The organism is Bosea sp. 29B, assembly GCF_902506165.1.
Lineage (GTDB): Bacteria > Pseudomonadota > Alphaproteobacteria > Rhizobiales > Beijerinckiaceae > Allobosea.
Genome location: NZ_LR733817.1, coordinates 4,535,927 through 4,649,950, shown reverse-complemented (window position 1 = coordinate 4,649,950; position 114,024 = coordinate 4,535,927). Strand labels below are relative to the sequence as shown.

The window sequence follows — 114,024 nt, the reverse complement described above, 5'->3', positions numbered from 1 at the left end:
GTCACCCCGAGATGCTCGGCGATCGCCCGGACGCGCAGCCCGGCTTTGCCGCGGCCGGCAAGGAAGGAGAGCACATGCGCCTGCGTCGGATTAAGGCTGACCGCATTCGCCGCAGACCATTGATCGGCCTTCAGCACGCTCGCCAGCCGCTCAAGCCCCTCGCGAAGGCGCTGCGGAAGAGGCTCGGAGCTGGTGTCGAACGCTGTCATGCCAATTGAATAGGATTCCTATGTAATAACGTCAAGCCGATTTACGGCCCACCCGCCGCTTGCTGCTGACGGGAAGCTCTAATGCGCCTGACGCTCCTCGCCTGGCAGATGCACCACCGCCTTGATCGGCAGGTGATCGGAGGCCAGCCGCGACAATTCGGTGTCGTGCAGCTGGACCTGCGTGATCGTTTCGGCGGGATAGGCGACGATGCGGTCGAGCGCCCAGATCGGGAAGCGCGCCGGGAAGCTCGGGATCGCCGCCTGCAGCGGCCCGAATTTCGGCGCCAGCCCGTGCAGGCTGGACTTCTTGCCGATCCGCCATTCGTTGAGGTCCCCCATCAGAAAGATCGGGCGCCCGTCGGTCGGCTTGGAGGCGTTGATCAGCGTTTCGACCTGGCGCGAGCGCGAATGGCGCAGCAGCCCGAGATGCGCCGCGACCACCCGGATCGGTGAGCCGCAGACCGTGAGATCGGCGATCAGCGCTCCGCGCGGCTCGACACCGGGCAGGACGAGCTGGCGCGTCGCAGTCACCGCCCCATCGCGGAAGAGCACGACATTGCCGTGCCAGCCATGGCCCTGCCAGGCGCTCTGCACCGGCACCGGCTTCAGGCCCGTGCGACGCTCGAGGCGGGCGAGGTCGAGCAGCCCGGAGCGCTCGCCGAAGCGCTGGTCAGCCTCCTGCAGCGCCACGACATCGGCGTCGATCTGGCGGATCACCTCGATGATCCGGTCGGGATCGAAGCGGCGATCGCGGCCCACGGCCTTGTGGATGTTGTAGGAGGCGATCCTGAGCTCCGCGGCCGGCGGCGTGCTGGCGAGCGCCGGCTGGCCAGCAGCTTCGCGCGTCCAGCTCGACATCTGCGGCGGCCGCAGCACCCTGATCCGGCGCAAGCCGCGCCCTTCGAATTCCAGCATCCGGCCGGCGTCTCCAATCGCTCGCCCAGGCTCGTTAGCAAGAGCCTTGCCAAGATCAATCCCCGAAAGGCGCGACGGTTCGATCGGTCCCGGGCAAACGACTCGCCTGACTGAGCGTTAGCGGAAAAGCCAGGCTGGCGCAGCATGTCGATCAACCAGTCTCGACCTGTTGATCGCGACCGAGATGCCAAGCGCTACGATACGGGCACAATGTCTGCGGTGATGAGTTGTGCCGGCTCGCCTGCCGCCGGATTGCGCACCAGGCGCGGCGCAGTCGCATCGAGCAGCGGCAGAGCCGCGGCCCCGAGCGCAGCCGTGAGCTGACCGGTGGTGCCGCGCTGGATACGCGGGATGGCGCGGTCGCCACGCCTGGCGACGGTGAGCGGCAGCGGTTCGGTCGCCGCGATCAGCGCGTCGATGACGCTGTCCGGCAGCGCACCGCCGAGGATGATCGTCTCCGGGTCGAACAGGTTCTCCAGCATGGCGAGCACCGGCGCGAGCAGCGGTCCGGCCTGGGCGATCCAGCCGATCAGGGCCGGGTGCCCCTCGGCATGAAGCCGCGCAATGCTGGCCGGGTCGACCTGAACGATACCGGCCTGGCGCAGGATCTCCTGCAAGGCCGAAGGCGAGACATAGCGCTCGAGGCAGCCTTCGCGGCCGCAGACGCAAGGCAGGCCCTGCGGTACCGCCGGAACATGTCCGAGCTCGCCGGCATTGCCTTGGGCGCCTCGGTAAGGCTCACCACCGAGCATCAGTCCGAGACCGAGACCGAGGCCGAAATAGACCAGGCAGAAATGCCGGAGGTTCCGGCCAATGCCATAGAGATGCTCGCCGACGGCCGCTGCCGTCGCATCGTTCTCGACCGTCACGGAGGTCGACAGCGCGGCGCCCATCAGCGCGGTGACGTCGCGCCCGGTCCAGCCCGGCAGTGCCGTCGAGCCGACGGTGATCGTCCCCTCGAAATCGAACGGGCCGGGCATGACGACGCCGCAGCCGAGCAGGCGATCCGGCAGGCCCCTCGTCGCTCGCGCTCGCTTGAGTTCGGCCGCTGCCAGCGCCTGCACCGCTTCGACCGAAAGGTCCGGCACGGGCACGACCCGCTGCGCCCTGACCTCACCGGCGAGGTCGACAAGGACCGTGGTGATATGGTCGGCGGCGATCTCCATGCCGGCGGTCACACCGCCATCGGCGTTGAGGGCGAACTCGACCGGCGGCTGGCCGCGCGCCGTGCGCCGGCGCCCGAGCTCGATCAGGAAGCCCTCTTCCAGCAGCTCGGCGACGATGTTGGAAACAGCCTGCGCCGTCAGCCGAGTCAGATTGGCGATGTCGGAGCGGCCGAGCCGGCCATGCTGGCGCAACGTCTCCAGAACGACCCGCCGGTTATGGCGACGCGCCCGCTCAGGGTTGGTGCCGAGGGCGGCGCTGTGCGCGGCCGGAGGCTTGCGATGCGGCATGGTAGGCGGCCTCTCCTGTTCGCACAGGCTGCGCCGGCCATTAAACCAATTCAAGTGAATTAATATGTTGACAGCGGATGAGCGCCGGGAAAGCATGCCCGCTGAACGTCCGGCAGCCGGGAGCGAGCATGCGGGCGGGCGTCGCAACCAGACGGGGAGGAAGATCCATGCGCTGCTTTCGCGGACTAGTCCTGGGCATTGCCATGTCGATCGGCACCATTGCCGGCGCGCGCGCCCAGGCGGTCGAGATCGAGTATTGGCAATATGTCTTCGACGCCCGCATCAAGGCGATGAACGAGCTGATCAAGCGCTTCGAGGTCGCCAATCCCGGCATCAAGGTCAAGCACACGACCTTCCCCTATGCCGACTACCAGACCAAGATCGCCGCCGCCGTGCCGGCCGGCCAGGGGCCGGACGTGGTCCAGCTCTATTATGGCTGGCTCGACAATTTCGTCGGCGCCAAATTCATCCAGCCGCTGCCGCGCGACGCCTTCCCGCACGACGTGATCGAGAAGGAATTCTACCCGATCGTCCAAACGATGAAGCGCGACGGCGAGTATTACGGCCTGCCGACCGCGGTGCGCACGCTGGCGCTGTTCTACAACAAGAAGCTGTTCCAGGAGGCCGGGCTCGACCCGAACAAGCCGCCGCAGACGCTCGACGACTATCTCGAAGCCGCCAAGAAGACGGTGAAGCGCGACGCCGCCGGCAACATGCTCTCGGCCGGCGCCGTGATCGACATGCCAGGCCAGGACCTGCACTGGTGGCGCGAGGTGCTGCTGCGCCAGATGGGCGGCAAGCCCTATTCCGACGACAACAAGACCGTCGCCTATGACAGCGAGGCCGGCGCCAAGGCGCTGAACTGGTATGCCGACCTGCAACGCGTCCACAAGGTCGGTCAGGCCGGCTTCATGGACGAGGGCCAGGCCGCCTTCCGCGCCGGCCGCGCCGCGATGACGGTCGACGGCTCCTTCCGCCTCGGCGCCTTCGGCGGCATCAAGAACTTCGAATGGGGCGTGGCCGAGCTACCGGCGAGCGCCGACGGCAAGCGCTCGAACTTCGCCAGCTATTGGGTCAACGCGATCACCGCCAAGCCGACCGGCGCCAAGCTCGAGGCAGCCAAGAAGTTCATGGCCTTCACCACCTCGCCGGAAGCGATGCAGGTCTGGCTCGACATGGTCGGCGAGCTCCCCGCCCGCAAGGCTGCGGCCGAGACCGAGAAGAACCTCGCCCACCCGATCTACGGTCCCTTCCTCAAGGCGCTGAACTACTCGCAGGCCACCATCTTCGTCGACGAGTTGGCGCAGCGCCAGGTCGGCCTCGACATGGCCAATCGGGTGTTCATCCAGAACCAGGACGCCAAGACCTCGCTCGCCGAGGCGGCCAAGGCCGAGCAGGCGATCCTCGACCGCTTCTACAAGAAGTGATCGCGCAAGACGCAATCGCGACAGCCTGAAGCATCCCAGCACGGCAGGACGCGCCATGACCGCCGACACCGACGTCGCCCGCTCCGGCGGGCGCCTCTGGCAGGGCCTCACCTTGCAGCAGAAGCAGGTGGTCTGGGCCTGGGGCTTCCTTGCCGTGCCGATCCTGTTCTACGGGCTGATCCGCTTCTACCCGACGGTCGAGGGCTTCATCATCTCGACCACGAACTGGAACCTGATGAATTCGCCTTCCTATGTCGGGCTGGCGAACTTCAAGCGGCTGATGGCCGATCCGGTGTTCTGGCAGGTGTTCCGCAACACCTTCCTCTATCTCATCATCGGCACGCCGCTCAGCCTCGTGCTCGCCTTCACCATCGCCTACCATCTCGACCGCGTCCGCTTCATGCACGGCTTCATCCGGGCCCTGTATTTCCTGCCCTTCCTGACCACGGCGACGGCGATGGCCTGGGTCTGGCGCTGGTTCTACCAGCCGGTGCCCATCGGCCTGATCAACGACCTGCTGTCCTCGGTCGGCCTGTCGCAGCAGCCCTTCCTGCGCTCGACCACGCAGGCACTGCCGGCGGTGCTGGCGCCGGCGATCTGGGCCGGCCTCGGCTTCCAGGTCGTGATCTTCCTCGCCGGCCTGCGCGCCATTCCGACGACCTATTACGAGGCGGCGCGCATCGACGGCGTTTCCGACTTCGCCATCCTCAGGAAGATCACGCTGCCCCTGCTCAAGCCGACCATCATCTTCCTGGTCGTCTTCTCCTCGATCGGCTTCCTGCGCATCTTCGACCAGGTCTACAACATGACCAGCGGCGATCCCGGCGGCCCGCTCAACGCGACCAAGCCGCTGGTGCTGATGATCTATCAGACCGCGTTCTCCTCCTTCGACATGGGCTATGCGGCGGCGCAGACCGTCGTGCTCTTCCTCGTCCTGCTCAGCATCTCGCTGGTGCAGTTGCGCCTGCTGAGGGACCGTTGATGACCGACGCCACCCTCTCCCCCCGCTTCGCGCCCGGCCGCGTCGTCGCCTGGCTGCTGCTGCTCGCCGGCGGCCTTTTGATGCTGACGCCGCTGCTCTTCATGTTCTCGACCTCGCTGAAGGACTCGGCCGACATCTACGATCTCCGGCTGATCCCGGCGGCGCCGACGCTCGACAACTACCGGACCGTGCTCTCGGACGGGCGCTTCCTGCGCTGGTTCTGGAATTCGCTGGCGATCGCGACGATCGTCACCCTGTCGAACGTCTTCTTCGACAGCCTGGTCGGCTACACGCTCGCCAAGTTCCAGTTCCGCGGCCGTTATCTCGTCTTCCTGGCGATCCTCTCGACGCTGATGATCCCGACCGAGATGCTGGTCATCCCCTGGTACGTCATGGCCAAGAACTTCGGCTGGCTCGACAGCTACTGGGGCATCATGTTCCCGGGCATGATGACGGCCTTCGGCACCTTCCTGATGAAGCAGTTCTTCGAGACGGTGCCGACCGACTTCCTGGAGGCGGCGCGCGTCGACGGACTCAACGAGTTCACGATCTTCTGGCGCATCGCCCTGCCGCTGGTGACGCCGGCGCTCTCGGCACTGGCGATCTTCACCTTCCTCAGCAACTGGACCGCCTTCATCTGGCCGCTGATCGTCACCACCAGTAAGGAACTCTACACGCTCCCGGTCGGGCTCGCCTCCTTCGCCGTCGAATCGCAGATCCAGTGGGAGCTGATCATGACCGGCGCCGCGCTCGCGACGCTGCCGACGCTCGCCATCTTTCTGCTGCTGCAGCGCTACATCGTCCGCGGGGTCGTGCTCGCCGGGCTCAAGGGATGAACACGATGACCGCCCACACCGATCCACGCAGCAGCGACAACTCCGTCTTCCCCGATCCCGTCTACAAGGAGACGGTACTGCGTCCACTCTTCGACGCAGTGAAGACACATCACGTGGCGGGCTTCCGTGCCGTCGACCGCGCCCATCTCGTCATGCTGGCCGAGACCGGCATCCTCTCCCGCGAGACCGCGTCCAGCATCGCCCGCGCCCTGATCGAGATCGAACGCGAGATCGACCCTGCGACGCTGACCTATACCGGCGAGGTCGAGGACTATTTCTTCCTGGTCGAGGCCGAGCTGCGCAAGCGCCTGAAGCCCGACGACAATGGCCGCCTGCACACCGGCCGCTCGCGCAATGACATCGAGCACACACTGTTCAAGCTGGCGCTGAAGCCGAGGCTCGACAGACTCGCCGCCCAGCTACGCTCCCTGATCGCCGCCGCCTTGATGCTGGCCGAGCGCGAGAAGGAAACCCTGATCGTCGCCTATACCCATGGCCAGCCGGCCCAGCCCTCGACGCTCGGCCATTACCTCTCAGCCGCGATCGAGGTGATGCTGCGCGACCATCGGCGCCTGGTGCAGGCACGCGAATTGCTCGATCTCTGCCCGCTCGGGGCCGCGGCGATCACCACCTCCGGCTTCCCGCTCGACCGGCACCGCACCGCCCATCTCCTCGGCTTCAAGGCACCGCTGCAGAACTCCTATGGCTGCATCGCCGCGGTCGACTACGTCACCGGCATCTTCGGCGCGGTCGAGCTCGTCTTCCTGCATCTCGGCCGGCTGATCCAGGACCTGCAGTTCTGGACCGCCTTCGAGGTCGGCCAAGTCTACGTCCCCAACGCCTTCGTGCAGATCTCCTCGATCATGCCGCAGAAGCGCAATCCCGTACCGATCGAGCATCTGCGCCATCTCGCCTCGCAGAGCGTCAGCCGCGCCCGCATGGTCCGCGACATCGTCCACAACACGCCGTTCACCGACATGAACGACTCGGAGGGCGAGACCCAGGAGGCCGGCTACCAGACCTTCGAGAGCGGCGGGCGCGTGCTCAAGCTGCTCGCGGCGCTGCTGCCGGCGCTCTCGGTCGACAGCCGCCGCGTCGCCGAGACGATCCGGCGCTCCTGCATCACCATAACCGAGCTCGCCGACACGCTGGTGCGCAAGGAAGGCCTCTCCTTCCGGGCAGCGCATGAGGTCGCCTCGGCGGTTGCCCGGGCCGTCGTCGCCGCAGATGCTGACCTGCCGCGCGATGGCTACGCGCCCTTCCTCGACGCCTTCCGCCACGCCGCCGGCCGCGAGCCTGCTCTCAGCCGCGAGGACTTCGCCATCGCCGTCTCGCCCGAGAACTTCGTCGCCCTGCGCGAGCGCTTCGGCGGGCCGGGCCCGAAAGTCCTCGGCGAGGCCCTTGCGGGCTATCGCGCCGAACTCGCCGCAGCCGAGGATGCTGCAGCCGTGATCACCGCGCGCGAGGACGCAGCCCGCCGCGAACTGGATGACGCCTTCACCGCCCTTGCAGGAGCCGCCTGATGGCCGGGATCGCGATCGAGAAACTGGTCAAGCGCTATGGCACGACGCAGGTCGTTCATAGCATCGACCTCGATATCCAGGATGGCGAGTTCGTCGTCTTCGTCGGCCCTTCCGGCTGCGGCAAGTCGACGACCCTGCGCATGATCGCCGGCCTCGAGGAGATCAACGACGGCACGATCGCGATCGGCGGGCGCATCGTGAACCGGCTCGAGCCGAAAGAGCGGAACATCGCCATGGTGTTCCAGAACTATGCGATCTACCCGCATATGAGCGTCGCCGAGAACATCGCCTTCGGCCTCTACACGTCCAAGCTCGACAAGGCAGCCAAGCGCAAGCGGGTCGAGGAGGTCGGCGAGGTGCTCGGTCTGACCAAGCTGCTGGAACGCCGCCCCTCCGCTCTCTCCGGCGGCCAGCGCCAGCGCGTCGCCATCGGCCGCGCCATGGTGCGCGACCCCGCCGTCTTCCTGTTCGACGAGCCGCTCTCCAATCTCGACGCGCAATTGCGCGCGCAGATGCGGCTCGAGATCAAGCGCCTGCATCAGCGGCTGGGCACCACCATCGTCTTCGTCACCCATGACCAGGTCGAGGCGATGACGCTGGCCGACCGGATCGTGGTGATGCGCGACGGCCATATCCTCCAGGTCGGCGCGCCGATGGAGCTCTACGAGAAGCCGGCCGATGTCTTCACCGCCCGCTTCATCGGCTCGCCGACGATGAACATCATGCCTGCGAAAGCTGCCCACGGCACGCTGCAACTCGGCGAGACCCCGCTGGCATGGTCCGCTGCGCTCCCGGCCGATATCCTCGTCGGCGTCCGGCCGCAGGAGCTGCGCGTACTGGGCGAAGGCGAAGCCGCCGACCTCACCCTCACTGGCACGGTGGCCGTGGTCGAGCCGCTGGGCCCCGAGACCTTCGTCCATGTCGAGGCCGAAGGCGGGCTGCTGCTCGCCTCGGCCCCGGCCAAGAACCCGCCGGCCGTCGGCAGCGCCGTCAGGCTGGGCGCCTCGGCCTCGGGCTTGCGCCTGTTCGACGCCAAGAGCGAGCGCGCTCTGTGACCTCGCGACGGCCACGACCGGACGGGCTCGTGCTCAGCACCGGCCGGCTCTATTGCGACCTCGTCTTCCGCGGGCTCAACGCGATGCCGCGCCTCGGCGAGGAACGTTTCGCCGACGATGTCGCGATCGTGCCTGGAGGCGGCGGCTTCATCACCGCAGCCCATCTCGTCGGGCTCGGGCGGCCCGCTGCCCTGCTGGCGCGCCTCGGAGAAGACCCGCTTTCGCAATCACTCCTGCCGGCGCTCGGCCGCAGTGGCGTCGAGCTCACCTTCCTGGAGCGCGCGGCCGATGCCGGCCCACAGCTCACCGTCGCGATGGTGCAGGATGGCGAGCGCGCCTTCCTCTCCCGCCGCGCCGGACCGGCTCGCCCGGCAACGCTCCCCACCGCACTCGGCGATGTCCGCGCGGCCCATCTCCACATCGCCGAATTCGCGACCTTGGCCGAGATTCCGCATCTGGTGACCGATGCCAGGCATCACGGCCTCACCGTCTCGCTCGACCCGAGCTGGGACGATGCGCTGATCCGCTCGCCCGAGCTCGTCGCACTCTGCAACGGCGTCGACATCTTCCTGCCGAACGCCTCCGAAGCGCGTGCGATCGCCGATTGCGACGATCTCGACACCGCCGGCCGGCGACTCGCCCAGCACTTCGCGATGGTCGTGATCAAGGATGGCGGCGACGGCGCCCGCCTCTACGAGGGCCGGGAGAGCCTCGCGCTCCCGGCCGCGCCTTGCCAGGGCGTGCTCGACACCACCGGTGCGGGCGATGCCTTCAACGCCGGCTTCCTCGCGGCCTGGCTCGGTGGAAGCTCCCCCGAACGCGCCCTCGCCGAAGGCATCGCCTGTGGTACGCTCTCGGTCCAGAGTGTCGGCGGCGCCGGCCATGTGCTCGATCCGCGCCAGGTCGCCCGTATCGCCGACCAACTGCTTGAAGAGCCCCTGCGCCGCCATGGTTGAAGCCCTGCTCACTCGCGAGGCGGCCGAAGCCGCCGCCGTCGCACGCCGCCAGCACGCGGAGAATGGCGCAGTCATCGCCGATCTCGTTGCGCGCCTGCGCATCAAGCGCCCGGCCTTCGTCGCGACCTGCGCGCGCGGCTCCTCCGACCATGCCGCGACCTATGGCAAATATCTGATCGAGCGCACGCTCGGCCTGCCCGTCGCCTCTCTCGGCCCCAGCCTCGCCTCGGTCTATGGCGGCGAGCTCGACCTCTCCCGCGCCGTGTTCATCGCCGCCTCGCAATCCGGCCGCAGCCCCGATGCCTTGCTGCTGACCGAGGCAGCGAAGCGGGCCGGCGCGCTCGTCGTCGGCTTCGTCAACGACGAGGCCTCGCCGCTCGCCGGCATGGTCGATGTGCTCGTGCCGCTGCGGGCCGGCGCAGAACGGAGCGTCGCCGCAACCAAGAGCTTCCTCGCCACCTGCTTCGCCTTCCTGCATCTGACGGCGGAGTGGGCACAGGACGAAGCCCTGAACACTGCCCTCACGCAGGCGCCCGAGGCGCTCGACGCCGCCGGGCGCTGCGACTGGACGCCGGCCCTGCTCTCCTGGCGCGAGGCCAGCAGCCTCTATGTGATCGGCCGGGGGCTTTCCTTCGGCATCGCCCAGGAGATCGCGCTCAAGTTCAAGGAAACCTGCCGCATCCATGCCGAGGCCTTCAGCGCTGCCGAGGTGCTGCATGGCCCGCTTGCGCTGGTCGGTCCGGGCTTCCCGGCACTCGCACTCGATCCGGGCGACGAGGGCAGCGAAAGCGTCCGCGCGGCGGCTGCAGCATTCGCCCGGCTCGGCGCCGATCTGCGCTATGCCAGCGGTGGTCCTGGCGTGGGAGAGAGCCTGCCGCTGCCGCCTGATCTGCCGGCCGCCTTGCTGCCACTGGCACAGGTCCGTGCCTTCTATGGTGCTCTCGCGGCGCTCGCGCAGAGCCGCGGCCTCGATCCCGACCGTCCGCCCCACCTTTCCAAGGTGACGCAGACAGTCTGAGCCGATCTCACTTGCCGAGCACGAGGTTCGGCAGCCAGGTCGTCAGCGGCGGCCAGAGCGTGATCGCGGCGAGCACCGCCAACAGCGGTAACAGCCAGGGCACGATCGCCCGCGACATCGCCTCGAACGAGATCTTGGCGATCTTCGACGTTACGAACAACACGACGCCGACCGGCGGCGTGATCGTGCCGATCATCAGGTTGAGCACGAAGATCAAGCCGAACTGGATCGGGTCGATGCCGAACTGCGCCGCCGCCGGCGTCAGGATCGGGATCAGGATCAGCATCGCCGCCAACGCTTCCATGAAGCAGCCGACGAAGAGCAGCAGCAGGTTGACGATCAGCAGGAAGATCAGCGGATTGCCGGCGAGGTCGACCAGCATCGGCCCCACCGTCTGCGGGATGCGCGAGATCGACAGGCACCAGCCGAGCGCCGCCGCGCTCATCACCAGCGCCAGCACGACGCCGGTGGTCTCGACCGTCTGCACCACCAGCTCGGGCAGGTCGTTCAGCGAAAAGCTCTTGTAGACGAAGAGGCCGAGCACGATCGCATAGGCGGTCGCGACCGCAGCCGCTTCCGTCGGCGTGAAGATGCCGGCCATCATCCCGCCGAACAGGATGACGGGCGTCATCAGCGCCCAATGCGCTTCCTTGTAGGCGATCCAGAGCTGGGCCATGCCGGGGAAAGGATGGCGCGGCAGGTCGCGCTTCCCCGCGACATAGACCACCATCGCCATCAGCGCGCCGGCCATCAGCAGGCCGGGGATGACACCGGCGAGAAAGAGCCCGCCGATCGAGACGTCAGCGGAAACACCGTAGATCACCATCGGCAGCGAGGGCGGGATGATCGGCCCGATCGTCGCGGAAGCGGCAGTAATTGCCGCCGCCGTCTCGGGATCATAGCCCTCGTCCTGCATCGCCTTGATCTCGAGCGTGCCGACACCGCCGGCATCGGCCACGGCCGAGCCCGACATGCCGGCGAAGATCACGCTGGCGAGGATGTTGGCATGGCAGAGGCCGCCGCGCAGCCAGCCGACGCAGGCTGTGGCGAAGGCGAAGATCCGGTCGGTGATCCCCGCCGAATTCATGATGTTGCCCATCAGGATGAAGAGCGGCGCCGCCAGCAGCGGGAAGGAATTGGCGGATTGCGCGATCTTCTGCGGAACGATGCCGAGCGGGAAGCCGCCGAAATAGGCGAAGGCGATCGCTGCCAGCCCCATCGAGACGAAGAGTGGCACACCCATCAGCAGCGCGATGAACCAGACCGGCAGGATCTGCAGCATCAGGGTGCTCATAGCGGCTGGGTCCCCGGTTCGGCGGCCTCGACCTTGCGGCCGGCGACAACGTCGCCGATCTCGGCCAGTGCCTGCAGGATGAGGGCGAGGCCGGCGAGGGGCATCACCACGTAGAGCGCCGCGCTCGACACCGGCAGCGCGATCGACTCGACGTCCCAGGTCCGCTCGATCAGCCCGAAGGAATAGCAGCTCAGGATCGCGGCGAAGAGGATGATCGCGGCTTGCGTCACGATTTCCAGCAGACGCCCGGCCGGCTTCGGCAGCAGGTCAGCAAAGACGGTAATGCGGATATGCGAGCGTCTCCGCGCCGCGATGATCCAGCCGACGAAGCCGGTCCAGACCAGCAGGTATTGCGCCAGCTCATCGGTCCAGGCGAGCGGGGCATTGAGCTGGCGCGAGGCAACGCCGAGCAGGACTGCGATGAGCAGCGCCAGCAAGAGGCCGACAGCGGCGGCGCGAACCAGGCGATCGGAGAGGGAGACGAGGGATTTCACGGGACAGCAAGCCCTGATGTCAGATGATAAAAAGGCCAACGCACTGCCGTCATGCTCGCCCTTGTGGCGAGCATCCACGTCTTGAACACCGCATACGATCAGTGAAACGAAGACGTGGATGGTCGGGACAAGCCCGACCATGACGGGTGCTGACCGATGCCCGCTTAAAGCGCTGCGAGCGCGTCCCAGGTGCCCTTGCCCCATTTGCTCTCGAACTGCTTGGGCAGGCTCGCCAGCACCGGCTTGCTGAAGCTTTCGAGGTCCGGCTCGGTGACGCTCATCCCGGCAGCCTTCAGCGTCGCGACGAGGCTGCCCTCCTGGCTCGCCAGCTCGGCATCCTGCCAGGCGACGCCATTGGCGATCGCCGCCTCCAGGATCGTCCGGTCGGCGTCCTTCAGCCCTTTCCAGAAGTCCTGGTTCACTATGATCAGGCGCGGCGTGATGATGTGGCCGGTCAGGATCAGGTGCTTCTGCACCTCCTGCAATTTGGCGCTGTGGATGGTCGGCAGCGGGTTCTCCTGGCCATCGACCGCGCCCTGGCTCAGCGCCAGATAGAGTTCGTTGAAGTTGACCGGCGTCGCCTTGGCGCCCCAGGCCTCGACCATGGCGCGGAAAGTGTCGACCGGCGGCACGCGCAGCTTGAGACCAGCGACGTCGGCGGCGCTCTTCACGGCCTTCGAGCCTGTCGTCAGATGGCGCTTGCCGTAATAGGTCACCGCAGCCATGCGCATGCCGCGCTTCTTGACGAGCTCGTCGTTCATCTGGGTGAAGACCGGCGCCTTGGCGACCTTGGCCATATGCGCGGGATCGCGCCAGAGATAGGGCGCCTCGACCACCGAGAGCTGCGGCAGGAAGGAGCCGAGCGCGGCGGCGCCGTCGGTCGTCATGGTCAGCGCGCCCGAGGCGACCGATTCCATCATGTCCTTGCCGGAACCGAGCTGGCCGGCGGGGAAGGACTGGATGTCGACGCGGCCGGAGGTCTTCTCCTTCACCTCCTTGGCGATGCGGTCGACCATCTGCACCTGCGGATGCGTGGTCGGCAGCATCTCGCCCCAGCGCAGCACGGTCGCCTGTGCGCGCAGCACGCTCGGCATCGCGATCATGCCGCCGGCCGCGGCGGAGCCGGCGAGAAAGGCCCGTTTCGTCAGCTTGGTCATCGTGTTCTCCTCCCTGAACGGCCGGTTTTCCGGCTCGCTGTTCCGGCGCCTCGGTCTCGATCGGCGCCTGATCGCTGGTCAGTAGCTCATCGCCCTCGTCCGGGCGTTGTTGATATGCGCGCTCATCTCCGCCGCAGCCGCCTCGGGATCGCGCGATTCGATCGCGGCGATGATCTTGAGATGATCCTGCATCACCGGGATCAGGATGTGGTTCTGGATCCGCGTCTCGTATTGCCGGATCAGCCTGATCTTCAGCCAGGTGACGCGGAAGGCCTGGCTGACGATGTCGTTGTCGAGATGGTCGATGATCATCTCGTGCATCAGCCGGTCGACATTCTCGGCATCCTCGATCAGCGTCTCGTCGCCACCGGCCTGCGCCCGGCCGATGATCGCCTCATGGCGCTGGCGCTGCTCGGCAATCTCCTCGTCGGTCGCGGTCCGCGTATAGGCCGCCGTCGCCTCCTTCTCGAGGAAGAGGCGGAACTGGAAGGCGTTGCGGATCAGGTTGAGATCGACATGGGCGACCTGCATGCCGCGCTGCGGCACAGTCTTGATCAGCCCTTCCGCCTCGAGCCGCGGGATCAGCTCGCGAATCGCGCCAAGCGGGAAGCCCGTCATGGCGACGAGCTCGCGCTGGGTGACGAACTGGCCCGGCCGGATCTCGCGGGCGAGCAGCCGCTCGGTGAAGCTGGCATAGGCCCGCTCCCTGAGCTTCAGCGGCTCGCCGTCGCGGTCCGGCTCGGACTGGCTCATCGTTTCCTCCTCAGGCAGCCTTGGCGCGGGTGATGCGGTCGAAGGCGGCGAACAGCGCCTTGCGCTGGCCCTCGTCGAGCGCAACCAGCGGCGCCCGCATCGGCCCATAGCCGGCATCGCCATGGAGATGGCCGACCAGCGCCTTGACCGCCGGCAGCACCGGATAGGAGCAGATCTCGTCGACCAGCGCGTTTACCGTCGCGTCCTCGGCGCCTTCATAGACGACCGGGCGCAGCAGATGCGGCACGAGGTTGGCAGCGCCACAGATCGAGCCCTGCGCGCCGGCGCGGACGGCTCGGCCAAGCAGGCGCTCGTCGCCGACCAGGATGGCGAGCTCGCCATGCGCCTCCAGGAAGGCCTCGGTCGTCGGGTAGTCGCAGGAGGAATCCTTGACGCCGGTGACCACGCCCGGAAAGGCCTTCTTCAGCCGCTCGACCAGCCCGACGGAGATGTCGACCGCGGTGACCGAGGGGATGTGGTAGAGGATGGTGTTGCGGGCGGAGGCGCCGAGCTTCTCGAAGAACTGCGAGAACCAGGCATAGAGCCCCTCGTCGCCAACGCCCTTGAAGTAGAAGGGCGGCGCGACCAGCAGGCCCTTGGCACCGACATTGAGCGCAGTCTGCGCCTGGTCGACCGCCTCGTGCAGTGAAGACGCGGCGACGCCGGCATAGATCTGCTTGGCCGGGTCGATGCCGGCGCCGACCAAAGCGCCGAGCATGGCGGTGCGGGCCGGGCTGCCGAGCGCCGCGCCCTCGCCGGTGGTGCCGAACAGCGTGACGCTGTCGCAGCCATGGCTAAGCACATGCTTGGCGTGGTGGACGAGCCGCGGCAGATCGACGGCGCCGCCTTCCCGCATCGGCGTGGTGATGGCGCAGGAGAGGCCGAAGCGGTTGGGATTCAGAGCCATTGCGAAGCGTCTTTCCGTGAGATGTGCGATTGGGAGATTGGGCAGGCGATATCAGCCATCCTTGAGACCCCCGGCGGAGAGGCCGGCGACGATCTCGCGCTGGGCGAGGACGGTCAGAAGCAGGACGGGCAAGGTCACGAGCAAAGCGGCGGCCGCGAGCGGGCCCCAGGAGATCTGCTCGAAGGTCAGCGAGTTGTAGACGGCCGACGGGAGCGTGCGGCTGGCCTTGCCGCCGAGCACGACCGAGAAGATGAAGTTGTTCCAGGAGAAGATGAAGGCGAGGATGCCGCCGACGACGATGCCGGGCCGCGCCAATGGCAGAGCGACATGGCGGAAGGCCTGCCAGGTCGTGGCGCCGTCGATGCGGGCGGCGTCCTCCAGCTCCATCGGCACGTTCTCGAAGTACCCGATCATGATCCAGACGATGATCGGGATGGTGATGACGAGATGGGTGATCACCAATGCCGTCACCGTGCCGACGAGGCCGGTGATCTGGAAGAGCAGGAAGAGCGGGATCAGGTAGGACAGCGCCGGCGTCATCCGCGCGACCAGGATCAGGATCGCGAACTTGTGGGCCTTGCCGCGGGCGATGCCGTAGCCGGCGGGCACGCCGACAGCCAAGCCCACCAGCACGGCCCCGCCCGTCACCAGGATCGAGTTCCAGAGGTAGAGCGCGAAATTGTTCTTCTCGAAGACGTCGAGATAGTTGGCGAAGGTCGGCGGGCTCGGGATGAACACCGGCGGGAAGGCGGTGTTGTCGAGCTCGTTCTTCAGCGAGAGCGAGATCATCCAGAGGAAGACCAGCACAGCCGGCGAGACCAGCACGAAGACCGAGGCGTAGAAGCCGAATTTCGAGAGGAGCCGCTTCATCACGCGTTCCACTTCGACTTCTGGCGCGCATAGAGCAGCAGCAGCGACAGCATGATGATGATGACGAAGAAGATCACCACGACCGCCGAGGCGTAGCCGATCTTGTAGAACTGGAAGGCCTGCAGATAGAGGAAGATGTTGAGCGTCTCGGACGCCGTCCCGGGGCCACCCTGGGTGATCACGAAAATCGTGTCGAAGGCCTTCAGCGCATCGATGGTGCGGATCACGATCGCGACCATGATGAACGGCCAGACCAGCGGCAGCGTGATGTGCCGGAACATGTGCCAGGCATTGGCGCCGTCGATCAGCGCAGACTCGTAAGGTTCTCGCGGCAACCCGGCCAATCCGCCGAGCACGATCAGCATGACCAGCGGCGTCCAGTGCCAAACCTCGACCAGGATCAGCGTCGGGATCACGGTACCCGGCGAATAGACCCAGGCCTGCGGGCCGATGCCGACCAGCGAGAGCAGGTAGTTCAGCACGCCGAGCTGGGGATGGAACATCATCGTCCAGACCAGCGCGACCGCGACGGGCGTCGCCATCATCGGCATGACGAAGATGGTGCGCAAAAGGCCACGGAACGGGAATTCGCGATGGAAGACCAGCGCCGCCGCCGTGCCGAACAGGATCGGCAGCACCACCGCAAGCACCGTGTAGTAGAAGGTGTGCCCCATCGACTCGATGAAGCGCGCATCGCGGAAGAGCTCGGCGAAGTTCTGCAGGCCGACAAATTCCGGCCCGCCGCCGATCTTCCAGTCCTGGCTCGACATGTAGAGCGTGAACAGCCAGGGGAAGACGATCACGCCTGCGATGATCAGCACCGCCGGCAAGGAGAACAGCCAGTAGCGCGGGGTGAAATCCCGCGAGTCGGCCGCCGAGCGCGGCGCCGGGCTCGCGAGATTGCTGGCTGGCAAGGTGGTGCTGGTCATCTGCTGCTCTGGAAACTCACACCGTCATGCTCGCCCTTGTGGCGAGCATCCACGTCTTGAACTCACGCCGGCTCGCAGGACGACGTGGATGGTCGGGACAGGCCCGACCATGACGCGCCCATGGGCCTGCCTCAGCCCTGCTCGCTCTTCGCCAGCACCGGCGCAAAGGCTTCCGTCGCCTTCTTCAGCTCGGCTGCGACATCGGCGCCGCCGATCGCATTGGTCAGCGCCACCCCGAAGACATCACGGAACTCGGTGACCGGGACGATCTGCGGCAGCGCGGCGCGGGCGATCTTGGCCGAGTTCAGCAGGCAGTCGAAATACTGCTTGCCGAATTTCGAGGCCTCGATCGTCGCCGTGTCGAGATAGGCCGAGGAGCGGGCCGGAGCGCCGGCGCCAGCCTTGAGCATGGCGAGCTGCTGGACCTTGTTGGTGATGAACTGGATGTAGAGCCAGGCTGCCTCCTTCTTGGAGGAGCCACGCGAGATGCCGATGCCATCGCCGAACATGCCGGCATGGTGCGCCTTCGGCCCAGGCGGCGTGACGCCATAGCCGACCTTGCCGACGATGCGCGACTTGCTGGGGTCCTCGAGCGGCGTCGCAAAGCCGATGCCGTCGAGCCACATCGCGGCGCGGCCCTGCATGAAGGTGGTCTGGCATTCGTTCCAGTTGAAGCCGACGGAACCGACCGGGCCGGTGTCCTTGTTGAGCTTCTTGTAGAGCTCGGCGGCCCAGATCGCCTCGGGCGTATCGGTCAGGAGCTTGCCATCCGCCGAGGTGGTCTCGACGCCCTGGCCGAGCAGAAGGCAGGCCCAGACCGGGACGTTGGCGTTCTTCAGGCCGCGCGAGACGAAGCCGGCGACACCCTTGGCGGGGTCGTGCAGCTTGGCGGCGGCGAGCGCCATCTCGTCCATGCTCTTGGGATAGGCGACGCCCTTCGCGTCGAACAGTTCCTTGTTGTAGTAGAGCATCCAGTAGTCGACGAAATAGGGCAGCGTATCGAGCGCCCCATCGGCCTGGCGGGCATAGGCGACGGCGCCGGCGCCGAAATCCTCGAAGTTGAAATCGGGCGAGGTCAGCGAGGCGTCCTTGATCATGGGCGAGAGGTCGGCGAACCATTTGCCCTTGGCCGCCATGCGCTTCTGCACATGCAGCGAGATCGCGCTGACGTCGAAGCTCGGCTTGCCCGAGGCGAACTCGATCACCGCCTTCTGGCGCTGCTGTTGCTCCGGCACCTGCTCGGAGGAGACCTTGATGCCGGTGAGCTCAGTGAACTCCTTCTCGGCGGCCTGGAACAGGTCCGAGCGCGGGTTCTTGACGAGCAGCACGTCTATCGACTGGCCGGAGAAGCGCTTCCAGTTGAAGGCGGCCTGGGCGTGCGCCTCGCGCAGCACCAGCGGCGAGGCGATGGCGCCGGTCGCGCCGAGCGCGGCGGCGCCGCGCAGCAGACCACGCCGCGTCGGCTTCAGAATCTCGGTCATGGATGTCCTCCCCTGGACTGATGCGCGGCCGTTACGGGCCGTCTTGGCGTGCCGTCTTGATCCTGTTCCGGCAGGCGGGCTCAGCATGGCCCACACCCGCCGGAATGGTGCGCACGCTAGTCCGGAACGAAGGCGGTTGCAAGCTAACATGTTGACGTGCACATAGTGATGCAACACGACCGAGCACCCGGGCTTCCATGACGACTTTCACGCTTCCCGTTCGACCGCTCGGCCGCTCCGGCTTGAGGGTCACAACGCTCGGCTTCGGCGGCGCGCCGCTCGGCGATCTCTATGCCCATCTGGACGAAGCCGGCGCGATCGCGACGGTCGAGACGGCGCTCGCATCGGGCATCAACCTGATCGACACGTCACCGCTCTACGGCCACGGCCTCTCTGAGCACCGGATCGGCGCTGCGCTGCGGCGCTCCGGCCGAAAGGACGTGGTGATATCGACCAAGGTCGGCCGCGTCGCCGAGCCCTTCGCCGGACGCGGCAACGGTTCCGGCTATCTCGGCGGCCTGCCGCATGGCCTGCGTTTCGACTATTCCTATGACGGTACGATGCGCTCGCTGGAACAGTCAGCGCTGCGCCTCGGCGTCGATCACATCGACGTCGTCCTGATCCACGACGTCGATGTCTGGACCCATGGGCAGAACGCAATCGAGGCCCGCTTCGCGCAGGCCATGGACGGCGCCTATCGCGCCCTCGACAAGTTGCGCGCCGCCGGCGCGGTCAAGGCGATCGGCGTCGGCGTCAACGAAGCCGAGATGTGCGAGCGCTTCGCGAACGCCGGCGATTTCGACACGATGCTGCTCGCCGGGCGCTACTCCCTGCTGGAGCAGCCGGGGCTCGCCACCTTCATGCCGCTGGCGCAGCAGAAGGGCATCGGCCTGATGCTGGGCGGCGTCTTCAACTCCGGCATCCTCGCCACCGGCCCGGTCGCAGGCGCCAGGTACAACTACCAGCCGGCGCCGCCCGCCATCCTCACACGCGTGGCGGCGATCAAGGCGGTCTGCGCCCGCCATGACGTGCCGCTGCGCCGCGCCGCGCTGCAGTTCCCGCTCGGCCATCCCGCCGTGGCGAGCCTGGTCATGGGCGCGGTCAAGCCGGAGGAGGTCGCCGATCAGGTCGCCGAGCTCTCAGCGCCCGTTCCGGCCGCGCTCTGGACAGAGCTGAAAACCGAGGGTCTGCTCGGCGCCGATGTCCCGGTCCCGGCCTGACCTCATGCGCATCGACGCCCACCAGCACTTCTGGAGCCTCGCCCGCGGCGATTATGGCTGGCTGACGCCGGCGCTCGGACCGATCTATCGCGATTTCGGCCCGGCCGACCTCGCCCCGCTTCTTGCCGCGCAGGGCATTGAACGCACCATCCTGGTCCAGGCGGCTCCGACTGAGGCCGAGACGGCCTACCTCCTCGATATCGCCGGGAAGACACCTTTCGTCGCTGGCGTCGTCGGCTGGACCGATTTCGATGCATCCGACGCAGTGAAGCGCATCACAGCCCTGGCCGACGATCCGCTGCTCGTCGGCCTGCGGCCCATGGTCCAGGACATCCCCGATGACGACTGGCTGGCGCGCCCGCAACTGTCACCGGCCTTCAAGGCGATGATCGCAAACGGCCTCGTCTTCGACGCGTTGCTGAAGCCGCGCCATATCGCAGCGATGCTCGCCATGCTCGAGCGGCATCCGACCCTGACCTGCGTCATCGACCATGGCGCCAAGCCCGACCTCGTCACCGGCGACCTCGCCGGCTGGCGCGACGGCATGAGCGCGCTCGCAGAGCATTCTCGCCTCGCCTGCAAGCTCTCTGGACTCGTCACCGAGGCCGGCCCGGACTGGACGCTGGAGACGCTCCGACCGGTCGTGGACCATCTCCTCGCCAGCTTCGGCCCGGAGCGGTTGATCTTCGGCAGCGACTGGCCGGTGGTGATGCTGCGCGCCTCCTATGGGCAATGGATCGAGGCTGCCGAAGCGCTCCTCTCCGACCTCACCAAAGCGCAGCGCGCTGCCGTCTTCGGCGGCAATGCCCGAAAACTCTATCTCTCGCAGCGCGGACGTCAGTGACATGCTTAGGGATATCGACCCGGTCCTCTCCGCCGACCTGCTCTGGGTACTCGCCGCCATGGGCCATGGCGACGATCTCGCCTTGGTCGACGCCAACCACCCGGCCGAAAAGATCGCCCGCGCCACGACCAGCGGCCGGCTGGTGCGCCTGCCCGGCCTTTCCATGGCGCGGGCAGCGCGCGCCATCCTCTCGGTGCTGCCGATCGACGATTTCGAACCGCAGCCGGCACGGCGCATGCTGGTTGTCGGCGATGCCGGGACGATCCCGGATGTGCAGCACCAGGTCCAGGCTGAGCTCGACCGGGCCCTCGGGCGTCCGGAGCTACTCGCCGGCATCGAACGTTTCGCCTTCTACGAGGCGGCGAAGCAGGCCTTCGCCGTGGTGCAGGTCGGCGATCCCCGCCCCTATGGCTGCTTCCTGTTCCGCAAAGGCGTGATCGCCGGCGAGCCCGGCTGAACGGCTCAGGTCTGGCCGATCAAGCCGAGGATGCCGCCGGCGATCGCGATATTGGCGACGAAGCCGTTGATGCGGTTGGCGCGGTCCAGGCCCTGGTGATCCCAGAAATTGTTGAACATCGGCGTCGCCGCCAGGAGGAAGGCGAACAGCATCAGCGCCGCCAGCGAGACCTGGATGCCGCAGATGATCATGAGCCCGGCGATGATCTGCAAGGCGATGCCGAGCCACAAGGTGACGGCCGGCAGCGGCACGCTGCGTGCGCCGATCAGGCTCGCCAGCAGGCCCCTGTTGACGATATTGCGCAGGCCAGCGAAGGCGAAGGCCCCGCCCAGGAGCAGCCGCCCGGCGATGGCAGCGCTCTCCGCGCCTGCCAGAATAATGTCCGTTGCCATGTCCGTCCTCGTCCGGTGAAGCGCGCCTCACAGGACGGCATGGCCGCTGCAGCGCTCCCAAACAGGACGAACCGGCTCGGCGAGATGTGACATGCCGGCCGACTTTTTTCTCGTCGGCCGTTTGCGACATCGCGGCGTTCGCTCTCGACGGGAATCAGGGCTTCGCGCCGGCCGCCCCTGGCATCGAGATCACCTTGCCATCGGGCATGATGATATCGCCGGGCTTCTGGCCCGGGCCGCAATCGCCGACGCGCTTGGCCTCGACGACGAGCTTGCGCTCGACCGTCCCGGCCTGGCCGGGCATGCCGGTGAGCTTGGTGGTGCCTTCGGTGCGCACGCTCGTCTGGAAATCGCCGGTGACGACGCTGCTACCGACCGCCTTGATCTGGCCGATCGCGCACTCGGTCGCGACGGCATAGCCGGTTCCGGTCTTGGTCACCTCCATCTTCGAGCAGGCGGCGCCAGCCATGCCACCGACCATGGCGCGGTCAGTGCCCGGGCCGACGCATTGCTTGGCGCTGGTCTCGCCCTCGGCGCTCGTCGATTTGCTTTCCCAGAGACCCGGCTTGCGCTGTGGAAGTTCGTCGGCGAAGGCCGGAATGGCCCCCAGAACGCTGGCTGCGACGGTGATGGCGACTGCCCTCATGCTGACACTCCTCGGCTGCCCGTAAGGATCGATTCGGGGGCAAGACAGAGCGGCGGCGAGAGGCGATTTTAGGGCGGCCGGCCGATATAACGGCCGGGCAGCGAGATGCCGTCGAAAATGGTGCCCCTGGCCGGGATCGAACCAGCACTCCTTGCGGAACTCGATTTTGAGTCGAGCGCGTCTACCAATTCCGCCACAGGGGCCCTTTTCAGGCGGGGCGGACTATAGCGATAGCCGAAGGCCGGTCAATCTCGCGTGAACGGCTTTTCCCACGACGTCGCAGCCATGGACGGAAGGCTCCGCGCCCGCTAAGGGGCGGCATGTTCGAACGCCTCTATCTCTGGACGCTCTCGCTCGCCGCCCGCCGCAGCGCGCAGGTCTGGCTCGCCGTCGTCGCCTTCATCGAGAGCTCCTTCTTCCTGATCCCGGCCGACGTGCTGTTCGTGCCGATGGCGCTGGCCAAGCCCGAGCGGGCCTATCGCCTCGCCTTGATCGCGACGGTGTTCTCGACGCTCGGCGGCATCGCGGGCTACGCGCTCGGCTACTACGCCTTCGACGCGCTGGCGCGGCCGGTCCTCGCGTTCTACGGCAAGCTCGGCGCCTTCGAGCAACTGCGCGCCTGCGCCGGGCCCGATACGACGCTGCTGCTGCTGACCACCTCCGGCCTGGCGCATCTGCCGCCGATCAAGGTGGTGACGATCCTGGCCGGCGCCGTCCATATCGGTCTGGGCTTCTTCGTGCTCTCCTGCGTCCTCGCGCGCGGCGCCCGCTTCTTCGCCCTCGCCTTCCTGCTGCGCCGCTATGGCGAGACGATCCGCCACTTCATCGAGAAGCGGCTAAAGCTGATCGCTCTCGGCGGCGCGGCTCTCCTGATCCTGCTCTATTTCGGCCTCAAGCTGCTGACAGGTTCGGGGCAACTTCTCTCTTGCTGAGTGTCGCCATGACCGGCCTTGCCTCGCGCCTCCTCGCCGATCCGCGCCGCCTGATCGCCCTGATCGGGCTCGCCAGCCTCGCCTTGATCGGCGGCGCCTGGTTCTTCGAGCTGGTCCTGCATCTGCGCCCTTGCAAGCTCTGCCTCGAACAGCGCGCGCCGCACTATGCCGTGATCGGCCTGACGACGCTCGCACTGATCTTCGCCCGCTCGCGCCGGCTGCAGATCGCGGTGCTGATCGTCCTCGCTTTGTTGATGGCCTGGAGCACCGGGCTCGGCGTCTACCATTCCGGCGTAGAGTGGGGGATCTTCGCCGGTCCGAACGATTGCGGCGGCACGCCTGCCCCGGCGGCGGCCGGGGTCCAGGATCTGATGAAGCAATTGCAGACGACCCGCATCGTCTCCTGCACGGAAGCCGCCTGGCGCTTCCTCGGCCTCTCCCTCGCTGGCTGGAATGCGCTCACCTCGCTCGGGCTGCTGGCCATCGCCTTGCTCGGGCTGCGGAACGCCTCGCAACGCCCGGATCGATCGCCGGCCTGAATCGCCCAGCGATCGCGCTCAAGGCCGGACGACCGGACGCCGCCATCCCCAGCAAAACGCGAGGCGGCCGTTTTCCCGTTCCAAGGCCGCGTCGCGCCTCGATTTTTCGCTCGCCCGAAGAGCATTGGCGGATCGCCATGCGACCAGCCGGCACGATCAGCGGTTGGAATAACCGCGCGAATCATCTGTATTGTCGACAGGATTCGGATGCTCGGACCGCATTGTCGATGCGCAGCGGACGGTAGGCTCGCGTTAACCTGTATTAATCGATGGTCAACATATGACGATGCCGACCAGACATGGACCGGCGTGCCGATGAACGTCGCAGGACAGGGTCCAGCGATACGTTCCGGACAGCGCCACCCGCCTCAGAAGCGCGCGGCAATATCTGTCGCGGCCGTCTGCCTGTGCTTGGCCATGGCCGGATGCGGCGAGCAGAGACTTGCCGATTCGGAACTGGTGACGGCGACGCGCTCGCTCTCGGTCGACCCGAGCCGGGCGATGATCGTGCTTCCGCCCGGCAGCCCGCCGGTGATCGGCATCACCCAGCGCAGCTATGAGAACGCAATCGCGCAGACGATCTCGCTGACGACACGCGGCCGCACGCCCGGCGAGAACATGATCGAGGTCGCCTTCTTCACCGCGGCCGACCTGCCGGACAGCGCCGGCGTCGAGGGCAATCTGCTCAAGCTGCCGGGGATCGACGACTTCGCCGTCGCGCAGGACATGGAGGAGCGCCTGCCGGGCGTCGCCATGGCGCCCTCGGCCGTCTTCGTCCAGAACAAATACGGGCCGTTCGGCTACGCCTTCGGCCGTGGCACCGGCGGCGAGGCCTGTCTCTACGCCTGGCAGCGCATCGCTAATGGCGACAGCATCTTCCGGCCGAAATCGGGCGCGGTCTCGGTCCGCATGCGCATCTGCGACCCCAAGGCGAGCGAAGCCGCGCTACTGCGCCTCGCCTATGACTACTCGCTCAACGCCTCGCTGCGACGCAGCGGCTGGGGCCCGGCCGGGGATGCGCCGGCGCCGGCGCCGGGGCTCGGCCAGGCCGGCGCGCCGATCTACCCGCTGCCGCAGGTTTCGGCCGAGGACGCGCCGGGGCCGCGGCGTGCCGCCCGGCCGCGGCCGGCGCGGGCGCCTCGGATCGAAGCCGATCGCTTTCAAGAAACGCAGCCCGTCCCCGACAAGCGGCTGGAGGGGTATCCGACCGTTCCACCGCCACCCACGACACCCTGAGACAGCGAAGCGTCCCGAGAGCCGATGCGAACCGCGATCTACGTCATCTTCTGGGCGATCGCCACGGCCGTGGTCGTGGCGCTGATCACGCTGCCGATCAGCCTGCAGGCGCATCTGATCGCCGGGACGATCGTGGTCGGGGCGATGATCCTGCTCAAATTCCTGCGTCCCTACGGGGTCTGGCGCCTGATTGCGCTCGGCCTCGGGACGGCGATGGTGCTGCGCTATGTCTACTGGCGCACGACGAGCACGCTGCCCCCGATCAACCAGCTCGAGGACTTCATCCCCGGGCTGATCCTCTATCTGGCCGAACTCTACAATATCGGCATGCTGTTTCTCAGCCTGTTCGTCGTGGCGATGCCGCTGCCGCGACGCAAGAGCGCCCCGCCGATCGCCGCCGACGCTCCAACCGTCGATGTCTTCGTGCCCACCTACAACGAGGAGCCGGAGCTGCTGGCGACGACGCTGTCGGCGGCGCTCGCCATGGATTATCCGGCCGGCCGGCTCACCGTCTACCTGCTCGACGACGGCGGCACCGATGAGAAATGCAATGCCGACAATTTCGTCGCCGCCAGCGCGGCCCGGGAGCGTCGCACGGCACTGCAGACGCTTTGCGAGGGGCTCGGCTGCACCTATCTGACGCGCGAGCGCAATGTCAGCGCCAAAGCCGGAAACCTCAACAACGGCCTCGCCCATTCCAGCGGCGACCTCGTCGTCGTCTTCGACGCCGACCACGCGCCGGCACGCAGCTTCCTGACCGAGACGATCGGCTATTTCGGCGAGGATCCGAAGCTGTTCCTGGTCCAGACGCCGCATTTCTTCATCAATCCCGATCCGCTCGAGCGCAATCTCAAGACGTTCAAGGCGATGCCGTCCGAGAACGAGATGTTCTACGGCATCATCCAGCGCGGTCTCGACAAGTGGAATGCCTCGTTCTTCTGCGGCTCGGCCGCAGTGCTGCGCCGCACGGCGCTGCAGACGACCAGCGGCTTCTCAGGGCGCAGCATCACCGAGGATGCCGAGACCGCGATCACCCTGCACGCCACCGGCTGGAACAGCATCTATGTCGACAAGCCACTGATCGCCGGGCTCCAGCCCGCGACCTTCGCGAGCTTCATCGGCCAGCGCTCGCGCTGGGCGCAGGGCATGATGCAGATCCTGATCTACCACCGCCCGATGCTGAAAAGCGGCCTCTCGCTGCCGCAGCGCCTGTGCTACTCGTCCTCGGCCCTGTTCTGGCTGTTCCCGTTCGTGCGCCTGACTTTCCTGGTGGCGCCGCTGTTCTACCTGTTCTTCGGGCTGGAGATCTTCACCGCCTCGGGCGCCGAGTTCATCGCCTATGTGTTCAGCTACATGGCGGTGAACCTGATGATGCAGAACTATCTCTATGGCCGCTATCGCTGGCCGTGGATCTCCGAGCTCTACGAATTCATCCAGTCGGTCTACCTGCTACCGGCAGTGATCTCGGTCCTCCTCAATCCCGGCAAGCCGACCTTCAAGGTCACCGCCAAGAGCGAAGAGCTTGGGACGCGGCGCGTCTCCGAGCTCGGCCTGCCCTTCTTCATCATCTTCGCCGTGCTGGCGCTCGGCGTCGTCGCCACCTATTGGCGCATCATCACCCAGCCCTACAATGCCGACACCACCCTCGTGGTCGGGCTCTGGAACATCCTCAACCTGCTGATGGCCGGTTGCGCCCTCGGCGTGGTCTCGGAGCGGCCGGAAGGACGCGGCGCCCGGCGTTTCCCGGTGAAGCGCCGCGGGCAAATCAGCATCGATGGCAGGACGGCGCCGATCGTCACCGAGAACGTCTCCGTCGACGGCGTCGCCATCCGGGTGCTGTCCAAGGAGTTCGACAGGCTGCCCGCCGGCAGCAAGGGGGAGATCGCCTTCGAAACGTCGATCGCGATGCCGGCGGGCGCCCTACCCGTACGCGTCGTGCGCCTCGCTCCGGACACGAAGGGCCTGGTGCTCGGCTGCCGCTACGAGCCGAGCGAGCCGCTGCACAGCCGCATCATCGCGGACCTCGCCTTCTCGGATGCCGGGATCTGGAGCAGCTTCCAGAAGGCGCGGCGCCAGAACATGGGCGTCATCTACGGCACCTTGCGCTTCCTGCGCCTCGCCGTGTTCCAGACCAGCCGCGGCCTGTCCTATTTCTTCGGCCTCGCCCGCTTTGCCCGTTCCAATCCTACGCGGGGGGCGGCGGAATGAGGCCGCGCCTCCTCCCCATATTGGCCGCGGCGGCAGCTCTTCCAATCCTGAACCCGGGCTCCGCGCCCTGGGCGCAGGAGGCCCAGCCGACGCCACCGAACGAACCCGCACCGTTCATGATCGCCCCGCCCGCCCAGCACCCTGCAGCCGCCCGTCCGGCGGAACCCAAACCGCAGGCAGAGCCGGCACCGGCAGCAGTGACGCCAGCCATTCCCGCCAGCTTCGCCTTCAAGCCGCTGCTGCCGGCCGCCCGCGTCATGCTCGAAGGTGAAGGCGATGCACGCAGCTGGGCCTTCTATCTGACCCAGGACGAGGCCGGCGCCGACCTCAATCTCGACATCGCCTTCCAGAATGCGCTGGTCGTGATGCCGGAGGCCTCGCGCCTGACGGTGCGCATCAATGGCGAGCGCATCATGGAAGCGCCGATCGCCTCCTCCGATCGCCTGAAGCGAACCTCTACCGCGATCCGCAAAGGGCTTCTCAGGCCCGGCCAGAACACGATCCGCTTCGAGGCCGTGCAACGCCATCGCACCGACTGCACGATCGCCTCCACCTATGAGTTGTGGACACGCATCGACGGCGCCGGCACCAGACTCTCCTTCAGGAACCCGGCACAGCAATCGCGGCTGCGCAGCATCGACGACCTGCCAGCAGTCGGTGCCGACGAGACCGGGCAGACGACCATCCATATCGTCGCGCCGGGCGCGGCGAGTGCCGTTGCCGCAAACAGCATTCTTGCCGTGGCTCAAGGCGTTGCCCTGCGCGGTCGCTACAGCCAGGCGGCGGTTCGGATCTCCGAGCGGCTGCCCGACAGGGTCCGCCCGGGGATGCTGACCGTCCTGCTCGGAACGAGCAAGGAGCTGCGCGACCTCATCGGCACCTTGCCCGCGGAGGCCGGCGTCGGCAGCTTCGTCGGCTTCACGACGCATCCGAAGCTCGGACCTGCCGCCCTGCTCGTCACTGGAGAGACCTGGCAAGACCTCGAGGCGACCATCGCCAGGCTCCTGACCGGGCCGGTCTCCCGGCCGACCAACATCAACCGCAAGACGATGGCTACGGCGAGCTGGCACGTCCCCGATGCGCCGTTCGTCTCCGACAGCCAGGTGCTGCGCTTTTCGGAACTCGGGATTGCGACGCAGGAATCCTCGGGGCGGCGCATGCGCGTGCGCGCCGTCCTCGCGATGCCGGGAGATTTCTACGCAAACGCCTATGGCGAAGCGACGCTCTATCTAGACGGCGCCTATTCCGAGGTCCTGCCCGGCGACAGCCATATCGAGATCTTCGTCAACGGCAATGTCGCGGCGACCGTGCCGCTCAATACGACGAGCGGAGGCCTCTTCCAGCAAACCCCGATCACGGTACCGCTCAGGCACTTCCGACCTGGCATCAATGAGATCTGGTTCGAGGCGGTGACGCCGGCCAGGTCCGACCTCGCCTGCGGACCGGGCGCGACATTGCCCGGAAAGAACCGCTTTGCGCTGTTCGACACCACGGCTCTGGCGATCCCGAACTTCGCCAAGATCGGCGTCAGCCCCAATCTGGCGGCAGTGGCGGGAACCGGTTTTCCCTATTCGATCACCGCCCAGATCGCCCTGCTCGTTGGCCGCCTGGACATCCCCAACCTGAGCGCCGCTGCGACCCTGCTCGCAAGGCTCGCCCAGCGCGCCGATCGGCCGCTCCCCGTCGACGTCATTGGCAGCGCCGCCGCCATCGGCGACCGTCCCGCCCTGATCGTGGGCGCCGCCGGCCAGATGCCCGCTGGATTGCTGCCGCGCATCGGCATCGCCGACAATGTCCGCAACACCTGGCCGCAGCGCGCGGACGCAGTCGTCCTCGTGCCTGAGACCGAGGGCACGGCCGTGTTCGATGCGGTGATCAACCGCTTCCAGGGGCGGCAGACGACGCCGGAAGATTCCGGTGGCGTCGCGCCGAGCACCGAGGCGACCCGCGATCGCTGGCGCGGCTCGTTCGGCGGCCCCCTCGCGCGCTATTTCATCAGCTTCGACCGATGGCTGCAGCGCACCTTCGATCTCTCCTTCGCCCAGCTGCGCACCCCTTCGCGCGCGCCCACGCTCTATGAACCGGCCGAAGGAGCCGAGCTGATCGCTGCCCAAGCGAGCGACCCCGACACAAGGCAGGTCTGGACCGCCTTCGTCGTGCGCCAGGAGGAGGCGCTGGAGAAGAACGTCGACAGGCTCGTCACCCCCGGCAACTGGGCAGGCATGGCCGGCAAGCTCACCGCCTTCCGCAGTGGGCAGGACAATCACGTCCTCTCAGCGGACAGCACCGCCTTCGTCATGACCCGGGCGTTCAGCCTGGCCAATATGCGCCTCGTCTTCGCCAACTGGATGTCGAGCAATATCGGCATCTATGCGTTGACCCTGCTGGGAGCCTGCATCGGCCTCGGCATCGGAACCTTCCTGATGCTCGGCCGGTTGGGGAGGCGTTCGTGAAACGGCTTCGCGCAACCCTGGCCGCGATGCTGCTCAGCCTCACCTCCAGTGCTCATGCTGCCCTCCCCGCCGGCGCGTGGGAGCTCTACCGGCAAAAATTCGTCACCGCCGAGGGGCGCGTCATCGACGACGCCAATGGCGGCATCAGCCACAGCGAGAGCCAGGGCTACGGCCTGCTGCTGGCATGCCTTGCCGGCGATCGCAGCAGCTTCGCCAGCATCCTCTCCTTCACCCGGACCGAGTTCCTCATCCGCGATGACGGCCTCGCGGCCTGGCGCTGGGACCCGAAGACCACGCCGCGCATCAGCGACATCAACAACGCCAGCGACGGCGACCTCCTGATTGCAGAAGCCCTCACCTGCGCCGGCACGCGCTGGTCGATGCCCGCCTACACCACCGCGGCCCGCCAGATCGCCCGGTCATTGGCCAAGGTGGCACTCCTGAAACGCGGCAGCGAAACCTGGCTGATGCCGGCGGCAAAGGGCTTTTCCGAGCAGGAACGGCCGGACGGGCCGGTGATCAACCCGTCCTACTGGGTGTTCGAGAGCTTCCCCGTCCTCGCCCGGCTCACCGGCGACCAGAGCTGGATGCAGGTGCAGGCCAGCGGATTGAAGCTGCTGGACGACCTCGCCAGGCGGAAGGTTCCGGCGGCCGACTGGCTCTCGCTCAAGGGCGAGCCGAAGCCGGCCGACGGCTTCCCGCCGCAGTTCGGCTACAACGCGCTGCGCATCCCGCTCTATCTCCTGCGGGCCGGCCTTGCCGACAAGCAACGCCTCGAACCCTTCCGCCAGGCCTGGGCCAATGGCACGGCAGTAATCGACGTGCCGAGCGGCAAACCGGTCGAGCCGCTGCCGGACGCCGGCTACCGCATCCTGAACGCCGCCATGGCCTGTGCGCTTGACCGCACCCCTGTCCCAACCGAGCTGAAGACCTTCCAGCCGACACTCTACTACCCGTCAACCCTGCATCTGCTTGCCCTCTCGATGCTCAGCGAGAGGTATCCGCAATGCATGTGAAATCCGTGCTGATCACCGTCGCAGCCTCGAGCGCCGCCTTCTACGGGCTGGGCCGCTATGGCCATGATCTCAGCTGGCCGGAAGCCCCCCTACCGGCTGTTCAACAGGCGCAGGCGGAGACGCAGACCGAACCGACCCCGTCGCCACAACCGGCCGCTGCCGGGCAGTTGGAGACCGAACTGGCTCAAGCCCCTGCGGCGCCGGGACGGCCTGCGCCACCGCCGGGGCCACCGCAGAAGGTCGACGAGACGGCATTGCGCTATTTCGCCAGCCAGGGCGACACTCGCCGCTACGAAGCGGAACTTGCCCGGCTGCGCGCGCTCTATCCGGAATGGAAGCCGCCGACCGATCTGAATTCGTCGCTGCCCGCCGGCGATCCCGAGCTGGAGCGAGTCTGGAAGCTGTTCGCCGAGGGCAAGTTCGGCGAGGCGCGCGCGGCACTCGCCCAACGCAGCAGCGCCGATCCGAACTGGCAGGCCCCGGCCGACCTCACCGCCCAGCTCGACCGGGCCGAGGCCGGCCTGCGCCTGGTCAACGCCTCCAATGCCAGGCAATGGGAGCAGGTGATCAGGATCGGCACCGAGACGCCGGCGCTGCTGACCTGTGCCAATGTCGACGCGCTCTGGCGCGTGGCCGAAGCCTTCATCCAGACCGGCGCGCCGGAGCGGGCGCGCGACGCCTATGCCTACGTGTTGACCAACTGCACCAACGCGACCGAGCGGGTCGGCACCATGCAGAAGGCGCTCGCCAGCCTGCCCGAGACGCTGGTCAGCCCCCTGCTGGCGCAGGAGAAGCAGAACGAGTTCTCGAGCATTCGCGACGAGATCGCGCGGCGCCATATCGGCAAGGCGGCGGAAGACCCCAGCCTGACCGCCACGCCCGAGGAGCTCCGGCGCATCGAAGCACTCGCCAATGCGGCGACGACGCCGGACGATGCGATCCTGCTCGGCTTCTACACCTTCCGCCACAGCGACCCGGCCAAGGCCGTGACCTGGTTCCAGACCGCGCTGGCGCGCAATGGCGGCGCCAAGGCGGCGGAAGGAGCCGTGCTCGCGCTGGGCGCGCTGCAGAAATACCAGGAGGCGGAGACGCTCGGCGCGCAATGGCTCGAAGCCGGCCCGGCGAATCGCAAGGCCTATCTCGACGTCGCGACGGCGCTGATCGCGCAGGAGCCGGCCCCGCGGCTCGAGCGCGCCGTCATCGAGCGCATCGCCAAAACTGTCGGCGTCGATCGCTATGCGCCAGGCGGCGCCGGACTCGGCTGGTACGCCTATAATTCGGGACAGATCGCCCCGGCCGAAACCTGGTTCGAGACCGCCCTGTCCTGGGATCGCAACTACGAGCCGGCAGCCTATGGGCTGGCTCTGGTGCATCAGCGCCTGCGCGACCTGGCCGGCGTGCGTGCCATCATCGCCGAATGGCGCAATCGCTCGCCCCGCATCGCCGATCTGATGAACCCGAACCGCAGACGCTCCCCAGCTCCGGAGCGGGAAACCCGACCGCTCCCAGAGACGTCCCCGACCGCGCGGACAGCCCCGGTACCCGAGCCGGCCGAACGGGCGCCACGTCGTATCGTTCGGACCGAGCCCGCGCCGGCGATGCGCTACGAAGACGACATTCCCGCCGCTGTGGTGACGCGCCGCCCGGCAGCCGAGCGCCCGCGCAACGGCTCCTGCGGCGCGGGTGCAGGTGGAGCAGCCGCGCTCCAGCGCGGCTGGTGCCTGCTCAACCTGAAGCGGCCGGCGGCCGCGGCGGAAGCTTTCGACGCCGCCCAGCGCAGCGGCAACGCCCAGGTCGCCGCCGACGCCGCCGCGGGCAAGGCCTATGCGAAAATCCAGCAGGGACTGACGAGCGAAGCCAGCGCTGCGGCCGCCAGCTCCAATCTGCCCCCGGCACGTCGCAAGGAGCTCCAGAGCCTGCTGCTCTCCGAACGCTTCTATGCCCTGTACGACGCAAAGGATTATAACAACGCTCTGATCACGCTCGGCGAGCGGGCGCGCTATGCCTCCGAGAGCACCGATCTGATGCTGATGCGCGGCTGGTCCTATTTCAATCTCGGCCGCTTCGACGATGCAGCGCAGGTCTTCCAGGCGCTCTACCGGGCCAATGGCGCGCCGCAGGCGATGTCCGGCCTGACCGCGATCCGCGACATCACCCAGCGCAACCGCTACTGATCCAGCACGCCTCGCGATCGGATGACGGCCTGGCTAGCACAGCTATCGCCATAACCCTGCAGAATACCCCATCCCCGATTTCGACTTGGACAGACTGGACTGACCGTCCCCACTATCGCGCCAACAAGGAACGAGGGGATGAGGCGATGAAGATGCATGCCGCCAGGCTTGCGGGCCTGATGCTGGTCGCGGGCCTGCAGGGACAGGCCCTGGCGCAGGAGACGGTCCTTCGGGTCAGTTCCGGCGCCAGCAATGTCTCGACGCTCGACGCCCACCGTGCCAGTGCGACCGACGACAAGGCGCTGGTCGGCTGGCTCTATAACGGCCTCGTCCGCTTCAAGCCGGGCAGCGCTGATCCCAAGGATCTCGAACCCGATCTCGCCGAGCGCTGGGAGACCTCGCCGGACGGCAAGGTCTGGACCTTCCATTTGCGCAAGGGCGTCAAATTCCATGGCGACTGGGGTACGCTGGGTGCCGACGACGTCGTCTATTCGTTGCAGCGCTCCGCCGACCCGAAGCGCTCGACCTTCTCCTCCGACTTCTCGGCGATCGACAAGGTCGAGAAGGTCGACGACCTCACCGTCCGGATCACGCTGAAATACCCGGACGTGAACTTCCTCGGCCGCGTCTCGAACTACCATGGCGGCAACATCGTCAGCCGCAAGGCCGGCGAGGAGCTCGGCGACCGCTATGGCGCCAAGCCCGTCGGCACCGGGCCCTTCACCTTCGTCGAGCAGGTGACCCAGCAATATGTGAAGCTCGCCGCCAATCACGACTATTTCCGCGGCAAGCCGAAGATCGACACGATCATGATGCGCGCCATCCCCTCGGACAGCGCGCGCGAGCTCGCCTTCACCTCCGGCGAGCTCGACCTGTTCTACGGCAAGCGCGAGCAGCGCTGGGTCGATTCCGCCCGCAAGCGGCGCGGCTTCAATGTCGAGATCTTCCAGCCCGGCGAATACCGTTTGCTGCACATCAACCGCAGCCAGCCGCCACTCGACGACATCCGCGTGCGCCGCGCCATCGCCGCCGCCGTCAATGTCGACGATCTCGTGCGCTTCGTCGGCAAGGATGTCGGCCCCAAGGGCTGCTCGATCGTACCGCCGGGCTATCTCGGCGAGGATTGCACGGTGCGCTACGGTTTCGACCTTGCTAAGGCCAAGGCGCTGCTGGCCGAGGCCGGCCACAAGGACGGCATCACCATCAAAGCGATCGTCTCCAACATCTCGGCGCAGCAGCCCTTCATGGAGATCATCCAGGCGCAGCTCGCCAAGGCCGGGATCAAGCTGGAGATGCAGGTCGTCGACCACGCGACTTATCAGAGCCAGAGCCGCAAGGACCTGAGCGGGCTCGTCTTCTACGGCGCGGCTCGCTTCCCGATCGCCGACACCTATCTCAGCGAGTTCTTCCACTCGCGCGCGACGGTCAACACGCCGACAGCCGCGACGAACTTCTCGCACTGCGCCATCGCCGACAAGGAGATCGAGGAAGCGCGTGTCGCTCCGAACGCTGACGCTCAAAAGGCCCTTTGGAAGGAGGCGCAGCGCAAGATCATGGACGATGTTTGCGCGATTCCTTTGTTCGAGCTGCGCCAGGTCTGGGCCCGCAGCGACAAGCTCGATTTCGGCTACGAGCTGAAAGGTGCGCTCAACCTCGCCCCGCCGATCACCGAGCAGACCACGCTGAAGGCACGCTGATGGCGGGCTGAGGATCTGCTCGTGGAAATCGTCCGCCGGCTTGCCGCTTATGTCGCCGAGGCACGCGAACAGGATCTGGCAGACGATCTACGCGAAGCAGCCTGCCGCGCCGTGCTCGACCTCGTCGCCGCGGCGCTGCCCGGTATCGATGCGCCGGGACCGCGTGCGGTCCGGCGCGTGGCTTCCGCTACGATGGCTGGCGGTCCCTTGCCGGTCTGGTTCACCGGGCAGCGCGCCGGCCTCGCCGGTGCAATCTGGTGCAATGCCTCGGCTGCCGCGGCGCTCGATCTCGATGACGGCCACCGCATCGCCCGCGGTCATCCGGGCGCGGCGATCATCCCGGCGGCTTTCGCAGCAGCCGAGGAGATCGGCGCGACGACGGAAGAGCTGCTGCAGGCGATCGTCATCGGCTACGAGCTCGGCGTCGCCGTTGGCGCGGCTCGCCGCTTCTACGCCAATACCGGCATGTGGTCGGGCTATGGCGTCGTCGCGGCTTTGGGCTCTCTCAGGCGAACGCCGCCGGACATCCTGGCCCATGCCTTCGCCATCGCCGGCATCAGCGCGCCGAACCAGCTCCATGCCGGCGCCGGCCCGCTCTTCCCGGCCCAGGAGGGCAACGACGTCAAGGAAGGCATCGCCTGGTCGAGCCTGACTGCCGTCAATGCGCTGCTCCTGGCCGATGCCGGTCATAGCGGACCGGTCGCCTTGCTCGACCAGCCCGAGCATTTCCGACTGGAAGGGCTTGCCGAAGGCCTCGGCCGGCAGCGCTACATCGCCCGGAACTACATGAAGTTCCACGCCTGCTGCCGGCATGTGCATCCGCCGGTCGAGGCGCTGCTCGGCCTCGTCGCAGAGCACCGGCTGGCGCCTGACAATATCGAGGCGATCGAGGTCGCGACCTATGCCGGCGCCCTGCGCATCGCCAACCGGCCGGAGCCGAGTGGCTTCACAGACATCCAGTTCAGCATCCCCTATTGCCTGGCACTGGTCGCGATCGACGGACCGGATGCCTTGCTGCCGCTGACGCCGTCGGCGATGGATCGGCCGGATGTCGTCGCGCTGGCGAAGAAAGTCTCGCTCCGTCTCGATCCCGAGCTCGACGCTCGCTTTCCGGCGGAGACGCTATCGCGCGTGACCGTCCGCCGCCGCAACGGGAACATGCTCACCTCACCCGTGACCGCCCCACGCGGCGAAGCGAGCGCACCGCCCTCTTGGGGCGAGCTCGAAGAGAAGTTGCGCCGGGCGAGCCGTTTCACCACCACGCCTGCTCAGCAGGGTCAGTTGATCGCGGCCTGTAGGCGCCTGCGCGGCGGCGATCATGCGCCGCTGCTTGAGGCGCTCACGACGGTCACGCTGGATTCGGCGTCAGGATAGTCCGCGATATCTCTGCAGCCGCCTCGCGTGCGCTTTCAAGGAAGGCGGCAACCAGCCGCGCATTGCGGCTGTCGCGGTTGCGGCAGAGCTGGAAGTCGAGCTGGAATTCCGGCTCGAAGCGCCGGATCGCGATCTTGTCGCGCAGGCCGCCGACGATCAGCGGATGCACCAGCGAGACGCCGACGCCGGCCGCGACGAACTCGCAGAGCGTCGGCGAGACATTGGCGATCATCACCACCTCCGGCGTGACACCATGGCCTTCGAGCACCCGGCTGATGCTGCGGTGAGTGTGGCTTTCCGGATCGAAGGAGATGAACGGCACCCCGGCGAGATCGCGCGGGGTGATCACCTCCTTCGCCGTCAGGGGATGGCCGAGCGGCAGGATGCAAACGACCGGATGACCCATCATCGGCTCGGCGGCGACATAGGGGTTGTCGACCGGGGCGATGATCAGGCCGACATCGAGCCGGTGGGTGACGAGCGCGTCGGAAATCCATTGCGAGCTGCGCGACTGGACCGAGCAGAACACGCCGGGTTGCCGCGCGAGGAAACGCGAGGTCGCCTCCTGGATGAAGGAGCCTGAGAGCGCCGGCATCACGCCGATCAGGAGACGGCTCTGCTCGTCGCGGCGGATCGCTTCGACGGCGTTCTCGACTTGGCGCACGCCGGCGAAGATCCGGTCGATCTCCTCATAGAGGCGCATGCCGCGCCGCGTCGCCACCAGCCGGCCCTTGACCCGGTCGAACAGGCGTAAAGCCGTATCCTCTTCGAGATGGGCGATCAGCTTGCTCATCGCCGGCTGCGAGACGTTCATCATCTCGGCCGCGCGGCTGACGGTGCCGTACTCGATCACCGCTTTGAAGGCTTCGACCTGGCGCAGGTTGAGCCGCCTCACCATGGCATAACCCCGAGGAATAGAGTGCAGAGAAAAACGACTTTGACGAAATACAATGTCGCTCCCTAACGTCAAAGGGCGAAAGGGAATTTCATGCGGCCGGACATCATCGTCATCGGAGGGGGAACGGTCGGCGCCGCCATCGCCTATGGCCTTGCCCGCAGGCAGGAGAAGGTGCTGCTGCTCGACGGCGACGATGGCGACTTCCGTGCGGCGCGGGCGAATTTCGGGCTGGTCTGGCTGCAAGGCAAGGGCCTGGGCATGCCGGCCTATCAGGCCCTGACCCGCGACAGCATCGCGCTCTGGCGCGGCCTGACCGAGCAGCTCGAAGCCGAGACGGCGATCGATCTGACCTATGAGCAGAATGGCGGCCTCGCCTTCTGCTTGGGCGAGGAGGCCTTCGAGAAACGCCAGCTCGACCTCTTGCGCCTCCATAACCAGCGCGGCGACGACGAGCCGGATTGGGAGATGCTCGACCGCCCGGCGCTGCAGCGGCTGCTGCCCAAGGTGACGCTCGGGCCCGATGTTGCCGGCGCCAGCTTCGGCCGCCGCGACGGGCACGCCAATCCCTTGCGCCTGCTGGCGGCGCTGCATGCCGGTGTGCTCCACCATGGCGGCATGCTGCGCCATCGCGCCCGGGTGCAGCGGATCGAACGTGCCGGGACCGATTTCAGGCTCGTGCTCGATGGCGAGACGCTTGTAGCGCCGCGCATCGTCATTGCCGCCGGACTCGGCTCGCCCGAGCTGGCCCGTCAGGTCGGGCTCGACGTGCCGCTGCGCCCGGAGCGCGGCCAGGTGCTGGTGACCGAGCGGCTCGCACCCTTCCTGCCGCTGCCGGCGAGCGGCCTGCGCCAGACCAGCGAAGGCACGGTGATGATCGGCGCGACCAAGGACGATCCCGGCTACGACGTCTCGACCACCGGCGAGGCCGCGGCGCGGCTCAGCCGCAAGACCGTGCAGATCGTCCCCGCCTTGGCCAAGGTCGGCCTCATCAGGCAATGGGCCGGCCTGCGCATCATGACGCCCGACAGCTACCCGATCTACGCGCAGTCGCAGAGCCATCCCGGCGCCTTCGTCGCGCTCTGCCATTCCGGCGTGACGCTTGCGGCCCTCCATGCCGAGGAACTCGCCTCGGCCATCGCGGCGGGCGCGCTGCCCGCGCGCTTTTCTCCCTTCCACCAGAGTCGGTTCGATGTTCCGCAAGCTGCATGACCCGGGGCCGCAGGCGGTCACCATCTTCATCGACGGGCGCCCCGTCGCCGCCGAGCTCGGTGAGAGCGTCGCCGCGGTGCTGCTTCGCCAGCAGGAAGGCTGGAGCCGGACCACGCCGGTATCGGGGAGCCCGCGCGCGCCCTATTGCATGATGGGCGTCTGCTTCGAGTGCCTCGTCGAGATCGACGGCCAGGGCTCGGTCCAGAGCTGCCTGACACCGGTCGCCAACGGCATGCGCATCGCCCGCCAGCGGGGCCGCAGGAGCCTGTCGGCATGAGCGAGCACACCGACCTCCTGATTGTCGGCGCCGGCCCTGCCGGCATGGCCGCCGCCGTCACCGCCCGCCGCCACGGCCTTTCCGTCCGCGTCGTCGACGACCAGCCGGCACCCGGTGGCCAGATCTGGCGCGGCATCGAGACCGTCGCCGCGACGCCGCGCGCCAAACGGCTCGGCGAGAGCTACCTGTCCGGCGCCGAACGCGCCGCGGCCTTCCGTGCCTGTAGCGCGCTTTACGAGCCCGAGAGCCAGCTCTGGCAGATCGAGCCGGGCTTCCACGCCTTCATCACGCGTGGTGGCAAGGCCCGCATCGTAACGGCGCGGGCGATCATCCTCGCCACCGGCGCGCAGGAGCGGCCCATGCCCTTCCCCGGCTGGACGCTGCCGGGCGTGCTGACGGTCGGCGCCGCCCAGATCCTGCTGAAGACGGCCGATTCCGTGCCGGAGAAGCCGGTCTGGATCGCCGGCTGCGGCCCGCTGCCGCTGCTCTACATGACCCAGCTCCTGGCGGCGGGCGGTCGTATCGCCGGCTTTCTCGACACCACCCCGCGCGGACGTATCGGAGCTGCGCTGCGCCACCTGCCGCAAGGGCTCGGGCGCCTCGGCGATCTCATCAAGGGCCTGTCCTGGTCGCTGGCGCTGCGCCGGGCCGGTGTCCCCATCATCCGCCATGTCACCGAGCTGCGCGCCGAGGGCGATGGCCGTCTCCAGCGCCTGCGCTACCGCACGGAAGACGGCCGCGAGGCAGAAGTCCCCGCCGAGGTGCTGCTCGTCCATGAGGGTGTTGTGCCGAACATCCATGCACCACTGGCGCTCGGATGTGCGGTGAGCTGGCATGCCGGCCAGCACTGCTATGTCCCGGTGCTCGACTCCTGGGGCGAGAGCTCGCAAGCCAATATCTTCGTCGCCGGCGACGGCGCCGGCATCGGCGGAGCCGAGGCAGCCGAGCCGCGCGGCCGACTTGCGGGATTGCGGGTCGCGGCGAAGCTCGGCCGGCTCGATGACGCCACAGCCGAGACCGCCGCCGTGCCCGAGCGAAGCGCCCTTTCCAGCGCGCTCGCTTTGCGCCCCTTCCTCGATGCGCTCTATGCGCCGCGCCCGCAGCTTTATGCTCCGCCCGACGAGACGCTGGTCTGCCGCTGCGAGGAGGTCACCGCCGGCGAGCTCCGTGCCCGCGCGGTCGAGGGACGACCGGGTCCCAACCAGCTCAAGGCCTTCACCCGCGCCGGGATGGGTCCCTGCCAAGGCCGGCAGTGCGGCTACAGCATGGCCCATATCGTCGCCGCAGCGCAGGGTCGATCCGTCGAGGAGGTCGGCTTCTACCGCATCAGGCCGCCGCTGAAGCCGGTGACGCTCGGCGAGCTCGCCAGCCTCGACGAGCAGGAACCCGCGGCATGAGCGAGGCCGCATTCGACGTGATCGTGGTCGGCGGCGGGCTGCACGGCCTCTCCGCTGCGCTGCATCTCGCCCGTGCCGACCGGCGAGTGGCGCTGGTCGAGCGGCGCTGGACCGGCCGTCATGCCTCCGGCGCCACCGCGGCCGGTGTCCGCACCCTCGGCCGCGACATCGCCGAGATCCCGATCTCGCTCGAAGCGATGGCGATGTGGCACCGGATCGAGACGATCGTCGGCGACGATTGCGGCTTCCATGCCCATGGCCAGCTGCGCGTCGCCGAGATGCCCGAGCACATGCCGGCCCTGATCGAGCGCCAGGCGCGCACCAGCGCTCTCGGCTACGGCCATGAAGAGCTGATCGACACCGCCGAATTGCGTCGCCTCGTGCCGTCGCTAAGCCCGCATTGCGTCGGCGCGCTGGTGGCGCGTCGTGACGGCGCCGCCGACCCGCACCGCACCATCGCCGCCTTCCGCCGCGCCGGCGAGGCTGAAGGCGTCGTCATCGCCGAGGGCTGCGGCGTCGAGGCGGTCGATCGGCAGGGCAGCGACTGGCTGCTCGTCTGCGGTGACAGGCGCTTTCGTGCATCTCACGTCGTCAACGCCGCCGGCGCCTGGGCCGGGCGACTTGCGGCCCTTTTCGGCGATGCGATCCCGCTCGGCGTCCGGGCCTCGATGATGATCGTCACCGAGCGGCTCGCGCCACTGCTCGATCCCGTCGTCAGCGTCGTCGGCCGCGCGCTCTCCTTCAAACAGGCAAGCCATGGCACGCTGGTGATCGGCGGCGGCCTGCAAGGCTCGGCCGATCTCGACCGCGAGCGCAGCAGCGTCGATTTCCGCCAGCTTGCCAGGGGCGCGCGCGCCGCCAGCGACCTCTTCCCGGCCGTACAGGGCGTGCGCATCGCCCGCTGCTGGACCGGTATCGAGGCGGAGACATCAGACCACATACCGGTCATCGGCCTGTCGCCGAACGCGCCCGGCCTCGTCCACGCCTTCGGCTTCTCCGGGCACGGCTTCCAGCTCGTCCCGGTCGTCGGCTCGATCCTGGCCGAGCTCGTCTGCGAGGGGCGGACGCGCCGCGAGATCGCCGCCTTTGCGCCGGCGCGGCTTATGCAGGAAAGAGCGGTAGCATGATCGGCTATCTGGTCAGGCGCATCCTGCTCGCCATCCCCACTCTGTTCGTGATGCTGACGGCGATCTTCGTCCTGGTCCGCCTCGTGCCGGGCGATGCCGCCTCGGTCATCCTGGGCGACCAGGCGAGCGCTGCCTCGCTCGCCGCGCTCCGGGAAAAGCTCGGCCTCGACCAGCCGGTCCACGTCCAGTACCTCGCCTTCCTCGGCAAGATCCTGACCGGCGATTTCGGCGAGTCGCTGTCGAGCGGGCGCAGCGTCATCCGCGAGGTGCTGCTCGTCCTCCCCTCGACGATCGAGCTGACCGTCGCTGCCATCACGATCGGCCTCGTCTTCGGCCTGCCGCTCGGCGTCGCCGCCGCGCTCAGCCGCAATGGCTGGGTCGACTATGTCTCGCGCGTCGTCTCGCTGATCGGCCTCTCTTTCCCCGCCTTCGTCTCCGGCATCCTGATGCTGATCGTCTTCGCGATCCAGCTGAACTGGTTCCCGGTGCTCGGCAACACCAGCGGCGCGGGGAGCTTCGCTGAGCGCATGCGGGCGCTCGCCCTGCCCGCGCTCAATCTCGGCATCATCATGACCGCCTATGTGATGCGCGTGACCCGCGCCGCCATGCTCGGCGTCCTGACCGAGGATTACATCCGCACCGCTCGCGCCAAGGGCGTCGGCCCAGCCCAGCTCGTCGTCACCCATGCCCTGCGCAACGGGCTGATCCCGATCATCACCGTGGTCGGGCTCTATTTCGGCACGCTGATCGGCAATTCGGTGCTGACCGAGATCATCTTCAACCGGCCCGGCCTCGGCAAACTGATCATCGGGGCGCTCAACGCCCGCGACTACACCCTGCTGCAGGGGCTGATGATCATCTTCGCGATCTGCGTGATCGTCGTGAACACGCTGACCGACCTCGCCTATGGCCTCGTCGACCCCAGGGTGAAATACTCATGAGCGCCGCCGACACCCCCGTCGCGATCCAGCCCGGCGGCCTTTGGCTCGCTTTCACGCAGAACCGGCTCGCCTGGGTCGGGCTCGTCCTGCTGGCGTTGATCGTCGGCGTCGCGCTGTTCGCGCCCTGGCTCGCCCCGCATGATCCGCTCGAGCAGAACATCGTGGCACGGCTGGAGCCGCCTTCCGCCGAGTTCTGGCTCGGCACCGATTCCTATGGCCGCGACGTGCTCTCGCGCCTGATCTACGGCGCGCGCATCTCGCTCTTCGTCGGCTTCGTCGCCATCTTGATCGCGATGCTGGTCGGCACCGCGATCGGCGTACTCGCCGGCTATATCGGCGGCGTCTTCGACCAGCTCGTCATGGGCGTGCTCGACGTGCTGCTCGCCTTCCCGACCCTGCTGCTCGGCCTGATGATCGCCGCCATGCTCGGCGCCAGCCTGGAGAATCTGATCATCGCCATCGCGGTGACCGAGGTCGCGCCCTTCGCCCGCGTCGCCCGGGCGCCGACGATCACATTGCGCCAGCGCGATTTCGTCGAGGCCAGCCGCTCCTATGGCTGCGGTCCGTTCCGGATCATGACCCGCCACATCCTGCCGAACATGATTTCGGACGTGGTGGTGATGAGCTCGCTCTGGCTGGCATCGGCGATCCGCACCGAGGCCTCGCTCAGCTTCATCGGGCTCGGCGTGCCGCCGCCGGCACCGACCTGGGGCGCGATGATCCGCGAGGGCTTCGAGAACATCCTCGACGCCTGGTGGCTCGCGGTCTTCCCGAGCCTTGCCATCCTCGTCACGGTGCTGGCGCTCAACCTGCTCGGCGATGCCCTGCGCGATGCCTCGGATCCGCGCTCGCGGTCGCGCTGACGGCCGGCGCGCTTAAGACTACAGCGGCGCTTGTGCGGCGCCTGCCTCCTCCTTGAGCCAGGCCAGCAGCTTGCGCGTCGCCGCCTTCGGCTCGCGCCGGCGATGCGGAAAGGCGACGAGCCCGCCCGCGATCGTCAAGGCGCCTAGCGGCGCGACCAGCCGGCCATCCGAGAGTTCAGGCTGCGCCAAGCGCGTTTCGACCAGCGTTACTCCCAACCCTCCAACGGCGGCCTCGATGCACATGTGGATGTGCGGAAATGTCAGCGTCCGCGAAGCGACGGGAACGACGAGTGGATGCTCGCGATAGAATGACTGGACCGTGATCGGCCAGCGGCCGACGAGCTGCGTCTCTGCCAGCAGCCGGCCCGCCTCCAGGCGGAACCGGTAATGCGGTGCGCAGACGAGAGCGAAGCTGACATCGCCGAGCACATGGAAGCGCTGATCGTCCGGCAGATCGTAGCCCAGGCGATTCCAGCTCGTGACGAGATCGTAGTCGTCGACCTCGACGATCGACGCTCCGACCATCGTCAGGCGCAGCGAGATCTCCGGGTGAAGCGCATAGAAGCGCGGCAGGCGCGGGACCAGCCAGCGCGTGGCGAAGCTCGAACCGATTCCGAGCGTCACGACCTCGCTGCCCAGGGCCGGCCGGAGCTGCCCCATGCAGCTGTCGAACGCCTCGAACGCCATCCGGGTCGTTGCGTACAGCGTCTTGCCTGCTGCGGTCAGCCCGAGCGGCGCAATGCCTCGATCGAGGAGCTGCAAGCCGATCGCCTCTTCCAGCGCCTTGATCTGCCGGCTGATTGCACTGTGAGTGCGGCCGAGCTCTTCCGCTGCGAGCGTCATCGAACCAAGCCGCGCTGTCGCCTCGAAGGCGGGAAGCTGCGAAAGCGGCGGCAATCGCAACTGTCCGCCGGGCATGTTCGGGAAACGCACAGGGCTGTTCGAATTCGTCGTGTGCGCGTCGTTCTCGCTGCTGTTACCCGTCATCGCATCACGTCTTTCGCCGGGAGGCTGCAATGGGCGAGACACTGTCAGCGCAAGTCATCTCTATGGGTGGACGCCTCGTCGCGAACCGCTCCGGAGCTGTCAAGGCCGAGAGGCCAGGCCGCATGGCCGGCATCGACTTGCTGCAGCCACGGTTCGAGAGCGAGCTGGCGGCAGGACCGCGCCTCTGGCTGCAACGCTGGTTGTGGCGCCGCCGATTGCACGCCGTCTTCCGCCACGAAGCTGATACAGCGCTTGAGGACTTCGGCCTGTCGCGGGACCGGCTGGATCGCTATCTCGCACAGCCCTTCTGGCGCGCCTAAGCGGCGCGCGATTACGGCTCCAGCTCGGAATCCCAGTAGAGATAATCCAGCCAGCTATCGTGCAGATAGTTCGGCGGGAACAGCTTGCCGTTGCGGTGCAGGTCGTTGATCGACGGTGCAAACGGCTTCTGCATCGGGATCATCCCGACCGCAGTCGGCATCTTGTCGCCCTTCATCAGATTGCAGGGCGAGCAGGCCGCGACGACGTTCTCCCAGGTGGTGAGCCCGCCCTTCGAGCGCGGCACGACATGGTCGAAGGTCAGCTCGTCGCGCGTGCCGCAATACTGGCAGGCGAAGCGGTCGCGCAGGAAGACGTTGAAGCGGGTGAAGGCCGGGGTGCGCGAGGGCTTGATATAGGTCTTGAGGGAGACGACCGAGGGCAGCTTCATATTGAAGCTCGGGCTGCGCACCACCGTGTCGTATTCGGAGACGATGTTGACCCGGTCCATGAAGACCGCCTTGATCGCGTCCTGCCAGCTCCACAACGAGAGCGGATAGTAGCTCAACGGCCGGAAATCGGCGTTGAGCACCAGCGCCGGACAACCGTCCGGCGAGGCCATCGGATGCATCACATGCGCCGTCACCCGTATCGCGCCTCCGCTTCTAGGGCTCGCACGAATCCTGCCGCATCAATGTAAGCGCGATGCGACAGGAATGTGAAGCGACGATGTTGCGGCGCGAATGGGCGAATGGCAGCAGTGATTCCCGGGTGGCTCAGGCAGGCCCGGGAATCTCATGCAGAAGAAGCTGGTTTCAGAGATGCTCGGCTCAAGGCCGAGCATGACGAGCGTGTTCTAGCGCGTCGGAATCGGCTTTTCGCCGCGATAATCGTAAAAGCCGCGCTTGGTCTTGCGGCCGAGCCAGCCGGCCTCGACGTACTTCACCAGCAGCGGGCATGGCCGGTACTTCGAATCGGCGAGACCGTCATGCAGCACCTGCATCACCGACAGGCAGGTGTCGAGGCCGATGAAGTCGGCAAGTTGGAGCGGGCCCATCGGATGATTCGCGCCGAGCCGCATCGCCGTGTCGATCGCCTCGACCGAGCCGACGCCCTCATAGAGCGTGTAGACGGCCTCGTTGATCATCGGCAGCAGGATGCGGTTGACGATGAAGGCCGGGAAATCCTCGGAGACCGACGCCGTCTTGTGCAGCGCCGCGACGAAGCCCTTGGCGCGTTCGAAGGTGCCGTCGTCCGTGGCGATGCCGCGGATCAGCTCGACGAGCTGCATCAGCGGTACCGGGTTCATGAAATGGATGCCGATGAAATGCTCGGGGCGATCGGTCGCCGCGGCGAGCCGCGTGATCGAGATCGACGAGGTGTTCGAGGCCAGGATCGCGTCGGGGCGCAGATGGGCGCAGACGGCGGTGAAAATCTTGCGCTTCACCTCCTCGCTCTCGGTCGCAGCCTCGATCACGAGGTCGCACGGACCCAGATCCTCCAGCTTCGGCGCCGCGACGATCCGGCTCATCGCCGTGCGGCGGTCCTCGTCGGCGATGGCGCCCTTGGCGACCTGCCGGGCCATGTTGCCATCGATCGTCGCCAGCGCCGCGTTGATGCGCTCTTCGGCGACGTCGTGCAGCCTGATGTCGAAGCCCGCGACCGAGGCGACATGGGCGATGCCGTTGCCCATCTGCCCGGCCCCGATGATGCCGACGGTCTTGATCTGGTGGTCCATGTGACGCTTCTGTTCCCCGAGGGAGCTGGCGCGGACGGCCTGATCGCCGCCCGCGACGCGACTTAGTTTACCGATTACTTGCCGGCTTTTTCGAGCTCTTTGTCGAGCTCGGGCAGGATGGTGAAGAGATCGCCGACGAGGCCGTAATCGGCAATCTGGAAGATCGGCGCCTCCTCGTCCTTGTTGATGGCGACGATGACCTTCGAGTCCTTCATGCCGGCGAGGTGCTGGATCGCACCGGAGATGCCGACCGCGACATAGAGATCCGGTGCCACGACCTTGCCGGTCTGGCCGACCTGCCAGTCGTTGGGGGCGTAGCCGGCATCGACTGCGGCGCGCGAGGCGCCCATCGCGGCGCCGAGGCGATCCGCCACCGGCTCGATAACCTTGGCGAAGTTCTCGGCCGAGGCGAGCGCGCGCCCGCCCGAGACGATGATCTTGGCCGAAGCCAGCTCCGGCCGGTCGGACTTGGCGACCTCCTCGCCCTTGAAGGAGGAGGTGCCGGGGTTCGCGGCCGCCGAGACGCTCTCGATCGGGGCGCTGGCGGAACCGTCGCCGGTCGCCTGGAAGGACGCGCCGCGCACGGTGATCACCTTCTTGGCGTCACCCGACTGCACCGTCTGGATGGCGTTGCCGGCATAGATCGGCCGCTCGAAGGTGTCGGCCGAGACGATCTTCGTCACCTCGGAGACCTGCATCACATCGAGCAAGGCTGCGACGCGCGGCATCACGTTCTTGCCGGTGGTGGTGCCAGGCGCGACCAGCGCGTCATAGCCGGGGGCGAGCGAAACGATCAGCGCGGCCAGCGGCTCGGCGAGGCGATGCTCATAGGACGCATCGTCGGCGAGGAGCACCTTCTCGACACCGTCGAGCTTGGCAGCGGCTTCGGCAACGGCCTTGGCGCCCAGGCCCGCGACCAGGACATGGACGGGCGCACCGAGATCCTTGGCAGCAGTCAGGGCCTTGCGGGTGGCCTCGTTGAGGCTCTTGTTGTCGTGCTTGGCGAGCAGCAGCGTGGTCATCAGATCACCCCGGCGGTCTTGAGCTTGGAGACGAGTTCGGCGGCATTGGCCACCTTGACGCCGGCGGAGCGCCCGGCCGGCTCGGCCGTCTTCAGCACCTTGAGGCGCGGCGAGACATCGACACCGAGCGTCTCGGGCGTGGTCTCGTCGAGCGGCTTCTTCTTCGCCTTCATGATGTTGGGCAGCGAGGCATAGCGCGGCTCGTTGAGGCGAAGGTCGGTGGTGACGATCGCCGGCAGCTTGAGCTGCACGGTCTGCAGGCCGCCATCGACCTCGCGGGTGACGTCGGCAGAGCCGCCATCCAGAACGACCTTCGAGGCGAACGTGCCCTGCGGCCAGCCGAGCAGCGCCGCCAGCATCTGGCCGGTCTGGTTGCAATCGTCGTCGATCGCCTGCTTGCCGAGGATGACGAGTTCGGGCGTCTCCTGCTCGACGACCTTCTTCAGGAGCTTGGCGACGGCCAGCGGCTCGACGGCGGCGTCGGTCTTCACCAGGATGCCGCGATCGGCGCCCATGGCGAGGCCCGTGCGGATCGTCTCGGCGGCCTGCGCCGGCCCGACCGAGACCACGATCACTTCCGTGGCCTTGCCCGCTTCCTTGAGCCGCAGCGCCTCTTCGACCGCGATCTCGTCGAAGGGATTCATCGACATCTTCACATTGGCCAGTTCGACCCCGGAACCGTCGCCCTTCACGCGGATCTTCACGTTGAAGTCGACCACTCGCTTCACTGGCACAAGTATCTTCATAAGGGCGTCACCGGTTGAGGAGAGATGTGATCTGATGCCGACCCGCCGGCCAAGCGACGGCCAGCATCGCGGCACCCGGCTGAAATGCGGACGGACCGTAGCGACGGGGATTTGCGCTTGTCAACGCCATGAAAGTCACGGCTGCCCCTGCATGCCGCGGCCGAACAGGCGCAGCTCGCGCCGGATCAGGAGCGGTGTCAGCGCCGCACCAGCGCCGAGCCCGCCGAGATGCGCCCACCAGCCGACCGCGCCCTGCTGGTCGAACAGCGCCGAGAGCAGCTGGAACAGGATCCAGGCGCCGAGCGCGTACATCGCCGGGATGTGCAGGGGAATCCATTTGAAGGCGAGGCCCCAGACGCGCACGCGCGGGTAGAGCATCAGATAGGAGGCGATCACGCCCGAGATCGCGCCGGAGGCGCCGATCAGCGGCTGCTCCGATTCGGGGTTCATCAGCGCATGCAGCAGCGCTCCGGCGATGCCGCAGAGAAGAAAGAAGACGAGGAAGCGCAGATGTCCCATCGCATCCTCGACATTGTCGCCGAAGACCCAGAGGAACAGCATGTTGCCGATCAGATGGGCGAAGCTGGCATGCAGCATGATGCCGGTCATCAGCGTCAGCCAAGGCGGCGCCTTGAGCAGTTCCGGCGGCAATTGCGCCTCGCCGAACAGCACCGCCGGAATCGTGCCAAAGCCGGCCAGGACCGCGACCTCGCTCGCCTCGCTGGTCCAGTACATCAGCATCAGGCGCAGCACGATGCAGAGCGCGATCAGCGCATAGGTGACGTAGGCGACGCGGATGAAACGCATCGGCACGCCGTCATGCAGCGGCACAAACATCGGATCAGCGGTTCTGGCCAGGCGTCCAGAGCACGTCGCCCCCAGCCCTGGCATTGAGGTGGCGCGAGGCGACGAAGAGGAAATCCGAGAGCCGATTGACGAATTTCAGCGCCGGCTGGGCGACGCTCTCGCCCTCCTCCTGCGACAATTCGACCATCAGCCGCTCGGCCCGGCGGCTGACCGTGCGGGCGAGATGCAGATGCGCCGCACCGGGCGTGCCGCCCGGCAGGACGAAGGAGCGCAGCGTCCCGAGCGGCCGGTTGAGCTGGTCGATCTCGGCCTCGAGACGGTCGACCTGCGCCTGCACGATGCGCAGCGGCTCCCAGGCCAGCTTCTCGCCGGTGTCGGGCGAGGCGAGCTCGGCGCCGAGGTCAAAGAGATCGTTCTGGATGCGCCCCAGCATCGCGTCCAGTTCAGGATCTTCGCCGGCGCAATGCAGCCGCGCCATGCCGATGCAGGCATTAGTCTCGTCGATCGTGCCATAGGCGGAGACGCGCAGGTCGAATTTCGGCCGGCGCGCGCCGGTGGCGAGCGCCGTGGTGCCGTCGTCGCCGGTGCGGGTGTAGATGCGATTGAGAACGACCATGACCAAGTTATAGCGCGCTGCAGCATCGGCGGAAGAGGCAATCTCACCCCATCGCGAGGGGCAAAAGTCCCGGCTCCTTCAGCGTCTCCAGGGCGATCTCGGAACGCACGCGCGCGACGCTTTCATGCGGCAGCAGGACCTCGTTGACCAGGCGCGCCAGTTCCTTGAGGTCGCCGACCGCTACTTTCAGCATGTAGTCGGCCTCGCCGGTCAGCGCATGCGCCTCGAGCACCGCGGGCGTCAGTTTTACGAGATCGCGGAAGCGCCGGGCATTGTCGCGCGAATGGGTGTTGAGCGCGACATGGATGAAGACCGTCACGGAAAGCCCGATCGCCTCCGGATCGATCAAGGCGCGATAGCCGCGAATCACACCCACTCCCTCCAACACCTGGCGCCGCCGCGAGACCTGGCTGGCGGAGAGGCCGACGCGCTCGGCGAGCGCGCCATTGGTCAGCGAGGCGTCCTGCTGGAGCGCTTCGAGCAGGCGCCAGTCGAAAGCGTCAAGCTGCGACATTTCGTGAGCTCCCCCGCCATTCCATGCACGATCCGTGCAAATTCAATCCGAAAGCGCGCGATTTTGCAAACCCTTTGCCATCCGGATGCGTGAAGATCGGTCAACTACAGATTTCAGGAGGACGCATATGGGACCGTTTCCGCACGACGCCGAGCCGCCGGCCATTTCCGCCGCCAACCCGATGGGCACCGACGGCTTCGAGTTCGTCGAATACGCCCATCCCGAGCCGGAGAAGCTCGGCGCTCTGTTCGAGATCATGGGCTTCACCAAGGTGGCGAAGCATCGCTCGAAGAAGGTGACGCTCTATCGCCAGGGCGACGTCAACTTCATCGTCAATGCCGAGCCGGAATCCTTCGCTCAGGGCTTCGCTGCCGAGCACGGCCCCTGCGCCTGTGCGATGGCCTTCCGCGTCGTCGACGCCAAGCATGCCTTCGAGCGGGCGGTGTCGCTCGGCGCCGAGCCCTATGAGAGCAAAGTCGGCCCCGGCGAACTGCAGATCCCGGCCGTGAAGGGCATCGGCGGCTCGCTGCTCTATTTCGTCGACCGCTACGGCGAGAAGGGCTCGATCTACGATGTCGACTTCGAATGGCTGGCCGAGAGCGACCCGCATCCCGAGCAGGCCGGGATGTACTACCTCGACCACCTCACCCACAATGTCATGCGCGGCCGCATGGACCATTGGGCCGACTGGTATGGCGAGCTCTTCAACTTCCGCGAGATCCGCTTCTTCAATATCGAGGGCAAGCTCACCGGCCTGATCTCGCGGGCGCTGACCTCGCCCTGCGGCAAGATCCGCATCCCGATCAACGAATCCCTCGACGACAAGAGCCAGATCGAGGAGTACCTGCGCCAGTACAAGGGCGAAGGCATCCAGCATGTCGCGCTCGGCTCGCGCGATATCTATTCAAGCGTCGAGCAGCTGCGCCAGAACGGCCTGCCCTTCATGCCTTCGCCGCCCGAGACCTACTACGAGAAGGTCGATGGCCGCGTGCCGAACCATGGCGAGCCGGTGCCGCGGCTCAAGCAGAACGGCATCCTGATCGATGGCGAGGGCGCGGTCGCGCTCGGTTCCAGGGAAGGCCGGATGAGCAAGGTGCTCCTGCAGATCTTCTCCGCCACCGTGGTCGGGCCGATCTTCTTCGAGTTCATCCAGCGCAAGGGCGATGACGGCTTCGGCGAGGGCAATTTCCGCGCTTTGTTCGAGTCGATCGAGGAAGACCAGATCCGCCGCGGCGTGCTGAAGCCGCAGGCGGCAGAGTAACGCGTTCGTTCTGCGAATACTTGCAGCCTTCTCCCGCGCACGTGGGAGAAGGCTCTCGCTTTCAAGTGATCGTCATGGCTTTGACCTGATCTTGCCGCCTCCCGGGAATGGGCGTAGCCCTTTGTTGACGCGCCGGCCCGACATGGCGCGCGACAAGGGGAAGCGACCATGGCGACAGCGTCGGCAGAGGTCTTGCGGGGCCATCAGGGCCCATGGTGGACCCATCTTTATGTCCAGGTGCTGACCGCGATCGCCATCGGCGTGCTGCTCGGCCATTTCTACCCCCAGACCGGCGAGGCGATGAAGCCGCTGGGCGACGCCTTCATCAAGGCGATCAAGATGATCATCGCGCCGATCATCTTCCTCACCGTCGTCCATGGCGTCGCCTCGATGGACGACATGAAGAAGGTCGGCCGGGTCGGCCTGAAGGCGCTGATCTATTTCGAGGCCGTCACCACGCTGGCGCTGATCGTCGGCCTCGTCGTGGTCAATCTCTGGAAGCCCGGCACCGGCATGAACGTCGACCCCTCGACGATCAACACCGCCGGCATTTCCGCCTTCACCGCCAAGGCGCATGACCAGAGCACCCTGGCGTTCCTCATGAACATCATCCCCGACACGGTGGTTGGCGCCTTCGCCAATGGCGAGATCCTGCAGGTGCTGTTCTTCGCCCTGCTCTTCGCCTTCGGCCTGCAGATGCTCGGCGAGCGCGGCAAGGCGGTGCTGCACTTCATCGACGATATCGCCCAGATCTTCTTCAAGATCGTCGGCATCATCATGAAGGCCGCCCCGATCGGCGCCTTCGGGGCGATGGCCTTCACCATCGGCAAGTTCGGCGTCGGAACCCTGCTCTCGCTCGGCTCCTTCATGGCAGCGTTCTATACGACCTGCCTGATCTTCATCTTCCTGGTCCTCGGCACGATCGCGCGGCTCGCCGGCTTCTCGATCCTGAAGTTCATCGCCTTCATCAAGGAAGAGCTGCTGATCGTGCTCGGCACCTCCTCCTCCGAGAGCGTGCTGCCGCGCATGATCGCCAAGATGACCCATCTCGGCTGCAAGGAGAGCGTCGTCGGCCTGGTTATCCCGACCGGCTATTCCTTCAATCTCGACGGCACCTGCATCTACCTGACCATGGCCGCCGTCTTCCTGGCGCAGGCGACCAATACCGACCTCTCCCTCTCTCAGGAGATCGGCATCATCGCCGTGCTGCTGTTGACCTCGAAGGGGGCTGCCGGCGTCACCGGCTCGGGCTTCATCGTGCTCGCCGCAACGCTCGCCACGGTCGGCCATATCCCGGTCGCCTCGATCGCGCTGATCCTCGGCATCGACCGCTTCATGTCGGAAGCGCGCGCGCTCACCAACCTGATCGGCAATGGCGTCGCCACCATCGTCGTCTCGAAATGGGAGAACTCGCTCGACGAAGCCAGAATGCATCGCATCCTCGCCAAGGAGACCGGCTTCGACGCCGACGAGCCGGAACGGATCGCGGTCTGACCCTGCCCCTCAGGCTGCCAGCCGCGGCGACGCCATAGCCTCGCGCAGGGCCTGCGCAAAATGGCGCGCCGCGATGCCCGCTTGCGGCGCGATCACCAGCGCGACCGAAAGCTCGAAAAGCGACGGCAGATTCTCGGATGGCTCCAGGCGACGCAAAGAGGCAGGCGCCGCGCTCTCGGTGATCGCGGTGACGCACAGGCCCGCCTCGACCGCCGAGAGCAGCCCGGCCATATGCGACGACGAGAACACCAGCCGGTGCGGCCGCTCGGCCGCCTGCAGCGCGTTCAGGATGCGCGGACGCGCCCGGCAGCCCTCGTTGAACAGGCCGAGCGGCAGGACTTCGCTCAGCTCCGGCCGATGGCCGCGCGCCGCGACCCAGACCAGCGGCTCACGCCTGAGGCGCTCGCCCTTCGGCCGGCCGGGGTCCTGGGTGATCACCGCTAGGTCGAGCTCGCCTGCCGCGACGGCCGGCTCGATCCGCTTCGAGAGCTCGCAATGCACTTCGATCTCGACGCGCGGATGCTCCTCGGCGAAGCGCACGATCAGCGGCCGCAGGTAAGCATCGACATAGTCGTCCGGCAGCCCGATGCGCAGCCGGCCCACCGCCTTGTCGCCGTCGAGCTCGGCCCGCGCCTCGCGTTCGATCGCGAGCAGGCGGCGCGCCTGGGCGAGCAGGCGCTCGCCGGCCTCGGTCGGCGTGACACCGCGCCGCGAGCGCTCCAGCAATTGCCTGCCGAGCGCGGCCTCGAGATCCTGGATGCGGCCGGAAACCGCCGATTGCGTGCGCCCGAGCTTCTGGCCGGCCGCGGTGAAGCCGCCGGTGTCGGCGACGGCGACGAGCATGGCGAGCGCATCGAGATCGAGATGGGTCGACATCATCACTCCATCGGAAACAGCAATAGATAAATCAGGATAATCCGTTTTTCCGATTGTCGGAAGCGGGCTACGTTCGTGCACCAAAACAGCCCTCACCTGGGGAGCGGTCGCAGCTCCTCTGGATGGGGGCTGTGATTTCTCGACCCGAAAGCCTAACCCCATGTCCGCCCCGAGCCTGTCCTTGCCCGACCGTCCCGCCGCTCCTGCGCTCGGCATGTTCCTCGTGCTGATGACCGGCGCGACCTGCATCGGCTTCTCCGGCATCTTCGTGCGCTTCGCCGATGTCGGCCCGGCCGCCGCCGGCTTCTGGCGTATGGCCTTCGCCCTGCCGGTGCTCGCTGCCTGGATGGCGCTGGAGGGCCGCCATGAGCGGGCCCAAGGCGTGAAGCCCGGAGCCATGCTGCCGATCGCGCTCGCCGGCCTCGCCTTCGGCGTCGATGTCGTGCTCTACAACGCCTCGCTCGGCTTCACCTCAATCGCCAACGCCTCGCTGCTCGGCAATCTCTCGCCGGTCGGCGTCATTCTCGGCGGCTGGCTGCTGTTCCGCGAGAAGCCGACGCGGCGCATCCTCGGCGCGTTGCTCCTCGCCATCGGCGGCGCTGGCCTGCTGGTCCTGCCCAAGCTGTCGGGAGGTGCGGTGACGCCGCTGTCGGGCGGCGGCCTGTTCGGCGACGGCCTCGCCATCGGCGCCGCCTTCTCCTACGCCGCCTACATCCTTGCCGTCCGCCGCGCCCGCAACCGCGCCGCCGCCGGTCGCATCGGCCTGATCTCCAGCGCAATCTGCGCCGTGTTCTGCGTCATTGCCGCCTTTAGCCTCAGCGAAACCATCCTGCCGCAGAGCCTGACCGGCTGGCTCGCCGTCGCCGCGCTTGGCCTGGTCTCGCATGCGATGGGCCAGGGCCTGATCACGCTGGCGCTCGGCCATTACGGGGCGAACGCCGCCTCGCTGGTCATGGTCTGGCCGGCGCTGGTCTCGGTGCTCGCCGCCTGGGCGATCTTCGCCGAGCAGCCCTCCCCCGCCCAGGCCTTCGGCGGCGTCGCGATCCTGGCGGCGGTGCTAATGGTACGAAAGGGCTGAGTTCGGTTTCGTCGCGCGAGTGGGACCTAACTGATCCTGCTCGGCAGCCGACCAAGACAGCCGCAACCTCCCGACCCTGTCGATGCAGGCATGTCGAGCCGATCCCGGCGGCATTTGCCTCGGCCTGCCTACCCGCCGGACCATTGCAGGAGATCGCCGATCCGGGCTGCGGAGTAGAGCCTCACGCCGCCGACCTCTATGATCTTTCGGACCGCCAGATCGGGGACGACAACGTCGTCGAGCTCGATATGCGAGACCACGAAAACGATGACGCCACGCGGCAGCCATGCCAGCTCCGCTGCGACATCGGCCAGTGTCTGGGATGTGGCCGGATCGGGTAATTGCGGGAGCTCCGGCGCCCGCTTCGCCCAGAAATTCAGGAAGACCTGCGTCGGCAGGACGTTCCGGCCCGCCAGATGCCTCAGCAGGAGATGGGGGTGCTCGACGAAGACATGCGCTTCGGCGGCGGGTATCGGCTGCAGCGCCGAGGCCAGCCTCGCAAAGCGCCAGGCGCGCTCGATCGCGTCCGGCCGCGCCTCTTCGACCGGCGGGGCGAAGAGCACGATCGCATTCGCAGGAATCTCCTTGGCGATCGCCGCATAGCTCGCATCGAGCCGCGTGAGCGGAGCCCAGAGATAGAACAGAAGCCCGACCTTCACGGCTATGATGCCCGCGAGAAGCGCGGTCGCAGCCCTCTCCGATCCGGCCGGCTGCGACGGCGGACCCGGCAGGAAGATCGCCACGATCGTCACGATCGCCGGAACGAGGCGCCGGTCGGCCGCCCCGACGCTCATCAGGTATTTCGGCATGACGAGGAACAGGAGGACGCAGGCGAGCAGCCCAGCCAGCTCATGGCGGCCGGCATTCAGTCCCCGCCGCCAGGCCAGCCAGCCGACGGCGCCGAGGACGAGCGCCGACAGGCCATATTCGAGCGACAGGTTCGTTGTCTTGCCGACCGAGAAGATGCCTGTGATCTTGGTGGCGAGATGCCACTCGGTCGTCCCCGTCTGGCCGGGCTCCATGACCAGCACCAGGGCGGCCACCATGACCGCTGAAGGCCAATGCGACCTGATGAGATCGGCGCTGTCGGCGAAGCGCCGCGCCCGCCAGTCGTCGCGAGCCGTGACTGCGAACATGCCGAGGCAGAAGCACACATAGAGCATTACCGGGAAGATGCTGATCAGGCACATCGCGCCCAGGATGAGGGCCTGGCAGACGCCGAAGCTGCCCGAAGGCGCCTTGCGCTGTTCGATCGCCCTGTGCAGCGCGACGAACATGACGCCGAGCCCGAGGATATAGTTGAACAGCCCCCAATAGAGCGGCTCGGAATAGACGGCGAGAAGGATGATGAGAAGGATGGAAAGGTCCGACCTTTGCCCTCGCGCCTGCCGGCACCAGACGGCGGCCGCGATATAGGCGCACACCGCCGTGCAGATGAACACTGTCAGCGCGACGGATGGCGGCACGACCTTGCCGAGAGCACCGGTGAATACGTCGATGGCGAGATTCGGATAAAGCCTGTCGCCGGCCTGAAAGAACTGGGCGACCGCGTCGCCGGCCAGCATCATCTCCCACAGGGTCACCCGGAAGAGATGGTTCGGCCCGTCGACGAAGAAGGCGCCGCCCGACGCCAGGATGGGCAAGGTCGCCGCCAGCATGACGAGCGTCACATGCCTGAAAGGCGCGCCGTTTACGGGCAGAGAAACGGCGCCGCGACCCTCCTGGTCCTGGCTGCTCGACGCTCTCGCTGCGAGGACCTGGTCTTCCATGGCGGGAGTGTAGGATGCCGCCTTCTGCCGGCAGCAGCCGTGCAAAATAGGTAGCTCATCTTGGCGCGGCACCACGCTCCTAAGCGCTACCAACCTGACCAAAACGCGCCATAGCATCGGATCGAAAAGTGGGGTCCACTCTTCGACCCGATGCAGCAACAATGAGAGAGATCACCGTTGCCGCGTCCCTATCGGGGCACGGTGATCTGGCGCCTCACTCCGCCGCCAGCCGCGGGGGCGGCAGCTTGCCGGCCATCGCCTTGGCGCTGGCTTCGCCAGGGGTCTCCTCCTCGCGGATCGCTTCCCATTGGCTCTCGTCCTCGGCCTTGCCGAGGAAGCGGCCGAAGATCCAGCCGGTCAGCCGGCCGAGATCGTCCATCACCACATAGAAGGACGGCACGAAGACGAGGGAAAGCACGGTCGAGACGATGAGGCCGCCGATGACCGCGATCGCCATCGGCGCGCGGAACTCGCCGCCATCGCCGACGCCATAGGCGGAAGGGAGCATGCCCGCCGCCATGGCGATCGTCGTCATCACGATCGGCCGTGCCCGCTTGTGGCCTGCTTCGAGCAGCGCCGTCAGCCGGTCCTTGCCGCGCGCGACCTCCTCGACCGCGAAGTCGACGAGCATGATCGCATTCTTGGTGACGATGCCCATCAGCATCAGCAGGCCAATATAGACCGGCATCGAGACCGGGTTGTGGGTGGCGAGCAGCGCGATCACCACGCCGCCGAAGGAGAGCGGCAGCGAGAGCAGGATGGTGATCGGCTGGAAGACCGAACCGAACAGCAGGATCAGCACGGCGAGCACCAGCATCAGGCCGGTGGTCATCGCGTGAACGAAGCCCTCGACCACCTCGCCCTGGATCTCGGCGTCGCCGGTCGCAGCGATGCGCACGCCTTCCGGCAGGCCGACCTCCTTGACGATCTCCTGGAACTTCTCCTGTGCCGTGCCGAGCTCGAAGCCGCGCTTCAGGTCGGCGCCGATTGCGGCGCGGCGGACGCGGTCATAGCGGTCGATCGAGGACGGGCCCTCGCCGAAGCCGATCTCGGCCACGGCGGTGAGCGGGACCGAGACGCCGGACGCGCTGATGACGCGCAGCGCCGCGATATTGCGGATGTCGGTGCGGGCCTGCTCGTCGAGCTGGACGCGGATCGGCACCAGCCGGTCGCCGGCATTGAACTTGGCGAGGTTGGGGCCGATGTCGCCGATGGTGGCGACGCGCAAAGCCTCCGAGATCGCCTCTGGCGTGACGCCGAGATTGGCGGCCTGCTCCAGCTTCGGCGTGACGCGCATCTCCGGCCGGCTCAGCGAGCCGGCAGTGGCGACGTTGAGATAACCGTCGACCTGGCGCATGCGCGCCTCGATCTTCGCCACCGTCTCGTCGAGCGCGTCGCCGTCCTTGGACAGGATCGAGAACGCCATCTCGCGCTCGCCGCGCTCGTTGACGTACCAGGCGCGGACATCGGGCACGCCGGCCAGCTTCTCGGCGATGGTGACCTTGAGTTCCTTCTGCGGAACGTCGCGCTCGGCCTTCGGCGTCAGCAGGATAAAGACCGCGGCGCGGCGCACCTCACGCTGGCCGGTCGGCGATGCCCCGCCGAGCACGAAGACGTTCGTCACCTGCGGAATCTCGCGCAGCTTGTCGACGATCTTGTCGGTGGCGACGGTGGTGTCCTCCAGCGTCGCGCCGGGCGGCAATTCGACCGATGCGACGATACGGGCGGTATCCTCCTCCGGGAAGAAGCCGGTCGGCAGCAGCGCCGTCGCCTGGATCGAGACGAACAGGAAGCCGAAGCCGGCGATCAGCGTGAGATAGGCCGTGTTGAACGGCAGCTTGCGCCAGGTCCGCGAACCGTCGAAGCGCGGCAGCACCGGAATGCGCCGCTTCTTGAGCGAGGCCTCGAGCAGCCAGGAATAGCCGCGCATCACGAAGCCATCCTTGGCGTCGTGGTGCTTCACCGGCCTGAACAGATAGGCCGCCATCATCGGCGTGATCAGGCGTGCGACCAGCAGCGAGAACAGCACGGCGATCGCGACGGTGAGGCCGAACTGGCGGAAATACTGGCCGGCGATGCCGCCCATGAAGGACACCGGCGCAAAGATCGCGACGATGGTCAGCGTGATCGCGATGACCGCTAGCCCGATCTCGTCGGCGGCCTCCATCGCGGCGCGATAGGGCGACTTGCCCATCTTCATGTGCCGGACGATGTTCTCGATCTCGACGATGGCGTCGTCGACCAGAATGCCGGTCACCAGGGTGATGCCGAGCAGGCTGACCAGGTTGAGCGAGAAGCCGAGGAGCTCCATCGCCCAGAAGGTCGGGATGGCCGAGAGCGGCAGCGCGATCGCGGTGATCAGCGTCGCCCGCCAGTTGCGCAGGAAGACGAAGACGACGAGCACGGCCAGCGCCGCGCCCTCCAGCAGCGTCTCCATCGCCGCCTTGTAGTTGCCGTGGGTATAGGCGACGGCATCGTCGATCGGCGCAAGCTTGATCGTCGGATAGCGCTTGTTGAGATCGTCGATCTTGGCCGCGACGACGTCCTTGACCGAAAGCTCGCTCGACCCCTTCGAGCGGAACACGGCGAAGGAGACGACCGGCTGCTTGTTCAGCCGGCCGAAGGCGCGCGGCTCGGAACTGGCGTCCTCGACGCGGCCGAGCTCCTTCAGGCGCACCTCGCGCCCGCCGGTGAGCTGGATCTTGCTGTCGGCGAGCTCGGCGACGGTCTTGGCGCTGGCCAGCGTGCGGATCGCCTGCTCCTGCCCGCCGACCTCGCCGCGCCCGCCGGCGAGATCGACATTGGTCGCGCGGATCTGGCGGTTGACCTCGCCGGCGGTGGTGCCGAGCGCGAGCAGCCGGTCAGGATCGAGCGAGATCCGGATCTCGCGATCGACGCCGCCATAGCGTTCGACCCGGCCGACGCCCTTCAGCCCCTGCAATTCGCGCGAGACGACATCGTCGACATGCCAGGAGAGCTGCTCCAGCGTCAGGCCGGGCGAGGAGGCGCCATAGGTCAGGATCGACTGACCCTCGACGTCGATGCGCTGGATCACCGGCTCGTCGATGGTCCGCGGCAGCTCGGCCCGGATCTTGGCGATCGCATCCTTGACGTCGTTGACGGCGCGGTCGGTGTTGGTTTCGAGCCGGAACTCGACCAGCGTCACCGAGGAGCCGTCGGTCAGGGTCGACATCACATGCTTGACGCCGGTGATGTTGGCGACTGCGTCCTCGACGCGTTTCGAGACCTGACTTTCGAGCTCGGCCGGAGCGGCGCCGGACTGGGTCACCGTCACCGAGACGAAGGGCACGTCGATGTTAGGGAAGCGCGTCACCGGCAGCTTCGAGAACGAAAGCAGCCCGAGCACGCACAGCACGACGAAGAGCAGGATCGCCGGAACGGGTTTCCGGATCGACCAGGCGGAGAAATTGACGTTCACGCGAGGCTCCGTCAGTTCGTCGCGATCGGCGTGATCATGTCGCCGTCACGCACGAAGGTGCCGGCACGCGCCACCACGCTCTCGCCTTCGGCAAGGCCTGACGCGATCTCGGCGCGCCCGCCACCGATCAGCCCTAGCGTGACCTTCTTGGTCGTCACCTTGCCGTGCTTGACGGACTGGACCATGGCGCCACCGCGCGCATAGGTGATCGCCGAAAGCGGCAACACGATGCTGGTCTTGCGGCCGGTCTCGATCACGCCGCGCGCGAAGGAACCCACGGCGACCGGCGGGTTGCCTGTCAACGTGATTCGCAGCCGCCCGAGCCGCGAGGCCTTGTCGACCTCCGGCGAGATCAGCCGGATCTGGCCGGCGAGCGGCTTGTCGGATCCTGCCGGCGTGACCGAGACCGCCTGCCCGATTTTGAGATTGGGCAATTCGACCTCGGCGACATCGGCTTCGAGCTCGATCGCGCCGTCGGCGATGATCTTGAACAGCGGCTCAGCGGCCGCCATCGTCGCCATCGCGCCGAGCTTGGCGTTGCGGCGGCTGACGATACCAGCCTTCGGCGCCTTGATCTCAGTGCGGGCGAGCTTGACGTCGATATCGCGCCCCTGGGCCTGGGCCAGCGTCAGGTCGGCGGTGGTGATCGCAAGCGCCTGCTTCATCGAGTTCAGCCGCGCCTGCCCGCCCCGGGCCGCGGCGGCGCGCTGGTCGAAGGTCTCAAGGCTGGCATTGCCATTGTCGCGCAGCGCCTTGGTCCGGTCGAAGGCGTTGTTGGCCTGGACGAGATTGGCCTCGGCCTCGACGATCTGCGCCTTGGCCTGGTCGACCGCCGCCTCTGCACGCTTGATCTGTGCCTCGTTCTGGGAACGTTGCACTTCGAGCGTGGTACGCGACAGTCGCGCCAGCACCTGACCGGCGGCGACGCGATCGCCCTCCTCGGCGAGCAGCTCAGTGATGACGACGCCGTCGATCTCGGGCGCAACCATGATCTCGTCGCGCGCGATCATCGAGCCGGAGACGACGACGCTCTGCACGATCTCGTCGCGTTTCGCGCTCGTGACCGTGATGGCCGGCCCGGCGGAGGGCTGCTGCTGGGCGGTCGCGGCGGAGGCCGGCGCCTGGGCAAATGCCGCCCCGGGCGCGCATGCGAGCGCGACGAGCGGCAGCAGGATCAGTTTTTTGGTCGAGATGGGCATGGTCGGCCTTCTTACAAAGTTTGGCCGTCGGCGGGCGGCAGCAGCATGGTCTGCGCCAATCCCCGCATCGCGGCGAAGAGGGCTTCGGCGCCGGCAGCGGCGTCGAAATTCGGATCGACGGCACGCCGGCAGAAGAAGCCGTCCGCCATCATGAACAGCGCCGTCAGAAAACGCGCTTGATCGAGATTGCTCGGCAGTTCGCCACTTGCCTTGGCAGCCGCGACGGCAGCACCGAGGCCTTGCTCGACCACCTCGTCAAAGCCGGCACAGATCTGCGCCATCTCGGGCGTGCGTGACGCTTCGGCCCAGATCTGCAGCGCAATGATCGCCTTCTCGCGCGGCTTGCGCACCATGTGCTGGCGGCCGAGCTCCTCGAGCTGGTCGAGCAAGCCGCCTTTGCTCGGGTCGAGCTGGGCGAAATCGGCCGCGACCTCGGTCCGGTCGCGCTCGCTGATGCCGCCGATGATCGCGTCCTTCGAGGAGAAGTAGCGATAGAGGTTACCTGGGCTCATCGCGGCCTCGGCGGCAATATCGTTCATCGTCGCCGCGTGGAAGCCGGCGCGCGCGAAGACGCGCTCGGCCGCATCGAGGATGCGGACATGGCGCTCAGAGAGGCCGCGTTCGGCCGAGAAGGGAGTGACGACTTGAGACATGCTTCTTTGGAATGATGAGAATGAACGTTCATTCTCATGCCTGAGCCTGGCTCGAAAGTCAACCGATGCGGTCACTGGAGGTTGCATTGCCAGAAGACTATTGATGGAAGATTGCACGGAGCATGCACGGCGCTGGCCTCCGCCATGCCGGCCATGGCGCATAATTTGCTTGCCGCAAAGGCTGGCAAACCGCATTTTAAGTGTTGTCCGCTATGGAGAATCCGGTCTCGGGAGCGCGATCGAACGCCGCGATGAACGACCTGTCCTATCGCTTCGAGCCCCGTCGCCGGCTCCGCACACGCCTCGACGCCCCGCCACCGCGCAAGCCGGTGCTGATCGTGCTCCATCAGGAGCATTCGACGCCTGGCCGTGTCGGCCGCCTGATCGCCGAACGCGGCCATGCCCTCGACATCCGTAGGCCCCGTTTCGGCGATCCGCTGCCGCAGACCATGCAGGGCCATGCCGGCGCAGTGATCTTCGGCGGGCCGATGAGCGCCAACGACCCCGATGATTTCGTCAAGGCCGAGATCGACTGGATCGGGGTCTGCCTCAAGGAGGAAGCGCCTTTCCTTGGACTTTGCCTCGGCGCTCAGATGCTAGCCCGCCATCTCGGCGCGACCGTCTACACTCACGCCGAAGGCCGGGCCGAGATCGGCTACTACCCGCTCAGCCTGACGGAGGCCGGCCGCGCTGATGCCGCGACGACCGGCAGCATCTGGCCTGGCACAGTCTATCAATGGCACCGCGAGGGCTTCGACTGCCCGACCGGCGCCGAATGCCTGGCGACCGGCGGCGATTTCCCGGTCCAGGCGGTCCGCGCCGGCCGAAAGGCCTATGGCCTGCAATTCCATCCCGAGGTGACGCTGGCGATGATGTGCCGCTGGTCGGTGCGCGCCCATGAGCGCACGCTGATGCCGGGCGCCCAATTGCGCCACCAGCATCTCGAGGGCTGGTACCAGTATGATCCCCCGGTGCGGGCCTGGCTCGACGGCTTTCTCGACCACTGGCTGAAAGAGCCGGCCGACCAAGGCCTCATCGCGTGACTCGCAGCGTCATCGTCATCGGCGCCGGCATGGTCGGCGTCTCCTGTGCGCTTGCCCTGCAGAAGCGCGGCCTCAAGGTCACGCTGATCGACCGACGCGAGCCCGGCCGCGAGACCTCCTACGGCAATGCCGGCGTGATCAGCCGCTCCTCGATCATGCCGCTCAACAATCCCGGCCTGTGGAAGAACCTGCCGAAATATCTCGGCAACCGGCATGCCGCGGTGCGCTATCGGCTCGGCCATCTCCTGGCCAATCCCGGCTGGATCCTCGGTTTCCTCAACGAGGCCAGGCCGGAGAAGCTCGCGCCGCGCGTCGCAGCTCTGGAAAGCCTGATCGGACCCTCCCTGCCGCTGCACAAACGCCTGATGACCGAGGCCGGCATTGCCTGGCGCCTGCGCGACACCGGCTTCCTCGAGCTCTGGCGCAGCGAGGGCGGCCGGGCCGCCGCCGAAGCGCGCCGAACCTTCCTCGAAGATCACGGCGTCCGCGTCGAGGCGCTCGACCGCCAGGCGCTGTCGGCGCTGGAGCCGAGTCTGAACCCGATCTTCTCGGCCGCCCTGCATCACAAGGACAGCGCCTCGGTCGATTGGCCGGGTGCCGTGGTCGAGGCCTATGCGGCGTTGTTCGCCGCCCGCGGCGGCACAGTCCTGCGCGACGAGGTCACCGCCCTCGGAAAGCAGGGCGAAGGCTGGCGCGTCACGGCCAAGGGCGGCCAGCACGACGCCGATCTTGCAGTCGTCGCGCTCGGTCCCTGGAGCGCCGAGCTGCTGCGTCCGCTCGGGCTCAAGGTGCCGCTCAATGTCGAGCGCGGCTATCACCGCCACTACAAACCAGCGCAGGGGCGTTTCCTCAACCGCCCGATCTATGACGTCGAGGCCTCCTACATGCTGGCGCCGATGGAGCTGGGCCTGCGCTTGACCAGCGGCGTCGAGCTCGCTCATCGCGACGCCCCCAACGATTACGCCCAGATCGAGCAGGTGCTGCCGCGGGCCCGCGAGGCCTTTCCGCTGACGGAGCCGGCGGAAGACACGACCTGGCGCGGCTCGCGCCCAACCTTGCCGGATTCATTGCCGATGATCGGCGAGGCGCCGCGCAATCCCGGCCTGTGGCTCGCCTTCGGCAACCAGCATATCGGCTTCTCGACCGGCCCCGTGACGGGGGAGATCTTGGCTGCTCTGGTCTGCGGCGAACCGGCTCCGGCCGACCCGGCGCCGTTCGCGCCGGGCCGCTATCTCTCCTGAATCTCACGCGGGGGCGCTCGGCTGCGCCGGATCACGGGTGACGCTCTTCGCCACGCCGTCACCGAGACCGGACCAATTGACCCTGGCCGTGCCGAGCATCAGCGCCGTCAGCGCGACGAAGGCGCCGATCGCTCCGGCGAGCAGGGCGAAATCCTCGGATTTCAAGAGCGCATAGACCAGCCCGTAGCCGGTGGCGAGAATCAGGCCGAGCACCGCACCGCGTGCGAAACTGCGCAGGACGAGGCCGATATAGAGTGCGATCAGCGCCGTCGTCGCCGCGGCTGCCGTGAGATAGGCCGTCAGGAAGCCGAGATGCTCGGCCAACGACAGCAGCAGCACATAGAACAGCACCAGCGCGAAGCCGACGAGCGTGTACTGGACCGCGTGGAGGTTGTCGCGCGCCACCAGCTCCAGCCCGAACACGGCAAGGAAGACCGCTCCGACGAAGAGCACGCCGTATTTGATGGCGCGATCGACGAGCTGATAGAGATCGACCGGCTGGTAGAAGCGGGCCCCGACGCCGCCGGCAAGGAAGGTCACGTCGGCACGCTTGTCATGCGTGAAGGCGAGCGGCAGGTTGCGCGCCAGATGCGAGACGCGCCAGGAGGCCGAGAAACCGTTCGTGTCGATCACCCGATCGTCCGGCAGATGCGCGCCGGAGAAGCTCGGATGCTGCCAGTTCGAGCTCATCCGGAGCGCGCTGTTCTTAGCCAGCGGCACGATCGACAGGCCGCGCGAGCCGTTGAGGTCGAGCCCGACCTCAACCGCGAGCGGCTTGGTCAGGTCGATGCCGCGCAAGGTCGCATGGATGCCGTTGCCGTCGCGGATGCCGGCCCCGAGCGTCGGCTCGAACTCGATCGCGGCTCCGTCGCGGATTTGCGCCGTGGCCCGGTTCTTCAGCCCGCGGACATCCGCGACGCCGACGGCGAGCACCGCCTCGTTCCAGAGCGGCTGTACCTCCTCCGAGGTGATCGCCTTGAAATCGGGCGGCAGGAAGCGCGCGGCCAGCGCGACCTTGCTGCGATAGACCGGGACGTCGAAGATCGAACGCCGCCGGATTTCGGTCTGCGCCTCCGAGCTCGCCTGGAGATCGTCGGGCAGGAAGACCGCGACCTCGCGCGTCGGCGCGGCATTGGCGATCTTGGGCGGCACCAGATAGGGCACCAGCAAGGCCGGGCCGCCGACGATCTGCTCGCGGCCCCAGGCATCGCCGATCTCGCGAGCGGCCTGATTGGCGGTGGCCGAGCGCTCGTTGCGCAAGCTGGAGACGAACGTCAGCGGGATCAGCAGCAGCAGCGCCAGGAAGCCGATGACGAAGAATTTCAGGCCGGGGCTGCGCCCGAAGCGTCTTGGCGTGATGCCGAGCGACAAGATTGGAGGTTCAGGCTTGCTCTCGTTCTGTTGCCCGTGCTCTTGCGACATGATTCGCCCTCATGCAGTGACTTAGCGTCACCAGAAGAGCGCGGCGTCTTGTCGCGGGCGTGATCGATTGAGGGCTGAAAACGGCGCAATCGAAGGCGGAATTGCGGAAAGCCGCGCAGTACGAAACCGACGCGCGCTGGGGCTTGGCGTCATTCTCGGGCGGAGCGAAGCGCAGACCCGAGAATCCCATGACGAGAGGGTGCCGACCGGAGCCTCCTCCGGCCTGAGATGCTCGGGTCGAGCCCGAGCATGACGCTCTGCAGGCGGCAGGCTCAGACTTGGCGTGTCACCATCATCTTTTTGACCTCGGCGATCGCCTTGGCCGGGTTGAGGCCCTTCGGGCAGGCGTTGGCGCAGTTCATGATGGTGTGGCAGCGATAGAGCCGGAACGGGTCCTCGAGATCGTCGAGGCGCTCGCCGGTGGCCTCATCACGGCTGTCGATCAGCCAGCGATAGGCCTGCAGCAGCGCCGCGGGCCCAAGATAGCGGTCGCCGTTCCACCAATAGCTCGGGCACGAGGTCGAGCAGCAGGCGCACAGGATGCACTCGTAGAGGCCGTCGAGCTTTTCGCGGTCGTCCTTGGCCTGCTTCCACTCCTTTTCGGGCGCCGGCGTGGTGGTCTTGAGCCAGGGCTCGATCGAGGCGTGCTGGGCGTAGAAGCGGGTCAGGTCCGGCACGAGGTCCTTGACCACCGGCATATGCGGCAGCGGGTAGATCGCGACCTTGCCCTTGGCACCGCACTCGTCGATGCCGGTGGTGCAGGCGAGGCCGTTCTTGCCGTCCATGTTCATGGCGCATGAGCCGCAGATGCCCTCGCGGCAGGAGCGCCGGAAGGTCAGCGTCGGGTCGACATTGTTCTTGATCCAGATCAGCGCGTCGAGGACCATCGGCCCGCAATCGTCGCGGTCGACATAATAGGTGTCGGTGCGCGGGTTGGCGGTGTCGTCCGGGTTCCAACGATAGATCTTGAACTCGGTGACCTTCTTGGCACCGGCCGGCTTCGGCCAGGCCTTGCCTTCGGTCAAGCGGGAGTTCTGCGGGAGATTGAATTCAGCCATCGGTCAGATCGTCCTCAGTACACCCGCGCCTTCGGCTTGATGTATTCGATGTCGTTCGAGAGCGTGTAGGTGTGCACCGGACGGTCGTCGAGCGTGACGGTGCGCTGCTCGTCATCGATCCAGGCGAGCGTGTGCTTCATCCAGTCCTTGTCGTCGCGGTCCGGATAGTCCTCGCGGGCATGGGCGCCGCGGCTCTCCGGGCGCTGCAGCGCCGAGTCCATGGTGACCACTGCCTGGGTGATCAGGTTCTCGAACTCCAGCGTCTCGATCAGGTCCGAGTTCCAGATCAGCGAGCGATCGGTGGTGCCGATGTCGGTGATGCCAGCCCAGACCTCGTGGATCGCCTTGTGGCCGGCCTCGAGCGTCTCGCCGGTCCGATAGACGGCGCAATCGGACTGCATGGTCCGCTGCATCTTGTCGCGCAGCACCGCGGTCGGCGTGCCGCCCTTGGCGTTGCGGTACTTGTCGAGGCGGGTCAGCGAGAGGTCGGCCGAGTTCGCCGGCAGCTCCGGCTGCGTCTCGCCGGCCTTGACGGTCTCGGCGCAGCGCAGGCCAGCGGCACGGCCGAAGACGACGAGGTCGATCAGCGAGTTCGAGCCGAGGCGGTTGGCGCCGTGGACGGAGACGCAAGCCGCTTCGCCGATCGCCATCAGGCCCGGCACGACCCGGTCCGGATCGCCGTCGACCTTGGTCAGCACCTCGCCGTGGAAGTTCGTGGGGATGCCGCCCATGTTGTAGTGCACGGTCGGGATCACCGGGATCGGCTCGCGGGTGACATCGACGCCGGCGAAGATCTTGGCGCTCTCCGAGATGCCGGGCAGGCGCTCGTGCAGGATCTTCGGGTCGAGATGGTCGAGATGCAGGTAGATGTGGTCCTTGTCCTTGCCGACGCCGCGTCCGGCCCGGATCTCCATCGTCATCGAGCGTGAGACGACGTCGCGCGAGGCGAGGTCCTTGGCGCTGGGGGCGTAACGCTCCATGAAGCGCTCGCCCTCGGAATTGGTGAGATAGCCGCCCTCGCCGCGCGCGCCCTCGGTGATCAGGCAGCCCGAGCCGTAGATGCCGGTCGGATGGAACTGCACGAATTCCATGTCCTGCATCGGCAGGCCGGCGCGCAGCACCATGCCGCCGCCATCGCCGGTGCAGGTATGGGCTGAGGTCGCCGAGAAATAGGCGCGGCCATAGCCGCCGGTCGCCAGGATCGTCTGCTGGGCGCGGAAGCGGTGCAGCGTGCCGTCATCGAGCTTCAGCGCGAGCACGCCGCGGCAATGACCGTCCTCGTCCATGATCAGGTCGATGGCGAAGTACTCGATGAAGAACTCGGTGTTGTAGCGCAGCGCCTGGCCATAGAGCGTGTGCAGCATGGCGTGGCCGGTGCGGTCGGCCGCGGCGCAGGTGCGCTGGGCCGGCGGGCCGTTGCCGAAATCGGTGGTCATGCCGCCGAAGGGGCGCTGGTAGATCTTGCCGCTCTCGGTGCGCGAGAACGGCACGCCCCAGTGCTCGAGCTCGTAGACGGCGGCCGGCGCATTGCGCACGAGATACTCGATCGCGTCCTGGTCGCCGAGCCAGTCCGACCCCTTGACGGTGTCGTACATGTGCCACTGCCAGGTGTCCTTGCCCATATTGCCGAGCGAGGCGGCGACGCCGCCCTGGGCCGCGACGGTGTGCGAGCGCGTCGGGAACACCTTGCTGATGCAGGCGGTGCGCAGGCCGGCCTGCGAGCAGCCGACCGTGGCGCGAAGACCGGCGCCGCCGGCGCCGACGACGACGACGTCGAAGGTGTGGTCGGTGATGGCGTAGGCCTGGCCGGTATAGGCCGGAAGGGGGCGGGCGCGGGTGATCGCCATGATCAGCCTCCGAACGAGATCTTCAGGAGCGCGAAGGCGCAGGCGGCGCCGACCGCGATCGCAAAGAAGGTGTTGGCCATCACGGCGAGGATCTTCAGGCCCTCGTGATGGACATAGTCCTCGATGACGACCTGCATGCCCAGGCGCATGTGGACGACGCCTGAGACCACGAAGAGCAACATCAGGATCGCGACCTGCGGCTTGGCCAGCGTCGCGATCGCGGCGCCATAGGGCTTGCCGATCAGCGAGAGCACAACGCAGAGGAAGCCGATCGCCAGGATGAGGTTGGCGACGGCGGTGAGGCGCTGCAGCCAGAAATGGCCAGTGCCGGACTTGGCCGAGCCGAGACCGCGGACGCGGCCGAGCGGAGTGCGCATCGAGGAGTTTGAGAGCATCGGCTTAGTTCCTCAGCGCGTCAGGGCGATGATCCAGACGAGCACGGTGAGCCCGCCGGAGACGACGACACTGTACTTCGCCAAGTTCGTGCGGGTCTGCGGGTCGAAGCCGTGACCGAGATCCCAGACGAAGTGGCGAAGGCCGCCAACCATATGGTGCAAGAGGACAAAGGTGTAGCCGAACAGCACGAGCCGGCCGAGGATGGAACCGGCAATCCACTGCGCAGTCTCGTAGGCGGCAGGGCCGGAGGCGGCGGCGATCAGCCAGAGCGCGATCAGCAGGGTGCCGCCATAGAGCGCCGAACCGGTGACGCGATGGGCGATCGACATCGCCATGGTCCAGGACCAGCGGTAGATCTGCAGATGCGGTGAAAGCGGGCGTGCCGCCGGTCTGGACTCGGCCAAGTCTTGAACTCCCGACCCTTCAAGCTCACGAAGCGAAGATCGCTTGGTATCGTTCTAGAGTGAATGGTTGTCTAACGAAACCGCCCCCGTGCTGCAATGCGGCAGGCAATGGTGCGGTTACAGAAATCGAAATCTGTAACTTTCCTTGATCCGGGTGCCACCGGAACGCGGTCTGCGAAAACTGCTTTAAGCCGGACAAGCGCTGCTCGCCACCCTTTCCTCAGGGCCGTATCGCAAGGCGAGAACATCCATGAAACTGGGCATGAGCCTTTCACAGTTCGAGGCCGAACTGAACACGGATACCTGTGACCCCTACAACAATGCCGAACTGACGCTGACCCTGAAGCTCGGCTTCCGGCAGATCAATCCCGCCGCCGGCGCCGCCGATGGCACCTATCACGACTATGGCGACGCCGCGGAGCCGAACCGCAAGATCGTCAAATGGACGGTCGGCAGCTGGAATCTCTGGAAGAAGAACTTCGTCGACACCGCCACCCGGTTCTGGAACGGCAAATTCTGGCTCTCCAACAATTTCCCGCTCTACGAGTTCGAGAAGAACGGCACCAAGTACCGCCCCAACATCTGGTGCCTGCTGAAGATCGAGGATCGCGACATCGCGCTCGGCGGCCACCATCACGTCATCGACGTGGTCCGGCTGCACAGAAGCGAGACCTGGTTCGGCTCGCATGCCAAGCTCTATGACAGCCTCGACACCAATTCGGTGCAGAAGGGCACGAACAGCAAGGGCAAGCCGATCATGCAGCGGGCCCATGTCCACGAGGTCGGCCATCTGCTCGGCCTGGGGCATGTCGATATCGGCAAGGCTCATTGCCCGCCGGGCGGCAACACCAATGCCTCGAACTGCTACGGCGTCGCCGATGTCGACAAGTACTCGGTGATGGGCCAAGGCATGCAATTGCGCCTGACCCACGCTACCCCGTGGCGCAAGGCGATGGTGTCGCTCTCGGGCAAGGGCAATGTGCTGACGGCGACCGATTGGGAGGCCAAGATGCAGCGCATCTATCCGCGCATTCCGGCGGAGGTCGCCTCGAACGCCATGCTCACGCACCGGCCCTTGCGCAAGTGATCTTCATCCAGCCACACCGGACCGCGATGATGCGCCACCCTACCGCGCGAAACCTTCCCATGCTCATTCTCGTTCTCAGCGGGATGGCCGGCCTTCTCGGCCCCGCCCACGCCACAGGAAAGCGCTGCCAGATGAACGCGATCGAACGCTCCAAATGCATCATCGAGGCGATCCTCGCCGATATCAGCCGCAGCTACAGCCAGGTCGGCGGAGGCGGCATCAGCGCGATCAAGCAGAACTCGACGACCTCCTTCACCGTGTCGATCTCGCAGGAGGAGCGTGTCGACCTCCTGACCTATGAGGCGACGATCGACGCCAAGGGCAAGGTGAGCGTCAAGAAGACCGGCGAGGACACGAAGTCGCACTGACGCGGCCTCAGCGCGGCAGCAGCGCCCAGTAGTCGAAGTCGAGGATCACCCCGTCGGCATACTGGTCGGCGTGCTTCAGCGGATGCTCGTTGCAGGGCAGGTTCTTGGTCGCGACGAGACGTAGCCTGAGCGCGCCGACATCCTCGCGTCCGGGCAATTCGGCCGCCTCCAGCACCTCGCTCCAGGCGAAGACGGTGTCGCCGGCGAAGAGCGGCGAGATATGGCGTCCCGCGTTGATCGCCGCGATGTGGAAGGCGTTGCCGAGCCCGTTGAAGGACAGGGCGCGCGCCAGGCTGATGACATGCCCGCCATAGATCAGGCGCTTGCCGAAGCGGGTCTCGCGGGCGCCATAGGCGTCGAAATGCACCTTGGCGGTGTTCTGGTAGAGCCGGGTGGCGATCTGGTGCTCGGCCTCCTCGACGGTCATGCCGTCGACATGGTCGATGCGCTCGCCCGCCCTATAGTCCCCCCAGCGGAAGGGCGAGCCCGAAAGCGCATCGTCATAGGCGGCAGGATGCAGCGGCGGGCAACCCTCGCCCAGCGCCTCCGGAGCGACGCTTTTCGGCAGCTCCGGCACCAGCTCGACCTCCGCCGGCGTGCCGGGCCGACGCTTGCGCACCAGCACCCAGCGGGCATAGCTCAGCACGATCTCACCATGCTGGTTGCGGCCGATCGAGCGGACATAGACGATGCCGGCATCGCCGCCCGAGGTCTGCTTCAGCCCGATCACCTCCGACGTCGTCGAGAGCGTGTCGCCCGGGAAGACCGGCTTGAGGAAGCGGCCATCGGCATAACCGAGATTGGCGACGGCATTGAGCGAGATGTCCGGCACCGTCTTGCCGAAGACGATGTGGAAGACGAGGAGATCATCGACCGGCGCGACCGGATAGCCGATCGCCCTGGCGAAGGCATCCGAGGATTGCACAGCGAAGCGCGTCCCGTAGAGCGCAGTGTAGAGCGAGACGTCGCCGACCGTGACCGTGCGCGGCGTCGCGTGGACGATCGTCTCGCCGAGCCGGAAATCCTCGAAGAAGCGGCCCGTATTCGTCTTGCTGGTGATCTCGGACATCGGCTCGGCTCTCGCGGCGGGGCTTCATTGTGCGCTGCGGCGCGGCCCGTCGTAAAGCTGGCCCAATAGTGGAGAGCTAGCGGAAGTCGCGCGGCCGCAGGCCGGCATGGAACCAGGTGATCATCGAATAGATGTCGTAGACCGGTAAGTCCGTCGCCGCCTGCACCGCAGCCGCATAGGGCGGCATGTTGGTGCATTCGAGCACGATGGCGCCGACCTCGGGATGTTCTTTGACCAGCCGTAGCGCCGCCTCGACCACATCCTGCTCGGCGAGGTCGATATCCATCTCCTCCTTCTCGGCCTTGATCAGCACGCGGAAGAACTCGCGGCCGTTCTCGGTGCCGGTCACCGGGGTGTCGGCGGGGACGCCGGCCGCCGCAAGGTGCTGCGGCGTCAGCGTCGCGGCCGAGACGGTGACGAGGCCGACGCGCTTGCCGGGCGGCAAGGTCGCCTGCACCCAGGGCACCTGCATCAGCGAGGAGGTCGCGACGGGCACGCCGACAGCCGCCGCGAGCTCCTGCTGAAACAATGAGAGGAAGCCGCAATTGGTGGTGATCGCCTCGGCGCCGAGGCGGACCAGCTCCTGCGCCGCCGCGACGAAATCCGGGAGCAGCCCGGCCGCTCCCTTCAGCACCACCTTCTCCGGGCTGGCCCCGGAGACGACGTAGTAGAGCACCGGGAAAGGCCAGGTCGTGGCATTGCCCATGTCGCCGAAGATGCGCGGAAAGCGCGCCTCCAGCATCAGCACGCCGAGCGGCGCGCCATAGAGCGCCTTGCCGCCCTTCGCGATGCCCCGCTGGCTCACGCGGTGATCTCGATCAGCTTGGCGAGATCGATATTGGCGCCGCAGACGAGGACGCCGAGGCGCTCGCCGGGCTGGGGCTTGTAGGAGCCGGCGATCAGTGCGCCCAGTGCCGCCGCTCCACCGGGCTCGACCGCGAGGCGGAAATCGCGCCAGAGCAGCGCTTGAGCCTCGGTGATCGCCGCATCCGGGACCAGCACGACATGGTCGACCGTGTCCTTGCAAACGTCATAGACCAGCTGGCCGACATTGCGGGCCCCCAGCGAATCGGCGGCGACCGAGGCGACGGTCACCGTCACCGGTCCCTTCGCCTCTAAGGCGGCCTGCAGCGACCGCGAACCCTCCGGCTCGACGCCCACGACCTTGACGCTGGTGCCGGCGAACCAGGCAGCGATGCCCGAGATCAACCCGCCGCCGCCGACCGCGACGAGGACGGTGTCGAGGTCAGGCTCCTGGCTTTGCCATTCGCGGCCGAGCGTACCCTGGCCGGCGATCGTCTCCTTGGCCGAGAAGGGGTGGATCTTCAGCGCGCCGGTCTCGGCCACGAACTTGTCGCAGGCAGCCTGGGCATCGTCATACTGCGCGCCGCCGATCCGGACCTCGGCGCCGAAACGGCGGATCGCCTCGATCTTGGCGGCCGGCGAGATCTCCGGCACGAAGATCGTCGCCTTCACGCCGCGCTTGCCGGCAGCATAGGCGACGGCGGCGCCGTGATTGCCGCCCGAGGCCGCGGCGACGCCAGCGGCCGGCACATCGAACGAGAGCAGGTTGTTGAAGGCGCCGCGCGTCTTGAACGAGCCGGCATGCTGCAGGCATTCGAGCTTGAGCGAAACGTCGGCGCGCGAGCCGAAGGCGCCGGTGCCGAGCCGCATCACCGGCGTGGTGCGGGCATGGCCGGCAATGCGGTCAGCCGCGGCCTCGATCATCGAGCGCGGCACAGGCTTGTCTGTCATGGCTGGATCCTGGACGAGGGAGCGATCCGCGACATAGGTCCAGATCGCGATAGGTAGACCGTGGCTATCGCGTCCCGGCGGATCGGGAAAGGGCTTCCCGCGCCCGGTGGCAATGTGCCGGGCGATGACCAGCGCCGCGAGCGCGTCGAGCGCGTCATCGGCGGCGGCACCGCGCGGCGGTTTCGCATGGACCATGGTCTCCGGCAGTCCCGCCGCCAGCAGCAGGGTGCGGCGCTCGGCCATTCCGGCCGGGTTGACCACGCCCTTGATCTTCTTCGGGTGCACCAGCGGCGCACCGCGCATGGTCGCGAAGGCAAGCTCCGGATGCGTCTCGAAGATGCGCTCGCGCCAATCCGGCGCGGCCCGCAGCAAGGCGTCGATCTCGCGGATGCGCGGAAAGAGGTGAAAGCCCTGCTTCGAGACCTTGCGCGGCGGCTCCGAGGTCGCAAGCGCCAATTGGCAGGCTTCAGCATAGTCGGCTGCATGCACCGCGCTGCGCGAGGGGATCGAGAACACCGAGGATTGCCGCTCGCCGAGCAGCGCCCGTACTGCCTGCTCCGGACCGCGCCCGGATCCGGCGATCCGATCCGGCAGGCCGATCGGCATGTCGACCGCGATCAGATCCGGCACAAGCGGGCCGGCAAGCAGATCGCTCCAGCGCGGAATGACCCGGAAGAATGGCGCTTCCCGTCCTGTAAGATCGGCGAAGGCCGCGATCCAGCCCGCCTTGCAGCCATCGACACCCGCAATCCAGCCCTTCACAGTCTGTCATCCGTCTTTCGCAGAACTGACATTGCATTGCGGCGCAGCTTAGTGTGCACTGCAGCGAACCCGGCGACCCTCAATCCGGAGAGACAATATGACCGACATCCGTCCGCGCCGCAGCGTCCTCTATATGCCGGGCTCCAATGCCCGCGCCCTGGAGAAGGCCCGCGAGATCGCCGCCGACGCGCTGATCCTCGACCTCGAGGACGCAGTCGCTCCGGACGCCAAGGAACTGGCGCGCGAACAGGTCTGTTCCGCGGTGAAGGCCGGCGGCTATGGCCGGCGCGAGCTGGTCATCCGCACCAACGGCATCGACACACCCTGGTTCGACGCCGACCTCGCCGCCGCGACGGAGGCTGCTCCCGACGCGATCCTGATCCCCAAGGTCTCCTCGCCGGAAACCTTGGTCGAGATCGGCCATCGCCTGACCGGGCTCTGGGCCAAGCCGGAGACGCAGATCTGGGCGATGATTGAGACGCCGCTCGCCATCCTCGATTGCGAGCGGATCGCGCGCGCCGCCCGCGATCCCTCGACCCGCCTCGCCTGCTTCATCCTCGGCACCAACGATCTCGCCAAGGAAACCCGCGCCCGCTTCGTGCCGGGCCGCGCTCCGATGCTGCCCTGGCTTACCACGGCGATCCTCGCCGCCCGCGCCCATGGCATCGACGTCGTCGACGGCGTCTACAACGACCTCAAGGACGAGGCCGGCTTCCGCGCCGAATGCGAGCAGGCCCGCGATCTCGGCTTCGACGGCAAGACTCTGATCCACCCGAACCAGGTCGCGCTGGCGAACGGCGTCTTCGCGCCGGAGGAGAACGAGCTCGCACGCGCCCGCGCCATCATCTCGGCCTTCGACGAGCCGGGGAACGCCGACAAGGGCGCGATCCAGCTCGACGGGCGCATGGTCGAGCGCCTGCATGCCGAGATGGCCAAACGTGTCGTCGCATTGGCCGAGGCGATCGCGGCCTGAGTTCACCTTGCTGGCCATGACGTGGTAGCGGGAGGCGTCATGGCCTCTTCCCTCCCCTACCGTCCCAATGTCGGCATCGCTCTGTTTGACACCGAGGGCCGCGTCTTCGCCGGCCGCTCGCACAGCGCCGGGCCCGAGACCATCCTGCCGGGTTTCGACTGGCAGATGCCGCAGGGCGGCATCGACGCCAACGAGGATATCGTCGCGGCCGCCCGCCGCGAGCTGGCCGAAGAAACCGGGGTGACCAGCGCCGCATTCCTCGCCGCCACGCAAGAATGGTGGGCTTACGACTTCCCCGCCTATGCCGGCCCGCCGCATAAATTGACCGCCTTCCGCGGCCAGCGTCAGCGCTGGGTCGCCTTCCGCTTCACCGGCAACGAGGCCGAGTTCGACATCACCCAGCCGAACGGCGACGAGCCGGCGGAGTTCTCGGAATGGGCCTGGCTGCGGCTGGCGCAGATGCCGGAGCGCGTCGTGCCGTTCAAGCGGGCGGTCTACGAGAAAGTGGTCGCGGCTTTTGCCGCGTTCGCCAAGCCGATGACCTGATCCTCGCCTTCAGACCCAACGAAAAAGGGCCGCTTGCGCGGCCCCTTGCATCTCGTCACGCGTCGCGAGGCAGCCTCAGGCAGCCTTGCGCTGCTCGAACACGCCCTTGAATTCGCGCAGCTGGACGAGCTGGTCGTGCAGGCGCTTCTTCTCAGCTTCGTCATGCGAACCGGCATGGCGGGTCTCGGCGGTCAGAATCTCCGCGTCGAGGACAGCGTTGTCGACGTCCTCGAGGAAGCGGGCCTGCTCGGCCAGGATGGTGACGCTCGTCGCGTTGATCTCGGCGAGGCCGCCAGAGACGAAGAATTCCTTGCCATTGCTCGAGTCGGTCTGGACCAGGACGATGCCGGGCTTCAGCACGGCAACGACCGGCGCGTGACCGGCGAGCACGGTCATCTCGCCCTCGACTGACGGCACGATGACGCTGACGGCATCGCCCGAGAACAGGATGCGTTCCGGCGAGACGAGTTCAAATGTGAAGGTGGCCATCGCAAAATCTCTCCAGGCTCGTCATGGTCGGGGCGGGCCCGGCCATCTCTGAAACCAGTGTCTTCCCGTCCAGAGATTCCCGGGCCAGACCCGAGAATGACGTTCGTCGGATCTTCCGGTCGGCCAAGGCCGACCGGACCGGCCCGTGAAGCTTACGCCGCCTCGGCAGCCAGGCGCTGGGCCTTCTCGACCGCTTCCTCGATCGAACCGACCATGTAGAAGGCGGCTTCCGGCAGGTGGTCGTACTTGCCCTCGACCAGGCCCTTGAAGCCCTTGATCGTATCTTCGAGCGCGACGAGCTTGCCCGGCGAACCGGTGAAGACTTCGGCGACGAAGAAGGGCTGCGACAGGAAGCGCTCGATCTTGCGGGCGCGGGCGACGGCGAGCTTGTCCTCTTCCGAGAGCTCGTCCATGCCCAGGATCGCGATGATGTCCTGCAGCGCCTTATAGCGCTGGAGAATCTGCTGGACCTGGCGGGCGATCGAATAGTGCTCCTCGCCGACGATCGCCGCAGAGAGCATGCGCGAGGTCGAGTCGAGCGGGTCGACCGCCGGGTAGATGCCCTTTTCCGCGATCGAGCGCGAGAGCACGGTCGTGGCGTCAAGGTGCGCGAACGAGGTCGCCGGCGCCGGGTCGGTCAGGTCGTCGGCCGGCACGTAGATCGCCTGCACCGAGGTGATCGAGCCCTTGTTGGTGGTGGTGATCCGCTCCTGCAGGTTGCCCATGTCGGTGGCGAGCGTCGGCTGATAGCCCACCGCCGACGGAATGCGGCCGAGCAGCGCCGACACTTCCGAGCCCGCCTGGGTGAAGCGGAAGATGTTGTCGACGAAGAACAGCACGTCCTGGCCACGGTCGCGGAAGTCTTCCGCCACGGTCAGGCCGGACAGGGCGACGCGCATGCGGGCGCCCGGGGGCTCGTTCATCTGGCCGTAGACGAGGGCGCACTTGGAGCCTTCGCCGCCGCCCTTCTTGTTCACGCCCGACTCGATCATCTCGTGATAGAGGTCGTTGCCCTCGCGGGTACGCTCGCCGACGCCAGCGAACACCGAGTAGCCGCCATGGGCCTTCGCGACGTTGTTGATCAGCTCCATGATCAGCACGGTCTTGCCGACGCCGGCGCCACCGAACAGGCCGATCTTGCCGCCCTTGGCGTAAGGCGCCAGCAGGTCGACGACCTTGATGCCGGTGACCAGGATCTGCGCTTCCGTCGCCTGATCGGCATAGCTCGGAGCCGGCTGGTGGATGGCGCGGGTGCCCGAGGTCTTGATCGGGCCGGCCTCGTCGACCGGCTCGCCGATGACGTTCATGATGCGGCCGAGGCACTCGTCGCCGACCGGAACCGCGATCGGGGCGCCGGTGTCGGTCACGGCCTGGCCGCGGACCAGACCTTCGGTCGAGTCCATGGCGATGGTGCGGACCGTGTTCTCGCCGAGATGCTGGGCGACCTCGAGGACGAGGCGGTTGCCGAGATTGTCGGTCTCGAGCGCGTTCAGGATCTCGGGCAGCACGCCGTCGAACTGCACGTCGACGACGGCGCCGATGACCTGCGCGACGCGGCCGGTGCCGGTGTTGGCGGGCTTGTCGGTCTTGGTCTTGGTAGCGGCTTTGGCCATGGTTCGAACCTCGGATTCGCGTTCAGCGTGTCGGATGGCCGGCACGCCGGCCTGAAGTTAGGCGGTTAGAGCGCTTCCGCGCCGGAGATGATCTCGATCAGTTCCTTGGTGATCATCGCCTGACGCGAGCGGTTGTACAGCTGCGTCTGCTTCTTGATCATCTCGCCGGCGTTGCGCGTGGCGGAGTCCATCGCCGACATGCGCGCGCCCTGCTCGGAGGCGGCGTTCTCCAGGATCGCCCGCAGCACCTGCACCGTGAGGTTGCGCGGCAGCAGCGTCTCGAGGATCTCGCTCTCTTCCGGCTCGTAGTCGTACACGGCGCTCATCGTCTTGGTGCCAGCCGGGATCTCAGCCGGGATGATGCGCTGCGCCGTCGGGATCTGCGAGATCACCGACTTGAACTTCGAGAAGAACAGCGTCGCGACGTCGAACTCCCCGGCGGCAAAGCGCGTCAGGACGCTCTGCGCGATCGCCTCGGCATTGGCGAAGCCGAGCTGCTTGAAGGCGCGCAGGTCGATCACCTCGAGGATGTCGGCCGCAAACTGCCTGCGCAGGATGTCGAAACCCTTCTTGCCGACGCAGACGAACTTGACCGTCTTGCCCTCGGCCTTGAGCGCATTCGCCTTGTCACGGGCGAGGCGGGCGATCGAGGAGTTGAAGGCGCCGCAAAGGCCGCGCTCGGCCGTGCAGACCACGAGCAGGTGCACCTTGTCGGAGCCCGTCCCGCCGATCAGCTTCGGCGCGCCCGGCCCGGAGATGCCTGAGGCGAGGTTCGCCAGCACCGTCTCCATGCGCTCGGCATAGGGACGCGCCGCCTCGGCCGCGCTCTGGGCGCGGCGCAGCTTGGCTGCCGCGACCATCTGCATGGCCTTGGTGATCTTCTGCGTCGCCTTCACCGAGGCGATGCGGTTGCGTAGGTCCTTAAGGGACGGCATCCGGTCTTGATCCCCTATCCGTCATTGCGAGGGCGCAATGACGAAGCAATCCAGAACTGGCGCAGCGGGACTGGATTGCCTCGCTGCGCTCGCAAAGATCAGGCGAAGGACTTGGCGTAGCCCTCGACGATCCCCTTCAGCTTCGCGGCGTTCGCGTCCGAAAGGTCCTTCGAGGAGCCGATCTCGTTCAGCAGGTCGGCGTGCTTGCCGCGCACCAGCGAGAGCAGCCCGTCCTCGAAGGCGCGAACCTTGTTGACCGGCAGCGGATCGAGATAGCCGTTGACGCCGGCATAGATCACGACCGTCTGCTCTTCCATCTTCAGCGGCGAGAACTGGCCCTGCTTCAGCAGCTCGGTCAGGCGGGCGCCGCGGTTGAGCAGGCGCTGCGTGACGGCGTCGAGGTCGGAGCCGAACTGGGCGAAGGCCGCCATCTCGCGATACTGGGCGAGCTCGCCCTTGATCTTGCCCGCGACCTTCTTGGTCGCCTTGGTCTGGGCGGCCGAGCCGACGCGCGACACCGAGAGGCCGACGTTCACCGCCGGGCGGATGCCCTGGTAAAACAGGTCGGTCTCGAGGAAGATCTGGCCGTCGGTGATCGAGATCACGTTGGTCGGGATGTAGGCCGAGACGTCGTTGGCCTGCGTCTCGATGACCGGCAGCGCCGTCAGCGAGCCGAGACCAGCCGCCTCGCCCATCTTGGCGGCGCGCTCGAGCAGGCGGGAGTGCAGGTAGAACACGTCGCCAGGATAAGCCTCGCGGCCCGGCGGACGGCGCAGCAGCAGCGACATCTGACGGTAGGCGACGGCCTGCTTCGACAGGTCGTCATAGATGATCACGGCGTGCATGCCGTTATCGCGGAAGAACTCGCCCATCGAGCAGCCGGCGAAGGGCGCCAGGAACTGCATCGGGGCCGGATCGGAGGCGGTGGCCGCCACGACGATGGAATACTCCATCGCGCCGCGCTCCTCGAGCACCTTCACGAGCTGGGCGACGGTCGAACGCTTCTGGCCGACGGCGACGTAGACGCAGTAGAGCTTCTGGCTCTCCGGCGCGCCTTCGACGTTGAGCGGCTTCTGGTTGAGGATCGTGTCGAGCGCCACGGCGGTCTTGCCGGTCTGGCGGTCGCCGATGATCAGCTCGCGCTGGCCGCGGCCGATCGGGATCAGGGCGTCGATCGCCTTGAGGCCGGTCGCCATCGGCTCGTGCACCGACTTGCGCGGGATGATGCCGGGGGCCTTGACGTCGACGCGGGCGCGCTGGGCGGCCTTGATCGGGCCCTTGCCGTCGATCGGGTTACCGAGCGCGTCGACGACGCGGCCGAGCAGCTCCTTGCCGACCGGCACGTCAACGATGGCGCCGGTACGCTTGACGGTCTGGCCTTCCTTGATCTCGCGGTCGGAACCAAAAATGACGACGCCGACATTGTCGCTCTCGAGGTTGAGGGCCATGCCACGCACGCCGGACTCGAACTCGACCATCTCGCCGGCCTGGACCTTGTCGAGACCATAGACGCGGGCGATGCCGTCACCGACGGAGAGAACCTGACCGACCTCGGTGACCGAGGCTTCCGAGCCGAAGTTCGAGATCTGCGACTTCAGGATAGCGGAGATTTCAGCGGCGCGGATGTCCATCAGCCGACCTCTTTCATGGCAAGACGAATAGAATTGAGCTTGGTTTTCAGGGACGCATCGACCATGCGCGAGCCCATCTTGACGATGAGACCGCCGATGATGGCCGGGTCGACCTTGAGCGAAACGTCGACATCCTTGCCCGCGACCTCCTTGAGGGCGGCAGTGATGTCCTTGAGCTGGGCGGCCGAGGGCTGCTCGGCGAGCGTGACCTCGGCGCTGACCACGCCCTTGGCCTCGGCGACCTTGGCACGGAAGGCGCGGATCATGCCCGGCAGCGCGAACAGGCGGCGCTTGCTGGCGACGAAGCCGATGAAATTGGCGGCAAGTCCGGCAATGCCGGCCTTGGCGGTGAGCGCGGTGACGGCGGAAACCTGATCCTGCGCCGAGAAAGCCGGGCTCTGGATCAGGCGCTTGAGATCATCGCTCTCGGCGATCATCGCAGCGAAGCCGTCGAGGTCCTTGGCGACGGCGTCGACCGTCTTGGCCTCGCTGGCCAGTTCGAACAGAGCCGTCGCATAGCGCTCGGCCACGCCCGAGACTGGGGACTGTTCCTGCGATCCGCCCTCGGCCACGCTCTCGCTCTCTCTTCCAGGGGACCGCTCCGGCGACCTTCTGACGAAGGTGGAGTGCACGGCCCCGACACTGCGATGATCAAGCGCGCGACAAACCTGTTCCAGGGCTTGCGGCGCTTGGATTGCGGCGGTGCGATAGCATGGGGTTTCGGGGTGCGCAACCGACGAAATACCCGCCCCACATGCTTTGGATGCGGTCGAAAGAAGCAGCCGGCGCAGGGCGCGGCCACCTGCGCGGCTACGCAGCGGGAATCCGGCTAAAGAAAGCTCTGCGGATCGACGTCGACTGCGACCCTGACCGAACCCTTCGGTCGCGGCGCCCGTTTGAGCCAGGCGCGCAGGTAGTCCTGCAGGTTGATCTCGCGCGCTGTCCTGACGATCAGTCGCATGCGATGGCGCCCGCGTAGGATGGCCAGCGGCGCCTCGGCCGGGCCGAGCACCGCAACGCCGGCCGGCGCCTCGGCGCAGCGCGCCAGCGCCCGCGCATGCGTCTCGGCCTCGCCCTGCGAGTTGGCCGAGACGATCAGCCTGGCGAGCCGGCCGAAGGGCGGCAGGCCCGCCGCCTCGCGCGCCGCCGTCTCCGCCGCGTAGAAGCGCTCTGGATCGCCGGAGATCAACGCCTTCAGCACGGGATGATTGGGGTCATGGGTCTGGAGGAGTGCCCGCCCCGGCTTCTCGCCGCGCCCGGCCCGGCCGGTGACCTGCCTGAGCACCTGGAAGGTGCGCTCGGCCGCGCGCGGATCGCCCGAAGTCAGGCCGAGATCGGCATCGATGACGCCGACCAGCGTCATTCCCGGAAAGTTGTGGCCCTTGGCGACAAGCTGCGTGCCGATGACGATGTCGAATTCACCTTCAGCAACCGCCATCAGCTCCTGCTTCAGGCGTTCGGTGCCACCCGGAAAATCGCTCGACAGCACGATCGAGCGCGCCTGCGGGAACAGGGTCGCGACCTCCTCGGCGAGGCGCTCGACGCCCGGCCCGCAGGCGACGAGGCTCTCCGGCTGGTGACAGGCCGGGCATTCATGCGGCCTGCGCTCGACATGGCCGCAATGATGGCAGACCAGCGCCCGCCGGAAGCGATGGTCGACAAGCCAGGCCGAGCAGTTCGGGCACTGGAAGCGGTGGCCGCAATCGCGGCACAGCGTCAACGGCGCATAGCCGCGCCGGTTGAGGAACAGCAGCGACTGCTCCTTCGCCTCGAGATTGGTCTCGACCGCCTTGATCAGTTGCGACGAGAGCCAGCGCCCGCGCTCGGGCTTGTCCTTGCGGAGGTCGACCAAGCCGAGCGTCGGCAGCTCGCGCCCGCCAAAGCGCTCCGGCAGCTTGAGATGGAGGTAGCGGCCGCGCTCGGCGTTGACCCGTGTCTCCAGCGAAGGCGTCGCCGAGGCCAGCACGACCGGCGCGTTCTCGATCTTGCCGCGCACCACCGCCATGTCGCGGGCGTGGTAGGCGACGCCGTCCTCCTGCTTGTAGGCGGCCTCGTGCTCCTCATCGATGATGATCAGGCCGAGATCCCGGTAGGGCAGGAACAGCGCCGAGCGCGCGCCCGCCACCACCAGCGCCTCGCCCTTGGCGATCGCCGCCTGCAGCCGCTCGCGCCGGCGCCCGCTCACCGCCGAGTGCCACAGTCCCGGACGGACCCCAAAGCGCGCCTCGAAGCGGTCGATGAACTGCGCGGTCAGCGCGATCTCAGGCATCAGGATGACGCTCTGGCGCCCGAGCCGGATCGCCTCGGCGACGGCCTCGAAATAGACCTCGGTCTTGCCCGAACCGGTGACGCCTTCGAGCAGCGCGACCTGCCAGGCCTGCTTGCGGACAAGCTCGGCGAGCGTATCACCGACCGCCTGCTGATCGTCGGAGAGCTGTGGCCTGGCATGATCGGGATCGGGCCGCGCCGCGATCGCCTCCTGCGGCAAGGGCTCCACCGAGAACGTGCCGGCATCGATGAGGGAATCGATCACCGCCGTGCTGACCGAGGCCGCCTCGGCCAATGCCGATTTGCCGATCAGGAGCCCGCCCTCGGCGGCAGCGATGGCCCTGGCACGAGCCGGCGTCATCCGCGCCGGCGGCGCGCCGACCAGTCTCACGCCGAGCTTCGGCCGCTCCGGCGTGTCGTCGGGCGGACGACGTAGCGCAAGCGCCAGCACAGAGCCCTTGGCGGCGAGCGTGTACCAGGCGACCCAGTCGACCAGCTTGCGCAGGGCCGGATCGAGCGGCGGCATGTCGAGCTTGCCGACCACCTTCTTCAGGTTGCCGCCGCGGCCGGTGCCGGCCTCCCAGACGACGCCAACCGTCTCGCGCGGGCCGAGCGGCACCTGCACGACATCGCCCGGCGCGAGCGTGAGCCCCGGCGGCACGGCATAGCTATAGGCCTGGTCGAGGCCGAGCGGGATCAGCACCTCGACCGTGCCGCCACCGCCCTGCCCTTCGTCGAGCGCATCGTCCATGCGCCCGTCTCTAGCACTGATTCGCGGCCAGAGCCGGATCCGATCAGATTGACCCAATCTGATCGGTGAATCCGTCTCTCATTTAGTTTGGAGACCGTTTTGCCGATCAGTTTGCGCCGCAAGCTGATCGGAACGAGCTCCAAGCCGGCAGCAACCTCAGGCTGCGGCAGGCTGGCGCCCGCCGAACGGCAATGCCTTCCAGAGCATCGCGCCCCAGAGCAGCAGCGTCAGCACGCCGAGCGTGCCGGCGATCGGTCGGTCGAGGAAACCGATGAAAGAGCCGTTCGCCTTGATCATCGAGCTCATGAAGTTCTGCTCCAGCATCTCGCCCAGCACGAGGCCGAGGATCAGCGGCGCGACCGGGATGCCATGTTCCTCCAGCAGCCAGCCAAACAGGCCCATCACCACCATCAGCACGACGCCGTAGAGCGAGTTGGTCATGGCGAAAGAGCCGACCATGCAGAAGATCAGGATGATCGGCAGCAGGATGTTGCGCGGCACCCGCAGGATCTGCTTGGCCGATTTGATCGCCGCCCAGCCGAGCGGGAACATCAGGAGATTGGCGAGGATGAAGATGATGAAGACGGCATAGATCAGCTCCGGCGTCTGCAGGAAGACGGTCGGGCCCGGGTTCATGCCCTTCATGTAGAGCACGCCGATGACGATCGCGGTGATCGAATCGCCAGGGATGCCGAAGACCAGCGCCGGGATCCAGGCGCCGCCGAGCGCGGAATTGTTGGCCGAAGTCGAATCGACGATGCCCTCGATATGGCCGGTGCCAAACTTTTCCGGCTCCTTCGAGAGCTTCTTCGAGACGGCATAGGAGACCCAGGCGGCGATGTCGGCGCCAGCGCCCGGCAACGCGCCGATCACCGTGCCGATCACCGAGCCGCGGATGAAGTTCTTCCAGTATTTGCGCGTCACCTCGCCGAGGCCGGCAAACATATTGCCGACGCTCTGCTTCACCATCATGCCGGCCTTTTCCATGGTCACGGCGCCGCGCAGCAGCTCGGAGACCGCGAACATGCCGATCAAGGTCGGGATGAAGTTGATGCCGGAGAGCAGGTCGACATTGCCGAAGGTGAAGCGCGGCTGGCCGGCGGCGGGATCGATGCCGATGCAGCCGATGGCGAGGCCGATGAACAACGAGAGCAGGCCCTTGAGCGGATCGCCGGTGCCGATGAAGACCGCGCAGGTCAGGCCGAGGCAGGCGAGCCAGAAATACTCGAAGGAGGAGAAGTTGATCGCGACCTCGGCCAGGACCGGCGCGAGCACGATCAGGATGATCACGCCGAAGATGCCACCGAGCACGGAAAACACGAGGTTGACGCCCATGCACAGGTCGAGCTGGCCCTTCTTGGTCATCTCGTAGCTCTCGTCGGCATAGGCGGCCGAGGCGGGCGTGCCGGGCATGCGCAGCATCGCCGCGGGGATGTCGCCGGCGAAGATCGCCATGGCTGTGGCGGTGACGATGGCGCCGAGCGCCGGCACCGGCGACATGAAGAAGGTGACCGGCACCAGCAGAGCCGTCGCCATGGTCGCGGTCAGGCCCGGCATCGCCCCGACGAACATGCCGAAGACGGCCGAGCCCATGATCACGGCCAGCACATAGGGGTCGAAGACCAGGCCGAAGGCGGTTGCAATCGCGTTCATGACCGGCTCCTCAAAGGACGCTGTCGAGGACGCCGCGCGGCAGCGGCACGCGCATCAGCGACGAGAAGAACCAGTGCACCAGCCCGGTCATCACGACCGCGACCACCACCGCCGTGATCGGCCGGACGCCGAACCAGAGGAACAGCACGAGCTGGATCAGGAAGGCGCAGGGAATGAAGCCGAGCGGCTCGGAGGCGAGGACATAGAACGCCATCGCCCCGAGCATCAGCGCGAAGGAGGCGACACGGCGCGGCACGCCGGTCCAGTCGTCCAGCGCGAGCCAGCGCCCGCCGGTCGCGCGCTCCCGGACACCGCGAACGATCAGCAACGCCGAGCAGCCGATGATCCCGGCGCCGATGATGCGCGGAAACAGGCTCGGCCCGTATTGCTGGCCGGGAAAGGCGGAGAAGGAAAAGGTCATCGCGATCATCGCGGCGGCGATCAGGATGAACGCGGCTCCGACCACGGCGTCGTTGAAACGCATCGGCAATCTCTCCATGCGCCCGCACGGCCCGTCCGTCCGGAACGGGGCCGGCACGAGGCCGGCCCTTGACAGTGACAGGGTCTGATCAGGCTTTCTTGGCGAGGCCGGCCGCGGACATCGCAGCCCCCATCGCCTTGTCGCCTTCGGCCATGAACTTGGTGAAGCCGGCCTGGTCGGCGAAGGTCATGCCGAAGCCGCGGGCGTTCATGAAGTCCTGGAACTCCTTGGACTCGTAGGCCTTCTTCAGCTCGGCGATCAGCCTGGTCTGCACCGCCTCCGGCAGCCCCTTCGGCCCGGCAATGCCGCGCCAGGCGCCGACCGAGTAGTTGATGCCGAGCGACTCGTTGAGCGTCGGCACGTCCTTGAACTGCGGATTGCGTTCCTTGGCCATGATGGCCAGTGACTTCGCCTTGCCGGCATCGATCATCGCCCGGCCTTCCGGCACAGAGCAGGTGACGATGTCGACGCCGCCGGCGGCGAGGTCCTGCATCGCCGGCGCCGCGCCATTGGAGGGCGCCCAGGCGACATGATCAGGCTTCAGGCCCATGGCGACGAGCCAGCCGATCAGCGCGAGGTGCCAGATGCCGCCCTGGCCAGTGCCCGACGCCTTGAGCTTGCCGGCCGGCGAGGCCTTGATCGCCTCGGCCAGTGCCTTGATGTCCTTGTAGGGGCTCGACGCCGAGACTTGGACGCCGGGCGGGTCCTCGTTCATCAGCGCCAGCGGCGTGTAGCTGGTCGGGTTGAGGTCGGTCAGGCCCTGATGATGCATCATCGAGATTTCGACGGTGATCATCCCGATCGTGTAGCCGTCCGGGGCCGCTGTCGCGATCGCCGAATGGCCGACCACGCCCGAGCCGCCGGTGCGGTTCACGACGTTGACGGGCTGGCCCAGGCTCCTCTCCAGCAGCGAGCCGATGATGCGCGCCGTCGCGTCGGTGCCGCCGCCCGCGCCCCAGGGGCAGACCAAGGTCACCGGTCGGTTCGGCCATTGCGCCTGGCCGATCGCCGGGCGTGCGATCAATCCCGTAGCGCCGGCCGCTGCCGCGCCAGCCAGCACCGAACGTCTGCTAATTCTGCTCATGTCAATGTCCCTCCCGTTCAATCGATTTAAATTTTGAAAGCTTCTTCGCCCTGCGGCGCGGCCTTCTTGATGTTCTCGCTATCAGAGCCGATTGCCGCTGGCGAGGCAACAGTCTTTGTATGCTGTATGCACGATCACGCCAGTAGGCTCAGAGCCCGCAGGCGACGGACACGACGCTCTTGCCCGCAGCCTCGGCGATCGCGCCGGTGCTGAGCTCGCCGGTCGCTGCAGCTGCCGCAGGTTTGGCGTCGGCCTTCTCCAGCATCGCCTTGAGCTGCACGACGCCCGCGATGGCGTAATTGCGCTGCGGCGCGACCCCGGCGATCAGGGCCTTGTCGGAGGGATTGGCGGTGACCAGCCCGGCAAGACGGCCCTGCCGGTCGAAGACCGGGCTGCCGGCGCCACCCGGCTGCAGGGGCGCGAGCACGGCGTCGCTCGTCACCTCTCCGGGCAGCGCGACCGCGGTGCGCGCGGCGGCGGTTCCGTCATAGGCGAGCACCACCACCGCCTCTTTCGCGGCGGGCGCAGCATCGCGCAGCCCCGGCGCGGCGCCCGACGTCAGCCCGGGCACATCGAGCAGCGCGAGCCCGCTTGTCTGATCCTGCGCCCGCAGCTTGGCCGGCCGCGATCCGACCTTGAGCCCCTTGCAGGCGTCGACGGCGGCACGCGCCGTCAGCACCAGCTCCTTGCCGACGACGAGACCGACGCCGAAGCGCTCGGTCGCCGGCTGTGCCGGAGCGCTCGCGACCGCAGGCGCACCGGGAGCCGCTGGCGTCGGCGCGGGCGCTGCACCGCTCGGGAACGGCTCGAAACTGTCGGCGATCGCGGTCACCACCTTGTCGAAGGTCGCGGAGACGCCCTTGTCATAGCCGACCGAGAAGCCGCGCAGGCCCGACGGACCGAGCGCCTGCCGCCTGAAGAACTTTCCGGTCGGCGTCTCACCGGCGACGACGAAGAAGGTCGGCTGCAGCAGCTTGTAGGTGACCTTGCGCTGGATGTTCGGGTTGACGGCGATGGCGCGCTCGAAGATCGCCTGGAGCGGCTCTGTCGCAGGGCCGGCGCTGACGTCGAGCGTGATCTTGCCGTCGCCGCTCTGCCAGCGGCTGCCGCCGGCCGGCGTCGCCTCACGTTTCGGCAGAAGCTTTTGCGGGATGCCGATGCGCACGCCGGTCGGCTGGTCGGTGATCACGGCAAAGCCCGCCGCGTCGCGCGCGGTTTTTGCGAGGCGTGCCAGCTCCTGCCGCTCCGCCGGCGTCAATTGTCCGTTCGGTTCGCCGCGCCATGCTTTGAAGCTGTTCACGGCCCGGAAGGTTAGCGCCCCGAAATTGCCGGTCGCGGCGCTGTTGAGATGGCCGGTCCAGATCAGATCGGCCTGGATCGCCTTGCGCTCGGCTTCCGGCAGGGCGGCATAGGCCTGCGTCGCCACGGCTAGCCGCGGATCAGCCGGCTGCTGCGCCTGTGCGGCGCCAAGGCAGGCCAAGATTGCGGTCATGCCGACCAGCGCGGGAACCTTGAACACGAGCATCTCCGTCCTTCTAAAGGTCGCGCCGCGACGCGGCGCCATTCAGCGTCAGCCTTGCCACAGAGGCAAGAGGCGAGAACCGCTCACTTGCCCGCAAGCCGAGTTGCGCCTGACGCGCCCGGTGCTAGCTTCGCGCAACGCAACGTGATGACCCGTCATCACGTTGCCGCCTGCCGCGGCCAGTATCCTGCCGCCCGCCTTTTCGGAGACCGAGCCATGCGCCATCTCGTCCGTCTCGCCCTCCTGCTCGGCCTGACTGTCGCCGCCGGACCCGCTTTCGCCCAGAAGGCCTATGTCCGGCCCGATCTCGCCAGCGACGGCCAGCGCCTGGAAGAGCGATTGAAGCGCGAGGTCTCGGTCGGCCAGCGTCCCTTTGCCACCCTGCTGCGCGACGGCACCGCCGCCCTCGGCCGCGGCGATGCCCGCGCCGCCCTGCCGCTCGCCAACGCCGCGGCAGTCGCCGATCCCACCAATCCCGGCGGCTGGCGCCTGATGGCACAGGCGGCGAGCGGCATCGAGCCGCGTGATTATCGCGAGCGTTATGAGTTGCGCGAGCGCGCCGTCAGCGCCGCCTATCTCGCCTATCAGCGCTCGACCTCGCGCAATGACGAGGCCTCCTCGCTCGGCGTGCTCGCCCGCGTCTTCGAGAAGCACGAGCTCTGGCGCCCGGCGCTGACCACCTATCGCCTCAGCCTCGATCTTGCCGACAACGCCTCGCTGCGCACAGATTACGAGGCGCTGCGGGCCCAGCGCGGCTTCCGCCTGACCTCCAACAAGGTCGATTCCGATGCGGCGAGCCCGCGCGCCTGCTTCGAATTCTCCGAGCCGCTGTCGCGTGGGCGCGTCGACTTCACGCCCTATGTCGCCATCACCGGCAAGGGCGATTTCGCCGTCACCGGCGAGGAGCGCCAGCTCTGCGTCGACGGCCTGCGCCATGGCGAGCGCTACAGCTTCGTCATCCGCCAGGGTGTGCCCTCGGCCATTCCCGACGAGAAGCTGCTGAAATCGGCCGATTACGAGGTCTACGTCCGTGATCGCGCCCCGTCCGTGCGCTTCACCGGCAAGAACTATGTGCTGCCGCGCACCGGCCAGCAGGGCGTGCCGGTCGTCTCGGTCAATGCCGACAGCCTCGACCTCGAGGTGATGCGCATCGGCGACCGCAACCTGATCGGCTCGGTCCATTCCGACGACTTCCTCAGCCAGCTCGGCAGCTACAACGCCAGCCAGATCGCCTCGGACAAGGGTTCGAGCGTCTGGAAGGGCACGATGGCGGTGAAGTCCGAGCTCAACAAGGATGTCACCACCGCCTTCCCGGTGCTGGAAGCGGTCGGCCGGCTCCAGCCCGGTGTCTATGTGATGTTCGCCAAGCCGACCGGCACCAGCAAGACCGCGAGTTCGTCCGACGGCGATGGCGACTATGACGACGGCACGACCCGCGCGACGCAATGGTTCGTCGTCTCCGATCTCGGCCTGACCTCCTTCTCCGGGCCGGACGGCGTGCATGTGCTGGTGCGCTCGCTCGCCGACGCTTCGCCCGTCGCCAATGCGGAACTGCGCCTGATCGCCCGCAACAACGAGGTGCTGGCGACCGTCCGCTCCGACCGCGACGGCTATGCCCGCTTCGACGCCGCCCTCGGCAAGGGCCAGGGCGGCAATGCGCCGGGCCTCGTCACCGCCAGCGTCGGTGAAGATTACGGCTTCCTCGACCTGAAGCAGACTGCCTTCGATCTTTCCGATCGCGGCGTGAAGGGCCGCGTCGCCCCGGCCGGGCTCGACGCCTTCCTCTATACCGAGCGCGGCGTCTATCGCTCCGGCGAGACCGTCTACCTGACGACGCTGCTGCGCGACGCCAAGGGCGCCGCCGTCTCCGGCCTGCCGCTGACCCTCGTCGTCAGGCGGCCGGACGGCGTCGAATATCGCCGCCGCCAGGTCGAGGATCAGGGCGCCGGCGGCCGTGCGCATTCGATCCCGCTGATCTCCGGCGCCCAGACCGGCACCTGGCGCGTCCAGGCCTATTCCGACCCGAAGGGCGCCGCGATCGGCGAAATCTCCTTCCTGGTCGAGGATTACGTCCCCGAGCGGCTGGAACTGACGCTGTCGCCGAAGAAGCAGGTGCTGCAGGCCGGCGAGCCGGCCGAGATCGACGTCAACGCCCGCTATCTCTACGGCGCGCCCGGCTCCGATCTCGACGTCACCGGCTCGATGACCGTGCGCTCGGCGGCGCAGACCGCGATCCCCGGTTTCGCCGGCTATGAGGTCGGCTTGACCGACGAGGCCTTCGAGCCGCAGCAGGCCGAATTCGAGGACGCCGCCAAGACCGGCGCCGACGGCAAGGTCACGATCGCCAACCCGGTCGCCCAGCCCGAGACCAACCGGCCGCTGGAAGTCGAATTGACCGTGCGCGTCGGCGAGCCCGGCGGGCGCGCCATCGCCCGTTCCGTCACCATGCCGATCGTGCCGAAGGGCGCCGCCATCGGCGTGCGCAAGGCCTTCAAGGAGGGCGAGCTCGGTAACGGCCAGACCGCGACCTTCGACGTGATCATGGCCCAGGGCGACGGGCGCCGCCTCGCGCGCCAGGGCGTGAAATGGACGCTGTCCAAGGTCAGCCGCAACTATCAGTGGTTCTACCAGGACGGCCGCTGGAACTATGAAGGCGTGAAGACGACCCGCCGCGTCGCCGATGGCGAGATCGCCGTCGCTGAGAACGCTCCGGCCCGCATCGCCGCCCCGGTGCAATGGGGCAATTACCGGCTCGATGTCAGCGCCGATGGCGGCGAGGCGACCGAGACCAGCGTCTCCTTCAATGTCGGCTACGAGACCGACAAGACCGCGGACCAGCCCGACGTGCTCGACGTCGCCCTCGACAAGCCATCCTACGCCAATGGCGAGAGCATGCAGGTGCGCCTGACGCCGCGCTTCGCCGGCAAGGCGACGCTGGCGGTGATGAGCGACCGAATCGCCGAGATCCGCACCGTCGACGTGCCAGCCAATGGCACGACCGTGACCATCCCCGCCAAGTCGGACTGGGGCGCCAGCGCCTATCTCGTCGTGCTCGCCCATCGCCCGATGGACACGGCTGCGCAGCGCATGCCGGGCCGTGCCATAGGCCTCGCCTGGTTCAGCGTCGGCAAGGAGGAGCGCAACCTCGCCATCGATCTCGGCGCGCCCAACCTCGTGCGCCCGCTCTCGACGCTGTCGCTTCCGGTCAAGGTCACGGGTGCGAAAGCAGGCGAAGAAGCCTTCATCACCGTCGCGGCGGTCGATATCGGCATCCTCAACCTCACCCGCTTCGAGAGCCCCGATCCGAGCAAGTACTTCTTCGGTCAGCGTCAGCTCGGCCATGAATTGCGCGATCTCTACGGCTATCTGATCGACGGCATGCAGGGCGCGCGCGGCGCGATCCGCTCCGGCGGCGACGCTGCTCCGCAGCTCAATGGCGAGGCGCCGACGCAGGAGCCGCTGGCGCGCTATTCCGGCGTGGTCAAGCTCGGGCCGGACGGCACGGCCAAGGTCGATTTCGAATTGCCGGCCTTCAACGGCTCGGTCCGCGTCATGGCGGTGGCCTGGAGCGCCGGCCGCACCGGCCAGGCCAGCGCCGACGTCTTCGTGCGCGATCAGATCGTGGCGCAGGCGACGCTGCCGCGTTTCCTGGCGCTCGGCGACCAGTCGCGCTTCCACCTGCAGATCGACAATGTCGAGGGACCGGCCGGCTCCTATCTCGTCGATCTCGACGTCAAGGGCCCGGTCGTCGTCGCCGCCGATGCGACCCGCCGCAGCATGACCATGGCCGCCGGCGCCAAGAGCTCGCTGACGATCCCGGTCACCGCCGCCGGGCTCGGCCGCGCCAGCTTCGACGTCAAGGTCACCGGCCCGAACGGCATCGGCACGGTGCAGAACCTTGCCGTACGCGTGCAGCCCTCGACCCAGACGATCGCGCGCCGGATCGTGCGCCCGATCCCGGGCGGCGGCTCGCTGACCGTCTCCTCCGATCTGATGGCCGATCTCGTGCCGGATTCCGGTGCGGTCTCGGTCTCGGTCTCGCCGGTCGCGGCGCTCGACGTCGCAGCGGTGCTGAAGGCGCTCGACCGCTACCCCTATGGCTGCACCGAGCAGACGATCAGCCGGGCGCTGCCGCTGCTGGTCGTCAACCGGCTCGCCTCGATGGAGCAGCTGGCGCTCGACGGCAATGCCGATGAGCGCGTCACCGCCGCGATCGAGCGCGTGCTTGCCCGCCAAGGCAATAACGGATCCTTCGGCCTCTGGGGCGTCGGCGGCGAGGATCTCTGGCTCGACGCCTTCGTCACCGACTTCCTGACCCGCGCCCGCGAGCGCCAGTTCGCGGTGCCGCAGACCGCCTTCAACATGGCGCTCGACCGCCTGCGCAACCAGGTCGTCAACACCAGCGAGATCAACAAGGAGGAAGCGGCCGGCATCGCCTATGCGCTCTATGTGCTCGCCCGCAACGGCCGGCCGGTGATGGGCGATCTGCGCTATCTCGCCGACAACAAGCTCGGCGATTTCGGCTCGCCCCTCGCCCGTGCCCAGATCGGCGCCGCGCTCTCGCTGCTCGGCGACCGCACCCGCGGCCGCGCCGCCTTCAGCAGCGCGTTGGGAACGCTGCAGCAGGCCAGCGATGACGGCCTGTCCCGCGCCGATTACGGCTCGCGGCTGCGCGACGGCGCCGGCATCCTGACCCTGATCGCCGAGAGCAATGGCGAGCGCACCGACCTTTCCCGCGCCGCCGACGTCGTCCAGAACGCGCGCCAGAATGCGCGCTACACCTCGACGCAGGAGAACATGTGGATGGCGATGGCCGCCGCGGCCATGGCCAAGGACGCCGAGGGCATGGCGCTGACCGTCGACGGCGCCGAGCGCAAGGGCGCCTTCTACCGGACGATCCCGCAGGCCTCGCTCGAAGCGAAGCCCCTCGTGATCGGCAACCCCGGCACGGCCTCGGCCAATGCGGTGATCACCGTCTCCGGCATCCCGTCGACGCCGGAGCCGGCCCTGAACCAGGGTTTTGGGCTGGAGCGCACGCTCTTCACCATGAAGGGCGAGCGGGTCGATCCGTCGCGGCTGCGCCAGAACGAGCGCTATGTCGTCGCGCTCAAGGTCACTGAGCCGACGGCGCGCTATGGCCGACTGCTGCTGGTCGATCCCGTCCCGGCCGGCCTCGAGATCGAGAACGCCAAGCTGACCGAAGGCGCTTCGGTGGAAGGCCTCAACTGGCTGAAGCAGGAGGTCTCGCCCGTACATACCGAAGCACGCGACGACCGCTTCGTCGCGGCCTTCGAGCGCAGCGGCGGCAAGAACGACCCGCTGGGCTACACGGTCGCCTATATCGCCCGGGCCGTCTCGCCCGGCCGCTATGTCGCGCCGGCAGCCGTGATCGAGGACATGTACCGGCCGGATCGCTTCGGCCGAACAGCTTTCGGCACGGTCGAGATCACCTCGGCGCGGTGACGACGTGACGGAGCGGCCGGACGAGCGGAACGCCTCTTCCTTCTCCCCTCGGGGGAGAAGGTGGCAGCGCGAAGCGCTGACGGATGAGGGAAGTCAGGCGCGACCTGGCGACCAACGCACCCCGTCGAACGGCCCTCATCCGTCTGCTTCGCAGACACCTTCTCCCCCGAGGGGAGAAGGAAGGCGCACCTGGCCTCGCCGGCTCGCTTATGCGGGTGCAGGCATGGCAGCCCTAACAGCCGCCACTACCGCCTCCCTCTTCTGGTACGCCTCGACCCTTCCCCCGATCGACTTCGCCGCCGCCCGCGACCGCTCGACCGTGGTGCTCGACCGCGAGGGCAAGCTGCTGCGTCCCTTCGTCACCAGTGACGGGCGCTGGAAGCTGCCGGTCGGTGCTGATGACGTCGATCCGCGCTACCTCGCGATGCTCAAGGCCTTCGAGGACAAGCGCTTCGACGACCATGCCGGCGTCGACCCGCTTGGCACCTTGCGGGCAGCCGGGCAGATGCTGGCGAACGGCCGCATCGTCTCCGGCGGCTCGACCCTCACCATGCAGGTCGCCCGCCTGCTCGAACCGCGCCAGGAGCGCTCGCTCTCGGCCAAGCTGAGACAGGCGGTGCGCGCGATCGAGCTGGAGCGGCGCTTCAGCAAGACCGAAATCCTCGACCTTTATCTCACCCTCGCCCCGTTCGGCGGCAATCTCGAAGGGGTGCGTGCCGCGAGCTTCGCCTATTTCGGCAAGGAGCCGAAACGGCTCTCGACCGCCGAGGCCGCATTGCTGGTCGCCCTGCCGCAATCCCCGGAGACGCGCCGGCCCGACCGCTTCCCGGAAGCGGCGCGCAAGGCCCGCGAGCGCGTCCTCGCTCGCGTCGAAGCAGCCGGGCTCGCAACGCGAGACGAGGTCGCCGCCGCACGCGAGGAGCCGGTACCGACGGCACGCAGGCCTTTCCCGAATCTCGCCCCGCACACGGCCGAGCAGGTCGTCGCCGAGGCGCCGGAACAGCGCAGCCAGCGCCTGACCATCGACGCGCGCTGGCAGGCGAGCCTGGAACAGCTCGCCCGCGAGCGCGCCATCGCCTTAGGACCGCAGCTCTCGATCGCCATCCTGGTCGCCGACAATGAGACCGGCGAGATCCGCGCCTCGGTCGGCGGCGTCGACTATTTCGATGCCGGGCGCGCCGGCTCGCTCGACCTGACGCAGGCGCTGCGCTCGCCCGGCTCGGCGCTGAAACCCTTCATCTACGCGCTCGCCTTCGACAATGGCCTCGCCCATCCCGAGACCATGCTGGAGGACCGGCCGACCCGCTACGGCCTCTATGTGCCTGAGAATTTCGACCTCGGCTTCCAGGGCATGGTCAGTGCCCGCAAGGCGCTGCAGCTCTCGCTCAATCTGCCGGCGGTCGAACTGCTCTCGGCGCTGGGCCCGCAGCGCTTCCTGTCGCGATTGAAGGATGCCGGCGCCGCGATCGCCATGCCCAGGGATGGCGGGGCGCCTGGCCTCGCGATCGGCCTCGGCGGCCTCGGCATCACCCTCGCCGATCTGACCCGGCTCTATGTCGGCCTCGCTCGCGGCGGCGAGGTCGTGCCGCTCAGGGTGAAATCGGAAGGCGTGGGGAGCGCCACGTCTTCTCCCTCCCCCCGCTTGCGGTGGGGAGGGCCGGGGTGGGGGGCAGTGCCGCTCGGGACTGGACTGGAAGAAGAGCCCAGCCCCGCTTTCCACCCCCGCCGGTCAGCGAGGTCTGGGTCGGGCGCGCGGTCAGTCCGGCGACGTCGCGCGTCGCGCTGCCGACCACGCGCAGCGTCGAACCGGTGTTGGACACGGTGAAGCCGGCGCCGACGGCTGCCTGGNAGCAGCCCCTCGTACTTCTTCTTCCAGTTAAAATAGGTCGCTTGGCTGATTCCGGCCCGGCGGCAGATCTCCGCCACCGGAATCCCGTCCGCGCCCTGCTTCAGGATGAACGCCTTCTGGGCGTCCGAGAACTTCGAATCCTTCATCGTCTTCCGCTCCTCCCAGCCCAAGGGAAACGACACGGAAAACTCTAGCCCAAAGCGATCCAGTTTTAAGGGCTCAGATCAGCGGAGGCTCTGGTGTGCTTGTGCTGAAGCGACCTTAACACTGAGAGGAGAAGCGTCCGCCCCCCGACTGGCTCATCGGTGTCGCGCGCCGCTGAACCGAGGAGCTGATGTCGGTCCTGTTGAGACCGAGGCCCGGAGCTAGGCTCGATGAATCAACGGGGTCGGCGAGAAGGAACAGGCCCTGAACCTCTGCAGGCCATCGTGGCCGAGGTCTTCCAAATGGCACGGCGTAGAGCGAGCTCTCTACGCCAACATTTTTGAACAGCCAAAACTTGGCGTCAGTCACGTGGCGTCGAAACCCCTCACGCGTCATGGTGTCGATGCTTTCGTGTGCCCATCCGTGGTTCTCGATCCGTGCACCCTCGTGAGCAAGATCTTGAATCTCACGTACGCTGACTGGCAACGCGTATGGCGGGAGGGGCTCGTCTCGGCAAACCAGGCGACGTCTTAGTTCGGCTATTAAGTCGCCATGGGCAGCAAGAGGAAGAGCTGCTAACGCCCACTTGACAGCGTTCCGCGCGCTTCTGAGGTTTTCCGGTGACGAGAGATCGTATCTTTGGCGCATGAAGCACATGCACTGGACCGTTCTCGTATCAAAGGCCAGATCCATCTCGCTGAATGAATATGGCGAGAGGTGAACGATGTTGTAGGGATTGACGAAGAAGCTCACGCTGTGGCCCAACTCTAGAGCCACTTGGCAGGCCCGAGCGCCAGCCGCGGTACTATCATCTACGGTCAGAGCGTCGGAGTCGGCGGTTCCGATCGGTCGATAAGGCTCATCTCGACCTTGCAAATAAGCACGCAAGGCGGTTTCCTCAACGTACAGGCGGTCGAGCTGCGAATCGAGCCTCCGATGCGGAAGGACTCCGTGTATCAGATGTATGGCCATTTCAGACTTCCTGCGGTGACTATTAGGTAGGCACGGGTGAACACCCACTCAAATACAAACCGGTGCATCACACCTCAACGCCCTCGCGTTTTGATGTACGCGCATGATGCCACCGGCTTGGGTCACCTGCGACGTGTGTGCCGAGTAGCGGACGAACTTTCGCGTCAGTTCACCGTGTTAGTGCTGACAGGCATGCCAGAGGTAGCCTGGCTTGCTCCCAGCAGCGTGGAGTATGTGAAGATACCAAGCTGGGATTCCCTTCGGGCGTGGCGGAGCAAGTATAGGTCAAAAGAATGGCTTAGCCTAAGTCGGGACGACGCGCTCGCTTTTCGTCGGGATCTGATCACTCCCATTTGTCGTGCATTCAAGCCTGACGCTGTCGTGGTGGACTACGTTCCGTTCGGAAACGGAGGCGAGCTTGAGCCGATTCTTCGCGAGCTTTCTGCGAAGAAATACTTGCTTCACAGAGGCCTCGTCGATCCGTCTGATGCCCATATGCTGATCGGGGAAGCGGCGAACTATTTGCTGGAGGCATACGACCGCGTAATCGTAGCCGCCGATCCAGCGGTGGTCGATGTGGCACAAGAGACCGGCCTAAGCAGAGCGTTGGCAGACAGGCTGCATTACGTCGGATACGTTGCGCCGGATGCTCCGGATCGCGCTACCATAAGGAAGCATCACGGCGTGACGAACAGCGATACTTGGATCGTTTGCTCTGCCGGAGGAGGTCTTGGGGCCGAGGACACAATGAGGCTCTGTGTCGAGCTGGCAACAAATCGACCGGAGCTGATTTTTGATGTCACGCTCGGTCCGCTCTCCAAGCTTAATCCGAGCTCCTTGAACGCACCACAAAACTGTCGGGTCCAATCCGTTCGCCGCGATCTACCCGAGATGCACGGATCTGCGGACGTTGCCATTATTAATGGAGGCTATAACTCTTTGATGGAATGTCTCGTCGGCAACGCGCGCATAATCGTTCGCCCGAACCAAACTGGCAAAAACACAGAGCAGATTACACACGCTCTAAAACTTGGGAAATTCGAGCGTATCGTGGCAGTTGAGGCTGCGGAGAGGTTGGAAACTGCGTTTGACGCGGCTCTCCAGAAGGAACCAGCTTCGGTGAAGCCGCCTCTGAAGTTCTATGGTGCGGTGGCCACTGCCCAATTCCTATCAGCTGAGCTTAATTCTTGCTTTTCACGGCTTGCTTCAAGCGCTGCTCCTGATACCTGATTGCTCCATTCCACCTGCTCCTTTTTGTGAATGTCACGCGAGAGCGCTTGACGATATCGAGCATCTTCTCTCAATCTCAAAAGCTGGCAAAATTCACCAGCTTGACTTCAACGGCCTCTAAAATATTTACGCTGGGGTCTCTAGCCCGCTACTTTAACATCGTAGGTCGTGAGCGGTCGTGCGCATTCCAAATTGCTTGAATCGTGGCTTGATTCCGAACGTGATTGGGAGCGCCTGTTATGCGGTCCAATCTCGGGTCGAGGGGCCGCTATTTTCGGACATGTTATTAGAGCGCGAGGAGGAGCTTTGGACGAGCTCAGCGGGCGAGCACACTCCCGCAGAGTGCGAAACTGGCGCTATCCTCTTCGACAGGGCGGGGAATGTTCGTCGATGCTGCAGGCACTGGCAGCGGCTCTTGAGCAATAAACTTCACGCAAAGGAATTCGCTCAGCGGGCAGAAGTACGTGTCGCTCGACTATTGTGGAAAGGCGCAGATCTTGAGGCATTTCCTTCTGAGCTGCTCAATGACAATGTTGTCATAAAGAGTAAATTCGGGTGGTCCTCTCGGCAGGTGATACCTGTGCGTGCTGGAGTAAATATGTTCACTGGTAGCCCAGTATCAGCCAGCGCGCTTCGCGCGTGGGCGGGCTCCCTGTTGGCAGACCCACGGTTCCGCAACACGAGCTTCTTCGCAGAGGAGTTGCTCGTTGGAGCTGGCAACGGCCCAGCCGTTCAGACTGACTACAAATTGTTCTGCTTTGGATACGATGTCGCCTTCATCCAAATCATTGATCGGGTGGGCGGCACCAGCTCTTGGTACACGCGGACTTGGGATAGGGTGCCAGACCAGATGCACACCCTGTTTCTAAACGGAAAGACGCATCCGCGTCCGCAAAGATTAGAAGAGATGATCGACATATCGCGAAGGCTTAGCCGTCGGTACGAATATCCGTTTGTCCGGTGCGATCTATATAGCTGCGTTGATGGGGTCTATTTTGGTGAGCTAACCCACGCGCCTAATGCCGGAAGATCGCGAAAGCTTTTCACTCCGTTCGCAAATCGTGTGTTAGGACGGCTCTGGGAAGAGGCGCTCAACACGGGACTTCGGTAAGCGCTCAAGTGTAATCGGTTCTTGCCGAGCTCAATCTGGGCCTGCCGGACAGCCCGCTGGGGATGTGACCATTCCATGATCGGAGTCGCTGGTAGTTCACCCGATAGAGGCTAAACGTCGTGTCGTGAATGACCGCTTCGGGTCGAGGTCGTGTGAAAACGCGATTACGTCAGTGTCGATGACGGCCGCCTTTTGCGAGTGCGGCGATGACGCGCGCCGGCAGACGGGCGCGATCAGGCGGCGATGGCCTTCATCAACGGTTTGACCCCGAAGAGGTTGAACATTCGCTTCATATTGTAGGCGAGCACCTGCAGGCTCATCTCGGTTTTGACCTTTCGAGGGTCCTGGTCAGGAGATGGGTACTGCCCATCCAGGCCTTGAGCGTTCCGAAAGGATACTCGACGGTCTGTTCATGGCATCCGGCATCGCGGCATCAACACCCTGATGCTGTGGCTCCTCCGCGGAGTAACGTTCTTGGGCTACTCTGTGATGCGGATTCATATCGGTATTCTCCAAGCGAGACCTACGCTGCAGCCGGATTGATCGAAGCGTCGTCGTCCAGATCGGACATGCTGAACATCTTGATCTTTCGGGCCTCGTCGGTGTCGAGCATCGCTTCCTCGCCATCGGCAAGGCTGGCCAAGGACTTCGGCCTCAGCGCCCATTCCGCCATGCGCAGATACAGGATCGTGCCCTTCCGAGCTCCTTCAAGCAGGTCCGCGAAGTGTCGATCTTCGAGGCTCCCGGATGCGATCGCATCAAGAATCTGGTCGCCATGCGGCAAAACCTCATGCTGATGGAGCACAAGGAACTTCGTATTCTCCCGCGTCAGGAACGTGCCCGTTAGAGCCTTCTTGACCCATTGATCCGGACATCATTGCAGCTGCGGCCGATCGCAAAGCGCTGATCCAGGAGCTGTCGACGATCTGGTTCAAGGCCCTGTACGAGACCGATTAAGGCGAGCTATCGGCGTGATCGCCGGCAACCCGATTTCGACGCGGTTCTAACGGAGAAGAAGCCGCCTTGCGGTGACTGCAGCCACACCCGCTCAGGCGAGCACATGCCTGCGCTCCGTGACGATGTCCCGCAATGCGGCCAGGAATTGCTCCGTCGCCGCATCGTCGACGGCCAGGGACAAGGCGATGAAGCCGCGACGGGCGAGGTAGAAACCGCGCTCGAGCAGATCCAGGAAGACGAGCTCCTTGATGCGATCGTCGCTTCCGGCGAGGTCGTCCGGCGTGTTCACCGGGCCGCGAAAGCCATGGATAGTCATCAGCGAGCCCTGTCCGCTCGCCAGGAGTGCGACATCGGCCTTACGGAAAACCTCGTTCAGCCGTTCTCGCAGGCGTTCGCCGCGCGCGTGCAACTCTTCGGCGATCTCCGGCGTGAAGACCTGCGTCAGCGCGGCGATGCCGGCCGACATGGAGAGTACGTTGTTGTTGAAGGTTCCCGCATGCGGCAGGGAGCCCGGCCTCTCGGGGTCGTACATCGCCATGATATCGGCCCGGCCGCCAAAGGCCCCGAAAGACATGCCGCCGCCGATCCATTTGCCGAGCGTGACGAGATCGGGGTCGAGGCCGAGCAGGCCATGGGCGCCGCTGCGGCCAAAGCGCGACGTCATCACCTCGTCGAGGATGAGAAGTGCGCCTGCAGCGCGGGTTTCCTCGCTGACCATGGCGAGGAAATCCGGGCGTGCGGGAATGCAGCCGCCCGATCCCATCATCGCCTCGGTCAGCACGCAGGCGAGATCCGGTGCGTTCTCCCGGATCAGCCGTGCCGTCGCCTCGGTATCGTTGTAGGGCGCGACGATGAAGTCGTAGGGCGCGTTGATCAGGATGCCGCCGCCGCCGAAATAGAGCAGGCCGCCGTGATAGCCGCCCCGGAACACCAGCACTTTCGAGCGTTTCGTGAAGGCGCGCGCCGTGGCGATCGCCATCAGGTTCGCCTCGGTGCCGGAATTGGTGAAGCGCACCTGCTCGATCGCCGTGAAACGGGCGACCACATGCCGGGCGAGCTCGGCCTCGAACAGGTTGTGGCCACCGAGATTGACGCCTCCGTCGAGCGCCGCGTCGATCGCGGCTCGGATGACCGGATGGGAGTGGCCGAACAGGCCGGCGGTGTATTCGCCGAGCAGGTTGACATAGCGATGGCCGTCGGCGTCGGTCGCCACCGCTTCCTGGCCGTGAGCCAGCCGCAACGGAAACGGGCCATGGTAGAGAACGGTGCGAGTGTTTCCGCCCGGCATCACCTCGCAGGCGCGTTGGTGGACGGCCAGCGACTTCGGCCGCCGCTCCGCATAGCGCGACCGGGCCTCCACCAGCTCGTCGTCGATCACTCTGTTCCGCCGCGCCGCATCCATGATCTGCCGTCCATCGATTTGCCTCGACGCGCTGCTCCTGCAGCGCCATCGCCTCATCGACAATAATTGTACATCGTACAATTTATTTGTCGAGAGCCGCCGGCGAGGATTTGCGCTGCATGGTATCGCGACCTCGATGCGGCTGCTAATTGCGACGTGTCGAGCAGAAACGGGCCCGATCGAAGCGAACGCCGGGGAGGACATGCGGGAAGCCGAGCAACGCAAGCGTCGGGGCCGTCCCAAGCGTGACGAAGTGGTCGCGCTCGATCGCGCGCAGATCGTGGCGGAAGCGTTGCGGCTCATTGATGAGCGGGGACTGGAGGGCTTCAGCCTGCGCGAGCTCGCGCGGGCGCTGGGCGTGTTTCCGACGGCGCTGTACTGGCACATGCCTGGCGGCCGCAATGCCGTGCTCGGCGCGGTCGCGGCCACGGCTTTCACGGATGTCGTTCCGCCCGCCGAGGATGCGGTCGACGACTGGGAGAGCTGGGTCCGCGCGCTTTTCACGCGCTACCGCGACTCGCTGCGCAAGCACCCCAATATCGCGCCATTGCTCGGCGCCCAGATCGTCTCGAACACCGGCGTCGACATGGAGCTGGTCGAACGCATTCTTGCGGCGCTGGAATCCGCGGGCTTTGGCGGCGAACGGCTGGTCGATGCCTACAATACAGTGGTCGCGGGCCTGCTCGGCTATGTCACGCTGGAGCTCGCACCGGGTCCGGCCGAGGACGCCAGCGAATGGGCGAACGCCTTCGAGGCCGAGATTCGCGGCGTCGATGCCAGCCGTTTCCCGCGGCTCGCACGCAATCTCGACGCGCTCGCCAACCGCGCCTTCATCGTCCGCTGGCAAGGCGGCGCCGAGAAGCCGATGACGCACAGCTTCGACTTCTACGTCGAGACGATCATCACCGGATTGCGCGCGCTCTCGCGTAAAATTGGCTGAGCGGCTCGGTCAGACGAAGGTCAGCAGCCGGCGGGGGGTGCCGACCAGGATCGCCTCGATCTCGGCCTCCGAAAAGTTTCGGGAACGCATCAGCGGAACGATGTTCTCGAAGATGTGGGTATAGCCATGCCCGCCGAAGCTGGTCAGCCGCGTCTTGTAGCAGATGTCGTGGCTGATCACGATGCGCTCGAGATGGCCGTGGTCGATCAAGCTGCGGATGAAGCGAAGACGCCCTGCGTCGTTCGGCATGTCGATATCGGCCCAGGTGTAGAAGGCCTGCTCCTGGCCGAAGAGGTCGAACTCGATCACGCAGCCGGTATCGGCGAGCCGCAGCAGCGTGGCTTCGTCGAAGATCGTCCGATCGATATGGCTGAAGATGACGCGGCCGATATCGCCGCCATGCGCCAGGACGAAAGCGGCGATCTCCTGCGGTTGCTCGACTGCACGTCCGGGATGGATGTTGACGGCGGCGCCGGTCTCCTTCTGGGCGATCAAGGCGCCACACAGCACACGCTTCTCCAGATCGGTCCACGGTACCTGGCAGCCGATTTCGCCGATGATACCGGCGCGCACCGAAGTGTCCCAGGCGCCCTCGAAGACCTGGTCGATCATCTCCGCCGCGAAGCTGTCGATGTCGCGGTCGTCATTGGTCCGGTCCTGGTAGTCGTGGACGTAGTGGCCGCAGCCCATGACGATGGTCGCGCCGGTCCGGCGTGCGATCTCGGCGAGCCCATCGGGATCGGGCCTCAGCCCGCCATTGCTCAGCTCGACGATGGTCCGCCCGCCGGCATCGACCATGGCCTGGACTTCCCTGGCGGCCGTATCCCGGCAGCGTAGGACGAGGTTGCCCGGCACCTTCCAGCGCCCGTAGTTCATGCGGAAGCAATTGCAGAGCGAGATCTCGGGTCCCTGATCGGGGTCGGCAGCCATGGCGCTCGTGCGAATGTCCCAGATCAGGTGCTCATGCATCAAGGTGGCCCCGAGACTCGCCGGATCGACGAGCCCGAGCACGCTCTGGGCGTTGCCGCGCAAGGCGGTGCGATCGAGACGCTGTGTCATACCCAGCCGAGCCCCCGGGAGGTGACGGCGGCAACCTGCCGTGGGCCCGAGAGGTCGAGATAGGCCTCGCTCACGTCAGTCGCCGGCCCGGTGGAAAGCGGGGCAAGAGCCCGCGCCCTGGCCGGACTTGCGAACAGGGGAGCCGGCGCTCCCGCGACCAAGACCCGACGGGTGAACCCCGTTTTCCCGTGCATCGCCTCTCTCCCTGCCTGCTATTAATTGTACAATGGACAATTAAACCGCTGCGTGTCAACCTGACTGGCAAATGGGAGGAAAAGGGGATGGCTATGAGACGGCGAGATTTCCTAGCGGCGTCGGCAGGGCTTGTGGCGATCGCGGCTTCAGGCCGAGCGGGTGCTCAGCGGCGCGATCCGAAAGTCCTCAAATTTGTACCGCAGGCGAACCTGACCTCGCTTGATCCGATCTGGACGACGGCCCAGGTTACGACGAACCATGGCTTCGCCGTCTTCGACACGCTCTACGGCCTCGACAATGCGCTGAGGCCGCAGCCACAGATGGCCAGGGGCCATTCCGTGTCGGCTGATGGTCGCGTCTGGACGGTCGAGCTGCGCGCAGGCCTGACATGGCATGACGGCCAACCCGTACTCGCCCGTGACTGCATCGCGAGCCTGCAGCGCTGGGCCAAGCGTGACGCCTTCGGCCAGTTGCTCGACGCTATGGCGGACACATGGGAGGCCCTGGACGACAAGCGCTTCCGCGTGACGTTCCGGTCCGCCTTTCCGCTCTTCATCGAGGCGCTCGCCAAGCCTTTGGGCGTCACGCCCTTCATGATGCCGGAGCGTGTGGCGAAGACCGATCCCTTCAAGCAGATCACCGAGATCATCGGGTCGGGGCCATTCCGCTTCCTGAAGGACGAATACGTCTCCGGCAGCAAGGCGGTTTATGCCAGGTTCGACGCCTACGTCCCGCGTTCCGAGCCGGCAGAGCGCACGGCCGGCGGCAAGGTCGCCCATTTCGAGCGGATCGAATGGATCGTCATGCCGGATGCCGCGACCGCCGCGGCAGCCCTGCAGACGGGTGAGATCGACTGGTGGGACCAGGCACTGCCGGATCTGATCCCGGCCCTGCAGACCAGCAAGGGCGTCAAGGTCGCCATTCACGACCGGGCCGGCTTCATCGGCATGATGCGCTTCAACACGCTGCACCCGCCATTCGACAATCCGGCCATCCGCCGGGCGATCATGTTCGCCGTCGAGCAAACCGACTACATGCGCTCAGTTACTGGCGGCATCGATGAGAATTTCCGCAGCTGCGTCTCGATGTGGCCATGCGGCACGAGCTATGCCGGCGAGGCCGGTGCCGAGCCGCTCAAGGGACCACGCGACCTCGACAAGGCCAAGGCCATGTTGCGCGAGGCTGGCTACAAGGGCGAGCGGGTGGTCATCATCAGTCCGACCGACATCGCCAGCATCGGTCCGCTCGGGCAGATCACCGACGATCTCTTTCGCAAGCTCGGGATCAATGTCGAGCTGGTGGAAACCGATTGGGGATCGGTCGTTCAGCGGCGGGCCTCGCGCGAGCCGGTCGAGAAGGGCGGCTGGAGCATCTTCCATACCTGGTGGCCCTCACTCGCGGTCGACAATCCCGCGATCAACCAGACGCTGCGCGGGCAGGGCGGCAAGGGCTGGTTTGGCTGGTATGAGAACGCGACGGTGGAGGAGCTCGCCTCGAAATGGCTGATCGCGAAGGATCCGGTCGAACAGAAGGCGATCGCGGAAGCCATCCAGGTCGACGCATTCAGACAGGCTCCGATCATCCCGCTCGGCCAGTTCTTCATTCCGACAGCCTATCGGACCGATCTGACCGGCTTCCTCGAGTCGACAATACCGAGCATGTGGAATGTTCGACGCATTCCATAGTCAGAGGCGGCGGCTATCCGGGAATGCCTGGTTCTGGCTGATCGCCAATGTCCGGAGTTGGCGCAGCGTTGTCGCGAGTGTCTGGCCGATGCCTTGCAGCGAGGAGAAGACGCCACCGAGCTTATAGGTGACGGCGAGGAAAGTGGCGAGCGCACCGGTCCCGATCCAGCCCATTGCCGTCATAATGCCTCCGGTCGGCGCGGCAGGGAGGAGATAGCTGGTCGACAGCTGTGCGACCGAGCCCGGCACCACCGCATGGCGCGCCCAGCTCTGCGAAATCTCGGTCATCTGCGCGAAGGCGTGCCGCGCCCGGGCGGTCACCTGGCCGTCCAGGACGAAGACCAGGGCCTCCGGTCAACACCGGCCGGTTGACTTGAGCTATCGAGACGGTAATCTTCCAAAACGTTTTGGAGGCCCGTTTTGAGCTCTCTGAAGGACCTCGCTCGGAATCTGGGGCTCTCGATCACCACGGTGTCGCGGGCTCTCGACGACTATCCGGACGTTGCCGAGTCGACGCGCGAGCGCGTCCGGCATGCAGCGCGCGAAGCCAATTATCGTCCGCACAGTGCCGCCCGCCGCCTGCGCAAGGGCACCGGCGAGACGGTCGCCTTCGTCATGCCGGCACAGCCCGGGCACTTTCACGAACCGGTCTTCGCGGAATTGTTGGCGGCGATCGGGGAGAAGCTCGCGGCCGAGCACCACGACCTCATCCTGCTCGCGGCCCGTCCCGGTCTCGAGGAGATGGCGACCTATCGACGGCTGGTGGAGAGTGGCCGCGCCGACGCTTTCATCCTCGCCCGCACCCGCCGCAAGGACGAGCGCGTCGCCTATCTCGAGGCGAAGGGCGTTCCCTTCATCTGTCATGGCCGGACCGAGGCCAAGCGGCCTTACGCCTTCGTCGACGGCGATGGGCAGACCGGCTTCAGGACGCTGACGACGCGCCTGATCGGCCTGGGGCATCGCCGGATCGCGCATCTGTCGGCGCCGTCCTACCTCACCTTCGCGACGCTGCGCGCCGCCGGCTGGCGGCAGGCGATGATCGAAGCCGGCTTCGAGGAGGACGTGCAGCGGCTCTTCATCGAAGGCGAGCCGACCGAAGCGGACGGGCACCGCCTCGCCACCGAACTGCTGGCCGGAAGCCAGCCGCCAACGGCTCTCGTCTGTGCCACCGACCGGATGGCGCTCGGAGCGATGCAGGCCGTGGTCGAGGCCGGCCTCGCCATCGGCCCGGATATCGCGGTCACCGGCCATGACAACATTCCCGCTGCTTCCTATGCGCGGCCCGGGCTCACGACCTTGGAACTGCCGCCGGCCGAGGTCGGCGCGCGGCTTGCCGCGATGGTTCTTGCCCGCATGGGCGGGAGAGACCCGCGCGAGCTCTCGGCCGTACTTGATCTGCGGCAGATACCGCGAGGCTCGAGCAGTGAAGCCTGAGATTCCAAAGCCGGACTGAAGCGGCCGGCAAGGCCGCACGAAAACAAGCACAGAGGGAGGGTGTGATGAAAGCCATTCTTGCGAGCGCGGGCGCGATCGCGCTCGTGCTTACGGCGAGCCTCGCCGCCGCACAGGACGTCAATTTCCTGTCGACGCAATTGCGACCGGTCGAGGAAGCGCAAAAGGTCCGCCAGGTGCTACTCAAGGGTGTGCCGGGCAAGGTCTCCTATCTGGTCGAGGAGCCGCCGCAATTCGACGTGCGCATGAAGGCCGAGGGCAAGGCCGGCAAGCGCACGATCAGCCTCGCCGGAGCGCTGCACGGCGAATTGCAGCCGCTCGTAACCTCAGGCGATATCGAGCCGATCGACGACCTCGCCGCCAAACTCGCCGATCGCGGCATCCCGCAGGGGCTGATGGAGCTGGGCAAGCTCGGCACCGGCAAGCAGATCTATATTCCGTGGATGCAGGCGACCTACATCATGGTCGCGCGCAAGGAGGCGCTCGCCTCGCTGCCGGCCGGGGCCGACGTCAACGCGCTGACCTATGACCAGCTCGAAGCCTGGGGCAAGGCGCTGACCGAGAAGACCGGCAAGCGCCTGATCGGTTTCCCGGCCGGACCGAAAGGGCTGATGCCGCGCTTCTATCAGGGCTATCTCTACCCCTCCTTCACCGGCGGGGTGGTGACGCCGTTCCGCTCGGCCGAGGCCGAAGCGATGTGGGGCAAGTTCAAGAGCCTCTGGCAATACGTCAATCCGAACTCGACCAGCTACGACTTCATGCAGGAGCCGCTGATGGCCGGCGAGGTCTGGGTCGCGTTCGACCACGTCGCGCGCTTGAAGGACGCGCTCGTGCAGGAGCCCGACAAATATGTGAGCTTCCCGGCGCCGGCTGGCCCGAAGGGGCGCGGCTACATGCCGGTCGTCGCCGGCCTCGCCATCCCGAAGGGCGCGCCCGATCGCGCCGGCGCCGCCGCGGTGATCGAGCATCTGACCAAGCCGGAGGTGCAGGTGAAGACCGCGGCCGAGGTCGGCTTCTTCCCAGTGGTGAAGGCCGATCTGCCCGCCGATCTCTCGCCGGGCATCAAGCTGATCGCCGAGGGCGTCGCCAAGACGCAAGGGGCGAAGGACGCGCTGCCGGCGCTGCTGCCGATCGGGCTCGGCGACAAGGGTGGCGAGTTCAACAAGGTCTTCTCCGACAGCTTCCAGCGCATCGTGCTGCGCGGCGAGAACCCGCGCACGGTGCTCGATGCGCAGGCTGTCGTGCTCAAGGGCCTGATGGAGACGACGAAGGCACCGTGCTGGGCGCCCGACAAGCCGAGCGAAGGCGCCTGCCCGGTCAACTGACCCAACGCCTCCTCCCACTGGGCGGCCTTCGGGCCGCCCGCTTTTCCCATTCCACCACCCGCCGCCGGGACCGCCATGAAGCGAGCGCAGTCGCGAGCCCTCCCTTATCTGCTGCTGGCGCCGTCCCTGGTCTTCCTGGCGGCGATCTTCCTGCTGCCTTTGGTGCAGACGATCGCGCTGTCCTTCAGCGAAGGCGGAGTGGCCTCGCTCGGAAACTACCGGCGCATGGTCTCCGACCTGAACTTCGGTCCGGCCCTGCGCAACACCTTCCTCCTCGTCCTTGTGGTCGTGCCGATCCAGCTCGCGCTCGCCCTCGGCCTAAGCGTGATGATCGAGAAGATCGGCCGCGGGCGCGATCTCGTCCTCTGGGTCTGGACGATCCCGCTCGGCGTCTCCGACCTCGCCGCCGGCCTGGTCTGGCTCGCGATCCTGCAGGATCGCGGCTATCTCAACAGCGCGCTCTATGGTCTCGGACTGATCGACGGACCGACCGCCTGGCTGACCTATGAGACGCCAGGCACGCTCTTCCTCGGCGTCGTCCTGGCCGAGATCTGGCGCGCCACCGCGATCGTGCTGGTCATCCTGGTCGCCGGCCTGCAGCTTATCCCGAAAGAATATCGCGAGGCGGCCGAGGTCTTCGGCGCCAGGCCGTGGACGATCTTCCGCCGCATCACGCTGCCGCTGCTCAAGCCCAGCATCCAGACCGCGCTGATCCTGCGCACCGTGCTCGCCTTCGAGGTCTTCGCGGTGGTCTACGCCATCGGCGGCACCAATTTCCCGGTGCTCGTCGGCGAGGCCTACACCTGGCAGAACGCCAATCAGAACACTGGCGTTGCCGCCGCTTATGCGATGCTGATCGTGGTGATCTCGCTCGCCGCGACCGCAATCTATCTGCGTGTCTTGCGCGTGCCGGCGGAGCAGCAGCCATGAGCGGGCTGAAGCGCACGGTCTTCTGGACCGGCGTCGCCGCGCTCTGCGCCTGGGTGCTGGTGCCGATCTGGCTGATCGCGCTCGGCGCCTTCGGCGGTCGCACTGGCGTCTTCCGCTGGCCAAAATCGCTGTGGCCGGGCGATGCCTCGTTCGCCGCCCTGCAGACCTTCCTCGCGGTCGAGGGCGTCTGGCCGGCGATGGTCAACAGCATCATCGCGGCTCTGACCTGCATGGCGCTCTCGATCGGCCTCGGCGCTCCGGCCGGCTATGCGCTGGCGCGCTTCTCCTTCTGCGGCCAGAACGCCTATCGCCTGCTGATCCTGCTCACGCGCGCCTTCCCGCTCGCCATTCTGGCGCTGCCGCTGACGGTCGCCTTCATCCGCATCGGGCTCTACGACACCGCCTTCGGCGTCGGCCTCGTGCATACGGCACTGGCTTTGCCCTTCGCGGCGCTGGTCTCGGCGAGCCTGTTCCAGGCGATCCCGCGCGAGCTGGAAGAGGCGGCCTGGGTCTTCGGCTGCAGCCGCTGGCAGGCCTTCCGCAAGGTGGTGCTGCCATTGGCGCTGCCCGGCATAGCGGCAGCGGCGATCTTCGCCTTCGTCATCTCCTGGAACGAGGTCTTCGCCGCCTCGGTGCTCTCGGTGAAGAACCGCACCCTCACCGCCTACCTGCTGACGGTGCTGGCGGAATCGCCGCTGCATTTCCGCTTCGCCGGCGGTTTCCTGCTGATCCTGCCCTCGCTTGCTTTCATCTTCGCGGTCCGGAAATACCTGTTCGCGATGTGGGGCATCGCCAACCGCTGACGGGAACGACATGGCCGAGATCACCATCGACGGTATCGCCAAATCGTTCGGCGCGACGCGGGCGCTGGAGCAGATCGATCTTTCCGTCGCTGACGGCGAGTTCGTCGCCCTGCTCGGCCCGTCCGGCTGCGGCAAGACCACGCTGCTGCGGATCATCGCCGGGCTGGAGAGCGCGACGAGCGGGCGCATCGTCATCGGCGGGCGTGACTTGACGGAGGTGCCGACACGCCGGCGCGGGCTCGCCATGGTGTTCCAGAACTACGCCGTGTTTCCCCATATGAGCGTCTACGAGAATGTCGGCTTTGGGCTGCGCATGCAGGGCGCCGACGAAGTGCGTGTCAAGGCGCAGGTCGGCAAGGCGGCCGAGCTGCTTCACATCACGCCCTATCTCGATCGCTATCCGGCCAAGCTCTCGGGCGGGCAGCGCCAGCGCGTCGCCGTCGCCCGCGCGCTCGCGGTCGAGCCGCCGGTGCTGCTGATGGACGAGCCGCTCTCCAATCTCGACGCGCTGCTGCGGCTCGAAATGCGCGCCGAGCTCAAGGCGGTGCTGCGCGAGGCCAGGACCACGACAATCTACGTCACCCACGACCAGACCGAGGCGATGGGCCTCGCCGACCGGATCGCCGTGATGCATGGCGGGCGGATCGAGCAGATCGACCGGCCGACCGAGGTCTATGAACATCCGGCGACAACCTTCGTCGGCGGCTTCGTCGGCAGCCCGCCGATGAACTTCCTGCCGGTCTCCGTCGAGAATTCACGGCTGGAGCTGGCGGGCGCGAACCTGCCGGCGCCGAAGACCTCCGGCGAGCTGCTGATGGGCGTCCGGGCCGAGGACCTGATGCCGGTCGCCGCAGGCGAGGGCCTGCCCTTCGACATCGCGGTGGTCGAACCCCTCGGCGCGCACGACCTCGTCACCGGCCGCAGCGGCACGACGTTGCTGCGCGTCGCCGCCCCCGCCGGCAGCGGCCACAAACCTGGAACGCGGATCGGCCTCAAGCCCGACCCGAAACGACTGGTCTGGATGGACCCGGCCTCCGGCCGGGCGCTTCCGACGCAATGATGGACTAGGACATGACGACGATCGACATCGAGGCGGCCCGCGCCATCCTGCGCGCCAATGACCGCGGCGGCTACACGGTTCCGACCGACCGGCTCTATCCGTTCCAATGGAATTGGGATTCGGCCTTCGTCGCGATGGGCTGGGCAACCTTCGACAAGGAGCGCGCCTGGCGCGAGCTGGAGCGGCTGGTCGAGGGCCAATGGGATGACGGCATGGTGCCACATATCGTCTTCCATGCGCCGAGCGACGACTATTTCCCGGGGCCGGACGTCTGGCGCACCCGCCATGCCATCCCGACCTCGGGCATCACGCAGCCGCCGGTCTTCGCCACGGCGCTGCGTCGCGTCTTCGAGATCGCGCGGGGCCCTGATGCGCAGGCACGAGCCACCCGGCTCTATCGCTGCGCGCTCGCCTCGCATGACTGGTGGGAGAAGGCCCGCGATCCGGAAGGGACCGGCCTCGTCGCCATCCTGCATCCCTGGGAATCGGGCATGGACAACAGCCCGGCATGGGACGAGGCGATGGCGCGCCTGACGATTACCCCTACGACGCCGATCCGGCGCCGCGACACCTCCCATATCGGCGCCGAGATGCGCCCGCGCGACGAGGACTATCGCCGCTTCATCGCGTTGGTCGACCTCTATGCCGGGCTCGGCTGGGAGCCCGCAGCGATGTGGCAGGCCTCGCCCTTCAAGCTCGTCGACGTCGCGACGAATGCGATCCTGCACAAGGCGGAAGAGGATCTGCTGGCGCTGGCCGAACAGTTCGGCACCTCGGCAGAGCGCAGCCGGATCGAGGCGCGGATGGCGCGCCGGGCCGCGGCCTTCGCCCGGCTCTGGAGCGAGAGCAGGCGCATCTACCAGGCGCGCGATCTCTGCACGGGCACCACGGTCGACGCCTCGACCTCGGCCGGCCTGCTGCCATTGTTCGCCGGCATCCCCTCGGCCGGGCAGGCCGCCGAGCTCTCTGCCGAGCTCGAAAGCTGGCTCGCGAAGGCGCCCTATCCGGTGCCGAGTACCTCGCCGCTCGATCCCCGCTTCGAGCCAAAGCGGTACTGGCGCGGCCCGATCTGGGCGGTGGTGAACTTCATGATCGCCGAGGGTTTCGAGCGCTACGAGCATGCGGCGCTCGCCAGCCGGATCCACCTGGCGACGCAGACCCTGATGCGGGATGGTGGCATCGCCGAATATTTCGACCCGACCTCCGGCGAAGGGCTGGGCGGCAGCCACTTCTCCTGGACCGCAGCGATCAGCCTGATGCTCGATCAGACGGCTGCCGCGGGTCCTGCGCGTGAGAAAATGTGAAGGACGCCAGGATCGAGACGCCTTGATGCAGGAGGAGTGCAGGCTTCCGGGGAATGATGGTCACGCCGGGCTCACACCATCATGGCGATGATCGGCCTTTTTCACTCTGCGGGTCTTCGCAATCATCCGGTGCGATCAGGCCGTTCCGTTTCGACAATCCCGGCCGTGCGCAATTGCGCATAGCGCACGCCGCCCGCTTTCGCCTTACTCACGAGTAAGCTCAGGAATATCGAGTAGAGCGACAGAGATACCGCGGCGGCAAACGACTGCGGACTCAAGGGGAACGTCATGGACCAGGCCGGAAGCCCGGTGCTGCTCACGATCGAGCAGTCCGTTGCCGTCATCACGCTCAATCGTCCGCGCGTGCTCAACGCGATCGACCCGCAGATGGCGCGCAGCCTTCGGGATGCGATCGCACGCGTCGCGCAGGACGGCACGGCACGGGCTCTGCTGCTGCGCGGCGAGGGCCGGGCCTTCTGTGCCGGCGGCGATGTCGCTCGCTTCCTCGAAGGCGATCCGACTGCTGCGATCGAGGCGATCATCGACCCGGTTCACGAGGCGCTGCGTGCGCTCGACGCCCTGAAGCTGCCGACCGTCGCAGTCGTGCAGGGAGCGGCCGCCGGCGCAGGCTTCAGCCTGTCCATGGCCTGCGATCTCTGCATCGCCGCCGACGATGCCGTGTTCAACCTGGCCTTCGCGCGGATCGGCATCAGCCCCGACAGCTCCTCGACCTATCGGCTGCCGCGCCTTGTCGGGACACGCAAGGCGCTGGAATTGGCGATGCTGGCAGAGCCCGTGCATGCGCCCGAGGCGCTGGCGCTCGGGCTGGTGAACCGGGTCGTGCCGGCCGCCGAGCTGGCCAGCGAAGCGATGGCGCTGGCACGCCGGCTCGCGCAGGGGCCGACGGCGGCCTATGCCCGGATCAAGCATCTCATCGGCCATTCGCTCGGCAACGACCTCTCCGCTCAGCTCGATCTCGAACGCGAGGCTTTCCTCGCCGGCGCGCGTACGGCAGATTTCAAGGAGGGCACGCAGGCCTTCCTGGCCAAGCGACCGCCGCAGTTCGAGGGGCGCTGAGATGGTGGCTTCGCCCATTCTGGAGGTCTCGGGCGTCTCGCTCGCCTTCGGCGGGGTGCGTGCGCTCAGCGATGTCTCGTTCTCGGTGCCCGAGGGCGCGATCACTGCGGTGATCGGCCCGAACGGTGCCGGCAAGACCTCGCTGTTCAACACCATCTCCGGCTTCTACCGGCCGCAGGCAGGCAGCATCAGCTTCGCGGGCGAGAACCTGAGTGGCTTGCGCGCACCGCAACGCGCGGCGCGGGGCCTCGCCCGCACCTTCCAGAACATCGCGCTGTTCCGCGGCATGACCGTGCTCGACAACATCAAGCTCGGTCGCCACGCCCATATGCGTACCGGCGTGCTCGACGCGCTGTTCTACTGGGGCCGGGCGCAGAAGGAGGAGCTCGCGCTGCGCGCCGAGATCGAGGAGCGCATCATCGATTTCCTCGAGATCCAGCACATCCGCAACGCTTCGGTCGGCACGCTCTCCTACGGCTTGCAGAAGCGCGTCGAGCTGGCGCGCGCGCTCGCCATGCGCCCGCGCATCCTGATGCTCGACGAGCCGGTCGCGGGCATGAACCGCGAGGAGACCGAGGACATGGCCCGCTTCATCCTCGACGTGAAGGAGGAGTGGGGCGTCACCATCCTGATGGTCGAGCACGACATGGGCATGGTGATGGATATCTCCGACCATGTCGTCGTGCTCAATTTCGGCCAGGTCATCGCCAGCGGCATGCCGCGCGAGGTGCAGGGCAACGACGCCGTGATCGCCGCCTATCTCGGCGCGGGCGATGTCGGCGCGATCGCGCGCCGGATCAAGGCGGAGGCGGCGTAATGGATACCCTCTTCCTCGCCGAAGTGACGTTGGCCGGCCTCGGTGCCGGCGCGCTCTATGCGCTGACAGGCGTCGCCTTCGTGCTGATCTACAAGGCCACGCGCGTCGTGAACCTCGCGATCGGCGAGATCCTGATGCTCGGCGGCTATGCCTTCCTCGGCTTCGCGGCCGGGCTTGGCCTCTCGCCCTGGCTCGCGCTGCCGCTTGCGATCGCGGCCGGCGGCGCGCTCGGCTGGCTGGTCGAGCGCGCCCTGATCCGGCCGATGCTGGGCGAGAGCCCGATCTCGGTGTTCATGGTCACGATCGGCCTCGGCTCGATCTTGGCCGGCGTGGTGCAACTCGGCTGGGGTGCCGACCCGCTGCGCCTGCCCGAGTTCATGCCGTCGACGCCGGTCTTCATCGGCGAGGCCTATCTCGCGCCCAAGGTCGCGATCGGCTTCGTCGCTGCGGCGGTGGTGATCGGGCTCTTCCTCGCTTTGTTCCGCTTCTCGCGTGGCGGCGTCGCGCTGAAGGCGACGGCGGCCGATCAGGGCGCGGCCTATTCGGTCGGCATCGACGTTCCCCGCGTCTTCTCAGTGGCCTGGATCCTCGCCTGCGCGACCGCCGCCGGCGCCGGCGTGCTGATCGGAGCGATCGGCGGGATATCGCCGACCATGGGCGTGTTCGGCCTCTCCGTCCTCGTCGTGGTGATCATCGGCGGGCTCGACTCGATTGCCGGCGCGCTGGTCGGTGGCCTTTTGATCGGACTGGTCGAGGCGCTGGCTGGCGCCTTCCTGGGCGGCGAGTTCAAGCTCGTCGTCACCTTCGCGTTGCTGCTCGTGCTGCTGATGGTCCGCCCTTACGGGCTGTTCGGCACCCACGAGATCGAGAGGCTCTAGCGCCATGCGGATCGGCACGCTCAAGACCAGCTACGCCGCCGACGAGGCGCTGTTCGACACCTCGATGCAGCGCGGGCTCCTGGTGCTGCTCGCGCTCGGCGCGATCGCCTTCCCCTTCGTCGCCAGCCCCTATTGGCTCTTCCTCGCCTGCCTCTGCGCGATCAACGTCGCCAGCGCGACGGGCCTCAACCTGCTCACCGGCTATACCGGCCTCGTCAGCCTCGGCCAGGCCGCCTTCATGAGCGTCGGCGCCTATACCGTCGCGGTGCTGGAGATCAGGCTCGGCACGCCTTTCTTCATCAACCTTTTGGTCGGTGCCGGCCTCGCCGCGATGATCGGCATCCTCGTCGGCATAC

General features: G+C 66.8%; 99 protein-coding genes, 1 tRNA gene and 2 pseudogenes (2 of these 102 only partly in view). 50 read left to right on the top strand and 52 right to left on the bottom strand.

All coding sequences use genetic code 11. The features are described from left to right. From GV161_RS22635 to GV161_RS22625, 3 genes are all read right to left on the bottom strand, one after another. Positions 1-209, bottom strand: the 5' portion of a protein-coding gene (locus tag GV161_RS22635; RefSeq protein WP_152013370.1) for a MarR family winged helix-turn-helix transcriptional regulator. Its footprint begins 463 nt before the window's first position; 209 of the gene's 672 nt are visible here — the first part of the coding sequence; the start codon lies at positions 207-209; its stop codon lies beyond the left edge, outside the window. Between the two features lie 78 nt (positions 210-287). Beyond that, complete coding sequence (locus tag GV161_RS22630; RefSeq protein WP_244623953.1) at positions 288-1,124, bottom strand: endonuclease/exonuclease/phosphatase family protein; 837 nt, start codon at positions 1,122-1,124, stop codon at positions 288-290. A 194-nt stretch (positions 1,125-1,318) separates the two neighbouring features. After that, positions 1,319-2,578, bottom strand: coding sequence for an ROK family transcriptional regulator (locus GV161_RS22625; protein WP_152013371.1), 1,260 nt, complete (start codon positions 2,576-2,578; stop codon positions 1,319-1,321). A gap of 203 nt (positions 2,579-2,781) precedes the next feature. Here GV161_RS22625 and GV161_RS22620 point away from each other — a divergent pair, with 203 nt between their 5' ends. The 7 genes from GV161_RS22620 to GV161_RS22590 all read left to right on the top strand — a co-directional run bounded on the left by GV161_RS22620 (position 2,782) and on the right by GV161_RS22590 (position 10,375). Further along, entirely contained in the window at positions 2,782-4,005 is a 1,224-nt protein-coding gene (locus GV161_RS22620) for an extracellular solute-binding protein (protein ID WP_244623972.1), read from the top strand. A gap of 55 nt (positions 4,006-4,060) precedes the next feature. After that, positions 4,061-4,987, top strand: coding sequence for a sugar ABC transporter permease (locus GV161_RS22615; RefSeq protein ID WP_152013373.1), 927 nt, complete (start codon positions 4,061-4,063; stop codon positions 4,985-4,987). Then, positions 4,987-5,823, top strand: a complete 837-nt coding sequence (locus tag GV161_RS22610; protein ID WP_152013374.1) for a carbohydrate ABC transporter permease — start codon at positions 4,987-4,989, stop codon at positions 5,821-5,823. The genes GV161_RS22615 and GV161_RS22610 overlap by 1 nt, the downstream gene beginning before the upstream one ends. 5 nt (positions 5,824-5,828) lie before the next feature. After that, a complete protein-coding gene (locus GV161_RS22605) occupies positions 5,829-7,346 on the top strand; it encodes an argininosuccinate lyase (protein ID WP_152013375.1) in 1,518 nt (505 codons plus the stop codon). Beyond that, complete coding sequence (ugpC, locus tag GV161_RS22600) at positions 7,346-8,401, top strand: sn-glycerol-3-phosphate ABC transporter ATP-binding protein UgpC (RefSeq protein WP_152013376.1); 1,056 nt, start codon at positions 7,346-7,348, stop codon at positions 8,399-8,401. Before GV161_RS22605 ends, ugpC begins: the two co-directional genes overlap by 1 nt. An 83-nt stretch (positions 8,402-8,484) precedes the next feature. Beyond that, positions 8,485-9,357, top strand: a complete 873-nt coding sequence (locus tag GV161_RS22595) for a PfkB family carbohydrate kinase (protein ID WP_152013594.1) — start codon at positions 8,485-8,487, stop codon at positions 9,355-9,357. Then, positions 9,350-10,375 (top strand): SIS domain-containing protein, encoded by a 1,026-nt coding sequence (locus GV161_RS22590; protein ID WP_152013377.1) that lies wholly within the window; start codon positions 9,350-9,352, stop codon positions 10,373-10,375. The genes GV161_RS22595 and GV161_RS22590 overlap by 8 nt, the downstream gene beginning before the upstream one ends. A gap of 7 nt (positions 10,376-10,382) precedes the next feature. On the opposite strand, the gene GV161_RS22585 is transcribed toward GV161_RS22590, so the two are convergent. The 8 genes from GV161_RS22585 to GV161_RS22550 form a co-directional block, all read right to left on the bottom strand. After that, entirely contained in the window at positions 10,383-11,669 is a 1,287-nt protein-coding gene (locus GV161_RS22585; protein WP_152013378.1) for a TRAP transporter large permease, read from the bottom strand. Next, complete coding sequence (locus GV161_RS22580; RefSeq protein WP_244623954.1) at positions 11,666-12,163, bottom strand: TRAP transporter small permease; 498 nt, start codon at positions 12,161-12,163, stop codon at positions 11,666-11,668. The genes GV161_RS22585 and GV161_RS22580 overlap by 4 nt, the downstream gene beginning before the upstream one ends. Before the next feature lie 164 nt (positions 12,164-12,327). Further along, positions 12,328-13,320 carry a sialic acid TRAP transporter substrate-binding protein SiaP gene (locus tag GV161_RS22575; protein WP_152013379.1) on the bottom strand — a complete coding sequence of 331 codons (993 nt, stop codon included), beginning with the start codon at positions 13,318-13,320 and terminating at the stop codon, positions 12,328-12,330. Between the two features lie 78 nt (positions 13,321-13,398). Beyond that, positions 13,399-14,073, bottom strand: a complete 675-nt coding sequence (locus tag GV161_RS22570; RefSeq protein WP_152013380.1) for a GntR family transcriptional regulator — start codon at positions 14,071-14,073, stop codon at positions 13,399-13,401. Between the two features lie 10 nt (positions 14,074-14,083). Then, positions 14,084-14,980, bottom strand: a complete 897-nt coding sequence (locus GV161_RS22565) for a dihydrodipicolinate synthase family protein (RefSeq protein WP_152013381.1) — start codon at positions 14,978-14,980, stop codon at positions 14,084-14,086. Between the two features lie 51 nt (positions 14,981-15,031). Then, complete coding sequence (locus GV161_RS22560; RefSeq protein ID WP_152013382.1) at positions 15,032-15,850, bottom strand: carbohydrate ABC transporter permease; 819 nt, start codon at positions 15,848-15,850, stop codon at positions 15,032-15,034. After that, a complete protein-coding gene (locus GV161_RS22555) occupies positions 15,850-16,779 on the bottom strand; it encodes a sugar ABC transporter permease (protein ID WP_152013383.1) in 930 nt (309 codons plus the stop codon). Before GV161_RS22555 ends, GV161_RS22560 begins: the two co-directional genes overlap by 1 nt. Positions 16,780-16,910: 131 nt before the next feature. Beyond that, positions 16,911-18,260 carry a sugar ABC transporter substrate-binding protein gene (locus tag GV161_RS22550; RefSeq protein ID WP_152013384.1) on the bottom strand — a complete coding sequence of 450 codons (1,350 nt, stop codon included), beginning with the start codon at positions 18,258-18,260 and terminating at the stop codon, positions 16,911-16,913. 197 nt (positions 18,261-18,457) lie between these two features. On the opposite strand from GV161_RS22550, the gene GV161_RS22545 reads away from it, so the two are divergent. From GV161_RS22545 to GV161_RS22535, 3 genes are read left to right on the top strand one after another with little or no spacing between them, the layout of a single operon-like run. Further along, positions 18,458-19,480 (top strand): aldo/keto reductase, encoded by a 1,023-nt coding sequence (locus GV161_RS22545; protein ID WP_152013385.1) that lies wholly within the window; start codon positions 18,458-18,460, stop codon positions 19,478-19,480. Between the two features lie 4 nt (positions 19,481-19,484). Continuing rightward, positions 19,485-20,324 carry an amidohydrolase family protein gene (locus tag GV161_RS22540; protein WP_152013386.1) on the top strand — a complete coding sequence of 280 codons (840 nt, stop codon included), beginning with the start codon at positions 19,485-19,487 and terminating at the stop codon, positions 20,322-20,324. A gap of 1 nt (position 20,325) precedes the next feature. After that, a complete protein-coding gene (locus GV161_RS22535) occupies positions 20,326-20,781 on the top strand; it encodes an RbsD/FucU domain-containing protein (protein WP_152013387.1) in 456 nt (151 codons plus the stop codon). Between the two features lie 5 nt (positions 20,782-20,786). Here GV161_RS22535 and GV161_RS22530 read toward each other — a convergent pair whose 3' ends face one another. From GV161_RS22530 to GV161_RS22520, 3 genes are all read right to left on the bottom strand, one after another. Beyond that, the gene (locus tag GV161_RS22530; protein ID WP_152013388.1) at positions 20,787-21,173 is read right to left on the bottom strand and encodes a DoxX family protein; all 387 of its coding nucleotides are present in this window, start codon (positions 21,171-21,173) and stop codon (positions 20,787-20,789) included. A 154-nt stretch (positions 21,174-21,327) separates the two neighbouring features. Beyond that, entirely contained in the window at positions 21,328-21,819 is a 492-nt protein-coding gene (locus GV161_RS22525) for a DUF3617 family protein (protein WP_152013389.1), read from the bottom strand. A gap of 118 nt (positions 21,820-21,937) precedes the next feature. Further along, positions 21,938-22,022 (bottom strand) — tRNA-Leu (locus tag GV161_RS22520). A gap of 117 nt (positions 22,023-22,139) precedes the next feature. Here GV161_RS22520 and GV161_RS22515 point away from each other — a divergent pair. The 9 genes from GV161_RS22515 (at position 22,140) to GV161_RS22475 (ending at position 35,448) form a co-directional block, all read left to right on the top strand. Beyond that, positions 22,140-22,751 (top strand): YqaA family protein, encoded by a 612-nt coding sequence (locus tag GV161_RS22515; protein WP_152013390.1) that lies wholly within the window; start codon positions 22,140-22,142, stop codon positions 22,749-22,751. Between the two features lie 8 nt (positions 22,752-22,759). Then, entirely contained in the window at positions 22,760-23,290 is a 531-nt protein-coding gene (locus tag GV161_RS22510; RefSeq protein ID WP_152013391.1) for a disulfide bond formation protein B, read from the top strand. A gap of 417 nt (positions 23,291-23,707) precedes the next feature. Next, on the top strand, positions 23,708-24,526 hold the full coding sequence (gene bcsN / locus GV161_RS22505) for a cellulose biosynthesis protein BcsN (RefSeq protein WP_159650362.1): 819 nt from the start codon (positions 23,708-23,710) through the stop codon (positions 24,524-24,526). Positions 24,527-24,550: 24 nt separating this feature from the next. Further along, positions 24,551-26,734 carry a UDP-forming cellulose synthase catalytic subunit gene (gene bcsA / locus GV161_RS22500; RefSeq protein ID WP_152013393.1) on the top strand — a complete coding sequence of 728 codons (2,184 nt, stop codon included), beginning with the start codon at positions 24,551-24,553 and terminating at the stop codon, positions 26,732-26,734. Positions 26,735-26,850: 116 nt separating this feature from the next. Further along, positions 26,851-29,187: a cellulose biosynthesis cyclic di-GMP-binding regulatory protein BcsB gene (locus GV161_RS22495; protein ID WP_152013394.1), complete on the top strand. Its 2,337-nt coding sequence runs from the start codon at positions 26,851-26,853 to the stop codon at positions 29,185-29,187. Further along, a complete protein-coding gene (locus GV161_RS22490) occupies positions 29,184-30,203 on the top strand; it encodes a glycosyl hydrolase family 8 (RefSeq protein ID WP_244623955.1) in 1,020 nt (339 codons plus the stop codon). Before GV161_RS22495 ends, GV161_RS22490 begins: the two co-directional genes overlap by 4 nt. Next, a complete protein-coding gene (locus GV161_RS22485; RefSeq protein ID WP_152013395.1) occupies positions 30,194-32,377 on the top strand; it encodes a hypothetical protein in 2,184 nt (727 codons plus the stop codon). The genes GV161_RS22490 and GV161_RS22485 overlap by 10 nt, the downstream gene beginning before the upstream one ends. Before the next feature lie 146 nt (positions 32,378-32,523). Further along, on the top strand, positions 32,524-34,074 hold the full coding sequence (locus GV161_RS22480; protein WP_193219513.1) for an ABC transporter substrate-binding protein: 1,551 nt from the start codon (positions 32,524-32,526) through the stop codon (positions 34,072-34,074). A 21-nt stretch (positions 34,075-34,095) separates the two neighbouring features. Further along, complete coding sequence (locus GV161_RS22475) at positions 34,096-35,448, top strand: MmgE/PrpD family protein (protein ID WP_152013396.1); 1,353 nt, start codon at positions 34,096-34,098, stop codon at positions 35,446-35,448. On the opposite strand, the gene GV161_RS22470 is transcribed toward GV161_RS22475, so the two are convergent. Continuing rightward, positions 35,423-36,346, bottom strand: a complete 924-nt coding sequence (locus GV161_RS22470) for a LysR substrate-binding domain-containing protein (RefSeq protein WP_152013397.1) — start codon at positions 36,344-36,346, stop codon at positions 35,423-35,425. The two genes, GV161_RS22475 and GV161_RS22470, sit on opposite strands and share 26 nt — an antisense overlap. Positions 36,347-36,436: 90 nt before the next feature. Between GV161_RS22470 and GV161_RS22465 the strand changes: the two genes are divergently transcribed. From GV161_RS22465 to GV161_RS22440, 6 genes are read left to right on the top strand one after another with little or no spacing between them, the layout of a single operon-like run. Further along, positions 36,437-37,555 carry an FAD-dependent oxidoreductase gene (locus tag GV161_RS22465; RefSeq protein ID WP_152013398.1) on the top strand — a complete coding sequence of 373 codons (1,119 nt, stop codon included), beginning with the start codon at positions 36,437-36,439 and terminating at the stop codon, positions 37,553-37,555. Further along, positions 37,536-37,832, top strand: coding sequence for a (2Fe-2S)-binding protein (locus tag GV161_RS22460; RefSeq protein WP_152013399.1), 297 nt, complete (start codon positions 37,536-37,538; stop codon positions 37,830-37,832). The genes GV161_RS22465 and GV161_RS22460 overlap by 20 nt, the downstream gene beginning before the upstream one ends. Beyond that, positions 37,829-39,229 (top strand): NAD(P)/FAD-dependent oxidoreductase, encoded by a 1,401-nt coding sequence (locus GV161_RS22455; RefSeq protein WP_152013400.1) that lies wholly within the window; start codon positions 37,829-37,831, stop codon positions 39,227-39,229. Before GV161_RS22460 ends, GV161_RS22455 begins: the two co-directional genes overlap by 4 nt. Next, positions 39,226-40,356 carry an FAD-dependent oxidoreductase gene (locus tag GV161_RS22450; protein WP_152013401.1) on the top strand — a complete coding sequence of 377 codons (1,131 nt, stop codon included), beginning with the start codon at positions 39,226-39,228 and terminating at the stop codon, positions 40,354-40,356. The genes GV161_RS22455 and GV161_RS22450 overlap by 4 nt, the downstream gene beginning before the upstream one ends. Beyond that, a complete protein-coding gene (locus GV161_RS22445) occupies positions 40,353-41,297 on the top strand; it encodes an ABC transporter permease (protein WP_152013402.1) in 945 nt (314 codons plus the stop codon). Before GV161_RS22450 ends, GV161_RS22445 begins: the two co-directional genes overlap by 4 nt. After that, entirely contained in the window at positions 41,294-42,160 is an 867-nt protein-coding gene (locus tag GV161_RS22440; protein WP_152013403.1) for an ABC transporter permease, read from the top strand. The genes GV161_RS22445 and GV161_RS22440 overlap by 4 nt, the downstream gene beginning before the upstream one ends. Positions 42,161-42,178: 18 nt before the next feature. Here GV161_RS22440 and GV161_RS22435 read toward each other — a convergent pair whose 3' ends face one another. Beyond that, positions 42,179-43,147 carry a LysR substrate-binding domain-containing protein gene (locus tag GV161_RS22435; RefSeq protein WP_152013404.1) on the bottom strand — a complete coding sequence of 323 codons (969 nt, stop codon included), beginning with the start codon at positions 43,145-43,147 and terminating at the stop codon, positions 42,179-42,181. A 122-nt stretch (positions 43,148-43,269) separates the two neighbouring features. Here GV161_RS22435 and GV161_RS22430 point away from each other — a divergent pair, with 122 nt between their 5' ends. Beyond that, positions 43,270-43,467 (top strand): hypothetical protein, encoded by a 198-nt coding sequence (locus tag GV161_RS22430; RefSeq protein ID WP_152013405.1) that lies wholly within the window; start codon positions 43,270-43,272, stop codon positions 43,465-43,467. 11 nt (positions 43,468-43,478) lie between these two features. Here GV161_RS22430 and GV161_RS22425 read toward each other — a convergent pair whose 3' ends face one another. From GV161_RS22425 to GV161_RS22395, 7 genes are all read right to left on the bottom strand, one after another. Beyond that, positions 43,479-44,036, bottom strand: a complete 558-nt coding sequence (locus tag GV161_RS22425; RefSeq protein WP_152013598.1) for an HNH endonuclease — start codon at positions 44,034-44,036, stop codon at positions 43,479-43,481. A 225-nt stretch (positions 44,037-44,261) separates the two neighbouring features. Next, positions 44,262-45,143 carry a 3-hydroxybutyryl-CoA dehydrogenase gene (locus tag GV161_RS22420; RefSeq protein WP_152013406.1) on the bottom strand — a complete coding sequence of 294 codons (882 nt, stop codon included), beginning with the start codon at positions 45,141-45,143 and terminating at the stop codon, positions 44,262-44,264. Between the two features lie 74 nt (positions 45,144-45,217). Then, positions 45,218-46,165 carry an electron transfer flavoprotein subunit alpha/FixB family protein gene (locus GV161_RS22415; RefSeq protein WP_152013407.1) on the bottom strand — a complete coding sequence of 316 codons (948 nt, stop codon included), beginning with the start codon at positions 46,163-46,165 and terminating at the stop codon, positions 45,218-45,220. Then, on the bottom strand, positions 46,165-46,911 hold the full coding sequence (locus GV161_RS22410) for an electron transfer flavoprotein subunit beta/FixA family protein (RefSeq protein WP_152013408.1): 747 nt from the start codon (positions 46,909-46,911) through the stop codon (positions 46,165-46,167). The genes GV161_RS22415 and GV161_RS22410 overlap by 1 nt, the downstream gene beginning before the upstream one ends. A 135-nt stretch (positions 46,912-47,046) precedes the next feature. Then, positions 47,047-47,748: a rhomboid family intramembrane serine protease gene (locus tag GV161_RS22405; protein ID WP_152013409.1), complete on the bottom strand. Its 702-nt coding sequence runs from the start codon at positions 47,746-47,748 to the stop codon at positions 47,047-47,049. A gap of 4 nt (positions 47,749-47,752) precedes the next feature. Beyond that, on the bottom strand, positions 47,753-48,334 hold the full coding sequence (locus GV161_RS22400) for a cob(I)yrinic acid a,c-diamide adenosyltransferase (protein ID WP_152013410.1): 582 nt from the start codon (positions 48,332-48,334) through the stop codon (positions 47,753-47,755). Positions 48,335-48,377: 43 nt separating this feature from the next. Then, on the bottom strand, positions 48,378-48,848 hold the full coding sequence (locus GV161_RS22395; RefSeq protein WP_152013411.1) for an Lrp/AsnC family transcriptional regulator: 471 nt from the start codon (positions 48,846-48,848) through the stop codon (positions 48,378-48,380). A 127-nt stretch (positions 48,849-48,975) separates the two neighbouring features. Here GV161_RS22395 and hppD point away from each other — a divergent pair, with 127 nt between their 5' ends. Together hppD and GV161_RS22385 are read left to right on the top strand one after the other, a co-directional pair. Further along, positions 48,976-50,109 carry a 4-hydroxyphenylpyruvate dioxygenase gene (hppD, locus tag GV161_RS22390; RefSeq protein WP_152013412.1) on the top strand — a complete coding sequence of 378 codons (1,134 nt, stop codon included), beginning with the start codon at positions 48,976-48,978 and terminating at the stop codon, positions 50,107-50,109. A 168-nt stretch (positions 50,110-50,277) separates the two neighbouring features. Beyond that, positions 50,278-51,603: a dicarboxylate/amino acid:cation symporter gene (locus tag GV161_RS22385; RefSeq protein WP_152013413.1), complete on the top strand. Its 1,326-nt coding sequence runs from the start codon at positions 50,278-50,280 to the stop codon at positions 51,601-51,603. Between the two features lie 9 nt (positions 51,604-51,612). Here GV161_RS22385 and GV161_RS22380 read toward each other — a convergent pair whose 3' ends face one another. Next, positions 51,613-52,479, bottom strand: a complete 867-nt coding sequence (locus GV161_RS22380; protein ID WP_152013414.1) for a LysR substrate-binding domain-containing protein — start codon at positions 52,477-52,479, stop codon at positions 51,613-51,615. Between the two features lie 181 nt (positions 52,480-52,660). Here GV161_RS22380 and GV161_RS22375 point away from each other — a divergent pair, with 181 nt between their 5' ends. After that, positions 52,661-53,557 (top strand): DMT family transporter, encoded by an 897-nt coding sequence (locus GV161_RS22375; protein ID WP_159650360.1) that lies wholly within the window; start codon positions 52,661-52,663, stop codon positions 53,555-53,557. Positions 53,558-53,685: 128 nt separating this feature from the next. Here GV161_RS22375 and GV161_RS22370 read toward each other — a convergent pair whose 3' ends face one another. The 4 genes from GV161_RS22370 to GV161_RS22355 all read right to left on the bottom strand — a co-directional run bounded on the left by GV161_RS22370 (position 53,686) and on the right by GV161_RS22355 (position 60,812). Then, a complete protein-coding gene (locus tag GV161_RS22370) occupies positions 53,686-55,215 on the bottom strand; it encodes a hypothetical protein (protein WP_152013416.1) in 1,530 nt (509 codons plus the stop codon). A 325-nt stretch (positions 55,216-55,540) separates the two neighbouring features. Continuing rightward, entirely contained in the window at positions 55,541-58,765 is a 3,225-nt protein-coding gene (locus tag GV161_RS22365) for an efflux RND transporter permease subunit (RefSeq protein ID WP_152013417.1), read from the bottom strand. An 11-nt stretch (positions 58,766-58,776) separates the two neighbouring features. After that, on the bottom strand, positions 58,777-59,964 hold the full coding sequence (locus tag GV161_RS22360; protein ID WP_152013418.1) for an efflux RND transporter periplasmic adaptor subunit: 1,188 nt from the start codon (positions 59,962-59,964) through the stop codon (positions 58,777-58,779). Between the two features lie 11 nt (positions 59,965-59,975). Then, positions 59,976-60,812: a TetR/AcrR family transcriptional regulator gene (locus GV161_RS22355; RefSeq protein WP_152013419.1), complete on the bottom strand. Its 837-nt coding sequence runs from the start codon at positions 60,810-60,812 to the stop codon at positions 59,976-59,978. A 56-nt stretch (positions 60,813-60,868) separates the two neighbouring features. Between GV161_RS22355 and GV161_RS22350 the strand changes: the two genes are divergently transcribed. Further along, a complete protein-coding gene (locus GV161_RS22350; protein WP_152013420.1) occupies positions 60,869-61,660 on the top strand; it encodes a glutamine amidotransferase in 792 nt (263 codons plus the stop codon). Beyond that, complete coding sequence (locus tag GV161_RS22345) at positions 61,657-62,901, top strand: FAD-dependent oxidoreductase (protein WP_152013421.1); 1,245 nt, start codon at positions 61,657-61,659, stop codon at positions 62,899-62,901. Before GV161_RS22350 ends, GV161_RS22345 begins: the two co-directional genes overlap by 4 nt. A 3-nt stretch (positions 62,902-62,904) precedes the next feature. Here the strand turns inward: GV161_RS22345 and creD are convergent, their stop codons facing one another. The 5 genes from creD to sdhC all read right to left on the bottom strand — a co-directional run bounded on the left by creD (position 62,905) and on the right by sdhC (position 68,028). Next, entirely contained in the window at positions 62,905-64,323 is a 1,419-nt protein-coding gene (creD, locus tag GV161_RS22340) for a cell envelope integrity protein CreD (protein WP_152013422.1), read from the bottom strand. Between the two features lie 272 nt (positions 64,324-64,595). Then, entirely contained in the window at positions 64,596-65,381 is a 786-nt protein-coding gene (locus GV161_RS22335; protein ID WP_152013423.1) for a succinate dehydrogenase iron-sulfur subunit, read from the bottom strand. A 14-nt stretch (positions 65,382-65,395) separates the two neighbouring features. Then, complete coding sequence (gene sdhA / locus GV161_RS22330) at positions 65,396-67,228, bottom strand: succinate dehydrogenase flavoprotein subunit (protein WP_152013424.1); 1,833 nt, start codon at positions 67,226-67,228, stop codon at positions 65,396-65,398. 2 nt (positions 67,229-67,230) lie between these two features. Then, positions 67,231-67,623 carry a succinate dehydrogenase, hydrophobic membrane anchor protein gene (gene sdhD, locus GV161_RS22325; protein ID WP_244623956.1) on the bottom strand — a complete coding sequence of 131 codons (393 nt, stop codon included), beginning with the start codon at positions 67,621-67,623 and terminating at the stop codon, positions 67,231-67,233. Between the two features lie 12 nt (positions 67,624-67,635). Beyond that, positions 67,636-68,028: a succinate dehydrogenase, cytochrome b556 subunit gene (gene sdhC, locus GV161_RS22320; RefSeq protein ID WP_152013425.1), complete on the bottom strand. Its 393-nt coding sequence runs from the start codon at positions 68,026-68,028 to the stop codon at positions 67,636-67,638. Between the two features lie 262 nt (positions 68,029-68,290). On the opposite strand from sdhC, the gene GV161_RS22315 reads away from it, so the two are divergent. Together GV161_RS22315 and GV161_RS22310 are read left to right on the top strand one after the other, a co-directional pair. Next, complete coding sequence (locus tag GV161_RS22315) at positions 68,291-69,115, top strand: hypothetical protein (protein ID WP_201303047.1); 825 nt, start codon at positions 68,291-68,293, stop codon at positions 69,113-69,115. Positions 69,116-69,174: 59 nt separating this feature from the next. Beyond that, a complete protein-coding gene (locus GV161_RS22310) occupies positions 69,175-69,483 on the top strand; it encodes a hypothetical protein (RefSeq protein ID WP_152013427.1) in 309 nt (102 codons plus the stop codon). A gap of 7 nt (positions 69,484-69,490) precedes the next feature. Here the strand turns inward: GV161_RS22310 and GV161_RS22305 are convergent, their stop codons facing one another. From GV161_RS22305 to GV161_RS31425, 3 genes are all read right to left on the bottom strand, one after another. Beyond that, a complete protein-coding gene (locus GV161_RS22305) occupies positions 69,491-70,552 on the bottom strand; it encodes a MaoC family dehydratase (RefSeq protein ID WP_152013428.1) in 1,062 nt (353 codons plus the stop codon). A gap of 76 nt (positions 70,553-70,628) precedes the next feature. After that, positions 70,629-71,357: an aspartate/glutamate racemase family protein gene (locus GV161_RS22300; RefSeq protein WP_280179029.1), complete on the bottom strand. Its 729-nt coding sequence runs from the start codon at positions 71,355-71,357 to the stop codon at positions 70,629-70,631. Continuing rightward, positions 71,354-73,069 (bottom strand): serine/threonine dehydratase, encoded by a 1,716-nt coding sequence (locus GV161_RS31425; protein WP_152013429.1) that lies wholly within the window; start codon positions 73,067-73,069, stop codon positions 71,354-71,356. The genes GV161_RS22300 and GV161_RS31425 overlap by 4 nt, the downstream gene beginning before the upstream one ends. Positions 73,070-73,166: 97 nt before the next feature. Here GV161_RS31425 and GV161_RS22290 point away from each other — a divergent pair, with 97 nt between their 5' ends. Both GV161_RS22290 and GV161_RS22285 read left to right on the top strand, forming a co-directional pair. Then, entirely contained in the window at positions 73,167-74,042 is an 876-nt protein-coding gene (locus tag GV161_RS22290; RefSeq protein ID WP_152013430.1) for a CoA ester lyase, read from the top strand. 39 nt (positions 74,043-74,081) lie between these two features. Next, positions 74,082-74,588, top strand: a complete 507-nt coding sequence (locus GV161_RS22285) for an RNA pyrophosphohydrolase (RefSeq protein ID WP_152013431.1) — start codon at positions 74,082-74,084, stop codon at positions 74,586-74,588. A gap of 75 nt (positions 74,589-74,663) precedes the next feature. On the opposite strand, the gene GV161_RS22280 is transcribed toward GV161_RS22285, so the two are convergent. The 10 genes from GV161_RS22280 to GV161_RS22235 form a co-directional block, all read right to left on the bottom strand. Further along, positions 74,664-75,077, bottom strand: coding sequence for a F0F1 ATP synthase subunit epsilon (locus GV161_RS22280; RefSeq protein ID WP_152013432.1), 414 nt, complete (start codon positions 75,075-75,077; stop codon positions 74,664-74,666). A 152-nt stretch (positions 75,078-75,229) separates the two neighbouring features. Beyond that, positions 75,230-76,690 (bottom strand): F0F1 ATP synthase subunit beta, encoded by a 1,461-nt coding sequence (atpD, locus tag GV161_RS22275; RefSeq protein WP_152013433.1) that lies wholly within the window; start codon positions 76,688-76,690, stop codon positions 75,230-75,232. Positions 76,691-76,755: 65 nt separating this feature from the next. Next, the gene (locus GV161_RS22270; RefSeq protein ID WP_152013434.1) at positions 76,756-77,625 is read right to left on the bottom strand and encodes a F0F1 ATP synthase subunit gamma; all 870 of its coding nucleotides are present in this window, start codon (positions 77,623-77,625) and stop codon (positions 76,756-76,758) included. 98 nt (positions 77,626-77,723) lie between these two features. Further along, positions 77,724-79,256 (bottom strand): F0F1 ATP synthase subunit alpha, encoded by a 1,533-nt coding sequence (gene atpA, locus GV161_RS22265; protein ID WP_152013435.1) that lies wholly within the window; start codon positions 79,254-79,256, stop codon positions 77,724-77,726. Continuing rightward, positions 79,256-79,828: a F0F1 ATP synthase subunit delta gene (locus GV161_RS22260; protein ID WP_152013436.1), complete on the bottom strand. Its 573-nt coding sequence runs from the start codon at positions 79,826-79,828 to the stop codon at positions 79,256-79,258. Before GV161_RS22260 ends, atpA begins: the two co-directional genes overlap by 1 nt. A 257-nt stretch (positions 79,829-80,085) precedes the next feature. Next, positions 80,086-82,275 (bottom strand): primosomal protein N', encoded by a 2,190-nt coding sequence (locus GV161_RS22255; protein WP_152013437.1) that lies wholly within the window; start codon positions 82,273-82,275, stop codon positions 80,086-80,088. A 156-nt stretch (positions 82,276-82,431) separates the two neighbouring features. Next, on the bottom strand, positions 82,432-83,928 hold the full coding sequence (locus GV161_RS22250) for a tripartite tricarboxylate transporter permease (protein ID WP_152013438.1): 1,497 nt from the start codon (positions 83,926-83,928) through the stop codon (positions 82,432-82,434). Between the two features lie 10 nt (positions 83,929-83,938). After that, positions 83,939-84,412, bottom strand: coding sequence for a tripartite tricarboxylate transporter TctB family protein (locus GV161_RS22245; protein WP_159650358.1), 474 nt, complete (start codon positions 84,410-84,412; stop codon positions 83,939-83,941). A gap of 85 nt (positions 84,413-84,497) precedes the next feature. Further along, on the bottom strand, positions 84,498-85,493 hold the full coding sequence (locus GV161_RS22240; protein ID WP_152013440.1) for a tripartite tricarboxylate transporter substrate binding protein: 996 nt from the start codon (positions 85,491-85,493) through the stop codon (positions 84,498-84,500). Positions 85,494-85,641: 148 nt separating this feature from the next. Next, on the bottom strand, positions 85,642-87,012 hold the full coding sequence (locus GV161_RS22235) for a trypsin-like peptidase domain-containing protein (RefSeq protein WP_152013441.1): 1,371 nt from the start codon (positions 87,010-87,012) through the stop codon (positions 85,642-85,644). Between the two features lie 219 nt (positions 87,013-87,231). On the opposite strand from GV161_RS22235, the gene GV161_RS22230 reads away from it, so the two are divergent. Together GV161_RS22230 and pbpC are read left to right on the top strand one after the other, a co-directional pair. Then, a complete protein-coding gene (locus GV161_RS22230) occupies positions 87,232-92,478 on the top strand; it encodes an alpha-2-macroglobulin (protein ID WP_152013442.1) in 5,247 nt (1,748 codons plus the stop codon). Positions 92,479-92,701: 223 nt separating this feature from the next. Beyond that, positions 92,702-94,072 (top strand): annotated as a pseudogene (gene pbpC / locus GV161_RS22225) (penicillin-binding protein 1C); the annotation flags it as partial. A 255-nt stretch (positions 94,073-94,327) separates the two neighbouring features. Here the strand turns inward: pbpC and GV161_RS22220 are convergent. Then, a partial coding sequence (locus tag GV161_RS22220; RefSeq protein WP_210337921.1) for a transposase occupies positions 94,328-94,473 on the bottom strand: 146 nt, incomplete at its 3' end. Between the two features lie 1,351 nt (positions 94,474-95,824). Here GV161_RS22220 and GV161_RS22210 point away from each other — a divergent pair. After that, positions 95,825-96,673: a glycosyltransferase gene (locus GV161_RS22210; protein ID WP_159650356.1), complete on the top strand. Its 849-nt coding sequence runs from the start codon at positions 95,825-95,827 to the stop codon at positions 96,671-96,673. Between the two features lie 1,344 nt (positions 96,674-98,017). Here the strand turns inward: GV161_RS22210 and GV161_RS22200 are convergent. The 3 genes and pseudogenes from GV161_RS22200 to GV161_RS22190 all read right to left on the bottom strand — a co-directional run. Next, a pseudogene (locus tag GV161_RS22200) lies at positions 98,018-98,193 on the bottom strand (IS5/IS1182 family transposase); the annotation flags it as partial. A 114-nt stretch (positions 98,194-98,307) separates the two neighbouring features. Continuing rightward, entirely contained in the window at positions 98,308-98,589 is a 282-nt protein-coding gene (locus tag GV161_RS22195) for a hypothetical protein (protein ID WP_152013854.1), read from the bottom strand. Positions 98,590-98,832: 243 nt separating this feature from the next. After that, positions 98,833-100,119, bottom strand: coding sequence for an aminotransferase class III-fold pyridoxal phosphate-dependent enzyme (locus GV161_RS22190; protein WP_244624001.1), 1,287 nt, complete (start codon positions 100,117-100,119; stop codon positions 98,833-98,835). Positions 100,120-100,141: 22 nt separating this feature from the next. Between GV161_RS22190 and GV161_RS22185 the strand changes: the two genes are divergently transcribed. Further along, positions 100,142-101,083: a TetR family transcriptional regulator gene (locus GV161_RS22185; RefSeq protein ID WP_152013856.1), complete on the top strand. Its 942-nt coding sequence runs from the start codon at positions 100,142-100,144 to the stop codon at positions 101,081-101,083. Positions 101,084-101,092: 9 nt separating this feature from the next. Here the strand turns inward: GV161_RS22185 and GV161_RS22180 are convergent, their stop codons facing one another. Continuing rightward, positions 101,093-102,142: an aryldialkylphosphatase gene (locus GV161_RS22180; protein ID WP_152013857.1), complete on the bottom strand. Its 1,050-nt coding sequence runs from the start codon at positions 102,140-102,142 to the stop codon at positions 101,093-101,095. Between the two features lie 281 nt (positions 102,143-102,423). Here GV161_RS22180 and GV161_RS22175 point away from each other — a divergent pair, with 281 nt between their 5' ends. Further along, positions 102,424-104,022, top strand: coding sequence for an ABC transporter substrate-binding protein (locus tag GV161_RS22175; protein WP_201303046.1), 1,599 nt, complete (start codon positions 102,424-102,426; stop codon positions 104,020-104,022). On the opposite strand, the gene GV161_RS22170 is transcribed toward GV161_RS22175, so the two are convergent. Further along, complete coding sequence (locus GV161_RS22170; protein WP_152013858.1) at positions 104,023-104,343, bottom strand: hypothetical protein; 321 nt, start codon at positions 104,341-104,343, stop codon at positions 104,023-104,025. 99 nt (positions 104,344-104,442) lie between these two features. On the opposite strand from GV161_RS22170, the gene GV161_RS22165 reads away from it, so the two are divergent. From GV161_RS22165 to GV161_RS22120, 10 genes are all read left to right on the top strand, one after another. After that, the gene (locus tag GV161_RS22165) at positions 104,443-105,456 is read left to right on the top strand and encodes a substrate-binding domain-containing protein (RefSeq protein WP_152013859.1); all 1,014 of its coding nucleotides are present in this window, start codon (positions 104,443-104,445) and stop codon (positions 105,454-105,456) included. 65 nt (positions 105,457-105,521) lie between these two features. Continuing rightward, complete coding sequence (locus tag GV161_RS22160; protein ID WP_152013860.1) at positions 105,522-106,799, top strand: extracellular solute-binding protein; 1,278 nt, start codon at positions 105,522-105,524, stop codon at positions 106,797-106,799. A 75-nt stretch (positions 106,800-106,874) separates the two neighbouring features. After that, positions 106,875-107,729, top strand: a complete 855-nt coding sequence (locus tag GV161_RS22155; RefSeq protein ID WP_152013861.1) for a sugar ABC transporter permease — start codon at positions 106,875-106,877, stop codon at positions 107,727-107,729. Beyond that, positions 107,726-108,532: a carbohydrate ABC transporter permease gene (locus GV161_RS22150; protein ID WP_152013862.1), complete on the top strand. Its 807-nt coding sequence runs from the start codon at positions 107,726-107,728 to the stop codon at positions 108,530-108,532. Before GV161_RS22155 ends, GV161_RS22150 begins: the two co-directional genes overlap by 4 nt. 10 nt (positions 108,533-108,542) lie before the next feature. Then, the gene (locus GV161_RS22145) at positions 108,543-109,592 is read left to right on the top strand and encodes an ABC transporter ATP-binding protein (protein WP_152013863.1); all 1,050 of its coding nucleotides are present in this window, start codon (positions 108,543-108,545) and stop codon (positions 109,590-109,592) included. 11 nt (positions 109,593-109,603) lie between these two features. After that, positions 109,604-110,896, top strand: coding sequence for a trehalase family glycosidase (locus GV161_RS22140; RefSeq protein WP_152013864.1), 1,293 nt, complete (start codon positions 109,604-109,606; stop codon positions 110,894-110,896). A gap of 288 nt (positions 110,897-111,184) precedes the next feature. Continuing rightward, the gene (locus tag GV161_RS22135) at positions 111,185-111,973 is read left to right on the top strand and encodes an enoyl-CoA hydratase-related protein (RefSeq protein WP_152013865.1); all 789 of its coding nucleotides are present in this window, start codon (positions 111,185-111,187) and stop codon (positions 111,971-111,973) included. Between the two features lies 1 nt (position 111,974). Continuing rightward, the gene (locus tag GV161_RS22130) at positions 111,975-112,790 is read left to right on the top strand and encodes an ABC transporter ATP-binding protein (protein WP_152013866.1); all 816 of its coding nucleotides are present in this window, start codon (positions 111,975-111,977) and stop codon (positions 112,788-112,790) included. Continuing rightward, positions 112,790-113,668 carry a branched-chain amino acid ABC transporter permease gene (locus tag GV161_RS22125; RefSeq protein WP_152013867.1) on the top strand — a complete coding sequence of 293 codons (879 nt, stop codon included), beginning with the start codon at positions 112,790-112,792 and terminating at the stop codon, positions 113,666-113,668. Before GV161_RS22130 ends, GV161_RS22125 begins: the two co-directional genes overlap by 1 nt. Before the next feature lie 4 nt (positions 113,669-113,672). Then, a protein-coding gene (locus GV161_RS22120; RefSeq protein ID WP_152013868.1) for a branched-chain amino acid ABC transporter permease crosses the window boundary here: on the top strand, positions 113,673-114,024 show its 5' portion. 689 nt of this gene lie beyond the right edge of the window; only the first 352 of its 1,041 coding nucleotides appear in the window; its start codon is at positions 113,673-113,675; its stop codon lies off the right edge, out of view.

What these genes read in the sequence shown, in the direction of transcription:
- GV161_RS22630 (WP_244623953.1), bottom strand. Translation starts at nt 1,124, where the DNA reads ATGCTGGAATTCGAAGGGCGCGGCTTGCGCCGGATCAGGGTGCTGCGG.
- GV161_RS22625 (WP_152013371.1), bottom strand. Translation starts at nt 2,578, where the DNA reads ATGCCGCATCGCAAGCCTCCGGCCGCGCACAGCGCCGCCCTCGGCACC.
- GV161_RS22620 (WP_244623972.1), top strand. Translation starts at nt 2,782, where the DNA reads ATGTCGATCGGCACCATTGCCGGCGCGCGCGCCCAGGCGGTCGAGATC.
- GV161_RS22615 (WP_152013373.1), top strand. Translation starts at nt 4,061, where the DNA reads ATGACCGCCGACACCGACGTCGCCCGCTCCGGCGGGCGCCTCTGGCAG.
- GV161_RS22610 (WP_152013374.1), top strand. Translation starts at nt 4,987, where the DNA reads ATGACCGACGCCACCCTCTCCCCCCGCTTCGCGCCCGGCCGCGTCGTC.
- GV161_RS22605 (WP_152013375.1), top strand. Translation starts at nt 5,829, where the DNA reads ATGACCGCCCACACCGATCCACGCAGCAGCGACAACTCCGTCTTCCCC.
- ugpC (WP_152013376.1), top strand. Translation starts at nt 7,346, where the DNA reads ATGGCCGGGATCGCGATCGAGAAACTGGTCAAGCGCTATGGCACGACG.
- GV161_RS22595 (WP_152013594.1), top strand. Translation starts at nt 8,485, where the DNA reads ATGCCGCGCCTCGGCGAGGAACGTTTCGCCGACGATGTCGCGATCGTG.
- GV161_RS22590 (WP_152013377.1), top strand. Translation starts at nt 9,350, where the DNA reads ATGGTTGAAGCCCTGCTCACTCGCGAGGCGGCCGAAGCCGCCGCCGTC.
- GV161_RS22585 (WP_152013378.1), bottom strand. Translation starts at nt 11,669, where the DNA reads ATGAGCACCCTGATGCTGCAGATCCTGCCGGTCTGGTTCATCGCGCTG.
- GV161_RS22575 (WP_152013379.1), bottom strand. Translation starts at nt 13,320, where the DNA reads ATGACCAAGCTGACGAAACGGGCCTTTCTCGCCGGCTCCGCCGCGGCC.
- GV161_RS22570 (WP_152013380.1), bottom strand. Translation starts at nt 14,073, where the DNA reads ATGAGCCAGTCCGAGCCGGACCGCGACGGCGAGCCGCTGAAGCTCAGG.
- GV161_RS22565 (WP_152013381.1), bottom strand. Translation starts at nt 14,980, where the DNA reads ATGGCTCTGAATCCCAACCGCTTCGGCCTCTCCTGCGCCATCACCACG.
- GV161_RS22560 (WP_152013382.1), bottom strand. Translation starts at nt 15,850, where the DNA reads ATGAAGCGGCTCCTCTCGAAATTCGGCTTCTACGCCTCGGTCTTCGTG.
- GV161_RS22555 (WP_152013383.1), bottom strand. Translation starts at nt 16,779, where the DNA reads ATGACCAGCACCACCTTGCCAGCCAGCAATCTCGCGAGCCCGGCGCCG.
- GV161_RS22550 (WP_152013384.1), bottom strand. Translation starts at nt 18,260, where the DNA reads ATGACCGAGATTCTGAAGCCGACGCGGCGTGGTCTGCTGCGCGGCGCC.
- GV161_RS22545 (WP_152013385.1), top strand. Translation starts at nt 18,458, where the DNA reads ATGACGACTTTCACGCTTCCCGTTCGACCGCTCGGCCGCTCCGGCTTG.
- GV161_RS22540 (WP_152013386.1), top strand. Translation starts at nt 19,485, where the DNA reads ATGCGCATCGACGCCCACCAGCACTTCTGGAGCCTCGCCCGCGGCGAT.
- GV161_RS22535 (WP_152013387.1), top strand. Translation starts at nt 20,326, where the DNA reads ATGCTTAGGGATATCGACCCGGTCCTCTCCGCCGACCTGCTCTGGGTA.
- GV161_RS22530 (WP_152013388.1), bottom strand. Translation starts at nt 21,173, where the DNA reads ATGGCAACGGACATTATTCTGGCAGGCGCGGAGAGCGCTGCCATCGCC.
- GV161_RS22525 (WP_152013389.1), bottom strand. Translation starts at nt 21,819, where the DNA reads ATGAGGGCAGTCGCCATCACCGTCGCAGCCAGCGTTCTGGGGGCCATT.
- GV161_RS22515 (WP_152013390.1), top strand. Translation starts at nt 22,140, where the DNA reads ATGTTCGAACGCCTCTATCTCTGGACGCTCTCGCTCGCCGCCCGCCGC.
- GV161_RS22510 (WP_152013391.1), top strand. Translation starts at nt 22,760, where the DNA reads ATGACCGGCCTTGCCTCGCGCCTCCTCGCCGATCCGCGCCGCCTGATC.
- bcsN (WP_159650362.1), top strand. Translation starts at nt 23,708, where the DNA reads ATGGCCGGATGCGGCGAGCAGAGACTTGCCGATTCGGAACTGGTGACG.
- bcsA (WP_152013393.1), top strand. Translation starts at nt 24,551, where the DNA reads ATGCGAACCGCGATCTACGTCATCTTCTGGGCGATCGCCACGGCCGTG.
- GV161_RS22495 (WP_152013394.1), top strand. Translation starts at nt 26,851, where the DNA reads ATGATCGCCCCGCCCGCCCAGCACCCTGCAGCCGCCCGTCCGGCGGAA.
- GV161_RS22485 (WP_152013395.1), top strand. Translation starts at nt 30,194, where the DNA reads ATGCATGTGAAATCCGTGCTGATCACCGTCGCAGCCTCGAGCGCCGCC.
- GV161_RS22480 (WP_193219513.1), top strand. Translation starts at nt 32,524, where the DNA reads ATGAAGATGCATGCCGCCAGGCTTGCGGGCCTGATGCTGGTCGCGGGC.
- GV161_RS22470 (WP_152013397.1), bottom strand. Translation starts at nt 36,346, where the DNA reads ATGGTGAGGCGGCTCAACCTGCGCCAGGTCGAAGCCTTCAAAGCGGTG.
- GV161_RS22465 (WP_152013398.1), top strand. Translation starts at nt 36,437, where the DNA reads ATGCGGCCGGACATCATCGTCATCGGAGGGGGAACGGTCGGCGCCGCC.
- GV161_RS22460 (WP_152013399.1), top strand. Translation starts at nt 37,536, where the DNA reads ATGTTCCGCAAGCTGCATGACCCGGGGCCGCAGGCGGTCACCATCTTC.
- GV161_RS22455 (WP_152013400.1), top strand. Translation starts at nt 37,829, where the DNA reads ATGAGCGAGCACACCGACCTCCTGATTGTCGGCGCCGGCCCTGCCGGC.
- GV161_RS22450 (WP_152013401.1), top strand. Translation starts at nt 39,226, where the DNA reads ATGAGCGAGGCCGCATTCGACGTGATCGTGGTCGGCGGCGGGCTGCAC.
- GV161_RS22445 (WP_152013402.1), top strand. Translation starts at nt 40,353, where the DNA reads ATGATCGGCTATCTGGTCAGGCGCATCCTGCTCGCCATCCCCACTCTG.
- GV161_RS22440 (WP_152013403.1), top strand. Translation starts at nt 41,294, where the DNA reads ATGAGCGCCGCCGACACCCCCGTCGCGATCCAGCCCGGCGGCCTTTGG.
- GV161_RS22435 (WP_152013404.1), bottom strand. Translation starts at nt 43,147, where the DNA reads ATGACGGGTAACAGCAGCGAGAACGACGCGCACACGACGAATTCGAAC.
- GV161_RS22430 (WP_152013405.1), top strand. Translation starts at nt 43,270, where the DNA reads ATGGCCGGCATCGACTTGCTGCAGCCACGGTTCGAGAGCGAGCTGGCG.
- GV161_RS22425 (WP_152013598.1), bottom strand. Translation starts at nt 44,036, where the DNA reads ATGCATCCGATGGCCTCGCCGGACGGTTGTCCGGCGCTGGTGCTCAAC.
- GV161_RS22420 (WP_152013406.1), bottom strand. Translation starts at nt 45,143, where the DNA reads ATGGACCACCAGATCAAGACCGTCGGCATCATCGGGGCCGGGCAGATG.
- GV161_RS22415 (WP_152013407.1), bottom strand. Translation starts at nt 46,165, where the DNA reads ATGACCACGCTGCTGCTCGCCAAGCACGACAACAAGAGCCTCAACGAG.
- GV161_RS22410 (WP_152013408.1), bottom strand. Translation starts at nt 46,911, where the DNA reads ATGAAGATACTTGTGCCAGTGAAGCGAGTGGTCGACTTCAACGTGAAG.
- GV161_RS22405 (WP_152013409.1), bottom strand. Translation starts at nt 47,748, where the DNA reads ATGTTTGTGCCGCTGCATGACGGCGTGCCGATGCGTTTCATCCGCGTC.
- GV161_RS22400 (WP_152013410.1), bottom strand. Translation starts at nt 48,334, where the DNA reads ATGGTCGTTCTCAATCGCATCTACACCCGCACCGGCGACGACGGCACC.
- GV161_RS22395 (WP_152013411.1), bottom strand. Translation starts at nt 48,848, where the DNA reads ATGTCGCAGCTTGACGCTTTCGACTGGCGCCTGCTCGAAGCGCTCCAG.
- hppD (WP_152013412.1), top strand. Translation starts at nt 48,976, where the DNA reads ATGGGACCGTTTCCGCACGACGCCGAGCCGCCGGCCATTTCCGCCGCC.
- GV161_RS22385 (WP_152013413.1), top strand. Translation starts at nt 50,278, where the DNA reads ATGGCGACAGCGTCGGCAGAGGTCTTGCGGGGCCATCAGGGCCCATGG.
- GV161_RS22380 (WP_152013414.1), bottom strand. Translation starts at nt 52,479, where the DNA reads ATGTCGACCCATCTCGATCTCGATGCGCTCGCCATGCTCGTCGCCGTC.
- GV161_RS22370 (WP_152013416.1), bottom strand. Translation starts at nt 55,215, where the DNA reads ATGCTGGCGGCGACCTTGCCCATCCTGGCGTCGGGCGGCGCCTTCTTC.
- GV161_RS22360 (WP_152013418.1), bottom strand. Translation starts at nt 59,964, where the DNA reads ATGCCCATCTCGACCAAAAAACTGATCCTGCTGCCGCTCGTCGCGCTC.
- GV161_RS22355 (WP_152013419.1), bottom strand. Translation starts at nt 60,812, where the DNA reads ATGCGGTTTGCCAGCCTTTGCGGCAAGCAAATTATGCGCCATGGCCGG.
- GV161_RS22350 (WP_152013420.1), top strand. Translation starts at nt 60,869, where the DNA reads ATGAACGACCTGTCCTATCGCTTCGAGCCCCGTCGCCGGCTCCGCACA.
- creD (WP_152013422.1), bottom strand. Translation starts at nt 64,323, where the DNA reads ATGTCGCAAGAGCACGGGCAACAGAACGAGAGCAAGCCTGAACCTCCA.
- GV161_RS22335 (WP_152013423.1), bottom strand. Translation starts at nt 65,381, where the DNA reads ATGGCTGAATTCAATCTCCCGCAGAACTCCCGCTTGACCGAAGGCAAG.
- sdhA (WP_152013424.1), bottom strand. Translation starts at nt 67,228, where the DNA reads ATGGCGATCACCCGCGCCCGCCCCCTTCCGGCCTATACCGGCCAGGCC.
- sdhD (WP_244623956.1), bottom strand. Translation starts at nt 67,623, where the DNA reads ATGCTCTCAAACTCCTCGATGCGCACTCCGCTCGGCCGCGTCCGCGGT.
- GV161_RS22315 (WP_201303047.1), top strand. Translation starts at nt 68,291, where the DNA reads ATGAGCCTTTCACAGTTCGAGGCCGAACTGAACACGGATACCTGTGAC.
- GV161_RS22310 (WP_152013427.1), top strand. Translation starts at nt 69,175, where the DNA reads ATGCTCATTCTCGTTCTCAGCGGGATGGCCGGCCTTCTCGGCCCCGCC.
- GV161_RS22305 (WP_152013428.1), bottom strand. Translation starts at nt 70,552, where the DNA reads ATGTCCGAGATCACCAGCAAGACGAATACGGGCCGCTTCTTCGAGGAT.
- GV161_RS22290 (WP_152013430.1), top strand. Translation starts at nt 73,167, where the DNA reads ATGACCGACATCCGTCCGCGCCGCAGCGTCCTCTATATGCCGGGCTCC.
- GV161_RS22285 (WP_152013431.1), top strand. Translation starts at nt 74,082, where the DNA reads ATGGCCTCTTCCCTCCCCTACCGTCCCAATGTCGGCATCGCTCTGTTT.
- GV161_RS22280 (WP_152013432.1), bottom strand. Translation starts at nt 75,077, where the DNA reads ATGGCCACCTTCACATTTGAACTCGTCTCGCCGGAACGCATCCTGTTC.
- atpD (WP_152013433.1), bottom strand. Translation starts at nt 76,690, where the DNA reads ATGGCCAAAGCCGCTACCAAGACCAAGACCGACAAGCCCGCCAACACC.
- GV161_RS22270 (WP_152013434.1), bottom strand. Translation starts at nt 77,625, where the DNA reads ATGCCGTCCCTTAAGGACCTACGCAACCGCATCGCCTCGGTGAAGGCG.
- atpA (WP_152013435.1), bottom strand. Translation starts at nt 79,256, where the DNA reads ATGGACATCCGCGCCGCTGAAATCTCCGCTATCCTGAAGTCGCAGATC.
- GV161_RS22255 (WP_152013437.1), bottom strand. Translation starts at nt 82,275, where the DNA reads ATGGACGATGCGCTCGACGAAGGGCAGGGCGGTGGCGGCACGGTCGAG.
- GV161_RS22250 (WP_152013438.1), bottom strand. Translation starts at nt 83,928, where the DNA reads ATGAACGCGATTGCAACCGCCTTCGGCCTGGTCTTCGACCCCTATGTG.
- GV161_RS22245 (WP_159650358.1), bottom strand. Translation starts at nt 84,412, where the DNA reads ATGCGTTTCAACGACGCCGTGGTCGGAGCCGCGTTCATCCTGATCGCC.
- GV161_RS22240 (WP_152013440.1), bottom strand. Translation starts at nt 85,493, where the DNA reads ATGAGCAGAATTAGCAGACGTTCGGTGCTGGCTGGCGCGGCAGCGGCC.
- GV161_RS22230 (WP_152013442.1), top strand. Translation starts at nt 87,232, where the DNA reads ATGCGCCATCTCGTCCGTCTCGCCCTCCTGCTCGGCCTGACTGTCGCC.
- GV161_RS22185 (WP_152013856.1), top strand. Translation starts at nt 100,142, where the DNA reads ATGATCTGCCGTCCATCGATTTGCCTCGACGCGCTGCTCCTGCAGCGC.
- GV161_RS22180 (WP_152013857.1), bottom strand. Translation starts at nt 102,142, where the DNA reads ATGACACAGCGTCTCGATCGCACCGCCTTGCGCGGCAACGCCCAGAGC.
- GV161_RS22175 (WP_201303046.1), top strand. Translation starts at nt 102,424, where the DNA reads ATGGCTATGAGACGGCGAGATTTCCTAGCGGCGTCGGCAGGGCTTGTG.
- GV161_RS22160 (WP_152013860.1), top strand. Translation starts at nt 105,522, where the DNA reads ATGAAAGCCATTCTTGCGAGCGCGGGCGCGATCGCGCTCGTGCTTACG.
- GV161_RS22155 (WP_152013861.1), top strand. Translation starts at nt 106,875, where the DNA reads ATGAAGCGAGCGCAGTCGCGAGCCCTCCCTTATCTGCTGCTGGCGCCG.
- GV161_RS22150 (WP_152013862.1), top strand. Translation starts at nt 107,726, where the DNA reads ATGAGCGGGCTGAAGCGCACGGTCTTCTGGACCGGCGTCGCCGCGCTC.
- GV161_RS22145 (WP_152013863.1), top strand. Translation starts at nt 108,543, where the DNA reads ATGGCCGAGATCACCATCGACGGTATCGCCAAATCGTTCGGCGCGACG.
- GV161_RS22140 (WP_152013864.1), top strand. Translation starts at nt 109,604, where the DNA reads ATGACGACGATCGACATCGAGGCGGCCCGCGCCATCCTGCGCGCCAAT.
- GV161_RS22135 (WP_152013865.1), top strand. Translation starts at nt 111,185, where the DNA reads ATGGACCAGGCCGGAAGCCCGGTGCTGCTCACGATCGAGCAGTCCGTT.
- GV161_RS22130 (WP_152013866.1), top strand. Translation starts at nt 111,975, where the DNA reads ATGGTGGCTTCGCCCATTCTGGAGGTCTCGGGCGTCTCGCTCGCCTTC.
- GV161_RS22125 (WP_152013867.1), top strand. Translation starts at nt 112,790, where the DNA reads ATGGATACCCTCTTCCTCGCCGAAGTGACGTTGGCCGGCCTCGGTGCC.